Origin of the sequence: Roseobacter sp. N2S (genome assembly GCF_031454055.1) — a bacterium.
Lineage (GTDB): Bacteria > Pseudomonadota > Alphaproteobacteria > Rhodobacterales > Rhodobacteraceae > Amylibacter.
On the sequence record NZ_JAVDQB010000008.1, the window covers coordinates 114,474 to 198,177 of the forward strand.

Sequence of the window (83,704 nt, forward strand, 5' to 3'; positions counted from 1 at the left end):
GTGGCCGCTTGCACCGCGCTGGCCAGCAGTGTGGGGTTTTTGATGATCGTGCGCCGCCTGCCGCCGACCCAACCGCTGTTGGTGCCGCTGGTGGGGATGGTTTACGGCGGTGTAATCGGCGCGGGGGTGACCTTTGTGGCCTATCAGGCCGATCTGTTGCAATATATCGACGTCTGGATGAACGGCGAGTTTTCGGGGGTTTTGCAGGGCCGCTATGAGCTGTTGTGGCTGGCTGCTGCGGTGGCGCTGCTCAGCTATTTCGCAGCTGACCAGTTCGCTATTGTCGGCATGGGGCGCACGGCCAGCATCAATCTGGGGCTAAATTATACCCAAGTGGTGCTGATCGGTTTGGTGGCCTTGTCCATCGTCACTGCGCTGACGGTTGTGACAGTTGGCATGATCCCGTTTGTGGGGCTGGTTGTGCCGAATATTATCTCTCGGTTTTACGGGGATAACCTGCGGTCCACCTTGCCGGTTACCGCGCTGACAGGAGCGGTTTTTGTGCTGTGTTCGGATATTCTGGGCCGTTTGTTGCGTTATCCGTTTGAAATTCCTGTGGGCACGGTGTTTGGGGTGATCGGCACCGGTATTTTTCTGTGGCTGCTCTATGCGCCGAAACGCCATGTATCTTAAGCGGCTATTGTTCATGAGCGCGCTTTTGGTGCTGTGTTCGGTCCTGTATATGACCCTAGGCGCCAAGGGCAGTTGGGGGTTTATTCTGCCGTTTCGCGGGCAAAAACTGGCAGCCTTGCTGCTTGTAGGGGTGTCGGTTTCAACGGCGACAGTGCTGTTTCAGACCATCACCCAGAACCGGATTTTAACCCCGTCGATCATGGGGTTTGACGCGCTTTATGTGCTTTTGCTGACGCTGTTGGTTTTTGTGCTCGGGGGGCAGAGCTATGTGCAAATGCCGGCCATCGGGCAGTTTCTGTTAAACACCGCGCTGTTGATGGGGGCATCGGTTGCGTTGTTCGGCACGTTGCTGGGGTGCGGGCGGGTGGATTTGATGCGGATGATCCTGACGGGCATCATCTTAGGCGTGCTGTTTCGATCGCTGACAGGGTTTATGCAGCGGATGATTGACCCGAATGAATATGCGGTGATCCAAAGCGGCTCTTTCGCGCGGTTCACCCAAATTGATACGTCATTGCTGGGGATTTCCACGCTGCTGACCCTCGCCGCGTTGATTGTGGTCTGGCGCGTGCGGCATCGTTTGGATGTGCTTGCGCTGGGTCACACAGCGGCTGTCAATCTGGGAGAGACCCCGAAACGCGCCACTTTCTTGGTTCTGGTTCTGGTGGCGCTGCTGGTGTCGGTATCCACAGCCCTTGTTGGGCCGGTGGCGTTTTTGGGGCTGCTGGTGGTCAGTCTGGCCCATCTGATCACCCCCACCCCGAGACATGCGATCCTGCTGCCCTCTGCCGCTTTGGTGGCGATGATTGTGCTGGTGGGCGGGCAGACCATTCTGGAACGGGTGCTTGCGCTATCTACACCACTGTCGGTGGTAGTGGATGTGCTGGGCGGGCTGTTGTTCCTGATCCTTTTGCTGAAAGGCACCTTCCGATGATTACGATTTCAAACCTGTCCCACAAAATTTCAGGCAAGACGGTTCTGGCTGATATTTCCTTGCAGATCGAAACGGGGGGCGTCACGGCATTGGTGGGGCCGAACGGGGCGGGGAAATCTACGCTGCTGTCCCTGATCGCGCGGCTGGACCCGATCCAGACGGGGCGCATTACGGTGAATGATCTGGTGATCGGCCAGTGTGACAGCACGGATCTGGCCCGCACACTGGCCATTCTGCCACAGGCCGAGGAAACCGCGCCGCGCCTGACGGTGCACGAGTTGGTGGCCTTCGGGCGTTACCCCTACACCAAGGGCCGCCCGACAGACGCCGACAGGGCGATTATAACCCGCACCCTAGAAGTGTTTGACCTGCAATCCCTGTCCGATCGACAGTTGGATACCCTGTCAGGCGGGCAGCGCCAGCGGGCCAAAGTGGCGATGACCTATGCGCAAGACACGGATTATCTGCTGCTGGATGAACCGCTCAACAACCTCGACCTTTCCGCGTCGCGGTCCCTGATGAAACTGTTGCGGCGGTTGGCACATGACAGCGGCAAGACCGTCATCATCGTGCTACACGATATCAATTATGCCTGCGCCTATGCGGATCAGATTGTTACGTTGAAACTGGGTAAATTGGGGGTGGTGGGCGCGCCTGCGGATATTGTGACGGATCAACTGCTGCAAGACGTGTTTGAAACCGATGCGCAGGTCCATCACATTGACGGGCAACCCCTGGTCAAAGTGTAACCCGAGGCGGGGTTGCCGCCTCGGATCAGGGCGTTAGAACTTGATCGTTGCTGTCAGGCGCACCATGCGACCGGGATCGGTCAGGGGCACAACATTGGTTGCATCAATCCCGTCCGAACTGCGCCGCGAGAATGTGGAATCCAGCAGGTTTGTCACATCAAAGCGCACATTCAGATTTTGCATCTGGCGGGGTTTGTATTCGGCAAACAGGTTGATCACCTCATAGGCAGGCAGGTCCATCGCGGTGTCGCTGTTTTTCAACGCAACCTGTGCGTTGCCCCCTACAGTCCATTCGTTGTTAAAGGTGTAGCCGCCTTCCAAACCGATCACATGACCCACTGGGCGACCCAGATAATAGGCGGTTGATCCCGCCGCTGCCCCGTCGATTTCAACATCGGCATAGGTGTAGTTGGCCCGTACAAAGCCCTTGTCAAAGGTATATCCAAGCGAGCCGTCAAACCCGCGGGATTTCAGGTTGGCAACAGCTCCCCGTGCCCCTGCAGTGGGCAATACGGCGTTGATGTCATCAACCCGCGTGTCAAACAGGGCGGCTTTTATGTCCCATGGGCCTTTGGCAAAGCGCACCCCGATCCGCGCGGCAGTGGCCCGCGATGTGGTGAAGCCAGTGTAATCCCAGGCGGTGCCAAAGTTGATCAGCGCCGCTTCGCCCAATTCATAACCGCCCCAACTGGACGCCAGACCAGCATTCAGGGTCCAGTTGTCGTTCAGCATAAAGTCGATAGACCCGTTGGCACTGGCCCCGTTGGCGCTGTATTTGCCACCATCTGCTGCATCAAAGGTCTGCCAGTCATAACGGGCCCCATAAGACACGGACACGCGGTCACTTAGGTCCTGACGGGCCTGTGCGAACAGGCCAAGGTTGGTATGATCCTCGCGGCCTGAACTGTTAAACGGCGCTGCAGCACGGGAATAGCCCACGGCAGTTTCGTCAAAGAAATCCAATCCGGCCGTGACCGTGCCGTTGGCCAGTTCGAATTTGTTTTTGAACGTACCTGAAAAGCTTTTGTTGGTGCCTGTGACGCCGCTGGCATCCAGTTCCTGCTCGTTATAGCTAAGCTGGACTGTGGGGGCGAACCAGCCTTCGGCGTTTTCATCTGTGTAGGTTAGCGTGTAGGAGGTACGTTCTGACAGACCCTGCACGAGAACGCTTGGGCGGCCCACAACACTTGCGAAATCGGGGCGGATAAAGAAAATTCCCCCCGGTCCAGCCTGCGCTGCACGGTAGCCGTCATCTGTGGTTTGCGAGGCTGAAAAGGACAGTTTCTTGCCGCTGTCAGAGGTATAGGCGAATTTGGCGATGTAATCCGTCAGCTCTGTTTCGGTGCCTTGAATCGTGGTGCCATCGCCGTCTTTGTAATCGCTGCCCGATGCTTTTGTTCCGCTAAGCAAATATTCAAATCCACCTGTGCGCCCGAACAGGGACAGTGTACTGCGAAACCCATAGCCGTTGGACCCGCCCGACAAGGTGAACATGCCGCCGCGATTGTCGCCGTCTTCCAGCAGGTCGCTGGCGTCCTTGGTGGTATAAGCGATGGACCCTGCCAATGCGTTCGGACCTTGATCTGCGGGGGCAAGACCTGCGCTGACCTCAACCGATTTCAGCAAAGCGGGGTCGATCAACACGTTGCCTGTGTGGTGGAAGGCGGATTTGTTTTGCCGCGCACCGTCGATGGTGACGGACAGCAGGCTTTCTTCTACCCCGTTCACAAAGACCTTTTGCCCGATAGGGGCGCCTCCGCTGGCGGTGATGGACGACTCGCCTGCAAACACGTCCGCAATGGTCGAGGCGTTGCGCTTTTCGATTTCCTCTTGGGTGATTTCGTCGTTGCCAAGCACGGCCTGCGCCTGTGCAGATTCAATGCGCAGCGTGCCCAGATCAAAAGGATCGGCGTCTTGTGCAAAGGTGATGGTGGCCGTGGAACACAGCAAAGCGGCAAGCAGGGCGCTGTTGGTCGGTTTCATAATGTCTCTCATTTCCAGATGTTTTTAGCTGGCTGACGAGGATAAAATGATCCGACTTGCTGGCATTTCTCGGCTATTGCTGACTAAAAAAATCAGGTTAGTAAACTCCCCGTGAAAAACATAGCTGGCAACTGTTGGCTTTTGGTGACGGTTATGCGGAATTACCGGCGAAATGGCAGGCGTTTGTTGTTGAAAACGGGCCTAGCGTCCCTTGATGGTAATCGAAAAACTGCGCCGCGCACCTGCGGGGGGCTTGGGGAAGGGAGCGGCTTTGCGAATCACGCCCAAGGCCAGTTGGTCCAGCTTGGCATTGCCTGATGATTTGGCCACTGACAAGCCAGACAGGCCACCGCTGCTGGCGATGGTAAAGGCCACTACCACGCTGCCGCGTGTGGTGCTGCGCGGGCGCGATACCCGAGAAATCTTGCGCATCACTTTACCGGGGTAATTGCTGACCGCTGCATTGCCACTGGCGGTTGCTTTGCCGGTTTTGGTGCCTTGGGTTTTCGCCTTGGCGGCTTGCGTCCCAGTAGCCGAGCCTTTGGTATTGTTCTGCTTGGCATTCCCCTTGGGCGCAGCTTTTGGCTTGGCTTTGACAGGCTTTTTGACCACCGGCTTTTTAGGCGGCTTAACAGGTTCAACGGCTTTTACCGTTTTTTCGGGCTCCGGCTGTGCGGCCTTTACCGTTTCAACCTGTTTGACCGGCTTCAGCGTTTCGGGTTTCGGTTTGGGCGGCGCTAGGGGTTGCGGCTCTGGTGGCTTTGCTTGTGTAACCGTGGGCGTCAGGGCAAGCGCGTCTGGCGCAGGGGTTTCAAGGGGTGTCTGTTCAGCAAGCGGCGTAGCCTCTGTGGGTGGTTTGATTGCTTCAAGGGGTTGGGTTTCAACAGGGGGCGTTGGCTCTGGTGGTTCGGTCCGGGTCAATTCGGTTGGCGGGGTTGTGTCCGGTTCCGGCTCAACGGTCTCAGCCAGATCTTCGGTCTGGGTGGCGGCCAGTGTGCCCACGCTCATGTCTTCAAAGCTGCTGCCGATCATAGCCTGCGCGGCCCCGGCACTGCTGTCCATTTCTACGGTCATATCCGAAGAAAACTGCATCATCGCAGCCCCGTGGATGGCAAGAGCCAGCGCAACGGCGGCGGATTTGGCGAAAAAGGCGCGGGACATCATTCCAGCCCCCGTTGTGTGACGATCATCACCCGCTCTGCCCCAAGTCCGCGCAATTCGCGGGTCAGGGCGACCAGTGCGGCTGCATCCAGGGCACGGTCAGGCACAAGGCGGATGGTTTTACGCTCGTCTTCGGACAGGGTTTCCATATAGGCGGCGATGTTTTCCAGATACTCGCCCCGAAAACTAAGCCTGCCATCGGGATGGATCAACAGTGTGTCAGGGGGCGCGCGACCTTCAAGATCGCGGGTTTCCACCAGCGCCATTGACGTGTCGAGCGGCGCAGCCAAAGTGCCTGCCACCATGAAAAACACCAGCATCAGAAACACGATATTGATCAGCGCAATGGTCGGTTCACGGTGGGATTTGGGTTTTTCCAGACGCCGCATGATCTATGACCCCAACACTGTGACTGTCAGGTCGGGCAGGGCGCGCAGGGCCACCAGCAAATCAGTCAGGCGCTGGGCATCGACCCCGTCACGCAGGCTTACCAGAACGGAAGTGCCCGCCTCGGCCTGCGAAAGGGCAGACTCTGTGATGTTTTCTAGGGTCACACCTTCGCCGTTCACACTGATCGTATCACTTGCCAGTTGCAAGAACAGCGGTGGTTTGTCAGGGGCGGTTGTACCGCCTGCACCTGCCGAGGCCAGTTCCACCTCGGCGAATTTTGAAAAGGTCGAGGTCAGCATGAAAAACAGCAACAGCAGGAAGATGACGTCGATCAGGGACGTCATCGAAAGCCGTCTGCGCCGTCTGCGGGCCTTAGCCATTCTGCGCTGCCTTATCGGGGTTCAGCACAGTCAAAAGCGCTTTGTCAGCGATGACCCGCTCAATTTCCATCCGGCCCTCAAGCCAGCTAAGAACCAGCGCGGTTGGCATGGCGACCACAAGGCCAACCGCTGTGGTCAGCAAGGCCACCCAGATGCCGCCTGCCAGAATGGAAGGATCCACCTGCGCGCCTGCGTTTTGCAGGGATTGAAAGGCTTCGATCATCCCCAGAACCGTGCCGAACAGACCCAGAAGCGGGGCAAGTTGGGCCACTGAATCCAGAAAGCGCAGCCCCCGTTCCAGACGGGTGAAGCGCAGTTCAGCTTCGGCTTGCAGGCGCTCGGATGCGTCTGTTGTGCTGGTGAAAGCCTGCTCAATCACAGGGGCGAGGTAGCTGGTAGACTGCGCTAAAGCTGCACGCGCGCCGTCACGATTGCCTGCATCCCATGCATCTACCGCTTGGGACAGCGCCTTGTGTCGGCCCACGCCCGCGCTGGCGAATTGCCATATTTTATACAGAATTACCGCCAGCGTTAGAACCGAAACAGCCATCAGAATCATGACCACGGGGCCGCCGATGTCTGCGATTTGTTGCAGGGGGGCAAGCAGGGATTGCAGCATGGTCATCAGCCCAAAACCTCGATCTTTGTGCGTGACGTAGGCATCAACCCTGTTTCGCAATCGCTGGTGGTCAGCGTCCCGCCTGCGCAGGTTTTACCGCCGTTAAACAGGATGCGGCCCAAGCCTTCGCAGGTGGTGTTTGGCACAGCAAACTGGCGCACGCGGGGGCGGTCTTGGGGGAGTGCGCCGAAATCGAATAGGGTCAGACGATTCACCTTGCCGTCCTGATCAAACAGCACGGTTTCATAAACCGCCTGGTCTATGTCCTGACCCAGTCCGTTGGTGATTACAAAGGTCAATGTGCAACTGTTGTCCTGCGTTTCAGCGCCGTTCAGTTCCACCGCCAGTTTCGCAGTGGTTTTGGGTGCGGATTCTTCGGCCCTTGCAGGCAGCGCGGCAAGGATAAAACAAGATAAGAATAATAATTGACGCATGGCAGCCCCGCTTTCAAATATCCCGATAAGATGAGTTACTCTGGCGGTGTCTGGGTCAGACATTGGCTGGAGCGCGCGACACACTTGCCCGAGATTAGGTGGATTTGCAAGGTGGGATGCGCAATTCTTTGCCCAGAAGACAGGGCAGCGCGCACCGCTCGTGCGGCCTGTTTAGTAGATAGCGAGGCGGATTGCATAAGCGACCACGCCTAGTACCGCCACCCCAAGCAGCCACAGCGCCACAAACCACGCAAGCTGTCGTACAGGTTTGTTTACCATGGGCGTTCTCCCTTTAGTGATACCCTTCATCAGGGTCGATTTTACCGCGAAACACCCAATAGGCATAGGCGGTATAGGCCAAAATCATTGGCACCAGAACGACCGTCCCGACAAGGGCAAACCACAGGCTTTCATCCGGCGCGGCGGCTTCGACTATGGTCAGGCTTGGGGGGGCGATGTTGGGATAAAAGCTGATGCCGATGCCGATAAAACACAGCACAAACAGGCATAAGGCAGCTAGGAACGGCTGCGCGTCCTTGCGGGCTTTCAGGCCAGTGAAAAGCAACCAAGCGGTCATCAGCAAGGCCGCTGGCATCACCACGCTGAACACGCTTCCGGGCAGGCTGAACCATCTTTGAAAATATTCAGCGTCCTGAAACGGGGTTAAAATGCTGACGATCCCGATGAATCCCAAAGTGCCAGCTGCCAACCACCACGCGTAGGATTGCATTTGTTCTTGTAGTTTTCCTTCGGTTTTCAGGATGATCCATGTGGAGCCTAACAGCGCATACCCCACAACCACAGCGCAGCCTGTCAGAATTGAAAAAGCACTTAACCAATCCCACCAACCGCCCGCATAGGCGCGGTCTGCGACGGTGATTCCCTGCACCAATGCCCCAAGTGCGATGCCTTGCATGAAGGCCGCAGTGAGGGAGCCGCCGAAAAAGGCCACGTCCCAAACCGGTTTCCAGCGTTTGGTGCGCCAGCGGTATTCAAAGGCAACGCCGCGAAAGATCAGGGCCAGCAGCATCAGGATAATCGGCATGTAAAGGGCGGGCATGATAATCGCATAGGCCAGCGGAAAGACCGCAAACAGCCCGCCGCCGCCCAGCACCAGCCATGTTTCATTTCCGTCCCAGATCGGCGCAATGGAATTCATCATCGTCGCCTTGTCCCGTTCGTTTTTGGCAAAGGGAAACAGGATGCCCACGCCCAGATCAAACCCGTCGAGGATCACATAGGTCAGCACGGCAAAGGCGATAATACCGGCCCAGATAAACGATAACTCAAACATCCCGAGGCTCCTTTTCCGTAACCTGTGATTTGTGGTGGGGTTGCTCTATGGGGGTAATGCCGGCTGTGCGGATTGGGCCGTCAGACAGGCCCAGATGTTGTGTCGAGGCGGATTTGTTCATCATCCGCAACAAATAGAAAGTGCCGGCGCCAAAGACGAAGAAATACACCACGATGAAGGCAATCAGAGAGGCTGCAACCGCAGGGGCGGCGATGGGGGCGAGGCTGTCGCTGGTGCGCAGCAGGCCATAGACGGTGAAGGGTTGGCGCCCGACCTCGGTTGTGACCCAGCCAGCCAAAACCGCGACAAATCCCATCGGTCCCATGGCGATGGCAGCACGGTGCAGCCAGCGATCCACAAACAAGCGGCCGCGCCGTCTGCGCCACAGGCTCCATAATCCTAGGCCCAGCATGGCGAATCCTAGGCCCACCATGATCCGGAAGCTCCAGAAAACGATGACAACGGGTGGTTCATCCTGATCAGGAACCGTGTCAAGGCCAGCCAGCGGTGCATACCATTCGTGTTTCAGGATCAGGCTGGAAAGTTTCGGGATTTCAACGGCATAGTCGATGCGTTTTTCTTCGGGGTTTGGAATGCCAAATAGGATCAGCGGTGCGCCGTCAGGGTGACTGTCGTAATGGCCTTCCATGGCCATGACCTTAACGGGTTGGTGTTCCAGCGTGTTCAGCCCGTGCATATCGCCTGCAAGAATCTGTAAAGGGGCCACAAAGACCAGCATCCACATGGCCATTGAAAACATTTTGCGGGCCGGCGCGTCATCTTGGTTACGCAGCAGATGCAACCCGCCGACGCCACCGACAACCAGCGCTGTGGTCAGATATGCGGCCAGAACCATATGCAGCAGACGATAGGGGAAGGACGGATTAAAGACGATCAGCCACCAGTTTTCAGGCACAAACTGGCCAAGATCATTGATGCCATAGCCCGCTGGGGTCTGCATCCAAGAGTTCACAGACAGAATCCACGTGGCTGACATCAAAGTGCCAAAAGCCACCATCGCAGTGGCAAACATATGCAGTTTGTCACCCACCCGTTCGCGCCCGAACAGCATGATGCCAAGGAAACCCGCCTCCAGGAAAAAGGCTGAAAGGACTTCGTAGGCCATAAGCGGGCCAAGGATTGGACCGGTTTTATCGGAAAAAACCGACCAGTTGGTGCCAAACTGATAGGACATCACGATGCCCGACACCACGCCCATGCCAAAGACAACGGCGAAGAGTTTTTTCCAATAGGTGAACAGGGTTAGGTAGGTTTTGTTGCGGGTGCCCAGCCATAGACCGTTCAGAACGGCGAGGTAGCTCGCCAATCCGATGGAAAATGCAGGGAAAACGATGTGGAATGACACGGTAAATGCGAATTGCATCCGCGCCAGGGTTTCGGCTGTGAAGCTATCAAACATAAGGGATCTCACCAGTTCATGTGCAGCTAGCAAGAACTTAGCGCGTGTACAGCGAAAGGGGCAGAGTGTCTAAGCGTCGCGGGGGGATGGCCCAGCACAGCAGGCCTGGCCATCGCGGGGGAATTACCGTTTATGGATAACGGCCACTTGATCCCGTTTGTCTTTCAGGAAACGGGCCTGAAACACAAAACAGCCTGAGATCTGGTCTTTGAGGGCGTTGAATTCAGAGGCAATCGCCGGATCGTTATGCGTAAATTTCCGTTTGGTTAAATAGCTTTGAAACAGGCGTGCCGTTTTGGTGATGCCCGGTTTTTCATAAGGCTCTGGCTGCCAGCGCAGGTCTTCGATGATATACATGCCCCCTTTTTTAACCTTTGGGAACAGTTCGAGAAAGGCAGACTGTTGATGATGCGATGCATGGCTTGCATCATCAATGACGATATCAAAATCTTCCATTTGTTGGCGTGCGACAGAGATATTTACGCGATCATCCATATTACAGCGGATAAATTTGAAGCGTTCGTGTTGGAACCATGCGAAATCGGACACATCAAGCCCTGTGATCTGCGCTTTGGTAAAATAGTCCAACCACATACGGATAGAGGGCAGGTCTTTGGTCTGACGGTTCGCACTTTCGCCGTGTTCTGGCCCGCCGATCAACAATCCCATTTCAAGGAAATTGATTTTCCGGTTGCGAAACGGGTGGAACAGCATGTGGTATAATTCGGTATACCGATGTTTGCTGCTGCCTTTGTCTGATCCATATCGGTCGGCCAGATCGGTTAGGTTTACAGGTTCGTGCATGGCAATTCCTTTGGTAGGGCGCCGCCTTACCGCGCCAACCCGTCGAATTGCAGCCTATGTATCAAGCCTTTTTATTTGGTTAACCCCAGCCTCCTTCGGGATTATTTTCTAAATACAACATCTGACAGCAGATTCTCCGTATCTGCATCTGCTTTGGTGCGATCAGCCGAGCGCAGATGCAGCGTGTTTTCAGTGACACGCCATTCCACATTCTGCGAGATTTCACGCTCTGTTACCGGATCGCGGGTGGAAAAGGTAAAGGCGATCAGGTCTGCCTGTTCAACCCCGACAACCCGCACGCTGCCCAAACCGTCAGGGTTGGACCAACGGCCTGTGATGCGTGTGGAATTGGGGGTTCCGTTCAACGTGCCAGACAGGGTTAGTTTCTGGCCCGGTACAGCGCAAATGCCTGATAAAGTTAGCTTTAGGCGGGTTGCGTCAAAGGTGTTTTCGATCTGGCAGCGGATGGTTTCCTGCGGTCCTTGATCGGTTTGTTTGACCCAGCCAGACCCGCGCCAACTGCCCGCCATATCGGCCAATGCACCTGCCTGTGCCGTGGGGGCAAGGCAGATCATCGCAACGCAGAAAACACTAGGCAGTTTCATCGGGTATCCTTTTCCAAATCAGCAGTGCAGGCAGTAATATCAGGTCAAGCAGCAGGGCCGACCACAGGGTAATGATCATCATCCCGCCAAACAAGCGGATCGGGGTGAAATCGCTGAACAGGGTCACACACAGGCCCGCGCTGAGCAGCAGGGTGGTTAGAACCATAACCTCACCCGCTGAGTTTGTCGCGGATTTCACTGCTTGGTGCAGGGGCAGCCCTTGGGCCTGCGCTGCGTTAAATCGGCTTAGAAAATGGACTGTGTCATCAATGGCAATGCCAAAAGCGATGGTCAGGGCAAGAACAGCAGTCGGGCTAAGCTGGCCCTGCGCCCAGAACAACAGGGATGCACCGGTCAGCATTAAGGGCAGGATGTTGGGGATCAGCAGGATCGGCACCAGCGCAAGGGATCTAAACGCCAGCGCCACCAGCAGGGTCGCCCCCAAAGCGGCTAAAACCAGACCGATGGAAAGCTGGTGGATCAGGGTCACGGCTTCTTGTCGCATGATGGTGGGCAGGCCGATGACAGCACGCGCGCCAGAGGCCACGGCGCTGTCATAAAGTCTGTCAAAATTTTGCAGGGTTTCAGGGCTTCGCATGGGTTCGGGCATGGCAACAAAAATCCGCGTGCTGCCGTCTGCGGGGCGCAACTGTGTGATCAGGGATTGGGGCAGGGGCTTTAACGCGGCGTCTGTCGGGCGGGTGTCCGGATCGCCCAGCCAGCGGGCAAGGTTCAGTTCGGACAGGACGGTTCGGGGGCCGCTGATCTGTTCCAGTTCCTGTGCAATCGCGCAGTTCTGCGCCCAATCGCCGTCGGTTTCTACGATCATCTGGAACACCCCGCCGAAATCCTGCGCAATGGCGTCGTTCACCTGTAGGGTCGGGCTGTTGTCGGGCAGGTTTTGATAGAGCGGGAACCATGCTTTGGTCTGGCCAAAGCCAACAGCGGAGATGCCCAGTAGCAGAACGCAAAGAGCTATGGTGACACGGGGGGCCTTGGTGCCCGCAGCGACCAAGGAGCGGGCCATCTTGGTGCTGAACGGTGGGATCGGGCGGCGCGACAAGGGAAGGTGCCGTGCGATCAGGGTGAACAATACAATGCCGATGGCAAAGGAAAACAGGGTGCCACAGGTGCCAAGAACTGCAAATTCAAACAGTTGCGCATTGCCTGTCAGCAGGATGCTGGCAAAGGCCAGCGCCGTGGTCAGCGCGGTCAGGGCACACGCCGGACCCACCGCATCAAGGGTGGTACGCAGCGCGCCGCTGTCTTTATAGGAACGGGCCAGATGCACGCCATCAGCCACGCCCAGCACCAACAGCAGGATCGGAATGACATTGCTAAGCACCGTCACCGGATAGCCCAGCCAGACGGACAGAGCCAGCACGCCGGCCGCCCCCGCCAGCGCCGGCACAACCGCCAACAGTGCCATGCGCAGGTCGCGCAGCAGCGCAAAGGCCGCCAAAGTGACAATCAACGCGCCAATCATGTTCAACCGTATCAAATCCACCTTTAAGCCAGAGACGATTTCAAGGCTGATCACGTCCTCTCCGGTTAGGGCGGCAGTTAAATTGGCGGGCAGGGCGCGGGCCAGCTTGGCCTGAATGGCGGTTGTTGCATTGGCAAGGCTGGTTTGGCTGGTGTCCACAGATACGCTGAGGATCAGCGCAGTGAGGTCTGGTGTGATAAAGGTCGGCAAACCCGTGCCTAAATCCTGAAACGCAGCTATATCCGTGGCGAAGTTCGGTTGGATGTTGGGGCCGAACAGGGGCGTTCCCGATGGAGCATCCTGTGTCGGGGGCAGGCGTAGGGCAAAGGGGGAGCCGACTGTGATCACGCCGGGGACGAATTCCAAATCCAGCGAGAGATCCCGCAGCGCGGTCATATCTGGGACAGTCAGGGCTTTTTGCGCGGTCACATGGATCAGCACGGTGCTGGTGGGCGGGGTTTGGCTGGCTTGATAGGCCCGTTGGGCTTGGGACAAGGGGCTGTCAGACAGGAAAACCCGATGGATGTCATCGTCAAAGCTAAGGCGCGGCAGGCTGAGGCTGATCAACGCCAGCAGGCCCAGCATCAACACTGTTGCAAGGCGGGGGAATTTCAGCGCTGCAACGCCAAGGCGGTCCAGACCAAAACCGATCCCCCAAGCGGGCATTTATCGGGCTCTCAGCGGGGTCAGCGCTTTGTGTTCCACCCCGATGCGCACCCATAACATGGCGGCATTCAACAGGGTGAACAGCACGGCGACCCAGACCAGCCCTAACACCATCGGGGCAACGATGATTTCGGCGACCACAAGCATGTAATTGGGGTGCGACAGGTATTTGAAAGGGCCACGCTCCACCAGCGGTTCTTCAAGGATGATAACGCGGGTGGTCCAGCGGGGGCCAAGGCTGGTTAATATCCAGACCCGCAGGACTTGCAGCAGCACAAACACCGCCAGCCAGCCAATGGCAAGCGGGGCGGTATAGCCGAAAATCACCAGACAGGCGATCCATGTGCTGTGCATGGCGACCATCACAGCGTAATGGGACGCGCCCACTTCGTAAGCGCCTTTTGCCAGCAAACGGGCGGTGTTGCGCCGCGCGATGACCAGCTCGCTTAGGCGTTGCAGGATGATGAAGCCGAGGAACAGTGCGGCACCTGTCTGGATCATGCGGCCTCTGCTTCTACTTGGAAGGGCAGGAAGGATGCGGTGAAGCCAGGGCCTAGGGCGCAGGCCATCATCTGGCCCGATGTGCCTGCATCCAGAACCGATTTCATTACGAACATCACTGTCGGGGCCGACATATTGCCTGCGGTGCGCAGGGTTTCCCGTTCCGCATCAAGTGAGCCTTGCTCCAGATGCAAAGCACCCTCAATTGCAGACAGAACTTTGGCACCGCCCGGGTGACAGACGTAGCGGTCGATTTGTTCATGGGTCAGATTCGCAGCTTTCAGGGCGCTTTGGGTGGCTGCGGCGAATTCTTGGGTGACAAAGGTCGGGATTGACCGATCAAACACCACGCCAAACCCTGTTTCATCCACATCCCAGCCCATAATATCCAAAGTATCGGGCCAGATTTTCTGGTGTCCTGTTCCCATACGCACCCGCCGCCCCGTGATCGGGGCATCCGCACTAATACATGCCGCCGCCGCGCCATCACCAAACAGGACCGTTGCGATAATATCCGCCTTTTGCAGACGATCCGCCCGAAACGCCAGCGAGCAGGTTTCAACCACGACCAGCAGCACCTTAGCGCCCGGTCTGCCCGCTGCAATGGATTGCGCGACAGACAGGCCAGACACGCCGCCCGCACAGCCCAGCCCGAACAGGGGCACACGCATGATATCGTCGCGAAAGCCCATCTGGGTAAAGACCTGCGCTTCAAGGGAGGGGGTGGCAATGCCGGTAGAGCTGACGGTGATCACGCAGTCTACATCAGAGCCGACCCAGCCCGCGCTGGTCAATGCACGATTGGCGGCGTCGATAAACAGCGCCTTTGCCCCCGTAATATAGGCCGCATTGCGATCTGCCCAGCCGTGGTCTTTGTTGAACCAGTCAATCGGAACCACGGAGTGGCGTTTTTCAATGCCAGCAGTATCAAAGGTTTTGGAAAGACGGTCAAACTGCGGGTATTTATTGCCAAAAATAATCGCTGCACGTTCGCGCACTGCGGATTGACTAAGGCAATGATCTGGTAAAGCGGTAGAGAGGCCGTGGAGGTAAACTGTCATTTCCGGTCCTTGATTTGGTCTGGGATTTGGCCAGCTCTGACCCAAGATGCGTCGGCCTTCTCAAAAGATTTAGCTGTACCAGACATAAGGACAACTCTTTAGCCCTGAATAAGTTCCTGCCATTCCTTTTGCTACCGGAACGGTCGGGCTGTTGTGGCGTAGTTTTGGGACAAAGTCCAATCCGATCCCGCAAAACACAAAACGTGCTGCATACCCGAATTGATCACACCACCCCACACTTGAGTTAAGTTCCCGCAGTTTCCGCTTGGAGTCGCCCCGAAACCCAACCATATAGGGCCATGTTCTCCGCGACTTTGAAATCTGTTTTGCACCATGCCCGGTATTTGCCTCTGTGGTCGGCGCTTACCGTGATGCGGTGGCGCGCCTTTGACATGCGCTCGCGGGGGTTGGGCACAACGCTTGGCTTGGTGATGCGCTGGTTCCCACCCGCCAGAGCCAGATTTGCCCGCGAGGCGAAACGGGTGTTTCCGGATATGCCCCGCAAACAACGGGTGGCGCTGGGTCAGAACATGGGCCGCCAGATGGGGCGCACCCTGTTTGAAATTTACCACGATGCCGAATTCCAGACCCATCACCACAAGTTTCAGGTCTCTGGCCCCGGACTTGCTGCGCTGAAGCAGGCCCAAGCTGCGGGGAAAGGTGCGATCATTTTATCGGGGCACTTTGGCCAATGGGAAGCCATTCGCGCAGTGATCAAAATGAACGGGATGGAAAGCGGCGCGGTCTATCGTCCCAATAAAAATCGCCATTACGAACGCCGCCTGAAGGCGGGGATTCAGGCAGGGGGGAACCCGATTTTGGCCACGGGGCGTGTGGGGACCAAAGGTCTTGTGCGTCATTTGCGCGGGGGTGGCATTGTGTCGATCCTTCTGGATGAGAAATATTCCGAAGGCGTGCAAATCCCGTTTCTGGGGCATGACGCGCTGACATCCCTTTCGGCGGCCCAGCTTGCGCTGAAATACGACCTGCCGCTGATCCCCGCCTTTGGCACGCGGATCGGGAACGGCAATACCTTTCGAGTAGAGTTTGAAGCCCCGATACCCCATAGCGACAGTCTGACCATGACCCGTTCGTTCAATGACATCCTGTCAGCGCGGATCATGGCGGACCCTGAACAATGGTACTGGATGCTGCGGCGCTGGGACGGGGTTGCGCAGGGCTGACCGCTTCGGCCTGAAAAGGAAGCTATCTGCCTGCACCTCGGATAAGTTTCGCGCAGCCCGCATCTGGGTCTTGGCAGGCTGCATCTGTGGCGCTATCACGGTGATCCGACAACCGCAGGGAACCCAGTATGAACGCCGTTGCAGATAACATCGCCCGTAAAATCGCCACCGATATCGGGGCGCGTGCCGAACAGGTCACAGCCACGATTACACTGCTGGACGGGGGCGATACGGTGCCTTTCGTAGCCCGCTACCGCAAAGAGACCACAGGCGGTCTGGACGACATCCAACTGCGCCAGTTGTCCGAACGGCTCAGCTATCTGCGCGAGTTGGAAAAGCGCCGCGCCAGTATTCTTGGGGAAATCACTGCGCAGGATAAACTGACCGATGCGCTGGCCCGTGACATTGCAAATGCCGACACAAAAGCCGTGCTCGAAGACCTGTATCTGCCGTTTAAACCCAAACGCCGCACCAAGGCGATGATTGCACGGGAAAACGGGCTGGAACCGTTGCTACAAGCCATTCTGGACAACCGCTCCGCCGATCCGACTGTGTTGGCGCAGGATTTTCTGTCTGAAAATGTAGCGACTGCCAAAGATGCGCTGACAGGGGCGCGTGATATTCTTGTGGAACAGCTTGGCGAAAACGCCTCGCTTTTGGGGCGGCTGCGTCAGGTCATGCAGCAAGAAGCTTTGGTCACCACCCGCGTTATCCCTGGCAAAGAAGAAACCGGTGTTAAGTTTTCGGATTACTTCGGACATACAGAAAAATGGGCGACAATCCCGTCCCACCGCGCACTGGCGATTCTGCGGGCTTCCAAAGAAGAGATCATCACCTTTGACATCGGGCCAGAGCCGGAGCTGGGATTGCCGAAAATCATCGGCATCATCGCGGCTGAAATCGGGATTCCGGGCCAAGGGGCAGGGGACATCTGGCTGCAAGACGCGGCTGTCTGGGCGTGGAAGGTCAAGTTGAGCCTGTCCATGTTCATCGACCTGATGACCGAACTGCGGCGCAACGCCCATGATGCTGCCATCGAAGTTTTTGCCCGCAACCTGCGTGATTTGCTACTGGCCGCCCCTGCGGGCGCGCGCGCCACGCTCGGGCTTGATCCGGGGATACGGACAGGCTGTAAGATTGCGGTTGTGGATGAAACTGGCAAGCTGTTGGACACGGCCACGATCTATCCATTCCAGCCCCGCAACGATCTGCGCGGGGCCGAGGAAACCCTGCTGCATATGATCAAAAAGCACAACATCGCCCTGATCGCTATCGGCAACGGTACCGCCAGCCGCGAATCCGAACGTCTTGTGGCAGATGTGATCAAACGCCTGCCCGCAGGGGCACCGCGCCCCACACCTGTGATCGTGTCCGAAGCAGGGGCGTCGGTTTATTCGGCGTCAGAGCTGGCATCATTGGAATTTCCCGATGTAGATGTGTCGATCCGCGGCGCGGTGTCCATTGCCCGCCGTTTGCAAGACCCGCTGGCAGAATTGGTGAAAATCGAGCCCCAAGCCATCGGGGTTGGCCAATACCAGCACGATGTGGATCAACGCCGTTTGGCCCAATCCCTTGCGGCTGTGGTCGAAGATGCGGTGAATGCGGTAGGGGTGAATCTGAACATGGCCTCTGCGCCGTTGTTATCCCATATTGCCGGTCTGGGGCCATCGCTGGCGCAATCCGTCGTGGCGCACCGCGATGCAAACGGGGCCTTTGCCACGCGCAAAGCTTTGCTGAAAGTCCCAGGACTGGGGCCGAAAGCCTTTGAACAATGTGCGGGGTTCCTGCGCATCACGGATGGCAGCGAGCCGCTAGATGCGTCTTCAGTTCATCCCGAGGCTTACGGCGTCGCACGGAAGATCGTACAGGCCTGCGGGCGGGATATCCGCGCCATCATGGGCGACAGCGGTGCTTTGTCAGGCTTGCGGGCCGAACAGTTTGTGGATGCCAGTTTCGGCCTGCCAACCGTGCGCGATATTCTGGCGGAACTTGAAAAACCGGGCCGCGATCCGCGCCCGACCTTTAAAACCGCCACTTTCGCCGAAGGCGTCGACAGCATCACCGATCTAAAGCCCGGCATGTCGCTAGAAGGCACCGTGACCAATGTGGCAGCCTTTGGCGCTTTCGTCGATATCGGCGTACATCAGGACGGTCTGGTCCACGTCAGCCAGCTTGCCGACCGATTTGTCAAAGACCCCCATGAAGTGGTCAAAGCCGGTGATGTGGTGCGGGTGCGTGTGACCGAAGTGGACGTCGCGCGCAAACGCATCGGCCTGACCATGCGCAAAGATGGCGGTGATGCCGCAGGCAAAAACGAGCGCGGTTCGTCAAAATCCAAATCCGATCACAAAGGGCGATCTTCCGCAGGGCCAAAGCCAAAGAAGGGTGACAATAGCGAAAGCCAAGGCGCCTTTGGATCAGCCCTGGCCGACGCGCTGAAACGGTCAAACACCACAAAATGAATGACACCGCAGGGATGACAAAGGCACGTCTGCACGAGAGGTTCGTAAATGGCTCTGCGGGCGGTGTGGCGGCGATGTCAAAAGCCAGTTAGGGGCAGTGCTTGGATGACGCATGTCCAGCCTAATCCTGATACCCCGATGGATACATCAATCTGGGGGTATCGCGCCGGATACGGAAAGACTGCATCGGCCTAAGGGCTATTCTACAATCCTTGTGAATAAGGACACTTTGGAAGTGATTGGACTAATTGGGTTGGTAGAATGGTGCCCCCACACGGACTCGAACCGCGGACCTACTGATTACAAATTAATGTTGAATTGTTTGTTTTCAATGGCTTGGAAAATCAAAAAAGTCGGATGATGCGGGTCTGTTTGGCTATTTATTGTAGGTCTATAGACAACACTGGAGAGCTTCTCAATGCGTAGAATATTGATAGAATTTGGAACGGGTATCCCTGCTATAAGTGCGTGCTGGTGGTTCTTGGATGGACTAGACGCGTTTGCTATGTTCGTATTAATTTTCATTGCTTGCTGGGGGCAAAACCTTGCCCGAATGACTAAAGACAGGAGACAGGCGTGATGAGAGATTGGCTTTCCCTGCAATGCCTCAAACTCGCGGCGAAGTTGACAATCTATGGCGACCCATACGACAAGATCACAGAGGCCATAGAAGTGCAGAAACTGTTCTGCCGCCCCCCCACCGACACAGGGCCAGCGGGGGAATAGGAGAGAGACAGCCGGGAGAGGGCTACCCCGTTGTCAGCCATGCGGCCCCTTGGGTATAACCTGCCGAATTGTTCCTGTAGAAACGAGCCTCAGACGCAGGAGCGCCATTCTCCACCGCCTCGCGCGGATCGTTGTAGGTGCAGACCGTGTTGATATTTGGAAAAATATCCGTGATTGAGGTTGCCCCAAGATCGGTAGCCTCTGGACCAGCAAAGACTAAGTTACCCGATAGCGTCCATGCAGATACAGACGTGTCAGCGCTGATGTTCGTCAGCACGTTGTTGGATATGTTTACCATAGAGTTACCATCACGGCGGGTAATTGCATATGTGGCATTATCCAAATCGAATGTTTCAGGATCGGTCACAATCATGTTGTCTGACATTGAAGCAATGAAGCCTTGCGGATTTACCCCGTTGGAAAGGCTTGCGGTCATTACGTTTCGTTTAAGCATCCAGTCGTAGGCATTGCCGCGCGGGTCGCCATCGTCATCATAACTGCCAGCCGACCCCATATTAAGCTGGATCGCTTGAACGCCAACCCATCCTAGATCAATCAGGAAGTTATCAACAAACACGCAGCGCAGCCCCGCGCCTGTGTCATTATCGTTGACCGACTGAATATGGTCTTGATGTTCGTCAGATCGGCAATTTGTACGGGTATCGGTTCCGGATTGTGCGTTCCTATTTCCAATAACTGCACAACCGTCAGCCCCGTGAATGCGGATGTTATCTACGCGCGTTCTACTTAGGCGGTTGTTAAATGCCAGACTTTGCGGGCCAGACAGTCGAATTGGGTGAGCGGATGATTTTATCTCGCAATCCTGAGCAACACCTAATGTAGATAATTCAATCCCGCCGCGATAGACGCCACGAGACTCTGGTCCTGTCGTTGGTAGTGTGCCGCCCGCGTCATACTGAAGGTTTCCTTCACCATCCAAGGTAATCATCCAACCCGTTTCGTTTGACAGGTCGGTTTCGTAGCCCTCAAACGTTACTCCCGTCCATCGGTTGTGGGACCGTGGTTCGCCATTCGTTGGCCAGTAGACGCTATTCAGGGCAGAGAAGCCCCAGTCATTATCGGTGCGCTCTGACAGACTGCTTTGGACGTTGCCCGATGGAAGGGTTGTGCGCAGAAAGGTGATGTTGCCCTCAAACCAAAGGCCGTGACACTGGTTCAGCATACCGGGGTCAATGTAGGCCATGCCTGTGTCTGGGCCCATGAATATAACAGGGTTGCCCATACCGCGATTGACCTTAAACCAATTCCCGCTTGTGTAGGTTTCACCATCGGCAAGCTGGAACACTTTTGGCCCTACGCCCTCGTCTTCGTTCTCATGAACGCCAGACAGAACTTTCAAATCACCGCCAGTGTTCAGGGCCGTTGGGCTTGCACGGCTGATGGAAATGATTTCCACAGGTACGGTCACTTCAATGGTATCCCCAAGCGCATCCGTGACCGTTGCGACAACGCTTGTCTGCGCCCCTGTGCCAGACGCAACGCCCGTCAGAACCCCGTTGGAATGTTCATCCATCCAAGAGGGCGCAGACGTGATCGACACCGAATAGGGCCACAGACCACCTTCAACGTAATAAACAGGATCGACCACAAGAGCATGACCCGCTTCCATTTTCATTGTGTGGACAAGCGCCCGCAATGACATTGCACTGACATCTTCGGCCATAACGTATATTTGCGCAGGGGCCAGACCTTGCGTGTCACCGTTCTGCGCTGTGATGTAGCACGGCTCGGCTGGGCTTACCGCTTCTGTTGGTGTGAAAGTTATCGACTTGCCAGCCGCAGACAAGCCAAGATTAGCAGGGGCATCACCAACGCCAACCGTGGAAACAGCGCCGTCAAACGTCCCGCCGTAGTTCTTCGAAATGGTTTCACCAGTCGCAGCCAGAACAGGCCAAGGCCAAGGCAGACGCAGTGGGCTACTAGGGATAGGCGACACTGCCCCCTCTGTCACATCGCGCACCTGCAAGAAGTAAATAACCATCGGCATACGGTTCGTAAGGTTCACCCTACGCTCGAAGTATATCCGCAAAGTTGCAGTTCCGGCAGGTAATGCGTCAGGGTAGAAAACCCCAGCGTAATCAGGAGCGCCAAGATAATCGTTGGAAATCTCTGACCCGCCTGCATTGAGGTAAGAAAACTTCAAACGCAGCACCAAGTTGTCAGTGATGTACCCATCACCCCCAATGTCATTTTTATCCATGACCCAATATATTTCTGGGACCATACCCTCGTAAGCATCCACGTCGATATAGCGAGACGAGATAAAGTCATCCCCGCCACCGAACGCCATAGCCCCGCCGCCAGAGGTTCCCAGCCATGCTGGGTAATCGTCCTCTGGGTATTCTTCGCCAGAGTAGTGGGTCATTGTGTCGTTGAAATCCGCGCTCCGATCAGTTTCAAAATTCTGTGCGTACAGGACGGGGCTTTCAGGAGTACCGCCGCCTGACGGCATCCCACGATCAAAAACACGCCACGCGCCAAAAGGACTAAGCATGAGACACAAACACCTTACCAGCGTTGTATCTGGTCAATCCCCATAGATATTTCGGGTCGGTTACACCTTTGAAGTAATCCGCCAGCGTCATGTTCTCGCCAGTGCCTGGCACGTACTCAATCCCAACGATTGAGAGTTCAGGCGCAGTATCAGTTGGCGTCCCATAGATTTCAACAACGCTATTGCCTCTGTTTTGGAACAAAATTGCATCTACTTCCGAAGCGTTCAATTGTGTCCATACGCCTTTTTCAAGGTCTTTTATTCCATTGTAAGCCGCCATTTCATTCTCCTGTGTGACGTTTCGTTTATTGAGGTCCGAAAATGACCGCCAAGGCTGCAATCTTTGCATTGGCGGTCTGGGCGCTGTTCAGGTGCTCGGTGGCCAGCACGGCCAGATCTCGGTAGGTTTCAGCTTTACGTGCTGATATCGGAACAGGGCGCAGCAGATCCGCTGGCACTTCTGGCTTTACCGGCACATATTCAATCTTCGGACTGCACATTCCCGCGCCCAATAAGATCGGCAAGAGTAGGATCAAGCGGCGCATCGGCACACTCCCCAAGTTTAAGGTTTCGGATGGCCTCGATCGTCGCGTTGGCATCGGCGTTTAACCGGCGTTCCCGATCGGCATAGGCTGCCGCAACGGAGGCTGACAGTCGGGCTTGCTCGATCTGATCATTGAGAACCTCTGCATTGCGCGTCAGACGGTCATTGTCGGCCTTTAACGCACTCACCCTGCCGGACTGCCACCAAAGAGCGCCTGACACCCCTAGAAGGGCGACCAGCGCGCCAATGGCGATGTATTTCATCATCACGCCGCGCCAATCATGCAAAGATCGTATTCAGCTTGGCGGCGGCGGGCCAGACCGCGCACCACGCGCCCACCAGCGCGGTTCCACCAAGTAAGGGCCGTGCAGCCCCCAGAAATATTGCCAGCGTTCAGGCGGCGGGTGGCGGTTGATTTGCCAGCGCCGCGCATTCCAACATTCCAAGCCAGCGAAACATAGGCCGCGTCCCGCTCGGCTGTCAGGCGATGTGTGATTGTTTCGTCTGTGAAATACAGGTGCAGGCCGTTGCGATATTCGATCAGACCACGTTCCAACATCACACGGCATTGCGCATCGGAATAATAATCGCCCTGTTTTACCCCGCGTGTCTCACCGTAGCACACGGTCCAGACGGGCGGGCTGGCAATCCGATCGAGGTAGGCGCGGTTTTCCTTACCCTCCCACTGGGACACAATGGGGAAAGCTGCCAGCAGGAAGGCCGCGATCGTTACTGAAAATGGCGAGTGCAGCTTGTCGCCAATGCCCTGGTCTTTCAGTCGGCCAAAGATGCCATAGGCGATCAGGGTCACACCGGCGATCCACCAGATGCGCGGGTTGGTATCCCGCTCGAACAGCCAAAAGATCAGCTCGGGCGCCACCAGGCATAAAATGCCCAGATAGTTTGCCCACATAGAATGGCTTCGGATTGCAATGCGCTTTGCGTTGGGGATCAGTCTCATTTCAAGAGCCTCCGTTCTGACGAAACAACAGTGTTTTGATATCGTTTTGAATGACGGTCAGCATTTCGTGGGTCTCTCTGCGCGACCGTTCCGCAGTTTCCAGATCCTCACGGCGTTGGAGCCAGACACGCCGGATTTCGCGCGAGTTGGTGATCACCTTAGCCTCGATCCGCACGATCCAGACAATGACCGCAACTGCGGAAATGATGATTGCCCAAAACTCGCGTAAAATTTCGCTTATATCCAATTCAGTATCCTTTCCTGATGGGGATAGAGATCTGCCGCGCGAACGCAGCGAAGTTTCAGAAGTGTTGGGGGGTTAGGTTTTTCGGGAAACCTCGACCCAGTAAGAACCAGTGTACACGAGCGTAAGTGTGTTTTTGTTTGCCGCCACAAAATTAACCGAGCCATTAAGTTCCAACTGACCTGTCGTGTGCGTGACAGTGCAAGCGGCTGTAAACATGATCGTAATCATACGTCGGTCAAACCTACGTATTAGGTTGGCGATAGAAGAGACGGAACTATTCACCGTGAAAAATTCACCGTAAGCGGGCAATTGTAGTGACCCACCTACGTCAGTGATGCCTGTGTAGGTATCATCCACGCTGTTGCCAGAATAAACCTTGTTGGTGCCAGAATGATCGTCCTTGATAGATGCGTCTGTATGCCCTGAAAACTGGTTCCCCGTAATAGCGACACGATCCACCGATGCTGAATTAACATATACCCCTCGTGTTTGTGTGGTCGAAGTTCCGCCAGGCAAATCACCCCCAATAGTGTTCCCAGAGATACACACATCAGTAACAGACCCAGCCAAGGCGATCCCTGACAATAGGCCAGAGGCACCATTCCCAGAGATAAACATACCTGATACGTTAAAGGTTTGCCCGCCTGCGAAGTACATACCAGCCGACCCAGCCTTCAATGCACAACCTCCTGTAAAGTTTACATTCTTTATGTTACAACCGCTTTCGACATAAACTCCATATGTGGAAGGAGTTAGGAACTGCGAATTGCTAAAGTTGAACGTACCGAAACCTTTTGTTGTGGTGCCTTTAATCCGCAAGCCATAAGTGCAACCTGTGTCAAACCAGAAGTTACTAAACATCAATCCAGTAACTTGAGTTCCCCCTGTGGAAAGCGCTGTAATTACCGGCTCGATATGAACAGCGGATTTATCGCAAGAAAGGGCGTGACCATTACTAATCCAAAGGCCATCAATGCAGTTAATTACAAAACCATTTTCAATGTAGAAGTTCCCAGTAGCAGACCGCACATTTACGTTGGTGATGAAAATGTCGGCAGGGGTAATCTGTTGAGCAGATGGACCTTCTGAGAACTTCCATAAGTAAGAACCCGTTTTTACACTACCCCACAGGCGATCAGAAAATATGTGAATGTTGGAGTAGTAGTGGTCAATGCCGCCCTCAACCAAGATACCGCCAAAGTGATCCTCGATATTGATATTGTCAAAGTAGCAATGAATGACTCTAGTCAATCGAATAGCTGCCCCGCTGTTACTGTCCGCGAAGTTACGGATAGCAATGTTGCGCATTCCAACAGACCCTAAGCTGTTTGTGGTAGGATCATCGGCAGTGAAATGGATAATATCGCCAATATCACCGTTACAAGAAATGAGTGTTGGCCTAGCGCCTTGCCCTACCAGCGTTACAAAGTTGTCATTAATAGGGACGGTTTTGCTTACATGGTACTGGCACCCAAAGAAGTTGACATTCTGCGCGCCCTGCGCTGGCGAACCAGTTGAACCAGCATAAGATGCCGCTGCGATAATAGCATCCGCCATATCCGTCGTGCCGAACGTGGTATTATCCGCCCAATGATCAGCAAAAACATCACCATCAGGCGACCACTGTGCACCGCCACCAGTATTAAGCGAAGGATATAACGTCAGTACGTCTCGCTTATGCCACAGGATATCACCAGTGGGAGTTTTGACCCCGATACGGTTTACCTTCGCCCCAATTACCGCATCTTCAGCGGCTTCGCGGGTATCGAAGATAGGCGCAAGATCGGTCTCTGGCAAAGCATCATAGCCCAGAACGTTGAAATAGCTGTCGTCACCCGTGCTAAGAATGCCCGCACGAAAGCAGGCGCTAAAATAACGGGCATCGTCAGCAAACACGGCGTCACCAGCCACACCGCCAAGCGGATTAACAAAGGTCTTAGAGATAACCTGCCGACCTGTATCGCCAACAACCGTCACAAATTTTGGATTGGGTACGTTCAGAAGGCCGACATGGTTTCCATCCCCATCCCACTGATGAACGCAGACCGTGAAATCAGACTCGTTGGAAGCGCCATCCACAGCTGCCTCCATAGAGATACGAACCCCGCCTTGCGGAACTGGCTGCACAAGCCGATCACTTAGAACAATCGCATCCCCTGCCGCAGCTTTGTAGCATGTACCAAGAACGGCGTGGCTGTTCTCGGTCGTTACAGGCACATCGCCCAAGTTTTCAGGCGGGCGGCGGAATAGTTCGCGGTTCTGTACAAAGGCTTCTTTAACCGCCCAGTTAAGTCCATAGTTTGGGTTAAACCGATCCGGATCGCTGTAATCGTCTGGGGCTTCCTCACTCGCAAGAGCAGCACGGCCATAGCGATACCCAAGCTGCACCAGCGCCTCGCCGGTGAAGTGCGCAGGCGTTGAGTTGGTTACATTCAGCCCCCGTGTCGGGATAATCCCCACGTCGAATTTGTTCGTCTTGTCAGGGTTGTTAGCCAACCGCCGCAGTGCCTTTTGTTGGCGTGTCCCTTTGTAGGTATCAGCCGCGCTTCCGTGCGCCAACTCGCCCACAAGAACTTTGGTACTTTCGTAGGAGGCAAAACCTTCGGTCACAAGACGATCAAGAACCACCTGCACTTTGTACGCATACAGATCCGCGCTATCATCCGAGTTGGCGTTCCCGTGGCAGAACATGATCAGGTCTAGGAAATCTGGGGTGCCTGGAACGTCTGCACGAGCAGCAGTCAGCGCGTTTATCATAAATGGGTAGAGATCTTGGAATGACCCGCCCAAAGTCCATCCATTGGCCGCCAAATCGTCGTCGTGCATCCATGCCTCAATCGGCGTTGACCCCTGCGCGACCTGCACCAAATACGTTTCACCCCCGCGCGTTTCCTGAATGTGCTTCATCGTGTGAAGCGAGAAATAGTTCACCGGATCGCCCGTGCCGATTTCCGTGCTGTTGTAAGGCGCGGTTCCGATTTCAGCAGGCAGGAATTGCGTGCCGGCCACCATTGGATTGCCGCTGCTGTCCTGATCCCACGCATAGCAATGGCGGTTCGCCTCCATGTTCCCACCGGACGCATACTGGTTGCCATCACCATTTGATTGAGCGATGAGCGCGGCAAAGTAAGGTTTTACACTCGTGGCTTTGCCTGCGGGCCCGAAGTCAGCAACATCAGTTTCGTTGACCTTCAGTTTGACCAGATCCTCGCTTGTATCAAATTGCAACTCGCCACGAACTTCGTCGCCATCATCCGCCGCATTACGTGTGACCGCGCGAAAACGAACATCGTTATCCCGCGGAACAGCAACCGAAATGCCGGCATCGCTGCCGTTCTGGATAATCAGATCATCAGCATCATCATCAACGGCGACAACTCCGCTGGTTCCTGATCCAACAACAAAGCCATTGGCGCTATTCCCGAGCAGTGCAGGAAGCACGTTGCCCGTATAGACCGACCCCATGGACGCCCGAAGTTTCAGATGATCGCCAGTGGAGCCAATGAGCGTGAACGCATCCAGCTCATCCCCCGCCACATTCCGCGAGGTTGCATCATCCGCAAAGCGAATAGCTGAATTATCGCCAAGGCTGTAATATAGAACGGATGCGCGAGAATTGTCTGTGTTTAGATTGGTGTGCGCCGATCCCATGCGAAAGCCATCGCCATGGGTTTCATCCATCAAGTTATCGTTCAGAGCCTCCCATGCGGCCCCGTCTTTGGCCCATGAGAAATCGTCCGTATCGGTCCACTTAATTGCTTTTTTTACGGTGCCTTCAACATAGGGCTGAACACCATAGACCGCCAGGCGGGGAACTGCATTGTCCTCGTAAGCGTGATTGTTCCACCAATAGTCGATTGTGCCTTCTGGCGACACTGGTGTTCCATCAATATAAGCCGCGCCTGGCGCTGACAAACTCGACGTTGGTTTTGCGCCTAGCTTTGGATTTCTAAACACCACGCCATCGGCTTCTGTTTCCATATGGCAGTTGTCAAAGTAACAATCTTCAAATGTGCTATCTGAAAATTTGTTGTTCGCACTTTCCAATGTTTTGGCAACCGCATGGACCCCACTGTGATACGTCCGGACGGGGAAGTTATAGGCTGATGTGTCAAAGCCAAAATACTCGTCCAGCATTTCAGCATCTGCTGCGTTCCGCTCACTCCATGAGTAGCTGCGCATCCCGTTGAAAGAGTGGATCTGCACAAACCGGTGATTTGTCCCAGAAAGGACAATGTTCGCATAGGACCAACGGAATTTGGTTCCAATGACGGTGATATCACTGTCAGCTGTGTATAGCCCGATCGCACCATAGGCATCCTTGTCGAAATACTCCGCGTCCGACTGATCCCATTGGCCAACCCAGCCATCGCGGATATGAACGTCACCCAGAGCCGCCCAGATACCAACAGAACCTTCCAGCGCGCCGTGGGTATACCCAATGCGGCGAATGTCAGGGCGATAGACCACGGCACGACCACGGGCGAAAATCCCACCACACAGGCCGTTACAGTTCAAATCAGGGTAAAGGAAAGTCACGTAGCCACAGCCGACCTTCATTTTGAAAATGTAACTGTCCAGCTTGACGGTGAAGTCCGAGCCAGGCGCTTTCAGCTGGATAACGTCTGTGCCTGTCGTGCTCCACGAACCGGCGATTGCAATGATCTGGGGATTTTTAATCAGACTGTAGCTGTTTTCAGCCTCGAGCAGGATCTCTCCACTGACTGCGTAAACGCTGCCAGAAAAATCATAAATGATCCGCTGCTCGGCAGGGTTTTTTCCTTCGGGTGACCAGTAAGCAATTACGGCGATCGTTGCACCATAGGCCAACATCGCCTTGATTGGAACGAGGTCATCAGCAATCCCGTTACCTCGTGCAGCAAATTGCTTTGGGTTAAGGACGGTTGAGATCGCCGGACTGAAACCATCCAAATCTACAATGTGCGCGCCACCATCGTAGGTATACCAAAAACCTTCAGCGTGAACATATTCATTGGTGGTAAATGGAAATTCGCGCGCAACCGCCTGCACGAACCGCGATCGAGCAGTATACTTTGCTCCGGCTTCGTACAGCTTCACGCCACTGCTCGTGGTTAAGTGGTGATCGACTGCTAAAGGCCCAGCTTCCTGAAACAACATATCACCAGCTGACCACAGTGTTCCAAGGCCTTGCGATGGGCGTTCACTTTCGACAAGTTCCGCTACGCTATCAACTCGGAACCCACCAATGCGATCCTTAATCTTTGCCGCAATAAATGAAGCAAGGCTGTCAATCTGATCTTTTGTATATCTTACGGACATTCAGGGTTCCTCAAAGCAAAGCCGCTTCAAACGCGGTGATGAAATCGTCGGTGTTGTCCGCATCAACATCCACAGCACCTGACAGGGGCACATAGGGGCGGGGTTGGCCGGCAGCGGCAGAGAGGCGTTGGCTTAAATCTTGGGTGGCTTGGGTAAGGCGGTCGAGTTGGGCTTCCAGTCCAGCTTCACGGGCGCCACTGACGCCCTCCCAGCCGTTCTCGATCGGGGTGGCGCGTTCAATGACCAGTTGCAGACCGTCATTTTCTGCAGCAAAAGCGCTGTCCAGATAGACGTCACCGCGTCCATTTTCATCCGGAGAAGCTTCCGGCGTGACTGTAAAATTCGCGATGTCGATCGCAGTTTCTGTTTCAGCCACGCTATCGGACAAGTACAAACGCAAGCTGTCCTGTTGAAATGGATGTTCAACCGGATAAGGACCAATTCCAGAGATGTAATAGATCGGGGTTGGAACAAAGGTTTCCTGTGTCATTGAGTACCTGCAATGTTTGATAGATCGGGTGCGCGGCTTGGCAGGATGTCACCGCTGTTCCACCAGCTGCTGTTGCCATAGTTGCGCTGTTGCCGGCCTTCTGCCTGTCGCCGGTATTGATCGACTTCGGGATCTAGAAGATCCTGCATCTGATCCCAAACGGCTCGATCCAGGGCCGTGCGGGCAAACCAGATGCTTGTACCTGGCGTATTGCGACGGAGTAGGTTGGTGATATCGCGGCCGAACATTGGGCTTTTGCCTTCAGATATTCGTGCAACGTTAGAAGAACCGATCCGGATTACATCACCGGCTGCACCTACAACTGGACCGCCAAGTGTTTCCGCCAGACCGCCGCCTGCGCGGCTGCTTTCTGCATACACAAGATCACCGAATATCCCGAAGCCGCCACCTTGAAACCCAGCGGCCGCCCAGAATTTTGGGTCCGTCATGTCACGCGGATCTCGGCCTTTGGCCAGTTCCTTCAGCTGAACGCCAACGGCACCCATTAAAGTAAGCCCGGCAATCAATTGGCCAAAATAGGCAGCACGGGACAATCCTGTCGGTTTGGACATTCCACGCCGGTATTGGTTCATTGTCAGCGACAGAGCATAGTTTTTGTACATCAGCGTGGATCGACTTAATTCGCCCTGGAATGTCCCCGGAGGGGCATCACCTTGAAGAATTGCCCGGGCTTCTAGGTTCACGCTCGGCACTGCAAATTCCATCTGTTCCTGGATGATGGATTGCAACCGGATCGAAAGGTTTTCAGCCTGATTGCGGGGCAGGGCGGTATGTTCCAGCCAATACAACGGGCTTAAGAACTTTGATCCGTTTGGGGCAGAGAACAGGGCATCGCTTTCGGCACGCAGCAAATCCCAGTCTTCAGGCGTAATCCCACGTGCTGACAATGCATTGCGCAAAGGTGCATCGATGTCGGCCAGTGGGCGATCCACATTCTGGGCCAAATGGGCGCTAAATTCCATTTGGAAGGCAACCCGGTTCATGTCGGTCCAGAACGAAAGCCCCTGGGCGCGCATCACAAAATCCGTCAGACGCTGAGTGATTTCGGGCGACCAGACTTCACCAAGAAATCGGTTTGCGCCACTGCTGGCGTTGGCCAGCGTATCTGCAACATATCCCATCGCAGCGGCGCTATCGCGGGTGGCATGACTGGCCATCAAGGATGCTGCCCGCGTGATCATATTTGCCGGCTTCATTCCAACATGCTGCGCAGCTGCGCGCATGGTGGCCATGTCACTTGCTGAAGACAACATGGCACTGCCCAACTGTGCCGATGTCAGAATACCCCGAACGCCTGCAAAGAAACCCGCCCAAGCCTGATTTGCGGGCGCGCTGGCGCTGCCTGTCAAATGGTTCAACATCACCCGCGCGGTTTTAGCTTTAGATCTAATCCTTGCTTCCATTTTGGCGTCAACGGCCGTCTTTGCCCGTTTGGTTGCGGCTTGGATCAAATGTTCCAGACCGGCAGTCGGACTTGGTCCCAGCACGCGCAGCATGGCAATGTCGCGGGCCATACCGTGGATTTGTCCCATGATCGCGGAAAAGGGATCACCGTCCCCGAAATCAGCATTGTAACCAAGCCAATCTTCTGCAGATTTGAAGTGCAGCACCCGCGCGTCTGCACGCGTGTTGTACAAAGCCTTGCCGCCTGTGGTCAGACTTGGCTCACGTTTGATCCAGCCTTCGGTAGTGATGTTCTGATAGATCAGTTGCAAAAATTCGTCAGCGCGCCCCGGATTGGGGGATCCTCCAGCTGAAGCAAAGGGCTTGCCTGTTTTGTGATCAGTGATCCGGGCCCAATCAAGGCGGTCGTGGATCGCTTTGCTCCAAACTGAATATTTTGCCTTTACCAGTTTGTTGCGATTGTGGCTTTGCATTACGCCGTAGTTGTCCAACGTGCCAATATCTCCGCCATAGGCATTGAACAAGGCACGGGCGCGATCGCGGGTTTTTGTAATGGCTTCTGCAAATTCCTTTGCGACACCGTCGCCAGAGGCATCACCAAACAGCTCGCGCACAATGTCCTTCATCAGTGCAGGCTTGCGCTGTTTTCCTAAAAGATTGCGGCTGGTTGCAGACAGGAACTTGCCAAGCATCCCGTTGAACTGGCGCTCTAACCCATCTTGCACAAATCGCACACTTTCAGCGGTGCTCTTGCTGCCTTCAACCGTGTTTAAAACATGCACCAAAAGCTCGGCAGGATCGTCAGCCGCATCGACCATAGCTTGATTGCGGCGCATTGTTTGCAGCTGGTGAATAACCGCATGTCGGCGGGATCGCGCTGATCGAGTGGTTGCTTCTTTCAGATCTTTGGCCGCCATTGTTGCGGCCGTGGTTGGATCATAACTGCGTTGGTAATTTTCCACCAATTGGGAAAATTCCTCTTGCGCAAGTTTGCCCCGCGCGGGGTCCAGCATGCGATCGTCAATTGCTTCTTGGATACATCGGAACATGTCAGCCATTTCCGCCGCCTTTCGGGTTACACAAATTCAGAACTTGGGCCAGCTCGCCGTCCGCCTCGATGTCGTCCAAAAGGCTGGATGCACGCACGACCTGATCCCCAACAGGCACATCGAAATCACCAGCTGCAGCAATGTCCGCGCGTAAAGTTTCGATGCCTTGGTCTGCGGCAAGCTGCACTGCGTCGGCTTCAGCTCCCGCCGCAAAGCCATCTGGGGCAATGCCCTCGACGTCTATGCCTTCGAATTGGGGCGCGTCACTGATTGGGACTGTAGATGTTTGCCCGATTTGGTCAGGCTTTTGTCCTTCAGGCGCTTGCCGTGATGTTCCATCACTTTGCCCAGAATTGCGGCGGCTGTTGGGGTCGATTTGCGTTGCATTTAGAACCTCTTGGGGGCTGACGTTTAAGGCGTCACCAAATAGCGACGGATCTGTTTTGCCGACCTGACGGGCTTCTGCCGCGTAATCGCGCAGAATGGTGCTCACATCATCTTTTGATCGGGCGCGGTTCCCCGCATAGAACACGTCAATCAGGCCGGCCGTCACGGGATCCACAGGCCCGTCAATCAGATCTCCGTTTTCAACCAACTCGCGGAGGACTGTCGAAACAGGCGCGCCTTCGCGGGCTGCGGTTGCGCGGGCTTCTGCAATTGTGGCCACAGCGTCCATCAGGTTGTCTGTCACGTCCAATTCGGGCCGTACCAAGCCAGAGGCCACATCGCTGCGCAATTGCGCCCAGGCTGGCGCTGCGTCCGCCAGTGCCTCGGTTATGCCCCGCAGATCAGCGCCGCCCTCTTCGGTAAACTTGGCCAACAACTGGGCGTTATCAAAAGCACGTGCAAAAACGGCATCACGCACGCGACCGATGCCTTCAGCATTAAGTCGGCCATCCGCCGTGATCAGGCCCGCGCGTTCCGCCTGCGGTATGGTTGCCAAAACACCTTGGGTGAAACGTTGGTTCTCGGCGCTGTTCAAATCGAAACCTGGCTTGAACCCTGCTAGAACATCGTCATTCAACCCACGGGCATCGGCTGAAGCACGTTCAGTTGATGACATGCGTGCGATCGTGGATTGATTTGCTTCATTCACAAAATCCCTCCGGGCCGTACCATCCAAATCTGATGTCCGACGCGCCACCAATACTGGTGTAGAAACACCGTCAGGCACGTCAAAATCCTGCCGCAAACGATCTACATAAGCCTGGTACCTGTCAGGATGAAACTCGGCCGCCCGCTCTATGGCGGCAACGCGGCCGTTGCCGCTCTCGATCACATTATCCGGCCCTACAATCGGCGTGCCTCTGTCAGCTTCCGGTGACGGCATCAGGCGTTCAGGGTCCAGGCTGGCTGCAATTTGTGAAATCTGTTCGTCGCTGGCCGCGCGCGTCCGATCGCGTGGCTGCAAATCACCGCTCGCCCGTTGCAACAGGCTGGCATCCACCACTTCATATTGGACGGAAATGCGGCGGCCGGTGCCGGTGCTGACTTCATCTCCTCTGGTATATCCTCGACGCGTTGGACCCGTGTTGATCGGACGGCTGGACGCATCAAAAATGCCTTGATCCCACGCATCTAGGATCTGTTTGTCATTGCGGTTTTGGAACCCCTGCCATTCATTGCGCAAGGCTCCGGGGGATCTGCCACGCCCGCGTGCCAAATGTAGGGCCATACGATCCTGCAGGGCAGGGCTGAAAAACTCGTTGCCAGTCAGGTTCAGCTGCTTAATCAAACCACGCAACGTCTTACGAACGATCTGGTAGCGACCAAGGGCAGAACTGTTGAATGGGTTTTCAGGATGCGCCAGCATGCGCCCCTGTAACGCCATGACGTCGTTCAAAGTCATATTGACCAGATCGACGTCTCCGTTGGTGAATTTGCCATAAGCCAGTGTTTCATTGTAGCCTCGGGCGCCGCGCGTTTCCGAAGTGCCTTCAGCATCTGCAATGAAATCCAGAAATCTGCGGTCCTGTGGACCACCTGTTGGCAAGGCAACCTGTTTTGGAAGCTGTGGGGTGTCTCTACCGTTGATGCGGTCCGTTGCGTCCTCAATGCCAGCTTCCCGATCTACGACGTCCGCATGGGCAACATCTGTGGCTTTGCGTGCGTCATTCTTCGCACGACGATAGGACAGGTATCTGCCACTTGCAGGCACAGCAGCGCCTATTACACCGGACCCCAATGCGCCCATCGCCAATTGTACAGCAATGCTGGGCCGCTGCAGGTCCAATTCGTCTGCGACGCGAAACTGTTTTGGCAAAGTCAGTGCTTCACCAGCTGCGCCCAATGCAGCCTCACGCAAAAAAATGCTACGGATCGGCGCGGATGCTGGGCCACCAAATGGCAATAATGCTACGGCAACTTCATCTGTGCCGGCACGGGCCAAACGGGCAGAAAACTCCGCAACTGAACTGCCACGGCCGCCCATTCCAAGCGTTTCCATCGCATCATCGTACTCCGCCTTTAGGCGTTGTGTAATTGTCGCTTCGATCGCATCCGGCGTTTGGGGATAACGACCCCATTTTTCAGGATCTTGCTTTGCCAGCTTTCGCAAAGCGTAGAGTGTTGATTGTGTTGCAACGCTGCTATTCTGATTTGCTGGATCGAATTTGAACCCTTGCATTTGTTTGGCCCAATCGCCGCCCATTTCTTCGCGGATATCGGAAAAATACGTTTCTTGTTCCCTGCGGCGCCGGCCCCAAGCATCTGTTTCAATTGTTTCTGCGCGCCATCCGGCGCCGAAAACTTCTGGCAAACTGGCATCATCTCGCGGGGCGGGGTTTTCGGGTGCCTTTGGCTTGACCGTTTTGGGAAGGAAAAAGGTCATTGGCCCACAGCCTTCAAAAAGGCTGGCAGATTTAGTAAAAACCGATCCCCGGTCACACTGTCAGTGACATCTCGCGGGCCGCGCCAGGTGCTCACATAAAGCTCATAAACGCCATCACCCACGGCCCGAAATTGTAGGTCATTCAGCTTTTGCAGCGAAAGGTCGCCCCCAGCATATTCTGGCTGGCCACCAGAAACACTGGCAGATTGCCAATTCACGGCGCCAGTAGGTTCAACTTTTTCAATGCTGACCACCCTGCCACTGCCATCTGTCTTTGCATGTGACCCAGACATTGCTATGCGCTGAGCGCCCAATGCCCGTTGGACTTGCTCAACAGAAACCCCCAAAGGCAGGACCGTTAGGCGATCATTGTATTCCTGAACGCCCCCAGTCTGTTCTCCTGTACTGTTGACACTGCCCCCCAAAGCCTCGTTCAAAGAAGCTCGGTAGGTGTCCAGCGCCTCGTCACTTGTTGGATCCACAGCAACAGCCCGTGACGCATATAAAGCATCTGTTACTCGGGTGATTTGATTGGCCATCTTTGGCTGGCCTTCAAACAAATCAGCCAGCTGGCCATGCAAGATGGTCATCTTTTCGTCGTTCTTTGGCAGTTCGACCGTCTTACCGACAATGGCCTGTTGTCCGCGCAAAATACGGGTGGCGATGTCCTGGTTGCCGCCTGCAGCCAACAAGCCGCCAGCGTGTTCAAAAACCACATCAGCCTTGATTTGTTTCAGGGCTTCTGGTGCATCTTCGCCAAATGCTGCAACAATAGCGCCAGCTAGGGCGATACGGTCCTCGGGGGGGGCCGATGGATCAGCAGCGGCCAGCAGCTTGTCACGCTCTAAATCGGTGAAATATTCCGGTGTTTCCACATAGTGGGCATCATACAAAGCCGAAACGTCCCGATGCCTAGCAGCCAATCCAGCAGCCATGGCTTGTGGATCACCGTCTTTGGGATCTGGTAAATCCGCAATTTGTGCGCCCAAGAAATCACGGGCCGCATTGATCGGATCTTCCTTCCAGCGCGTGGCTATTTTTTCGCTGGATGCTTCCAGTGCGATCAGCCGCTTGGTTTCATAGGCTGACGAAACTTTCTTCTTGCGTTCACTGGCAATCACCGCCGCCCGGTCGCGTGCCGGTAACTTTGTGAAATCCGGCATATAGTTGCGAGTTTCAATTGCCAAAACCGCATCGGAAAAATCAGGATGCGCGCGCACATTGGGATCCTGCAAAAACTCGGCTTCATCTTCGTAAATTCGGCCCTCTTGTGCGGCTGTGGTGATGCCTTTCAATTCTTCTTTGATAACGGCATTCAGAACACGGGCCTGCCGATCCGCCTCTACACTGTCCGCTTTTGCATCCGCTGCAATTTTTGCGCGGGCTTGTGCATCCCAGACCTGCAGAACCTCCGGGTCAATTTCGCCATACAACCCTTCGGACCTGGACGACAGGTAGGCCTCTGGGTCTTTCAGCAATTGGCCGCGAACATAGGCGCGTTCGCCATTCTCGCGATTTGCCAACCCCCGGCGCACGGCTTCTTCGGCAGAAATGACATTCCGTTCTGCCATATCTGCCAGCTGATCGTCGTATGTGTTATAAATCGCTTCGCGTTCTTCAGGCGTTCGCGCGACAGCAGCATCCGTTACAGCCTGATCTTCAGCCCGCAACAGAACCCCCTTATCGCGATCCTGACGCAAGTCGATCGACCGTTGCCCCAATGCCAACCCGTGGCGATCGCTGACCGATTGAAAAAAATGGTCGATCTTTTTTTTGTTCCGCGACACTGCCATTTGGGAATACTTGTCATGTATTTCCGCCGCGCCGCTTTGCCAGCCAGTGTCAATTTCTGTGGGGTCGCTGCTGTTGTCATACTGCTGACGCAGCCCGGCCAAATCTCGCTGCATGTCCAAACGCAGCTGATCCAACTGTGCATTGGCATGATCATCTTCTACCTTGCGCCCGATCTGCGTAAGGACTTGACCAAACTGTGCAACGGCTCCACCTGTTTGGTCAGCTTCAACGCGAATATCTGGTGCGCGACGTCTGATTTGGCCTGCCTGTGGTATGGTGATATCAGCCATCAGGTTGTCATCCCGTCAACTTCTTCACCATAAAGGTTTTGCCACCGATCTGCTGAAGCACTCAAAACGCTAGATGCGGCAGAAAAGCCGCCGCCCAGCAATGCAGTGCGCCCGCGCGCTCTGGATGCTTTGCCTGCGGCACTTAATTCAGCGGCCCGAACGGTGCCTTGTTCAACAATGGATTGTGTCCCAAAACTCAATTCTCTGGCGGCATCTTCCCCAAGTGCGATTGCTGTTGGGCTGGCCAATCCGATGCCGCGCGCACCAAATTCCAGCCGTTGTTTGGCAATTTCCGCTTTCATACGACGGCGGAACTGTTCACTTTCATCAGCCTTGATAGCCTGTTCTGTGGCCGCCTGTTGCGCATAGGCTTCAGACTGTGCCTTTCCTGCCTTGTAACTGGAAATGCCCTGGTACAATGCACCACCCACAGACGCGATCGTACCGATGGTGGAAATGGTCGAACCAAGTCCTGCAAGGCCTGTTGCGCCGGCAGCGGCGGTTGCGCCGGCACCGCCTGCAAATAATGTTGAAAGTGCAGCTGTTACCGGTTCACACATCAGCCCGTTGCCGCCTCTATGAAAGGAATTTGGTTCTGAACCGTGGCCGGGGCACCCCGAACCGGACGATATTCGCGTTGGATTTCGTGGCCCCACCCTGACGGTTGACCAACCTTGACGACACCCGTGTAACCAGTGTTCAGATCAGCCGGCACAACCTGTTCTGTGATGGATTTCCAACTGCTGGCTTTGTCCTCTTTGCCGAAACTGCGGGCCAGAACGCGTGTTTCCAAGCCAGCGGTTTGGTGCAGTCGCGCCCCGAAGGCTTTGGATTGTTGATTGCGCCCGATCGGAGAACCGTCACGGGCTTGAGCAGCATCAGGCAATGTTCGGAGAAGATGCGTATCATCAAATTTCCCGATATGCGCACGGGTTACGGCTTCGCTTAAAGTGACAATTCCACTGGCGGGAACTTGCTGCGCGGGGAATGGACCCTTGTCCGTCCAGATATCCACCGTTTTTCCGATAAGGTGGCTCATGTCAAAACTGCTTTCGCCAGTTCCTTCAGAGACAAACGTTTTGGCACAATAGAAATGTTCAGCTTCAGAAATGCTCGGCAGACCTGGTCGCGCGCCGAAAATCTCTGCCACCTCTTCAATGAAACGCCGGGTTTTCCCTTGGACAGTCCGCTTCACAATAAGCGTGACCACATCTTTGGAGCCGTCTTCCGTGGCCGTTACGCAGATGTCCTCGACAAACCCACCAGCCAGCGGGATTGTCGAAGATCCCAAAACCTTTTCTTCGCGATTATATAGGAAAATCGCCAGATCACCGTTGCCGCGACGCACCCAGATCAATCGGTGTGGGGCGGTCTGCACGGTCAAACCAAGGAAACCAGGTTCACCCAAATGCTCAGCGGGCAAAGACAGTTCGTTAGGAACCACGCCTTCCTGTTCATAAGAATAAATGAGCTCGACAAGACGTTGCCCACCGCGTGCAACAAATATTGGGCGGCCATCCAAAACAACAGGTGGAACTTCTTCCACGCCAAAAGAGGATGTGGGGTCATAGTCAAGGTTCAGTTGCCCCAACGCTTCCCCGCGGTTCAATGATTGGGCGAGATACGTTTCACCAAAGGCACCGATATGGATGCCCTTTCGACCTCGGGCCAGCCATAAAATCTGGTTGGAACTCTCGTTTTCATCCAGATCATAGGAAAAGGCATCATCTGCCAACGTACCTGGCTTAAAGTTTTGAAATCGGCTGAATTTCGAAAACCATTGGCGATTGGGGTGTTGGTCAGTATTCGCCAAAACGAGACGTCGGCCAGCGTTTAAAACAGATTTGGGATATCCGCTTTGATTGGAAAACGCAGATTGTGCCCAAACGAATGTCGCGCTCTCAACTACGTCCGGCGGCAGATGTTGCGTGACTTTAGCAGTGGCCTCACGGGCGTCGTTAACGGCTGTGATGCGAACAATACCAGACGTCCCACAGATATACTTCCAGACAATGCCATCGCCTACCTGATCCTCGCCACGGGAATGTATAGGTGGGTTAACACCGGAAGTGCTTCCCTCGACCAGCTCGTACACCTGATCGTCATAACGCATCCGATCGCCGACAGAGATGCCTTGATTGCCCACCCAGCGCTGAACAGAGGCTTGCGTTTCAGCCTCAAGGTAAAAAAGGCTGTCGATCTGGCTGGTGTCAAATACATCGCCACCGGTTGCTGTCAGTGTGACTGTGCCGGTTTCGGCGCTGGCTTGCACCTTGATCGTTTCATCGTCGTTGATGTCGTCAAATGGTCCAAAGTTGAATTTTAAATCGTTGATGCTCCAGTCATCCAAAGCAAATCGCGAAAGTTCCTGAACCGGCTTCTTACCATCTGCCAGATACAACCGATCACGGCTTTGGGTCCAACGAAGGCGGGTTAACGCAGCAGAATGGTAGGGGTGATCCAGCTCGAAGACGTCACCATTTTTTTCAACGAGCGCGCCGTATCGCCAAACCCGCATTTTCAACGGCGTGAACTCAAGCCAAAGAGTGTCATTCTTTTCAAAGCGAAAAGGGATCATTCGACATTTCTTGTCGGCCCGCGTTTGACCTCGCATCAAAGTACCAGGTGCCCTGGTCATCGCCCCCTGCAACAAAGGCATCCAGCCCCGCGCCAATGCGACACCGGTTTGGTATCGTTGATAATCTGGCCGGCCATGGATTTGTGGCGTTGCTTCGCCACTAGAAAATGAAAGCTGTGCTGGTGTTGTTCTCATCGGGTGGCCCACCCCACCCAATCGCCCTCATCCATCAAGCCGTCGTGACGTTGGGGGGATGCACCGCGCGCATCTGCACGCATAGCCACTTTTACAGCGGCTTCAAATTCAGTCTGAAGGCGCGCCGCACGGTTTGCACTGGTTGTAAACTGCGGGGCAAGATCTGCCGCAAGACGGTAGGAAATCGCAGTGCGTAACAAGGGTGGGATTTCGGTTTCGGCGGTCAAATCCACGGTATACCGAATAGTCAGACCCCCAGATTGGTCTGCGCGTAAATACTTGCGGTCCAGCCTGAATTTCACATCATCGGGTATTACAGCTTGAAGGCGCAAAAAATCAGACGGGACATTGTAGGCATATGGCAGGTCTGTATCTGCCAGTTCTGTTGGGCCCAATGCGACCACGGGCAATTTTTTCAGCTCGGACGCTGCGGTCCAATCGTGCATTTGCAAAACAGATTGGCGGGATGTCGGGTATTGGCCTGCGGCCGCTTGCGCTTCATCGCTTTCATCGCCCAACGAACTGATCGGGGATTGTTCCATCAGTCGGAACGCTTGCGCAACGATCGAATTGTTTGCAATTGTTTCGGCCAAGGGACACCTTCAGGAACTTTTGTGGCGGATCATTGGCGGGCTGATATCAGCCCGCCACGAGTGTTGGATTATCGGTAGAGCCAGACGATCCGGAACGGCATCGATCCGGCGCCAGCAGCATCTGCAATCCCATGTGCATACAAGGTGATATTGCCGCCTGGATCGGCAGCAAGACCCAAAACTTCCCAAAGCTCTTTGTCGTGATTGGCATCCCCGAAAGCGACAGGGGATTGGGACGTGGCGGCACTGGTTGTCGCTGATACAAGCGCGTCAACGTCATCCAGCGTACCAATGCGCGTCGCAGCAAAGCCCCAGTTTTCAACGTCGAAAATCGTGCGATCATCCAGAATTGCATCTGATGGAATGGACGCGATTTTGTATTTTGATGTGTCCAGATCACCGGCAAGATTGGTGATTGTACCCGTCGCGGTGTAACTCCGTGCTGCAGTACGTGTTGCGTCCGGAACAGCGCCGCCAGCGGCTTCATCCCGGAACAGGGTAGAAATGTTGCTTACAATGGCCATAAAAAGCCCTCCGTGGTTTTAGGTTCCTTCAGAGGCCGTCCGGGTGACAGACGGCCACCGGATTAGCTTTCTTGACACTCACAAACATGCACGCCCAGATCCTCGACGCGCACACAGTCCATGACTGCGTCTGCGTGGGCATATGGGGTGTTGGCCGCGTGGGTGTCGTTCCACATGTTGGTTTTGATGTCCTGCCAAACGCCCAGAACGATCATATCCTTCAACCAGACAGGGCACTGCCGGATCCCGCCAGCAATTGGCAGACGGTTCATTTCAACAAAGTTGAACCCCATCAAACGTGTGACTTTGCCTTCCACAATGTGGGGCTGTTCCAGCATGTTCAGGTTGGCACTGGCAGTCTCCACGATGCCCAGCAAATCGTCGTGCTGGTTCGTGGTGATTGCCATTGTGGGAGCAACACGGGACAAATCATTTTCGGACAAGCCAAGGCGCTTACGTGCTGCGCGCAATTTGCTGATTGTCAGGCCGGCACTGCCGTGAACAGTGCGATACTGGCTGGGCAATTCGACAGTCGCACCTGGGCGTTTGCCTTCTGTGGCGGATCCTAGAATGCCACCAAAGTCCACTGCACCATCATCATCCAGGCCAAGAATGGTATCGTCGATACCTTTGCCAATGGCCAAATTGTGCCGGCGGATCAATTGGCTGGTTGGATCATCGATCTGGCGGAACTTGTCCACCTTGTCCAGATATTGACCAGTTTCGATCGGGTCGCGGTAAACCAACCAACGACGTTCTCTGTCGGGAACGTTTTCAATATTAGACCGGCGACGGCCAGAACGCCGAATATAGGTGATGTCGCCAATCAAATCGGCGGCAACAGCCCCTTCGCCAGAACAGGGTTGTTCGGTCACAAATGGCCGCAGTTTTGAGCCTTCATAGGCTGTCGCTAGTTTGAAGTTCTCGCCAAACTGCAATTTGTGGTGGTCTTCCACCTTGGTATCGAGAGACATGCTTGTCCTCCTGAAAAAATAACAACGATGTGTGATGATTTCGGGAGGGGTATGCAGGATCGCGATGCCTGGCCCAGCCTGTCCCTTACGGGGACTAATCGGGGGTCTTATTCGCCGCCTGCCAACCGGGCCACGTCCAATTAACGTGGGTAAGCCGGAATTATGAAATTACTTTGACTCCAAGTTCTATTCCAAAGTCAAGCACATTTTGTGGGGGCAGAGTGATTGCCCCCACAATGGGGTAGAAGCTACCGTTAGCCGGCAATGATTTTTATCAGCCGATCCCGCTGTGGTTTCAGGCGCGCCATTTCGGCCTTGTCGCCAGCAGCAAGAGCTTTGCCGTATGGACCATCTTTGCCCTGCATCGTTTCAAGTTGCTGGCGCGCAGCTTCAGGCGTCAGGCCCAGATCTCGTGATCCGTTCCCAAGGCCAGGCATGCTATCGTCCGCCATCATTTCCCCCAGCTTGGCAAAAATCCGGATGGTGGACGCATCGCCAATTTTTGGTTTCAATGCTTGGCTCATCAGCGCGATTTCATCATTCCCAAGACCAGCTTCACGGGCAATCATATCCATTGCCTGGGATGCCAGAGCCATATTTTGTTTGCTTGCATCGCCCCACTTCGCGGTGAGTTCGTCCATCATTGTGGCGTTGGTTTCAGCGTATTCCTGTTCTGCCGTTTTAAAATCCTCCACCGAAAATTTTGAATACAGCTCAACTGCTTTGCCAAAGTCTTCTTGTGACCAACCCTGATCATGGGCCATTTTCCGTGCCGCCTCTTCCATCGGTGCGTTCCATTGCATGCCTTCGGGAAGGTCAGGCTTTTCAAGCGCGTATTTATCTGGCGCTTCGGGCACACCGAAAATCTCTGCGTTGGCCTTGCGGTAATCTGCCAACGCCTGATCTGCAGCAGGCTTGTCCAGATAGTTTTCTTCGCCGTTCCGCATAACTTTAGACTGGTTGCGATGTGCCTCAATGGTCTTTTGCAACGCATCAAGTGGATCATCCATTTGATCCAGCCCGCGTTTGTTCAGATAGGCACGCTGATCTTCGTTAAAACGGTCGCCTTCAAACCACTTTGGCTTTGGCTCTCCAGCTGGGGGCTCTCCGGCTGGCGGGGTGTCGCCTTCGCCTGCAGGTGGGTCGCCAGCTGGCGGGGTCTGGCCTTCGCCTGCTGGTGGGTCTCCTGCAGGTGGGGCTGACGGGGGAGGGGTGCCGCCGTCGTTTGGCGCCCAAAGTGGCATAGTCCAGAACGAAAGGAAAAAGGGTTTCATGTTTCATACTCCGTGATTTGGGATAGTTCGTAAGGGGTGATTTTCATCAGCGCCAAAAGTTGCAGCGCTAGGTCGCGCCGGCCTTGGTCATAGGCCAGACGCACGGGGTCAATTGGCGTGGGTTTGGGTACGCCGTTTTCATATTCGGTGGGCTGAATTGCCAAAATCCCACCGATCCGGATCAGGTCTTCAGCCAATGCCGGATTTTTGGCAGCAACGCCTGACCAGCGGGCGGCCACGGCACCGGCCATACGACGATCGGTGATTGTGGACCGTAGCAGAGTGAACCGGTCGAAAATATTCATTGGGTGCCACCTTCGGGTCCGCCCGATTGCTGTAATGCCCCAGATGCTTGTGCAACGTCTTTCAAAACACCGCCGCCGGCCTGCGCCATTTCCATCATCTGGGCTTGTTGCTGTTGTTGTGCTCGTTGAGCGGCCGCTGCATCCGCGACTTCACGGTCGATCAAAAGACTGGATTTACCGCCTCGGGCCTCGACCAGTGTTTCCACATATGCGTCCACATCAATGCGATCGGCAGCGCGCTGCGCTTTTGCCTGATCCAACTGTGCCAATGGCCCAAGATCGTTTATGATACGCACAGCCGCAACACCTTCAGCGGCTTTCTGCGCCATCGCAGCAGCGGACGTATATTGCACATCAAGACCAACGTTATCGCCGCCTTCAGGCGGAGGTGGGATCTGTCCGGCCTTCCACATCATGGCAAAACGACGGGCGATTTTAGGGGCAAGGTATTCCTCTTGGATCCGGCCCAGATGGGGGGCTTGCAGCCGCAAACGCTGTTCTTGCATTTCCAGCGCCTCGATCGGGCCAATGCCGGTTCGCCCCACAAGGTTTGTCAGGGACCAGTGAAACGCCTCGCGGATGGCTTCAAGTTCTCCGGCCTGCATTTCCAGTGACAGGCCAGTGCCGCCGAAATTGTCCAAGCCTTGCAACATTTTCCGGCCTTGAAAGTCCAGCCCGCCATAGATCGTATGACCCGGGCGTGCTAAACCGTTCAAAGCCCAGGCATCCTTGTCAGGGGCCAAAAGTGTTGGATCTGCAGCCTTCTGACCGGCCCGCAAATTGGCGGCCTTCATTTGGTGATGCACACGTGCGCTTGGCAATGCGATATAGCCTGGGCCGGTGCCGTAGGTACGACCAGTGTCCACTTCATAGCGCGCGGCGCTAAAGGGCATTTCATCATACCCCTTTCGCCGCACAACAGCTTTGCCGACTTCGCAAACATAGACACTGGACCAGCGTTTACCCCTGGGGCCAATACGGCCTTTTTGCCAGCTGCTGTTGCGTTTGACCTGCATATAAAACGGGAACTTTTCCAACCCGCCTTTGTCTGCTTTGTCCCGCATTTTCTCTGGCAGGTTGTCATAGCCGAACATGTCGGCCGCAGATGTGCCCGTGATGTCAAATTTGCGCAGAACCTCAATGACTTCGCCGTGGGCATCAATCACATAGCAGATCTCGGCCATAGACAGGGTGACGTCCAGAATGCGCTGCTTGCCAATCTGCATTTCTTCGTATTGTGCCGAATTTCCGAATACCGAAATGTCAGTGAACAACTGAATGCCCGAACTGTAAAAATTACTGACAGAGGGTCGGAAACTGCGCAGCACGATGTCTGAAGCCATGTCTTGCCAGCGTTTCATCGGGCCCCATTTGGCAAACTCCGGATCTGCTGATTTCAGATCAAACCATTTGTTTGTGGGGCTGATCAGAGTGCCGTAGAGACCAGCCGAAAAGTTGTTCGCGGCCATGATCGGGTCACTGGCTAATGCCTTGTGACGGGTCGCAAGGGTGGGGCTGGCCGTCAAAAATCCGGTCCGCTGCGGGCGTAACAGTTCGGCGAGATCATTCCAATCCTGTTCATCCTGCGTCCGCTCGGATTTCAATTCATCCCAGCGCTGGATAATCTTGCTGGCCAACGGGTTATTCTCGACCCCAAGGTCAAGTTCTAAATCCATCTTCACGCTGCCACCCCGCCCAGTTCGGTTGTCATGCTGCGCCCCGAAGGCAAGCCGATCGGGCTGGTCAGCACGTTTGCAGCGGCGCTAGCGCCACGACGGCGGCGGGTTTCACGGGATGCCTCCGCTCGGGCAGCACTGTTATCGCGCGCAGAAATAAGGGTAGGGGCAGCCACTTGTTGTTTACCAAGAACGCACATTTTTAGTCTCCTGTTTGGGTTGAAGTGGTTGGAATTTGCAGGCCGTATTGCTCAAATATTTCACCGTCACCGAAGCCGGGCATTTGTGTTTCAAGAGCAAAGCCGATGGTTTCCAGCAGGCGGCCGCCGCTCGGGTGCCCAGCCCAACTGCGTGCTTCCAGCCGGGTTAAGCCGCGCCTCCTGGCAACGGCCTCTATGTTTTTCCGGGCCAGTACGCAGGTTTCCGCCAGTGGACGGGCAAACAAGTGGTGGTGACGCGCGAGCAGGGCCACTTGGCCGACACCCGCGTATCCGGTATGGGATAAGCCCAGTACGGCAAAGGGTGTTTCACGGCCTGATTTTCGAGTGGTGATAACGTGGCTGATCAGGCGATAGGTATTGGCACCATGCCAATCCAGAAACATATCCAGCGCCGTTGCTTCAGGATCCCCACGGACGGCCCGACCTTCAGCCAGATCATTCAGATCCAGAAAGTCGAACACAGACCGCGCAAGCTGCGTCTGATACGGATAAACGGCAAGCCGTGGGGTCTGAAACAACGGAGCCATAGGATCAGGCCTGTTGCTGTGTCATGGCGCGGCGCGCCGCGTTGGACCAGTTATCCAATGCGGCTAATTCCCCACCGACGGCACGTGCTGTAATGCCAGCCATTGTGACTTCTGTGCGATCGGCCGACAATTTTTTCACCTTTAGGCCAGCGTCTTTTTTTAAGCCCTTCAGCGTTTGTTCAAGGTATCCGTGGCGGCCTGTATCAATGCGGGTAATGATCGCGGATAGGTCGTGTTCGGTTTTCTTGGTCATCGTGTTTCTCCGTATGGGTTAAGGACATCAAAGTTGGTTTGAAGGCCGCCATGTGATGCCAGCGGCGGTCCTCCGTTGTGCCCCAGTTGACCTGGGGCGCTATTCTGCTGGCGGGAACTGATTGGGCTGGTGCCGTCCGGTTTTGCTTTGGACAACAGCAGGTATTGCGCAGCATCCATCACGTTGGCTTCCACGTGGGACTTGTCGGGAACTTTGCGTTTTTCGCCATGTTTGCCGACTTCTTCAGCCCAAACATATCTGGCTTTGAAACCTCGGATCATGTGGACACAGCGGGGATGGATCAGCAAACCTGGTTCGCCGCCGTCCAGATATTCCAATGGCGCACGAATGGCTTCCAATCGGGGTTGGATGCGGTTGGTGCCGATCTTTTGAGGACGGACTTTGAAACCGGCTTCTTTGCCGACAAGGCGGTTCCACGTGGCATTCTCGTCAGCCCCAAGAGAACTACCTTGTTCCCCTGCCATATCGCCCCAAGCTGCCTCGACGGCCATACCAGGGAAAATCTCATCCAGTAGATCCCGCAGCTTTCGGGCAAAGGCCACAGCCATCATGCGTCGATCCGGAAACATCAGTTCTGCAAAAATACGCCAATGGAAACGCGGATGGAACTGGCCAATCACCGCCGCGCCCCGAAAGCCCTGATCCAGCCCGATCAACAGTGGCTGGTCGCGGTCTGGTTCCATATTGCGCACGTGAATAGCTTCGTTGAACTCCCGTTCGAAAACGGGTTCGCCTACCTTCATCACGGTGACTTTGTTGCGGATCAGGCGCTCTACCAGATCGCCGCGTCCAGCCAGCTTTTGCGCGGCAATGGCCGTTGGGTAATATCCGGCACCCAGATTTTGAAGGTTTTCGCACCCTGGTTCGCCGAAGCCAGGCTGGCGATGATAGTTGATCTGGATCGGATTGAAGTCCGCGCCCGTCTTTTCCGCCTCGATCGACAAGGAACGGTTCATTTCATTGACGATCCGCGCCCGTTCTGCAGGGTCCGCAAAGAACTGGTTGCACCAGTTGTCCTCTTCCGGGGCGTTGAAGTCTCCAATGATCTGGCCATAGTCGCGAAATTCAGGTGCGTATCCCTCAAAGGATGCCTTATCTGGCCAGCGGTTCATCCGCGTTACAGCGTTCACCAGCACGTCCTGTGGGTTTGTATCCATCTCATGCAGCCAGATGTCTGTCGCATGGTAACCGCGCAAACTGGCAACGATATCATCCCCAAAGGCCATGAACTCGGCAATGAATTCGATCGGTCCATAAGCGTCTTGGAAAATCATGGTGTATGTCACGGGACCACCACGGCCACCAACCCACTCGCCCATATCCTTTGGGTACACATGCAGAAAGTCGGGAATGGTCGTGGACCACAGCTGGCGATAGGTTTCACGGATCACCAACAACTTGTAGCGACGCCAATTGCCGGTAATGCCGTGAAACTTTTCTGTCCGCGTGCTGCGTGGCATATAGCACGCGCGTCGAATTCTGGACTTCAGCATGGTTGTGGTTTTGCCAGAACCGACCGGCCCTTGAAGCCCGACAATCGAACCATCATCCCAATAGGCGGCTTCTGCCACAGGACCAGGGAAATCAGAACTCTGAATTTCAGGCTTGTCAGTTGCAAAATCGCCCGTTAGCTTCGCAATTGCTGCCTGCGGATCCGCCCCCATGTTCCGGTAATCCGCTTCCCCCAACCCCACTTGGTCGTTGCTGGCAGCGCCATTTCCCCCAGCAACATCAGACGGCGATCTGCACACCCCCCGACCCCAGCTGAATATTCCAAACGTTCCGTTCATAGCTTCACCGCCAGTTTGGCCAAAATGTCGGATGGCCTCACAGAGAGGGGCGGGAGAGTTTGCGCGGGGTGGCCTCCCCCCCCATGCGCGCGCGCCTCGCCCTCTGCGGCTGGGGCAAGGTGGGGGTGGGTGGCAAACTGATTTTTAATCAGTAGGTTCGCCCAGAATTTCCCTATAGTTTTCAGTGCCTTAGTCATTTCGTCCGACTTTCGTTGTCCGAATGATCTTCGGATGAATTGCTAACTACTTGATTTTGTTGGGTTTCTTTGGGGAGCGGTGGCGGACCACCAACAGGCCGTGCGGATCCGTCAATCACACGCGGATCAGCGCGATCCTGCGCGGGCTGTGCGCCTGGCATAACCACCTGCGTAACGTTCACATTCTGGGTCACGTCCGGGCTGGCCTTTGCCCCGACATAGGGCAGAACGGCGCTGGCTGCGGTCATGGCCTGCGCGTAGAACAGCCGAAACGCATCGCCCTTGTCCTTGGCGCTTGGCACCCACGGCTGATCCTCGAACTTGGCCATCTCCTTTTTCGTGGCCTTTTTGGTCATCACCCGCACGGTGGATCCATCGGCCATCCAGTCCAGCAGCTGGTTCGCGCGCTTCATTGCCCAGATCACCACATCGTCGCGGCTGTTCAGCCCTGCGATCTCGGCCAGGCGCAGTTCCGGCATCGACATGCCCTGAGCAGCCAGAAAATCCCGCATCTGGCTGCTGCCCTTGTTTTTGGCACCTTCGGGCCGTCCGGGCTTTCGCACGCCGTCTGGCACCTGGACACCCTGCGCCTCGGGCAGAAACGACATCTGCTGACCGCCTGCCATCTGCTCATCCACCGCAGCAGCCATTTCGCGGGCCTCAATTTCGGCCAATGTTGGTTTATTGGTCAATTTAACCCCCATTTTTTATGTGTTTTCAATGGGTTGACTGGTTTTGATGCTATAGGTCGGTGCAAAACCTCTACACCTCTACATTTTGGCTTTTGCGGTGTAGAGGCTTTTGTGGAGGTTAAGTTGTTGTTTTCCCTGTCAAAATTACAGGTCTCTACACCTCTACAGAATTTATATGTTTTCTTACACGCGCGTGCCTGCATGCGCGCGTATACGCATGCGCGCGTACACGTATAACCTCGTTTTTTTTGTAGAGGTGTAGAGGTTGCGGATTTTGTGTTTGTTTTTAGTGTGTTAGCCTCTACAAAAGCCTCTACACTGGAAAACCCGTTTTGTAGAGGTGTAGAGGTTTTCCCCCGAACCCGCGTGGCTGTCGCCAGCAACCTTTGGTTGCAATATCCCGACGCGCTATGAGTATTTTTGTTAAGCCCGTCGGGTCGGGGTGTGGTCAGATTGGCGCGGATTGGGGTCGGGGTCAAGATCATCTGTTCACTCACATGAAGTCGTTGAGGTCGGAGGATTGCGGTGCCGTCGCCGCCTGCGACGGCTCTGGCGTTGTTTTATCAGCAAAAAAATGGGGTATGGATGCCAGTGGGAACTTGCTGGATCTGATGTTCAGGCCTGCGCCGTAGCTGATCGGCGTGGTGCGACTAAAGCCCGGAATACGCGCGCAATCCTGTTTCCAGACGCCATCTTTCCAGCGTGTGGTCTCAAAATAGGTGGCAAGATTGGTGTGACTGTTTGCAATCGCCAGTTGTGCGGCCTCTCCAACGCCGTAGGCCCGCAAGCCTAATCTTTGCAATTCTCGTCGGGCCTTGTCCGGGCTGATCAGTTGATCAACATCGTCTTCCATTGGCGATCGAATGGCGGCTTCCACCAGCTCGCCCACCAGAACCTGACTGCCGCCTTTGATGGTATTCACGGGCTGTTGCATCAAATGGGCCAGCATCTTTTCGTAGCCGGCTGTCTGGTCGTCCTGCTGGGACTGCACTGCATTTTGCAATGATCCGACCCACTTTTCGACCCGCTCTTGTGTGGCAGGGTCGGGGTGGCTGACCAGATCGGCCATGGCCAGCAGGGTGCCATATTGATCCTGTGCGCGGGCTGTGTAGCCCTCGCGGGCCAGTTCGGCTTGATACAATGCCAACGTGTCTCTGAAATGGCCCCAGTTGGCTAATATCTGCGCCTTCAGACGCGCGCCAAGCTGTTGCACCTCTGACGGTATCAGGCGGGGTGGAATGGCACCCTTACGCAAACGTAGCAGGTTCAGCACGGCAATCCGGCTCAAGTCCTGGTCCTTCAGGGGCGGCACAAGGATTGACGAAAACAGAAAACAGTTGCGGGCCATGAAGCTCTGGCCTTTGTGATCCGCGCCACCTCGCAGGATTAAACCGCCAGATGATGCCTGACGGGCAAGTTTGACGATGTTGTCTACCTTGGCGTTGTTGCCGCTGGCTTCTTGCTCGTCCAGACACACGGGAATGCTGCTCTGGCCAATCATTTGCCGCAATGCTGCCTCGGTCGCGTCTGTGGCACGCAGGCTGGCACCATCGCCGCCCAGAATGTCGTGGATCAATTCCTGCAAGGTGGATTTACCCATGCCGGCGTCGCCTGAAATCCAAGCCATCGGCCGCCACTTCAACGCGCCGCCTACCATGGCCGCACAGATCCACCCCAGAACCAGCTGCGGATCGATCCCGCCATTCTGCCAGTTCCACGTTTCCAAAAGGTCGATCAACTCGCCAGCTGCGGTTAAACAATCGTTCCCAAAATCAGACGGGCGCTTCAGACGCGGTGCGGCCGGGTAAACAAATCCCTCGATCTCGCCGGTGATTTTCCAACTGTTTTTGCGGAAAACACCATCCCCAGAATGCAGGATGATACCACCATCGTCATCAAGCCAGGCACCAGGGCCGCGCACCCGTTCAAAGGCGTTCCAGACACCTTTTTCAGAACAAGCGCGCATCATTGCTTCTCGGGCACCTTCGCCGTCCCAACCACTCAGATCACCGTCTTTGTTATATCGGGGAAAGTTCACATAAAGCTGTTGCGGTTGGCTGGAAAACAGGCCGTTAATTGCTTCTTTGTCGTGCCGTGTGATCGCCCGCAACTGGCCCAACATGTCCAGATAAAAGTATGTGCTGCCTTGAACACCAAGCGCCTGGACCTGACATCCGGCGAATATCTCCCCTTTGTTTTTAGGCTTGTCCTGTGTGTCCAAAAAAGGGTTTGGCTGATCTGTGGTGTCCTCTGAAGGCGCGGATTGATGTGGGGGCGGATCCAGTTCGCTGTTCAGCACAGTTAACGTCGGCCTTTTGGGCTTTTTACGATCTTCGGTCATGGTGCGCCCCTATGGTCTTCCTTCAACGCCAGCAGCAGGGCATCGTTCAAATCCTTGCCGCCGTAATTATTTCGCCAGACTGAAACCTCGCGGCCCTGGGCGCGGAATGTCTCGGCTGCATCATCCAGAACCTTGATCTGCTCGGGCTTTTCGTCCCGATCGGCAACCAACACGACGGTTTTGATCGCGGCTGGCAGGATCATATTTTTGATGTTGGCCAGATCGAGCGCGGCCAGAACCCGCTTTGTCGGATCCAGCACAGCAGCACTTAATCCGTCCTCGATGCCTTCGGTGATCCAGACGGTTCCGTCAGCGCGGCTTAATGGGGCTCCTTTGCCGCCACGGGGGCCAACGCCCGTCCACAACCGCACAAAACCGCCTTTCTTGGGCGCGCCAAAGAAATACGTTTTGGGTTTCAGGATCTCGGCTTTCCACCAGCGTTTGGCGGGATCGGGATGCACAATCTTGTCGGGGTGGTGATGCGCCCACCAGCTGGCTTCTGGTTGGGCCTGAAGGTAATGGATCTGCACTGTGAAAAATTTCGGCCGTGTGCCGTCGTCTGCGCTTGGTCCATAAACAGCAGTGACCATGGCAGGATAACTGCCGTCGAACACTTCACCGGTTGTCTTGTCGATTTGGTTGATCTTTTGATCCGGATGGAACCGGATCGCATGGGGCAGGCGTCCCAGACGATCCAGCGTGATACCACGTGCGGCCAGATAGTATTCGGCTGGCGTGTCCTGCCAATCAACCTTGCTATTCAAATAAACGGATTGCGCCACACGGGCGCGTTGCTGGGCGCGTTCTGCCCCGTTGCGCATCGCCTGCTCCTGGTCGCGCTTGGCTTTGTCGGCCTGTCGCATCCGGATCTGGCGCTGTGCGGGTGTTTCGTTAACCATGCCCAGCATGGCGCGGGCCTCGGACAATGCGCCTTTGAAATCTGTGCGCAAGGCCCGCTCGATCAGCTTCAGCATGTCGCCCTTGTCACCGGTGCTGTGGTCATAAAACCAACCAAGATAGGATCCAGCGATGTTCACATAAAAGGAGTTGGCGTGTTTATCATCGCGCCAGGGGCACCGAGCCCAATACTTCGTGCCTTGAACATGGCCGCCCGGCGCATAGCGCCGCGCCACATCTTCTGCACGGGCTGCAAGACGTTCTACAATTTCGGCGGTCTCTGCCTTGAAGTCGCGCATTACCTGCTGCCCCGTATTCATGTTTGGTATTGGGGCCGTTTAAGGACGTGCCCAGGTCACTGCTCGGTAGTTGGTTATTCGGTCTTGGTTGGGTTGAGTGCTTCGGCAGTCTGAATTTCTGCAATCTCGTTTTCCAGCACCCACACCAGATCTTCAGCAGCGCCTTCGCCTCGCTGCGGCATCATTTTCAGCACTTGATGCAGGTTATCGTAAGCTTCTGCCTTTGGTGCGAGCTCGGCATTGATGCGCCGCAGTGAACGGATTTCGCGGGCGCAACGCTGCATCATCAAAACGGCTTGGGAATCTTTCATGGCTGTCGTTCCTTGTTTGGGTTCAAAGACCGGCGGTGGCAGCTGCGACAGCAAACATGCTTGCTGACTGGACGTCTGTAATTGCCTTGGCTGCTTCGCGCGCGCCCGGCCCGCCTGCGTCGCGGATAGCCTCACATTGAGAAATCAAGGCAGCTGCTAGGGACTTGATACAGTCCACCTGTTCGAGGTTGGATGGGTTGAAGCGAAGCCGGACAATGTCCATTGCGCTGGTGTTGATCGGTGCATTTACGCCCATTACAGGGCCTGAATTGATTATTACGTGTCCCATGATCTCTTTCCTTTTTTCGGGTTGGGTTGATCTAGCTTCTAGATTTCAGTCGGACCTACGCCGCCTGGCTAAGGTCTTCGCGCAGGTATTGGGTCACTTTGGCTTGCAGCTCGATGCTGGCGTCTGGCACCAGTTCGCGGTAACGCGTGACGATCTGGTCTTTTTCCAATTCCTCGATCGCTGCAAAGTCTTTGGCAGAAACGCCGCGGGCAAAAGCTTCCAGCATGCGCAGATCATCTTTTGCCGCCCATCCGTCGATTTTGGATTTTGGAAGGATCATTTTGCCGATCGTCGCGCCCAAAACAGGCCCGGACGCGTGCGCTTTGAGAGGCGCTGCAGGGGTGGGCGTGGCAGGTTTGGCTTGGGTTCTTGCAGCCTTTACGGAAACAGCCGCTTTCTTTTTGGCTTTCACCACCAGTCCGCGACGAGTGATCATGTTCGCGACCTGCTTTCTGTCACGCCCTAGGATTTCCGAAATGTTCTTGGCCTTGTAGCCCCGGAAATACAGATTATCGAGTTCGGCTAGATTGGCGTCGCTCCACTCACGCTTCTGGAAGTTTGGCTTTGACTTGGGGGCCATCTTGGGCGGTTCTTCAGCGGATGGTTCAGGTTTGGCTTCTGTCGCTGGTGTGTCGACTGGAACCAGCTCTTCCATGATCTTTCCAGCCGCTTGGGCATCAACCTGTGGATCAACAACCTTCGGCGTATCAGGAACGGCTGCAGGCGTCTTTTCTTTCACCAGCCCGCTGTCCAACACAGCTGAAAAATCATGTGGCTCGGCTTCAGGCTGGTGTTCATCGTCTTGATCGACAAACAAATCGTTTGATGTCGGAACTACAACATGCAGATAGTCCAGCAAATCGCGCTTGGATGACAGCGCAACTGTGGCCAGACGATTACTTGAATAGGCCTCGACCTTGAAAAACGTTTCCACCAAATAGCCGACGTCTACTGCTTTGATCGTGATTGATTTAACTGCGTTGGTCACGGGAAGTCTCCTTTTCCATCTGTGTCAGCGCAGCAGCTCCGCGCCATTTGTAGAAATTAACCAGCGCGGCCTGGGCATCTGCCTTGCCGCGTGTCCAGTTGGGATCCACACGCTTGCCCGTGACGGGCGGATGCAGCAGCAGCATGTCTGCGGCAGCCGCCATAGGGCCGATCCAAAAGGCTTCACGGGTTACGAGGGGCAAAACCTTCTTGATTTCGCCAAGATAAACTTCGGTTTCCGCATCATCTTGGGCCAATCCTGTGCAAAGAACGGCCAGATAATTTTGCAAAACGGCATCTGCCGTGGTCAGTTTACGGGGGCCGCTGTTCATGACAGATCCTTCCGGTCCTGCCAGTCGTAGCGCTCCACAGTCTTTTGGGCGCTGGCTGGATCAAAGTCAGACGAAGCCGGCGCGTTCTCAAGCAACCAGCTGCGCAAAATTGTTCCAGCACAGCCCATGCCGATCTGAACACCGTCGATGAAATCATTCACAGCAGCCACACGCGCAGGGTCATCAGCATGCAGCTGTAATGTGTGGCGCATCAGGTCAAACTGATCCCGCTGGTTCAGTGAGCCCGATATCGCTTTCATGGCACAGCTGAACATCCGCAGATTATGGGCGAGCGTGGCGGAATAGGTCATGGCCGGCACCAGCTGCCATCGGCGCCGGCCATGCTTGCGTACGGGGGAAGGCTTTTTGTATAGCCTATAACGACACGCAAGATCGCCCTGATCCATGTCATAAACTCAGGGCAATTCGGAATAAAAGGGGCGGGGATTGAGCACCCCGCCAGTTGGCTCCGGTCACTGCACGAACCGGATACGCGGGCCGAAAATCGTTGACAGACAGTGCAACGACCCGAGGAAGGCCCGAATAGGTTTATGGGGCGAGCGCAGATCATGCGGCTACGTCCTTTAGTAAGGCGTCGATTTCGACTGCAGACGCACCGCAAATCAAGTGCTCGGCCGTCAGCGGAATGTTGTGTTCACGCGCATAGGTCAGCAGTTTGCCATTGATCAGAGCTGGCATGTGACCAGAAGGACGGCTTTGTGCTGGCCTACGCCAAGCATAAGCTGATTTAGGGCGCATCCCAGCAATCCGTTCCAAAACCGGTAGTGAACCGATCAGGCGCTCGCATACTTCCAATGGTGTTAAGTGGTTACTCATGGCACAAGATATGGGCTACTAATTATGTGCACGTCAATCACTAATTTAGTGAAATTTACCATTTTATTGGTAGTGACGAGTGATTACCTGACGGGGATGGATGATAAGTGGTTCAAGCGACAACAAAAAATCGCCGGAGTAACGGCTGAAGATATCGGCGTAGCCTTGGGGCGGGATCGTTCTGTGGTGTCGCGCATATTTGTTGGACGGCAGAAAATGTCACTTGATCAGGCCAGTATTTTTGCTGAAGTTCTGAATGTGCCTTTGCAGACCGTTTTGGAAAAAGCTGGGATCGCCCCTCAATCGCTGGGTTCTGCACCTAATTTGGTAGCTGCTGAAGGTGATGTTTCCCTTTTGGATTTGAACGCTTCGGAGCAGATAAAAAACGACATGATTTCCCGGGCATTTGGCAATGCAGGGCCAAGCATGGATGTCTGGACAGTCACTTCAAATGCTCTTCAGTTTCTTGGATATGTGGTTGGTGATCGAATACTTGTGGATACGAATTTAGCAGACACAGCTAAATCCGGGGATGTAGTGATTGCTCGAATGTATGATAGAAGAAACACCGCTGAAAGAACTATATTGCGCAGATATGAGGCGCCGATACTAATTACCGCGACAGCGGAGGCGATAATTCCAGCAGCTGTGATAGCAGACGGGAATAGTGTCGTTATTAAAGGAAAAGTGATTGCAAGTTGGCGAACATGACAGTGAAAAAAATCGTTTAGTTCGTGAGTTGAGGTGGAAGCTGCGCGACCGGCTTAAAGCTGGGTGCGTAGGGATTTGGATCGTTGCTTTGATTTTGGCGGTCAAGCCTTTCTGGGTGGATCTCGTGGGGGTGCTTGGACCTGAAGGAGCGGTAGGCGTAGTTGTTGCTGTCCAGTTATTAGGTATTTACTTTGGTACAGGTTTTTTTGCTGAAAAGTTGTCCATTTGGTTACTGCCCTCCCTTGATGGTGTGATGTTGCCTTCCGCGCCTGAGCCTCCTGAATGCCCTGATGTACGTATCATTGATGCCCGGTATCTACTGCTTAGGTGGCATGGTTCGTTGCGTGCGGAGGTTGCATTGATCAGCAATTCTGAAAAAATCGTTGTTGGTTCAGCGTATCTTTCATTATATCGCCAAATTTTACGGGCGGGTTTAGGGGTGCAACTTCCTGATCACGTGACCTACGCCGAGGTTCGTGATCGAGTGGATGTTCTCCTTTGTGATACTATCTTTGGTAATGAAGATGCGAGAGAAATTCTACTTGAGGGTGAAGCGTCGGCGGTATTCACAAACTTTGCATCACAAATTTCTCATGCAAATAGCAATCCAAAATTACCTTTTTAGTGAAAATTACTAAATTTGCATTGACAGTGACAGGTAACCACCCATAACTAAAAGGGCACGGGGCAAGATATTGCGCCCCGATAACCAAAAGGTGCCCCATGTCACATCTCCAAACTATCGAACCACCACGCCAGCCACGGCCGATCACAGACCAGACTTTGGCTGTGATCGGCCGCATTGGTGAAACCCTTGCTAATGGCCAGGACCTGAACACCGCTACAACAGCGGTTCTGCGCATCTGGCTGCTGCCCGTCGTCACCGAATTGCAGGCTGTCCGCAATCGGCAGGACCAGCAGCTCCACCACTTGACCGTCACCGCTGAACAAATGGGCGTCGGGCCAGAAATGGCCAAAGTAATCCAGTTGTTCGCGCCGGATCAGGACTAATACCGGCGGGAGCCGCCGGTTCTGGCCATTGCGGTTTTGTATGACATGGCCACGCCCCGTTCCCGATCAATTTTCCACACAGCGCGGCGGCCTGTGTGGATCAACAAAGAGGCAAGTAGACCCTTGATGAACTTTCTCCTTCCCTTTGCCTGCGGTGCCGTTTCTGGCGGCATTACTGTGTTGATCGCACCGCAAGTGCATGCAGTCCTGTCTGCGCTACTGGATCCGCTGCCGGCCAACCCTTTCGGCCCCTTCAGCGAACGGGGGCAGTGATGGCCAAAATATTCATGACCACTGCCGAAGTCGCGGATCTGCTCGAATATGGCAGCACCGCACAATTCTCCACCCGCCGCGAAGATCTGATCCGTGATCACGGTTTTCCACGGCCAGTGCCTGTTTCGACCCGCCCGATGAAATGGCGCCGGGCTGATGTTGAACAATGGATGGCCTTTGCAGGGAAAAACCTGCCCAACGGCCAGCCACCGCGCAACGGAATGCAGGCCCGCAACGTGCTAATGTTCCAGGAAGCCAGATCATGAGCAATCCAACCTGTTCCACATGCCCGTATTTCGGGAAAAATCGCTGCCACCGCCAGCCGCCACGGTTTGTTGTGAAAACCACCTTGCCAGACGATGGATTTCCCCACGCATTGCCCAACAGTTGGTGTGGTGAACACCCACAGTTTCAGGCTCGGCTGAATAAGGGCCTGCCACCCCTCAAACGTGTGGGCGATTACAGCCAATGACACGCGGTCCGATCATCGATCCCCCCAAGGGATTGCGCCAGCGCCAGCGTGCGGATGGCAAATGGCGGCTGTGGTGGGAACCAACGCCAGCGGCACGGGAATTGGGCTTTGAACCAATCGAACTGGACGCCAGTCGCCCCACGTGGTCTGTGCGGCGCGCCCAGAAGATCAATGATGATGTAGCGGCCGCCCGTGGCGGTGCCAGGGCAACGCCGCAGGCGCGCACCATATCGGACCTGATCCTGTCCTACACCCGCTCTCCGCGCTTTCTGGATCGCCTGTCAGACGCCACCCGCCGCGACTATGTGCTAGCCTTCCGGATCATTCGGGAAAAATGGGGCAACGCACGCGTTGCTGAAATTACAAAGCCTGTGATGTCAGAATGGTATGACACGCTTTATGCCGACACCGGCAAATCCGCCGCCAAGGCCTATCTGGCCAAGATGTCTGTGCTCATGACCTACGCTGAAATCAAAGGTTGGTGCCCAGTCAACCCGTGCTTGCGCCTGCAAATGGTTACGCCAAAAAAACGCAACAGGGTGGCCAGTTGGTCCGAACAGGATGCACTGGTTGCAGCTGCGGATAAGCTGGGCCGCTGGTCTGTGGGCACTGCCATCTTGCTGTCCGCCTTCCACGGTCAACGGGTCACAGATGTTTTGGCTGTGACCTGGAAGCATTTGGAAGGTGACCGCCTGATGCTGATCCAATCCAAACACGGATCCGCCGTCAGTATGAAATTGAACCCCGAGGTTGTGCAGCGGCTTTCCAGTCGCCGGTATGACGACACCGCAACGGCCGTGTGCCTTTTTGAAGGCACCGGTCGACCCTATTCCGATCTGACGCAGTTCAGCGGCGCATTCCGGCGTGTGCGCAAGCTGGCAGCGCAATCCTGCCCGTCCGTCTATGATATTCAGTTCCGCGACCTGCGCCGCACATTTAACGCACGCGCCGCAGCTGGTGGTGCCAACGCCAAAGACCGCGCCGACGCCATGGGCAACCAGATCGACATCAATCCGGCGCTGGAAATGACCTACAACCCGCCCACAACAGCAGCCGCCGATGCCGCAGCAGCTGCTGCCGCGCGGCCAGATCCCAAAAGGAAACAGGCATGACGAAGCCTATCTTGAATTGGTTTAAACTGACGGCCAAGCAGCGCTGTCACATTCTCAAAGCTGCTGAGGCCTATTGCACGCCAAATGGTGCAGGAAGCGAAGAAATAGCTTCCGAAATGTACTACGCCGTAGAAGAGGCTTGCGACGTAGAGGAACTGGAAGCACGTCAGGTGGCGTCCGAGGATCAGGTGAAGGTCAAGCCGATAGTCTGGTACGATAAACCCGATGGCCAAGAAGTGCGAATAGGGCGGGCTGACAATGGGGATGCGTATTCCGTAAAATGTGATTTCGGTACATGGGGTTATACTAATCGCCGTCATGGGGCTGGTTTCATAACTTCTCGCCTTGGGGGGGTGTCATTTATAGACGAGGATGACGCAATTTCTGGCGCTAATGAAGATCACGAACGGCACATACTATCCGCGCTGGACATATCGCCCACCCACCCCGTGACAGTGCAGGAAGCGGCGAAGGTGCTGCTTTCCCAAACCACTATTGCAGAAAAGAAGGTGATGAATGAGGCTGGAATAGATGCAATGCGACCAGGAGGGTTCACGTTTGCAGATATGGTTGATTTCGATACCGGTCGCATAGCCGCCCTCCGCGCCCTATCGGAGACAGACACATGAGCGACCTGCGATTTAATATCATCAACTCCGATGATAAAGTAATTGCGAAAGCCGCCAGACAAATCGCAACAAAGCTTGATCCATGGGGTTCGGTGCGGCCCAACATTATGGCCTTTATTCTTGGGGCGCTGTTTATCGCATCGTTGGATTATGGCGATGTTTGGATTTGTGTCGGAAGTTGCGCCCAAATTGAAAAACCCAACTAATCCTAAAGACCACTGGATCATCACAAAAAGGACCAAAACTATGAGTGACTACAACTTTGACGTAGACGTTTTACGCGGAAAAATGGCCAATGAACTTGCCGGAAACATCGAGCAATTCGCATTCGTTCTGACCAACGCCCTTTCCCATGTAGCCGCTGATGATGTGATTGACGCTGGCGAAATGGGCGACGAAGCAGATCCCGAATTGGTTGTGCACAATCTCCGCTCGATCGCCAATGCGATTGAAGCCGGATCGCTAACATAGGAAAATGCCCAATGACTTTGTTAAATTTTAGCTTCTGGCACGAAAGCCAAAGGAAGGTCGCTATGCAGAAGATCCAGCTAACCGCTAACGAGATGTCTTTGAAAAGCGAAATCACACGGATCACCGATCACGTTATTCCAAGCCTGTCTGGCGTTGGTGCGGCAATCGATCAGGAAATCGGTTTGCTGAAATGGGACATCCATTTGGCAGAGACCGCTATGATCGAAAGAGACCCTGAAATTGTGGGCCACTACCTGAATGTGTTGCGCAATCACTATCCGACTATCCGACTCGGACGGTTGTCGGACGTCGGACGCGTTCACTCTGCGTTCTCATCCGAAAAACGGGCTTAAGATTTTGTTTTTGTTGGATTTTTCTGGTGCCCCCACACGGACTCGAACCGCGGACCTACTGATTACAAATCAGTTGCTCTACCAGCTGAGCTATAGGGGCACTGGGGCGGCTTTTGGGTTATGTTGAGGGGGATTGCAAGAGGTTTTTTGCACCTTGGTGAGAAAAAATTAACCCCGGTTGGTTAGGCTCACGATTGCAACGGCAATTAGGCTTATTAGGACGATCACAAGGGCGGCTGGCGCGGCGCCTTCGATGTCTTCGAGAGAGGCGTGTTGGTAGACTGACGTGGCCAATGTGGTCTTGGAGTAGAGCAGCAGTGTGGCGGGGAGTTCCTTTACGCTGTCGACAAATATCAACAAGGCAGCGGTTCCGACCGCGCCTTTTATCATGGGAGCATAGAGGCGAAACAGAGTTTGGCGTGGGGATTGACCAAGAGAGCGGGAGGCCATGCCAAGGGACGGTGAAATTTTGGTGAAGGCTGCGTCGATTGTGCCAACGGCGATGGCGAAGAAGCGCACGCAATAGGCCAGCATGATAGCCCCTACCGACCCGACCAGCAGCAGGCCTGGGTCTATCCCAGTGAGCCAGAGGATGCCGTCGGCCACATGGTGGTCGAGAACGGAAAGGGGAATAAGAAAGCCAAGACCAAGGACAGCGCCCGGTGCGGCGTAGCCGATGGTTGTGACCGGTAAGATGCGCGTCAGGCTTGCGTGGCGTATCAGGCGTACGCTGAACACCAGTAGCAGGCCTGCAATCACAGTTATTGTGGCCGCGCCGCCTGCGATCAATACAGTGCGCAGGGTGGCGGCCCAAAGTGCGGGATCGGCCCAAAGTTTTGCCCGCCCAAAAGCGTGATCTATAAGGATGGAAAGGGGAAGAGCGAAACCAATCAGAACGGGAATGCTGCAAAACAGGCTGGCGGCGATGCCTTGGATCGGGCGCAGGTCTTGGGGTTGAGGTGGGCGCATATTGCGGGCGGTCTCGTGGAATTTGATCCTGCGGCGGCTGAATTTTTCGAGCATGACCAGCACTGTAACGAAGATCAGGATAACACAGGCGAGTTGAGCCGCGCCGCCTGCGTTGCTGGCCTCTAACCAGACAGTGAAAATGCCGGTGGTTAGGGTTTGCACGGCGAAAAATTCCATCGCGCCGAATTCGTTAAGGGTTTCCATCATCACAATGGCCACACCTGCCGCAATCGCGGGGCGGGCAAGCGGAAGGCCAACGCGTAGGAAGCTGGAGACCGGGCCACAGCCCAAGGCGCGAGACACCTCAATCGCGGCGCCTGACTGGGTGCGAAACACGCTGCGGGTCAGGAAATAGACATAGGGGTAAAGGGCTGCGGCAAGGACGATGATTGCGATGCCTCGGGACCGGATTTCGGGGAACATATAATCGCGGGGTGTGGACCAGCCAAACAGCGCGCGCAAGCCTGTCTGCAACGGGCCTGCATATTCAAGAAAATCCACAACGGCAAAAGCGGCAATATAGGCCGGGAGGGATAGCGGGAGCAGTAACGCCCATTGAAGCACATTGCGGCCGGGAAAGCGGTACATCACCACCAGCCAGGCGGCCAATGTGCCTACAACGCCAGCCAGTAAGCCTACGCCTGCCATCATGACCATAGAATTGGTCATATAGCGGGGCAGCGTTGTGGATAAAAGATGGGGCCAAATATTCTCGGTCGGGAAGAGGGCGAGCCAGAACACCGTGGCAACGGGAAGGATAACTAGCAGCGCTATAGTAAGACCGAGCAGTGTCCAGCCGTCCAAGCGGTATCGGCTGCGCCGTGGCGCAGAAGTGACAGACTGTATATCTGATGTTTCAACCATTGATCCGCGCTTAAACCAAAGCTATTTCGGTGTCCACAGGTGTAACAGGTAGGCTATGGATTTCAGGCTTCACATCGGGGTGCACAGAAGCGCTACACAGCATTTGCGAAAGATGCTTTGGCAAAACCGTGATTTGTTGGCGGGGCAGGGGATCTGTGTCCCTGTTGCCGAGGATGCCGAGCGGGCTTTTGCCAAGGCGATCAAACAGATGAGTGCGGGCGATGCGGTGGCCGGTGTCAAGGCAGAGCTGGTTTCGAGCCTGACGCAAGATCAACAGTTTCGCCGTATTGTGATGATCGATCCGAGTATTTCCGGAACATTGATGCGCCCTGTGGGGAAAGAGTATTTCTATCCTCGTATCGCCACTACGGTATCGCGGATTTTGAATGTTCTGGATGGCGCGCCTTTGCGGTTGTTTGTGGGGTTGCGCAATCCGGCGAGCTTTATTCCGTCCTGCTATAGCGCGGGTATGCGCCACAGTCCTGAAATGTCATTTGAGAAATTTGTCGCGGATGCCAATTTGCAAGGCTTGCGCTGGTCGGATTTCCTGCACCGTGCACAGTTGAAAAAGGCCGACTTGCCGATCACAGTGTGGCGGTATGAGGATTATCCTTTTATGTGGCGCGATGTGGCTCAGGCGCTGACCGGGATAGAGAATCGCGAAGCCTTGGTTGGTAGCTCTGATCCTGTGAATACGGGGTTGTCCCTGCGAGGGGCGATTTTAATGCACACTTATTTGCAAGAACACCCAGTCAAAACCCGCGCCGAGTTTGAGGCGATCAGCAAGGCCTTTGACAAGAAATTCCCCAGTGCGCACGGCCATAATGATGATCTGCATTGGCCAGAAGAATTAACCGAAGGCATGACCGAAAATTACGAAGACGATCTTTATTATGTGGAGCGGATGGACAATGTGACCATGCTCGCTCCGGAACATTTCGACTGAAATACATCCTTTTGAGGTATGGTTTCGTCGTCTCCGATAGCCAGATAACTGACGCCGCAGACAGAGCCAGCAGCATACGTCCGTCGGAGTGTTCAGCTGCGATCCATCTGGTGTTTGAGAGAGTAGGCTTTCAAAACGGTTATACAGGCGGCTAAACACATCAGCTATTCCCCGTGACCAAGTGATAGAGCGTCAATTTGGTAGCTTTAATTTGGTCATCGAACAGACGTTAGTGGCAGTGGCGGCCGCTTTTGGTATGCTTGATGCCTATCAGGAAACCGCCCGCAACTGGCCAAGATCGGCTTTTTCGACAGGGCCAATTCCTGCGGCATTGGCCAAGGGGCAGGTGAACCAGAACTCGGTTTCTTTGCCCGGTTCGCTTTCAAAACCGATTTCACCGCCCATCGCCTCGACCAATTGGCGCGAGATGTTCAAGCCAAGGCCGGTGCCGACTTTCTGTTTGGTGTCAGGGGTGTCAGCCTGTGAAAACGGTTGGAAAATCCGGTTGTGGAATTCTTCTGGGATGCCTGCGCCGGTGTTTGTCACGGCGATGCGGACTTCGGTGGGCATAAGGGTTGCTGTCAGGCGGACTCTGGTGCCTTCGTCTGCGAATTTACAGGCGTTGGACAACAGGTTGGCTAGCACTTGGATAACACGTTTCTGATCGGTCCAAAGGGTGTGGCTGCCCTTGGGGATAGAGACATCCAACCCAACCCGCCACTGTGCGGCATAGGGGCCGATTTGATCCGAAATCTGCACCATTATGTGGCTTAGGCTTTCGGCTTTCGGTTCTATAGTCATCCGCCCCGCATTCATCTTTTCCATGTCCAGAATGTCATTTACAAGATTGAAAAGACGATCAGAATTGGATTGAGCAATTTGAATCAGACGTTCAACAGCGTTTAGTTTTGAGTCCTTTAGCTGTGCTTCCAGCAAGCTTAGCGACCCTTTGATTGAGGTCAAAGGCGTGCGCAATTCGTGGCTGACTGTGGCGATGAAATCCCTTTTCATCCGGTCCAGTTCTATGCTTTCGGTGATGTCCATCTGTGTGCCGAGCATCCGAACCGCGGTCCCGTTGGCAGCCCGTTCCACCACGATGGCATCGGATTGAATCCAGCGCCAGTCTTCGTCGGCGTGTTTGATGCGAAAGCGCGCTTCAGCCCGTTCGCTGATGCCTTGGGCGCAGGCGCCTTCTGCTTCGATTAAAAGATCGCGATCTTCGGGGTGAATCCGGTCCAGCAGCGCGTGGTAGGGGTCCGCATTGTCAGCCTGATCGGTGATTTTCATCATCTTGCGCCACATCTCTGACACAACCGAGGTCTGGTTTTTCAGGTCGATGTCAAACACCCCGATTTGTGCGCCCATCAGCGCCATATTCCAGCGTTGCTCTGTCTTGGTAATCTCTTGGGCGTATTGTTCGCTGGCGGTAATATCCCGCAGCAACAGAGTGATGCGGATTTCGTTTTCCGAAGTCAGCCAGGTGTTTTTCTCTACCTCTAAGATGGTTTCTTCGTCGCTGATTGTAGTGGACGGAACCGTCAGTTTGAATCGCCCGTCGGTTTTTTTCAGGTCCAGGTTCGGTAGCAGATTGCTAATCTTGCGGCCGGTCAAACCTGCAAAATTACCCGGCAGCAAAAGATTCTGTGCGGCGTCATTTGATTGCAGGATAATGCCTGTGGAATCCACGGAAAGAATTGAAAGCATTGCATTTTCGATGATGGAGCGCCGCTCTGTCTCGCGGGTTTCCAACTCGTTGGACTTTTGTTCGACCAGCACTGAAATGGTCCGTTCACGGCGGATCATGATACGCAACACAGTGAACAACAGCAGCGTGACCATCAGGCAGAGCGTCAGCAAAAACCAGCGGGCGCGGAAGGGTTGGCTGTAATCGAAAAACGGGGTGCTGCGCCAGCTTAGGGTGATGGGCTGGCCGTATTTTGTAACGCTTTGAACCCGTTCCAATGCGGTTTCAGGATTGGGCGTATCCTCGCTTGGGCTTTGAAAAATAGGCGGAGTGGTCAGGTCGGTTGTGCCAACCCAAGCACGCAATTCGATCATCTTGCTTTGTGCTTCGCTAAGGGTTGCAAATGCCTGACTTAGATCTACCAAAGTAAAGACATAGCCCATTAAGGTGGGTTCAGCGGCGGCGGCGCTGTGATCGGGGCGGAAAACCGGTTTCAGCATGATAGCTGAGGTTTTTCCCCCGTCAGGGCCTGGCAAGGTGACATTTGGGATCAGGTGGATTTCATGGGCATCGCGTGCCAGATGTGCGGCTGCCAGAACGGCGGGAAAGGCGCTTAGGTCTAGGCCGAACATGGCTTCGTGACTTGCGGCAGGTTCAATACGTTGAACAATGATCTTTTGGGACGTTGGGTCATCTGCATTGACCGAGGCGAACCCGATCGCGTCGATACCCGCGGTGCTGTCTCGGACATCAATCGCCGCTGCAAAATCGGCCATTTCATCGGCGCTAATGTGGTCAGAGGCGATGAACAGGCCGGACAGGCTACCTAACGTTTGTTCATAAACTTCGCCAGTACGGGACAGCGAGGTCAATCCCTGCCGTAAAAGAACTGTAAAGTCTTCTTCGGATTGGCTTTTTACCATCCCATGTACAATGCTGAATAAAAAATATGAAATTGCCAGACAAACCGCCAGTACAATCCATTGTAACCAGAACGAAATTCGTTTCGGAATCATCTTAAATCTGCCCGTATTCCAGCGCTTAGTTACCGATCAAAGATGTCGTTTTGACCTGATCTTGCGCAGTTTTATTTCGATATATCTATACGCAATAATGCGTTTATCTCTAGAACTTGATGCGAATTCAGGAATAATTGTCCCAAAGACGGGGCGTGGATGTCACACTTTGCTTCTTGGTTATACTAGGGGATCGGGGAAATAACTGCGATGCTTGGGTTAAAATGTTAACCGTTTCTTACTAAAAATGGAATGAAAGCGCAAGAAAATCAGCTGATCAGGCCAGCAACACGTTCTAAACGGGCCATGTCTTGTTGCAGGGGAAGGTCTATTTCGGCCCGCGCAAGGGCTAGCTTGGAATGGCGTTGGGTTTCTGTGTGAAAGCCAGGATAGTTAAGTGTGGAAAGCGACAAAAACGCTTTTTGCAGCCTTATGCCCACCTCAACCGTGCTTGCGCCATCGCGGGCAATAGCGGTGAAGGCATCGTCGAACATTTCGGCAAGCGACAGGGTTGGCACGATGATCCGGTCATATTCTTCTGCAACTTTTTCGTCGTTGCTGACGGGTTCTGCCCAGCCTGCGAACAGGCGCACAAAAGACCCGATGATCACAATCGCAGTGCCCGGATCGTTGACTGCAGGCGAGAGGGCGCGGGCGGCAATTTCAGACAGCACAATCAGCCCGAAACGCGGGTCCGCATCAAAGGTGCGATTGTCGCCGATCACAAAAGCATTGGCGATGCGTTTGCTCAGGGCCTCGTCGATCAGAGTTCTGGTTTCAAGCACCACCACCGCCCGCCCGGGGGCCAGAAACGACCCGGGGATGGCATCGACCATCATACGCAAATCGTGCTGTTTTGCGATATTTTGCAAAGCGGGCATATCAATAAACTGCACATACCCAATATCTGAACAGAAAATCTTACGGCCATTTAGTGTATTGCTTGCAGTTTTTTCGACTCCGCCCAAAAACGGCTTCAAGCGTCTATTCTTGAGGCTGTCAAAGGCTGCGGATTCGGCTTTGTCTATTGTTGTGCCCAATCGTCCAAGTCTGGCGATATTGTCGACCCAACGCACAAAGGTCAAAACCACCCAAGCGAAAATCGCAAGTGTCAGGGTGAATTGCACGAACAAACCGCCGCGCCCGTATAATCCGGTTTTCAACGCCACAATCGACACGATGCTAAAGATGAAAGACCCGATGAAGCTGGAGAGGGCGGTTTTGGAAACATCGTCCTCTAGGACCAGTGTAAAAGCCCGAGGCGTGGCCGCGCCACTGGCCGAGGAGTAGGACGACAGCATCGAGCCGACAGCGAATGTGGCAACCGCCAGCATAGAGGACGAAATGATCGTCAACAGGGTTTGGATCGTGTCAGGAGTGATTTCGGGCAAGTCCTGCCCAAACGGCAAGTGATCCGCGACTTGGGCCACAAAAGCCCCAAGGACCGCCATCAAACAGTACAGCAGCGGTTTAAACCAAAGGCGCTTGCGCAGTTGCAACACACTATGGGCAAGTTGCGTTTTCATATCAGGTTTTTCCCCTGTGGTGTTTCAAGGCCGTTTTGCCCTTGTGAACTCAGCACGAATTGGCTGGCGAATGTCCACCCGCTTTCGACAAAATCTATAGCTGCAACGTGTTACGTGAAACAACCATTTGCGGGTGATCCTGCTGCTAATGCGCTATTTTCGGCTGCGTTCAAGAACACCTTTGGCCCATCGCCCGGACGAAGCCCCGAAACAATCATGTATGGAGTCAGCGGCGATTACGCTGCCCAAGGCAAGGCGTCCAAGCAGGCAAAGGCCCGTTTGGGGGGTGCCTTCAGTGCCAACAACCTGTCCGTTCGGGCGGGTCTGGGCGCCTGAGCCGTCATAGAATTCCTGTATCAAACCATCAGATTTTAACTGCACCAACAAAGGATCGGAAATTGCAGCCAATTTCGGAGGCGGAAGTACTGCGTCAATCATGACCGAGACTTTGGCTTCGGCGTCGTCTTCTTGCAGGTGCCAGCCGTCTTGGATGGATTTGATGTCAGGGTCATCCACCACGCAAAGGCTGACAAGATTGCAAGCCAACATGGCCAAAAGCTCTTGCGCAGAGCGGAGCGGCGGGCCGTAGGAATACCGTTTCAACCCCTCATCAAAGCCGACAATGGCTTGGGCCGTATCCGGTTCCATTTGCAAGCCGTTGAAGTTGGCGCGCAATTGGTTTTGTACCTTTCGCCAGATTTGCCCGATAACATAGCCTGGTGTGGGCGGCGATGCCCCTAATGCCATGTTAATCCCTTGTTTTAAGGTCTGCTCGGGGTCAAGGGTTTCCTGATCTCCTGCCGATTTGCGTTCGGTTTCAAGCCATGCAGAAATCTCGGCCCGCCCCCAATCCGCACCCATTTCGACACCGATCCGCTCGGTCGGTTGAACCAAAGCCGCGCAAATTGTTTCAAGCGCGGATTTTGGTTTTTGCTCTGTGGCTGTTTTAACGGCGCTCTGAAACTGTTCAATTTCTTGGTCACGCAGGTCAAAAAGAGCATCCAGTGCGGCGTCTTTCGGTTTGGGGAAAGGCGGTTGGCCGTTCAGTGAAAAGGCAAAAATGCGGGCGGGTTCAGCACCAGAGCGATGATAACAGCCGTTTTCAAAACGACCGCCCAACCCCAATGTCAGGACTCTTAAGACATCAAAGGTTGAAAGGCCCAGCCCCCGGATGCCGATATTTTTACCCGCCCAGTCTTTTGCAGCAGCCAGCAATTGCCGGTCGGGGTAGGCATTCAGCGCGCGGGCCTTGCCTGTGCCTGCGTGCGCCTGCCATGCTGCCCATTGATCGTCTGGCGGCGTTTGTGGCTGGCCGGGAATGAGTAGAACCTCATCAAAAGGGCCATGGCTGGCGGTGTTTGTTTCTACATGCCACGCCACTTCGTGGCGTCGCAAGTGGGTGGCTTTTGATTTATGGGTCGTCAGTTTTATCTGGATGCCTTTGATTTCTGTAACATTCCGAAACCGCGCCATCAGATAGGCCCCGAGTTCGGCGCGGGGCGGGAACCGGTCAGCATCGGTTAGGCCATTTTGCTTTTGCCAATCCGTAAAATCGCCACAGGGCAGGGGCAGCGCCGGGGGGATATCAACTTCGCGCAGGGGAATGTTTAAGATGCAATGGGGCGTTTGGGAGGGATCAAAATTCGGCCCGGCACCGGCAAGCTGTAGATCGTCAAAGGTGGTAAGCTCAAGCGGTGTCTCGCGCTCTGCAAGTTTTGCAACAAGCGACTCAATTGCGCCCAATCCCCGAGGCCCCGCTCCGATAATCGCAATTTTGATCGCAGATGCGGTGGTGGCCATGGTGTATCCTTAATTGTGGTCGTTTGATTGCCCGAAAGCGTGTTCGGGCTGATCCAAACATATATTTTCAGAGTTGGATACGAAGATACTGTTTTTAATAGGTTTCGGAAGTTTCGCGCCTAGGGATGACGGGATTAAGGGGCAGGATCGGTGTAGGGAAGGTTCATTTTGCTAACGGTAAACTTATCCCTGAAACAGCGTGTTTTCTGACAAGCATGCCCGATGTTCAAATTATCCATTTGCGAAACAACAGGCTAGACGGCGCGGCCCAAAATACCTTGGTCACGCCGCCTGTTCTTTTCATGTGGCATTCGCTGCTTTTGACAGCAATTACCTTATTCGCTGACCGAGAAGGTGGGGAGCCCAACGCTCGATGCGTTCTGTGGGTTTGCCGCCATCGTTGCTTGTCCCCCGCCCGCCATACGATGGGTCGCAGCGCGGATCAGCTCTGTACGTTCCGGCTGTCCAGGCGAAAACACCGGAGCAGCACCGTTATCAACAGCAGCAAGGCCCGCGCCATACCAGTTGTTGGCCAGATTTATCTGTTTTGCTGGACCGAAACCTTGACTTAGATGATGACCCATCAGCTCTCCGTAGACAGGTTCGCCCAATGTATACAGCAAAAGGGCAGAGCCCAGAGCCACGTTGATATTGTCCGTGCGATAGCCAACACCCATACAAATGCGCGCGGTTGCACCCAGTTGAGCGGGCGTCATACCCGTGCTTTGGATAAAGGCCGCCACATCCGCCACCACTGCCGTATTGGTCTTTAATGCAAGCGCTTCTACATGAGGTTGCATTGCGGGGCCGAAACCTTCGCATTGTTGTGCGATCTGTTCAGAGGAAAAGCCTTGAACTTTGTTCGCCAACTCTTGCGAGTTTGCAATTGCGTAGGTTCGGGCCAGACAGAACTGTTCGTTCAGTACCACATTGGGGTCTGACATATTGGCCAAAGTGGTGAACCCGCCGTTTGTATTGGTGATCAGCGAGACCGTATTACAATGAGACGCCAGTGATGCCTGCGTGCCCGAACCCATGAAATTCGGGAGCCCAGTTGCCGGTGCCGCGGCAGCTGCCAGTCCAGATGCCCCTGCCAAAGGTGCGGCAGCGGTTACAACAGGTGCCGCGGGTGTCGGGTTTGGTTGTGGGGCGAATGCATAGGTGGTCTGAGGTGCAGAATTCGGGGCGGTTGGTTGGTTGGCCATTTCAGCACGGTATGTGCGCAATAGCCCCCGCGTCCCATCCGGTATAGTGGCGATCTGCTGTTGGACGGCATAGCCGCCAGCCTGCGCACGGTTATAGCTGGAGAGCAGAAAATTCTGCTCAAACGCGGTCATATTCCCTGTTACGGGATAGCCCAGATAGGCCTGATATTGTGACACAGCATTGCGCGTTTTACGACCCAGCTGGCCGTCAACGGTCCCTGCATCAAATCCGAAATAGTTTAACGAAGATTGAATGCTACGACCCTCTTGCGTAGAGGGCAGTCTGCTGCGGGTCGTTCTGTAGCTGCTAGAGCGCACAGTCCGTTTGTTCTTATTCACATTTGCGCCAACAATCCCGCCGATGAGAGCACCAGCGATAAAGTCTCCTGCGTCTGCTTGGGCCGTGTCAGCTGGCATAAAAGCAAGCGATGCAGCTAGAACGGCGGTCGTAATTGTCTTGAAATACATGGGCTGTCCTTTCAAAAAAAATGATTCATAATTGACGTCAGGCTAACACAAGTTTGGTGTCTGCCAAGCATTTCTTAGGGAACGTTAGATAGCCTTCGGTCCAATTGGGGCTGTAAATACAGGTCTTTTAGGGGATGACGCTACGAAGCTAAGGTGCCTGTGCAGAGTGCCAAGTAGTTGAATTACTACGCTGCTTTTCCAAAGCCCAATCCACAATTTTGCCATTTTACCACTAAAGCTTACTGCCTCTCAGCTAAAAAAAGAGTTCATGGCCATATGATCACTTCTGCCGTTTTGGGGGTTGTATGGGCGAAAAAACACACGAAAATTGGCCCGAAAAAGCGGCGCTTGGGCTGTAAAATCCCGCGACAGCACCCCGATGCAAGCAGGTGCATTCGCATTTAAGGGAAGGCCAGAACCGTTTCTCGAAGTTGTTGTCCAAAAGGCGGCCTTTCTTCCTGTCTACTGTCCAGTATGTTTGCTGCACCCTTCTTGCGCATCACTTGCCTGCTCCTCACAGACATCTTGTGTCCTACGGCCACGGCGCTGATACACACCAGCTGAGCTGTCCAGAAAAAGTGGAGATGTACTGGAAAGATCGTCCAATGCTGTTGAAATATTCAGTTTTGTTGACGACAGAAATGGAGGGTTCGGGAACAAGAGCCATCAAATTCAAGGAAGTCTACGACGCGGGAGAAACCCGAAGTGGTGTAATTGATGCGATAGAATTTTTCTGATCCTGCGCCCGCGCCACCACAGGGTTTCAGAAAGCCGGTCTGTGTGGTCCACGAGCAATCAGCCACAGCGAAAATCCGATCTCGGACAGGGTTGTGATCGACAGCAGGATGATTTTCACAGTCTCCAGTGCCATCTGGTCGGGGAAGGCGAACATCTGAATGCTATCCACAAGATAGCCGGTGCCGCCCACCAGTAGCCCTATTCCGATCAGACGGGGGTATAGACCCGAACGAACAACCAATGTGCCCAGCAGGGTCAGATGCAGGCAGAAGAAAAGCTGCCAGATCCAGACGCCAGCATGGTGGATATACCGCATCAGCCCCGCCAACTCGATCCGCTGCTCCTGTGAGAAACTGCCCAACGGCACTGCTCCGTCGGCCAGCGCCAGTGATCCTGCGTGGAAAAACAGCATAGCCGCCATAACGGCAACCATCATCAGCCGCGCATAAGACGCCGCCAGTGACAGTGCCGCATTCGCAGAACGGAACATGAAATACAGCATTGCAGAGACCATCACTTCCGCCATCATCATCACCAGATCCCCAAGGAGCCCTGCGTGGAAAAGCCCGCGGTGACGCGCGATGTTCGTAAAGGTCGCGGCGGTGTCACCCGCTACGTTCAACGTGGCAGGTACATATAGAATTGAGAAGCCACCAGCGGCTGCGATCATCAGGTAGAGTGCGCCTGTTAGGCGGGCATAGGGGCGGGATGTTGGGTCTTCAAAGGCAGACATCGAGAACTCCTGCGTGGGTGGCTGGCGAGAATGCGCTTGTCATAAATCCATTCGAATTAATGGGGAATTGACCTGTTTTCTTGATCTGATATGCATAAATGCATGGAATGGCGCAGCGTTACTTTTGATTGGAACCGGGCACGGGCCTTTCTTGTCACAGCAGAAGAAGGCTCGCTTTCTGCGGCTTCGCGCGCTTTGAAGCTGGCACAGCCCACAGTTGGACGGCAGGTCGAGGCGCTGGAGGCAGAGCTTGGCGTGGCGCTGTTCGAGCGTACCGGGCGCGGTTTGCGTCTAACGCCAGCGGGTCATGGTTTGCTGGATCATGCACGGCTCATGGGGGAGGGTGCGCGCGCCCTGTCGTTGGCGGCTTGGGGCCAGAGCGATGTGTTGGAAGGAGAGGTGGCGATCTCGGCTTCTGATGCCTATGCGAGCTATCTTCTGCCGCCGATCCTTGCGCGGTTGCATGCGGCTGAACCAGGTATTCGCATAGAGGTCGTGGTTTCGAACGACCTGTCGGATTTATCGCGGCGCGAAGCCGATATCGCTGTACGCAATACCCGCCCCACAGAGCCAGAACTGATCGCTCGCAAACTGCGCGACGCGGCGGCCACGCTCTATGCCGCGCCAGACTATCTGAACCGGATTGGCCGACCCGCGCAGCCAGAAGCGTTCACAAAAGCCGACTTTATCGAGATCGACGGTCAGGGCAGTCTGAAGGCCTTGCTTGCCCGTCAGGGGGTGGTGCTTGAGGGCGCTAACTTCCCGTATCGCTGTCGCAACTTCACGGTGATGTGGGAAATGGTGCGTCAGGGCATGGGGATTGGCATTCTCGATGCGCGTATCGGGGACGCTGACCCGGCCGTGGAACGCGCAATGCCGGGATTTGCGCCGATCACTTTCCCGATCTGGCTTGTGGCCCATCGCGACACCACACGCTCCCGGCGCCTGCGCGTGGTTTTCGACGCGCTGGCAGAGGGTTTGGCGTGAACGCGCTTGGGTGACCATTAACGCGTGGCTCCACTTACGCGTAAGGGTGCAGGGGAAATAATCCGTGGCGATTGTGGGCGGTTGGCGCGCTGGCCTGCACAGACAGACCCCAAGATAATCGCAGCCCCAAAGACCTGCACCAGCGACAGGGTTCGCCCTAACCAGATCAGCCCTGCGACGTTGGTGGATGACAGAGGTTTCTGCGCAGAGCGACAAATATAAGCGTCTTCAAGAGACAAGAGAGGTTCCAGATTTAACATCGGAAAACTCGTTCAGCGATGACGCTCGAGGAACGCCTCTTTTTCGGCCGTTGAAGGTGACATACCCGCAAATATTTCTGCATATTGGCATCCAGCGATCGCGCGTTGCAAGCGAGGCTCGGACAGGTGCATTGAGTAGTAGCCTGTTTGGGTTAGTATGACTGTCAGTGCGCGGTAGTGGGCGGCGTCTCCTGTTTTGCCAAATCTTGCGAATAGGGCCTTTACGGCCGCTAAACGAACTTCATCGGATTGGTCGACAAGCGATTGCAGGCGCGCATCATTCCGCGCCCAGTTACGGATCGCGAGATCAAGAGGTGCATCAAACAGATCATTGTCGATCCAGCAATCGATTAGATTGAATAGCGCGGCACACAGGCTTTGAGCGGGCGCGGCACAACGGTCTAGGATGATACCCGTGTTTCGGGTCTGCCACATGTCGATGATGACGTCCTGTAATTCGGACAAGTCTTTAAAATGCCAGTAGAATCCCGTGCGTGCCAGGTTGAGCGTCTTGGCGAGCGGCATGACCTTTACCGCTTCAATCCCATCGTTAACGAAGAGGGTATATGCAGCGTCAATCCACGTCTCGCGGTTGGCGCGGTTCTTTGTGGTGTCGTCCTTTTTCATAGGCGCATTCTTAAAATACTTGACAGGTGTGTCAAGTGTGGGGAGGCTGACTTGACATACCTGTCAGGAATCAACCTACAAGGATACTCCGATGTCCACCGACCCATTGCTTCAGCCTTTTCAGCTTAAACACCTCACATTGCGCAACCGTATCATGACGACCAGTCACGAGCCGGCGTATCCACAAGATGGCATGCCAAAAGAACGTTACGCGGCCTATCATGCCGAGCGTGCCAAGGCAGGTGTGGCCCTTGCAATGACAGCAGGGTCGGCCACGGTCAGCCGAGACAGCCCACCTGTGTTCAACAACATCCTGGCTTACAAAGACGAGGTCGTGCCATGGATCCAAAACCTGACGAATGCGGTGCACGAACATGATTGCGCGGTAATGATCCAATTGACCCATTTGGGCCGGCGAACCAATTGGAACAAGGGCGACTGGTTGCCTTCGGTGTCGTCATCCAAACACCGCGAACCCGCGCACCATGCCTTTCCCAAGCTAATCGAAGATTGGGATATTGACCGTATCATTTCCGATTTCGCAGATTCTGCCGAACGCATGAAAGCGGGCGGAATGGACGGGATCGAGTTACAGGTCTACGGCCACTTGCTTGACCAGTTTTGGTCGCCTCTGACCAATGATCTGATTGGGCCTTATGGGGCTGACACGCTCGAAAACCGAATGCGGTTCCCGCTTGATGTTGTCGAAGCGATCCGCAAGCGCGTTGGCGCAGAGTTCATAGTTGGCATGCGTTATACGGCGGATGAGGCCCAGAAAGGTGGCATCACACACGACGAAGGCTTGGAAATTTCTAAACGTATAGCAGCCACCGGCCAGGTAGATTTCCTTAACGTCATCAAAGGGCGCATTCATACCGATCCAGCCATGACTGATGTAATCCCTATTCAAGGTATGAAGTCTGCCCCACACCTCGATTTCGCAGGCGAAGTCCGCAAGGCCACAGGTATGCCTACCTTTCACGCGGCCCGCATTCCTGATGTTGCAACAGCTCGGCATGCTGTGCAGGCTGGCTTGCTCGACATGGTCGGCATGACCCGCGCCCATATGGCTGACCCGCATATTGTGCGCAAAATCATTGAAGGTCGCGAGGATGACATTCGACCCTGCGTTGGTGCGACCTACTGCCTTGATCGCATTTATCAAGCAGGCGAAGCGTTGTGCATCCACAACGCAGCAACCGGACGTGAATTGTCCATGCCGCATGATATTCCCGTTGCAACGGTCAAGAAAAAAGTTGTGATCATAGGGGCAGGCCCCGCAGGGCTAGAGGCCGCACGGATCGCCGCAGAGCGTGGCCATGACGTGACCGTATTCGAGGCCGCAGCAGAGCCAGGTGGGCAGCTGCGTCTTACTGCTCGATCCCCACGTCGCCGTGAAATGATCGGGATCATTGAGTGGCGCATGGCGCAATGTGCGGCGCGCGATGTCACGTTCCATTTCAATACACTGGCCGAAGCGGATGATGTGACCGCCCTAAGCCCCGACGTCGTGATTGTCGCAACTGGCGGCATGCCGAACTTGGAACTGTTTGAGCAAAAAGTCGAGCATACGCATGTTGTATCTGCTTGGGACATCATTTCTGGCGATGTGAAACCTGCGGCCAAAGTGCTTATCTACGATGAAAGCGGTGATCATCCAGCATTGCAGGCCGCAGAGATTGCAGCAAATGCGGGTTCATCGGTCGAGATCATGACGCCGGATCGCACCTTTTCACCTGATGTGATGGCGATGAATTTGGTGCCCTATATGCGTTCGCTGCAAGATAAGGACGTGACCTTTACCGTCACGCGCCGTTTAATGGGGGTTGCACGCAGTGGAAACAAACTGACCGCGACGATTGGCACCGATTATAGCGATCACACCTATGAGACCGAGATAGATCAGGTTGTCGTGAACTATGGCACATTGCCGCTGGATGAGCTTTATTTCGATCTTAAACCATCGTCGTCAAATTTGGGTGAGGTGGACTATGATGCGTTGGTTGCCGGCACGCCGCAATGTGTCAATAGCAACGAGAATGGAACCTTCAAACTATTCCGTATCGGTGACGCCGTGTCAGCGCGCAATACCCATGCAGCAATTTACGATGCCCTGCGTCTGGTAAAGGATATCTAGAATGCGCAGCATCAAAACCATCCATGTTGTGTCCTGCCATGCCGAAGGCGAAGTCGGGGATGTGATTGTCGGCGGTGTAGCCCCACCTCCGGGCAAGACCTTGTGGGAGCAACGCACCTGGATCGCCAAGGATGAGACACTACGCAATTTCATGCTGAACGAGCCACGTGGCGGGGTATTCCGCCACGTGAATTTGTTAGTGCCACCAGTGCATCCAGAGGCCCAAATGGGCTGGATCATCATGGAGCCTGAAGACACACCGCCGATGTCTGGCTCAAACTCGATCTGTGTTGCTACCGTGCTTCTGGACAGCGGGATCATCCCGATGACCGAACCGATCACGGAAATGACTCTGGAAGCCCCCGGCGGTCTGGTTCGCGTGCGTGCCGAATGCTGCAATGGCAAGGCTGAGCGGATCACCGTGCGCAACCTGCCGTCGTTTGCAAGCGCGTTGGGCGTGCGGTTGGACGTGAAGGGGATCGGCCAGATCACTGTCGACACGGCCTTTGGTGGCGATAGTTTTGTCGTTGTTGATGCGGCTTCCCTCGGGTTCAAATTGGTTGCTTCCGAGGCCAAGGCGCTGGCGGATTTGGGCGTGGCAATCACCAACGCTGCCAATGCGCAACTGACGTTCCGTCACCCCGAAAACACCGATTGGCAGCACTTCTCATTCTGCCTATTTGCTGGACCAATCGCACGGAAGGGCAGCCACCTGACCACATCCGCAGCCGTGGCCATTCAGCCAGGCAAAATCGACCGATCCCCTACGGGCACTGCAGTCTCTGCACGCATGGCGCTGCTTCATGCACGGGATAAAATGCAGGTCGGTGAAACCTTCACAGCCCGCTCGATTATTAACTCCGAGTTCCATGGTCGCATTGCACAGACAACGACCGTCGGCGACACCCCCGCGATTATTCCCGAAATCACAGGTCGCGCTTGGATCACAGGCACACATCAACACATGCTGGACCCTGATGATCCGTGGCCCGAAGGTTATCGCCTGAGCGATACATGGCCTGATTTGAAGGGGCGTTAAGTATGGCGAATCTGAGCATTCCGTATGTGCCATAGGACAATTTGATCGGGCTTGTTTTGAGCAAGGGCAGGTTGTCGGCAGAATCGAGCGCGCAGCGATCTGGGCACCTTTGTTTACCTATTCGATTTGGAACATATGGTCTATTTTTGTGTGGCTAGGTCAATCAGGATCGCCTCGCCGAACAGGCCAAGTCACGCGGACTGACTGCGACAGCGTGTTCTTCAGGGCAAGAGGTTGCGGAATCTTTTGACCTGCCGGTGACGACTGTGATCCATACCAGAACTGCTGCCCCGTTTCTTGATTCATCAGGAATGATAGCGGGGGCATTTGCGGCTGTCGTTGACCTTGTAACTCCGTGGCTGCGGGATAGCTTTGCTGCCCACAATAGCGCCGTAATAGAGGACCTAAAACAGGATGCGGTCTGTGGCCTTGCAGAGGGAATCGCCCCTGACATCAACAATCTGCTACAGGTCATATCGCGTAACCTGCAATCTGCGTTGCGCGATATGCCGTTGGAGTTTCCCGTCAGGACGTGGCTTGATCAATCCATGAGAAGCGTCAAGTGGCGCGCGCCGCTGGCCTCTCAGGTGCGCAATCAACCTATTGTGCCGGAGCTCATCAACCATTGAGCCTCGTCAATGAGACCACCGATAACCAGACATCGCCCTAAATGCGCATTATATGAGCAGCGAACCAGCCCTTGGTAAGTCGGCGATCAGAAAGCTTGAGGAAAACAGACAAGGAACAAAACGCCCCAACTAACCGCACTGCTGTCGCAGCGTGTGCGGGGTGAAACCGTCTAACTACTTGAAAGTGTTGGTAGCGGGAGAGGGACTTGAACCCCCGACACGCGGATTATGATTCCTATATCCCTCTCTGATTTCGTTGAACAAATTTTCCAACTAGGCGATTTTGGGGGCTAAAGAAAACAATGGGTTACAATCTTTTTCCCAACTATAATAAACGCTTTTCCCCCACAAACCCCAATCACACCGACGCTATAATAAAGATGAGCAGTATCTGCTGCGTATGATCTATGAGGATAGCGATGACCAAAAAACCACACGAAGACACTGACCTTGCAAAATATGTTGCGCGTCGGGTGCTCGAATTAAAATCGAAAAAATCCCAATCGCAGATTGCTAAAGAGGCCGGATTCCCGAACCCGAATATGATCACGATGATCAAGAACGGGGCGAGCAAGCTGGCAATGGATAGGGTGCCCAGTATGGCGCGTGGTTTGGAGTGTGACCCCGCGTTCTTGATGGGCTTGGCACTGGAGCAGGCTGTGGGTGCGACCGCAGCAAAAGCGATCGCCGAGATATTCGGAACACCGGTGACGGCGAATGAACTGGGGTGGTTGCAAGAGATAAGGAAAGCGTCCGGCAATAGCGATCCACGGATGAGCGCAAGATCACGTGCTGCGGTTCATGCAATGTTCGGGAGATAGCGACTTCGGGTGGGGTGAGGCAGCTGAGTGCACCGACAGAAACGGCCGCGAAACGTGCCAGCTGCCAGGTGCGGCTATTGCCGCGGCGCTGAAACGGTATGAGGGCATGATGGCGTCATCCAGTTTCTCAAAAGGCGGAAGGTAGTAGGTCGACGCCAATGCGTTCAGTCTGGGCGGAAAACGGGAGTTCGCTGCGTTTGCGTTGCTTTGCGGGCAGTCTTGCGAAAGCTGCAAAAACTCCATCTTTTCCTAAAGATTAAAGTGTTGCGTTCACCGGTTGAGCCCACCGCCCAAAGCGGTCTTGGTTTTCATACTATTCACGCTTTTCACGGTTGCTACTGAAAGCCCACGTGATCAGTGAAATTACGGCTCCAATAATACTACCCCAAATTGCCGTTTGAACCGCGAGTTTGGAAATCGAAGGCACTAAATAGACCGAAAAGTAGTCGAGTTCGGGATACGATCCTTGAAATTGCTGTTCCGAGAGAAATGACCAATCTTCTCCATTTCCGCTTGTAGTTAAGACAAGCAAGAAAGTTATGGAGGCCGCTACGATTGCACCGAACACAGCGCCTCTGACAATTCTTTTCGCTAACAAATCGGTTCTCCAAATGCACTGTCTTCGAACGTCAGTGATTAGCTCAAAATAGACTTCAAAACAATATGCCAGAGTTCCCAATTTTCGGCGCATTTTTGCATCATATATGATCGTCGACCTGTCCGCTGACCGACGTTTCACTTGATAAAAGGCTGCATTGTGAATGAATGACCCGCAAATACGGGCCGCACCGCAGGATCTTGAAATCGTGGCCAAGGTCTGCAGAAGGCCGGAAGTGCCGTCAACACAAAGGGCGGAGAGCCGCCATTCGCTGCACTTTGCATAGAAGTCCGACGTGCGGGACAAAGCTGCCCTACTTCTAGGTTCGACTGATAGTTGCTTTCGCGAAACACTTCTCCGAGCAACAACACTTTCTGAGCCTAGCGTGCTGGAGTTGAGCTAATTTCTCTCAAAAGAAAATGCGTCAAAGGCTGCCCTCGCCGAAATAGTGTCTGAAAAATTCCTAAAATCTGCCTATAAATATTCTGAATTTTAGACCGCCTATTTTCCGAATTTAGGAAGGAAGGGCGCGATGTTGCTCATTACTTTGATGGCATGGAACAGGAGAACACCATGTCACACATTCAAATATCCCATCATGCAGCGCGACGCTTCGAACAGCGCGGCATTCCAACCATGTTGATCGAACAGATCGTAGCCCGTCACGATCAAGATCATGAAATTGGCGATGACTGCCGTGCGCTTCGCCTTAGCTGTGACGCAATTGTAGAATTAGCTGTTGAGCAAGGAAGTGCGCAACTTGCTGAACGTTTAACCAATCTAACGGTGATTTGGAGCGACCGAAATAATCAGGTCGTAACAGCGTTCCGCAACGGGAGGGCTCAAAAATCCCGCCGTTACCGTGGTCGAGTTTAAGGAGAAAAACATGGCAGAAATTTATAAACTCCCCCCAACAATCACTCAATCCAACAAATCGACTCCCAGTGGTCCAATGCGTCGTGCAGACGATCTTCGTGCCGCGCTTGAGAAAAAAACACCGTTTTCACCAGACGATCAGATGCTTGTCGCACAAAACCTCCATGCCCTACTTGAAGAACTTCAAAATAAAAATGGGGTAAGGAAACTGGATGTAGTTCAATTGGCAGGTCTTGGTGGAGAGGGCACAGATTCAACAAAGCGTTTGAACACATACACTTTGCCCGAGACAGCGAGCCAGTCACGCCGCGATGGCATTGCGAAAAAGTCAGCAAAATACTTCGACTTCGCACATGCGATTGCCGAGTGCCTTAGCTGCGGTCAGGATGAAATCCTGTTTCGAATATTTGAAGGGTGCAGTTACGGCACGGGTGCCTCGTTCGAAAACGCTTATGCCGAGCAAAGCTGGACCGCTTTAGCTCGCCAGCTACAAATGATGAGCGATAGCGTCATCAAACGGCACGATCTGAAGACCTATTGGTCGGATGTTCACCGGTGTTTCGGTCGATACGATGTCAGAGAAAACTGTTTTGACACAAAGAACAATTACGTCTGGGTATCAAGCCAAGGTGAGGGATTGGTTCATTGTGAAATTTGCTCGGACGAATGTCCTCCCGTCCCTTCCATACCGCTTTTCCGCCGCCTTCAGGGAACGCCGTATTCTGGACATTTGGCATTTGCAGACGGCAGCGAGCTAGACGTAGAGTTCAAATGCTGGGGGGAATACCGCTTGGCATTGGGGCCAGCCGACAAAGTCGAGCGCGTCAAAGGTCTGATTGAATTCCGCACGTTTCTGACAGCTACAGAAGTGACTGGAGAAAAAGAAGCGTGGAGTCACAAACCAGAGATCACCTTCGACAATCCACATACTGACGGTTGGGATACTATTCATAAGGCAACCATCGAAGAGGAAGAGTTTCCATTGATTGAAGTGAATTTTGACAAATCCCCCGAGCCGCGCGTCGCCGAACACAGTTACTTTGATTGGGCGGAGATAAGTGCGGGACATCTTCGCAATCTTTTGGACGAAGACAGTGTTCTTGAACTCGCACCTGATCGCCTTCGGGGAACTTGGCTTAACGCCCCCACACCAACCCGTTTTCCCGCATCTACAATCCCAGACTCTATTCAAGGCCAGCTTTGGTCTGGTGATCTAGAACGTGATCTTGATGCTGTTTGCTTTGATCTCAAAGCCAAATTTTACGTATTTCAAAAAGAAATGCGCGACTTAGCGCAGAAAACTGAGGCTGTAGCAGAAGCGCGGTGGACGACCATTGTTGAAACGGAGAAAACGCAATGAACCACTTTACACCACGTGTGACCGAGGCTGAAATTGATGGCGGCTTACAACGGTTATTCATGACGAACAGCGCAACTTTGCTGCGCTTCATCGACCAGGTCTTCGCTGCGCCCAACTGTCGGGTCCAATCAGTAACACAACAACAGCGCCACTTCATTTGTAGTGGGTCGATTGATCTGGACGTAAACCTGTCCAACGGCGAACGTTTGCTCGTCGAGAACAAAATCGATGCTGGCTGGAGTGTGACACGAAGCGGAGAATGGCAACCGGATCGGTATCGAGGCTCAGTCCAATACCTTCGATCAATAGGTTGCAAGGCGCGTAGCGTTTTGATCGCGCCCCAAATGTATTTGTCCTCATCAAAACAGGCAAGCAAGTTTGACGTTCACGTGTCTTACGAGGCGATTGCGCCGATGCTAACCGGAACGGATTTGACGTTGATGCTCCGCGCAATCAAACAAGCGGAAACACCTTACGAGCCAGTGCCAAACGCACAGACGGGCGACTTTTTCTCGTCATATGCACAACTGGTTCAAAATGAATTCCCTGCCTTGCGCCTCAAGGTTAACCCGAATGGGGCTGGGACGCGCCCGAGTGGTTCGCGGACTTTCTATTTTGATGCCAAGCAAATGTTGCCGAGTTACACGAACATTCCTCGGCCAAGAATTTCTGTGCAGGCGCAAGATAGCGGCGCAGCCACTGCATCAGCCAAATTCATGATTGGTGGCTGGGGCTTGTTGGTTGGCAAGTGTCCCGAACCAACAAGTTTGAGCGCAATAGGTGCCTATATGCGTCCGGCAAGACGGTCGTTGGGATTGGTAGTCGATACTCCCTTTTTGGATACGCAAGGGCCGTTCACCCAGCAAATTGAAGCCGTGCGCGAAGGTCTTTCGGCCATTGATCGGCTTAGCCACTGGTGGCGGGAGAACGGGTCGGAATTGGCAGTATGGTTTAAATCAGCGAAGGAAGCTCAAAATGAACATTGAACGCATCATTTCCAATATCATCAAAAGTCCGACAAAATCGCTTATAAGGCAACGGGCTCGGGCTACGGCGATGCTCGAAGCCGACAGCGCCAATCAAAATGCAAAGGGCGTTCTCGACGCAGTTAATGCCGAATTACAGCGCCGCTTCCCGTCGCCAAGAGACGGGTGGTCATCAGGAAAACAAGGCGATCCTCGCTACTTTCGTCGTGAAGGATCAATCTGTGCATTGGTCATTCGCATGGAAACACATGGCCATGCAAAGGGAAGCTATTTGGTTGAAGTGAACGGCGCACCATTGGTTGAAACCCCGCGACTCGTTGATGACGCAAGAGCATTAGCAGAATCCAAACTTGGGCTTGTGGCACCTGACTGAAGGTAGGACCAATACAACGATAAATATGCTTTTTCTTTTGAGATTCAAATAGCTGTCGACGATCTCGGCATGTGCATAAATCGCATTGCTCGCAGGACTAATCATAAATGCCGATGAACCTTTATTTTTGGCCAAACTTTAGATCTTCTTCCAAAACCCGCAGCAAAGACAATTTCAGCTGATCAAAATCGTGCATCATTTTTTTGTAGTGGTCGCTATTTTTTATGGCTTGGCCGTGCTCGGCAATGCTTCGGTGATGAAGCTTTAGCTGTTCTTCTACCATTATGATGTGTTCGAGAAGGAACTGGTCGTCTCGACTGGCTTTCGCAGATGTCTGAGGTGCTGATGCTATGTCGATGGCTTGTGGACGCGAGAAAAGGTCTTCAACTGCTTCCTGAATAGGCGGTGCTTGGTGATCTGCAAGGGGATACCCCTCCAGCATCCGCACATAATCTGATTTGCTCCGCAGGGTGATAATGCGCTCCAAGTCATTTTGTTCACATTTTAGCAAAGCAGCCCTTTCCTTCAAATTGCCATCCGCTAACAGCAGATTTGCCTGAATCCTTGGCTCCGACCGGGAAACATCTTGGTCGGTTGGATACGGCACAGTCAGCCACCGACCATATCCGATTGATGCACGAGACGCATGCAGACTTCCACCTACCAGATCCGACTGGATCATAACGACGCCTTGGGCAAACCCAGCCTGAATTCGGTCTCGCTTAACAAAATTCGCCGGTAGTGGTTCTTGGCCGAATCTATACTCCGCCACCAAAGCCCCGCCAGATTCCAATATTCGATCTGCTAGCTTTTTGTGTCGAGTGGGAGCAATTGTTTGAAGACCATGAGCCAAGATTGCCACCGTATGACCTCCGGTAATCCCACCTAAAATTAGTGGTGTTCAAAAGTAGAATTTTCTCGGCAAGGTATCTGAGGAGATTTACGATGAAGAACGGACGATTTAGCTTCGCACAGATCA

At 54.5% G+C, this 83,704-nt stretch carries 79 protein-coding genes and 1 tRNA gene (1 of these 80 running past the window's edge); 26 read left to right on the plus strand and 54 right to left on the minus strand.

Translation table 11 applies throughout. The annotated features are described in order from the left end of the window. The 3 genes in view from GGE09_RS17300 to GGE09_RS17310 are tightly spaced (at most 13 nt apart) and all read left to right on the plus strand, a layout consistent with a single transcriptional unit that may run on beyond the window. Positions 1–633, plus strand: partial view of an iron chelate uptake ABC transporter family permease subunit gene (locus GGE09_RS17300; protein WP_309747425.1) — the 3' portion only. It extends 330 nt beyond the left edge of the window; 633 of the gene's 963 nt are visible here — the last part of the coding sequence; its start codon lies off the left edge, out of view; it ends in the stop codon at positions 631–633. 13 nt (positions 634–646) lie between these two features. Beyond that, a complete protein-coding gene (locus GGE09_RS17305; RefSeq protein WP_405048567.1) occupies positions 647–1,567 on the plus strand; it encodes an iron chelate uptake ABC transporter family permease subunit in 921 nt (306 codons plus the stop codon). Further along, the gene (locus tag GGE09_RS17310; RefSeq protein ID WP_309747426.1) at positions 1,564–2,316 is read left to right on the plus strand and encodes an ATP-binding cassette domain-containing protein; all 753 of its coding nucleotides are present in this window, start codon (positions 1,564–1,566) and stop codon (positions 2,314–2,316) included. Before GGE09_RS17305 ends, GGE09_RS17310 begins: the two co-directional genes overlap by 4 nt. A gap of 33 nt (positions 2,317–2,349) precedes the next feature. Here GGE09_RS17310 and GGE09_RS17315 read toward each other — a convergent pair whose 3' ends face one another. The 13 genes from GGE09_RS17315 to GGE09_RS17375 all read right to left on the minus strand — a co-directional run bounded on the left by GGE09_RS17315 (position 2,350) and on the right by GGE09_RS17375 (position 15,120). Then, a complete protein-coding gene (locus GGE09_RS17315; protein ID WP_309747427.1) occupies positions 2,350–4,299 on the minus strand; it encodes a TonB-dependent receptor domain-containing protein in 1,950 nt (649 codons plus the stop codon). A gap of 201 nt (positions 4,300–4,500) precedes the next feature. Beyond that, positions 4,501–5,463, minus strand: coding sequence for a TonB family protein (locus GGE09_RS17320; protein WP_309747428.1), 963 nt, complete (start codon positions 5,461–5,463; stop codon positions 4,501–4,503). After that, a complete protein-coding gene (locus GGE09_RS17325; RefSeq protein WP_309747429.1) occupies positions 5,460–5,849 on the minus strand; it encodes a biopolymer transporter ExbD in 390 nt (129 codons plus the stop codon). The genes GGE09_RS17320 and GGE09_RS17325 overlap by 4 nt, the downstream gene beginning before the upstream one ends. A 3-nt stretch (positions 5,850–5,852) precedes the next feature. After that, complete coding sequence (locus GGE09_RS17330; RefSeq protein WP_309747430.1) at positions 5,853–6,230, minus strand: biopolymer transporter ExbD; 378 nt, start codon at positions 6,228–6,230, stop codon at positions 5,853–5,855. After that, positions 6,223–6,855: a MotA/TolQ/ExbB proton channel family protein gene (locus GGE09_RS17335; RefSeq protein WP_309747431.1), complete on the minus strand. Its 633-nt coding sequence runs from the start codon at positions 6,853–6,855 to the stop codon at positions 6,223–6,225. The genes GGE09_RS17330 and GGE09_RS17335 overlap by 8 nt, the downstream gene beginning before the upstream one ends. Further along, positions 6,855–7,283 (minus strand): hypothetical protein, encoded by a 429-nt coding sequence (locus GGE09_RS17340; RefSeq protein WP_309747432.1) that lies wholly within the window; start codon positions 7,281–7,283, stop codon positions 6,855–6,857. The genes GGE09_RS17335 and GGE09_RS17340 overlap by 1 nt, the downstream gene beginning before the upstream one ends. A gap of 292 nt (positions 7,284–7,575) precedes the next feature. Then, positions 7,576–8,577 (minus strand): cytochrome d ubiquinol oxidase subunit II, encoded by a 1,002-nt coding sequence (cydB, locus tag GGE09_RS17345; RefSeq protein ID WP_309747433.1) that lies wholly within the window; start codon positions 8,575–8,577, stop codon positions 7,576–7,578. Continuing rightward, positions 8,570–9,997, minus strand: a complete 1,428-nt coding sequence (locus tag GGE09_RS17350) for a cytochrome ubiquinol oxidase subunit I (protein ID WP_309747434.1) — start codon at positions 9,995–9,997, stop codon at positions 8,570–8,572. Before GGE09_RS17350 ends, cydB begins: the two co-directional genes overlap by 8 nt. 123 nt (positions 9,998–10,120) lie before the next feature. Continuing rightward, positions 10,121–10,801, minus strand: coding sequence for a hypothetical protein (locus tag GGE09_RS17355; RefSeq protein ID WP_309747435.1), 681 nt, complete (start codon positions 10,799–10,801; stop codon positions 10,121–10,123). Positions 10,802–10,902: 101 nt separating this feature from the next. After that, positions 10,903–11,406, minus strand: a complete 504-nt coding sequence (locus GGE09_RS17360; RefSeq protein ID WP_309747436.1) for a hypothetical protein — start codon at positions 11,404–11,406, stop codon at positions 10,903–10,905. Further along, positions 11,393–13,558 carry an MMPL family transporter gene (locus tag GGE09_RS17365; protein ID WP_309747437.1) on the minus strand — a complete coding sequence of 722 codons (2,166 nt, stop codon included), beginning with the start codon at positions 13,556–13,558 and terminating at the stop codon, positions 11,393–11,395. The genes GGE09_RS17360 and GGE09_RS17365 overlap by 14 nt, the downstream gene beginning before the upstream one ends. Next, positions 13,559–14,059: an isoprenylcysteine carboxylmethyltransferase family protein gene (locus tag GGE09_RS17370; RefSeq protein ID WP_309747438.1), complete on the minus strand. Its 501-nt coding sequence runs from the start codon at positions 14,057–14,059 to the stop codon at positions 13,559–13,561. Next, complete coding sequence (locus tag GGE09_RS17375; RefSeq protein WP_309747439.1) at positions 14,056–15,120, minus strand: type III polyketide synthase; 1,065 nt, start codon at positions 15,118–15,120, stop codon at positions 14,056–14,058. The genes GGE09_RS17370 and GGE09_RS17375 overlap by 4 nt, the downstream gene beginning before the upstream one ends. Positions 15,121–15,419: 299 nt before the next feature. Between GGE09_RS17375 and GGE09_RS17380 the strand changes: the two genes are divergently transcribed. From GGE09_RS17380 to GGE09_RS17390, 3 genes are all read left to right on the plus strand, one after another. Continuing rightward, positions 15,420–16,304 carry a lysophospholipid acyltransferase family protein gene (locus GGE09_RS17380; RefSeq protein WP_309747440.1) on the plus strand — a complete coding sequence of 295 codons (885 nt, stop codon included), beginning with the start codon at positions 15,420–15,422 and terminating at the stop codon, positions 16,302–16,304. A 128-nt stretch (positions 16,305–16,432) separates the two neighbouring features. Then, on the plus strand, positions 16,433–18,766 hold the full coding sequence (locus tag GGE09_RS17385) for a Tex family protein (protein WP_309747441.1): 2,334 nt from the start codon (positions 16,433–16,435) through the stop codon (positions 18,764–18,766). Positions 18,767–19,345: 579 nt separating this feature from the next. Beyond that, a complete protein-coding gene (locus GGE09_RS17390) occupies positions 19,346–19,492 on the plus strand; it encodes a hypothetical protein (protein ID WP_309747442.1) in 147 nt (48 codons plus the stop codon). A gap of 22 nt (positions 19,493–19,514) precedes the next feature. Here GGE09_RS17390 and GGE09_RS17395 read toward each other — a convergent pair whose 3' ends face one another. The 32 genes from GGE09_RS17395 to GGE09_RS17550 all read right to left on the minus strand — a co-directional run bounded on the left by GGE09_RS17395 (position 19,515) and on the right by GGE09_RS17550 (position 54,973). After that, a complete protein-coding gene (locus GGE09_RS17395; RefSeq protein ID WP_309747443.1) occupies positions 19,515–22,007 on the minus strand; it encodes a hypothetical protein in 2,493 nt (830 codons plus the stop codon). Continuing rightward, positions 22,000–22,287, minus strand: a complete 288-nt coding sequence (locus GGE09_RS17400) for a hypothetical protein (RefSeq protein WP_309747444.1) — start codon at positions 22,285–22,287, stop codon at positions 22,000–22,002. Before GGE09_RS17400 ends, GGE09_RS17395 begins: the two co-directional genes overlap by 8 nt. A 25-nt stretch (positions 22,288–22,312) precedes the next feature. Continuing rightward, entirely contained in the window at positions 22,313–22,507 is a 195-nt protein-coding gene (locus GGE09_RS17405) for a hypothetical protein (RefSeq protein ID WP_309747445.1), read from the minus strand. Next, complete coding sequence (locus tag GGE09_RS17410; RefSeq protein ID WP_309747446.1) at positions 22,488–22,817, minus strand: hypothetical protein; 330 nt, start codon at positions 22,815–22,817, stop codon at positions 22,488–22,490. Before GGE09_RS17410 ends, GGE09_RS17405 begins: the two co-directional genes overlap by 20 nt. Then, positions 22,817–23,512, minus strand: coding sequence for a lysozyme (locus tag GGE09_RS17415; protein ID WP_309747447.1), 696 nt, complete (start codon positions 23,510–23,512; stop codon positions 22,817–22,819). Before GGE09_RS17415 ends, GGE09_RS17410 begins: the two co-directional genes overlap by 1 nt. Position 23,513: 1 nt before the next feature. Continuing rightward, complete coding sequence (locus tag GGE09_RS17420; RefSeq protein ID WP_309747448.1) at positions 23,514–23,759, minus strand: hypothetical protein; 246 nt, start codon at positions 23,757–23,759, stop codon at positions 23,514–23,516. A gap of 72 nt (positions 23,760–23,831) precedes the next feature. Next, complete coding sequence (locus tag GGE09_RS17425; RefSeq protein WP_309747449.1) at positions 23,832–29,060, minus strand: right-handed parallel beta-helix repeat-containing protein; 5,229 nt, start codon at positions 29,058–29,060, stop codon at positions 23,832–23,834. A 10-nt stretch (positions 29,061–29,070) separates the two neighbouring features. After that, a complete protein-coding gene (locus GGE09_RS17430) occupies positions 29,071–29,550 on the minus strand; it encodes a hypothetical protein (RefSeq protein ID WP_309747450.1) in 480 nt (159 codons plus the stop codon). Beyond that, positions 29,547–32,033: a hypothetical protein gene (locus tag GGE09_RS17435; RefSeq protein WP_309747451.1), complete on the minus strand. Its 2,487-nt coding sequence runs from the start codon at positions 32,031–32,033 to the stop codon at positions 29,547–29,549. Before GGE09_RS17435 ends, GGE09_RS17430 begins: the two co-directional genes overlap by 4 nt. Further along, on the minus strand, positions 32,026–34,854 hold the full coding sequence (locus GGE09_RS17440; RefSeq protein WP_309747452.1) for a hypothetical protein: 2,829 nt from the start codon (positions 34,852–34,854) through the stop codon (positions 32,026–32,028). The genes GGE09_RS17435 and GGE09_RS17440 overlap by 8 nt, the downstream gene beginning before the upstream one ends. After that, a complete protein-coding gene (locus GGE09_RS17445) occupies positions 34,851–36,938 on the minus strand; it encodes a hypothetical protein (RefSeq protein ID WP_309747453.1) in 2,088 nt (695 codons plus the stop codon). Before GGE09_RS17445 ends, GGE09_RS17440 begins: the two co-directional genes overlap by 4 nt. Beyond that, the gene (locus GGE09_RS17450) at positions 36,938–37,498 is read right to left on the minus strand and encodes a hypothetical protein (protein WP_309747454.1); all 561 of its coding nucleotides are present in this window, start codon (positions 37,496–37,498) and stop codon (positions 36,938–36,940) included. The genes GGE09_RS17445 and GGE09_RS17450 overlap by 1 nt, the downstream gene beginning before the upstream one ends. Then, positions 37,498–39,732, minus strand: a complete 2,235-nt coding sequence (locus tag GGE09_RS17455) for a hypothetical protein (protein WP_309747455.1) — start codon at positions 39,730–39,732, stop codon at positions 37,498–37,500. The genes GGE09_RS17450 and GGE09_RS17455 overlap by 1 nt, the downstream gene beginning before the upstream one ends. Next, positions 39,708–40,304: a hypothetical protein gene (locus tag GGE09_RS17460; protein WP_309747456.1), complete on the minus strand. Its 597-nt coding sequence runs from the start codon at positions 40,302–40,304 to the stop codon at positions 39,708–39,710. The genes GGE09_RS17455 and GGE09_RS17460 overlap by 25 nt, the downstream gene beginning before the upstream one ends. Before the next feature lie 68 nt (positions 40,305–40,372). Next, positions 40,373–40,828 (minus strand): hypothetical protein, encoded by a 456-nt coding sequence (locus tag GGE09_RS17465; protein WP_309747457.1) that lies wholly within the window; start codon positions 40,826–40,828, stop codon positions 40,373–40,375. A gap of 62 nt (positions 40,829–40,890) precedes the next feature. Further along, a complete protein-coding gene (locus GGE09_RS17470; protein ID WP_309747458.1) occupies positions 40,891–41,802 on the minus strand; it encodes a phage capsid protein in 912 nt (303 codons plus the stop codon). 254 nt (positions 41,803–42,056) lie between these two features. Further along, a complete protein-coding gene (locus tag GGE09_RS17475) occupies positions 42,057–43,076 on the minus strand; it encodes a hypothetical protein (RefSeq protein ID WP_309747459.1) in 1,020 nt (339 codons plus the stop codon). Next, entirely contained in the window at positions 43,073–43,381 is a 309-nt protein-coding gene (locus tag GGE09_RS17480) for a hypothetical protein (RefSeq protein ID WP_309747460.1), read from the minus strand. Before GGE09_RS17480 ends, GGE09_RS17475 begins: the two co-directional genes overlap by 4 nt. Then, a complete protein-coding gene (locus GGE09_RS17485) occupies positions 43,378–45,057 on the minus strand; it encodes a portal protein (RefSeq protein WP_309747461.1) in 1,680 nt (559 codons plus the stop codon). Before GGE09_RS17485 ends, GGE09_RS17480 begins: the two co-directional genes overlap by 4 nt. A 2-nt stretch (positions 45,058–45,059) precedes the next feature. Beyond that, positions 45,060–45,257, minus strand: coding sequence for a hypothetical protein (locus tag GGE09_RS17490; RefSeq protein ID WP_309747462.1), 198 nt, complete (start codon positions 45,255–45,257; stop codon positions 45,060–45,062). Between the two features lie 2 nt (positions 45,258–45,259). Continuing rightward, the gene (locus GGE09_RS17495; RefSeq protein WP_309747463.1) at positions 45,260–45,805 is read right to left on the minus strand and encodes a hypothetical protein; all 546 of its coding nucleotides are present in this window, start codon (positions 45,803–45,805) and stop codon (positions 45,260–45,262) included. Positions 45,806–45,809: 4 nt separating this feature from the next. Next, entirely contained in the window at positions 45,810–46,058 is a 249-nt protein-coding gene (locus GGE09_RS17500; protein WP_309747464.1) for a hypothetical protein, read from the minus strand. Then, entirely contained in the window at positions 46,055–47,830 is a 1,776-nt protein-coding gene (locus GGE09_RS17505) for a hypothetical protein (RefSeq protein ID WP_309747465.1), read from the minus strand. The genes GGE09_RS17500 and GGE09_RS17505 overlap by 4 nt, the downstream gene beginning before the upstream one ends. A gap of 232 nt (positions 47,831–48,062) precedes the next feature. Beyond that, on the minus strand, positions 48,063–48,758 hold the full coding sequence (locus GGE09_RS17510) for a hypothetical protein (protein ID WP_309747466.1): 696 nt from the start codon (positions 48,756–48,758) through the stop codon (positions 48,063–48,065). Between the two features lie 493 nt (positions 48,759–49,251). After that, the gene (locus tag GGE09_RS17515) at positions 49,252–51,099 is read right to left on the minus strand and encodes a hypothetical protein (RefSeq protein ID WP_309747467.1); all 1,848 of its coding nucleotides are present in this window, start codon (positions 51,097–51,099) and stop codon (positions 49,252–49,254) included. Further along, positions 51,096–52,295: a toprim domain-containing protein gene (locus GGE09_RS17520; protein ID WP_309747468.1), complete on the minus strand. Its 1,200-nt coding sequence runs from the start codon at positions 52,293–52,295 to the stop codon at positions 51,096–51,098. The genes GGE09_RS17515 and GGE09_RS17520 overlap by 4 nt, the downstream gene beginning before the upstream one ends. A gap of 74 nt (positions 52,296–52,369) precedes the next feature. Next, the gene (locus tag GGE09_RS17525) at positions 52,370–52,606 is read right to left on the minus strand and encodes a hypothetical protein (protein WP_309747469.1); all 237 of its coding nucleotides are present in this window, start codon (positions 52,604–52,606) and stop codon (positions 52,370–52,372) included. A 22-nt stretch (positions 52,607–52,628) separates the two neighbouring features. Further along, positions 52,629–52,895, minus strand: coding sequence for a hypothetical protein (locus GGE09_RS17530; RefSeq protein WP_309747470.1), 267 nt, complete (start codon positions 52,893–52,895; stop codon positions 52,629–52,631). Between the two features lie 55 nt (positions 52,896–52,950). Then, entirely contained in the window at positions 52,951–53,883 is a 933-nt protein-coding gene (locus tag GGE09_RS17535) for a hypothetical protein (protein ID WP_309747471.1), read from the minus strand. Continuing rightward, on the minus strand, positions 53,867–54,214 hold the full coding sequence (locus GGE09_RS17540; RefSeq protein WP_309747472.1) for a hypothetical protein: 348 nt from the start codon (positions 54,212–54,214) through the stop codon (positions 53,867–53,869). Before GGE09_RS17540 ends, GGE09_RS17535 begins: the two co-directional genes overlap by 17 nt. Further along, positions 54,211–54,525, minus strand: coding sequence for a hypothetical protein (locus GGE09_RS17545; RefSeq protein WP_309747473.1), 315 nt, complete (start codon positions 54,523–54,525; stop codon positions 54,211–54,213). The genes GGE09_RS17540 and GGE09_RS17545 overlap by 4 nt, the downstream gene beginning before the upstream one ends. Before the next feature lie 256 nt (positions 54,526–54,781). Further along, positions 54,782–54,973 carry a hypothetical protein gene (locus tag GGE09_RS17550; RefSeq protein WP_309747474.1) on the minus strand — a complete coding sequence of 64 codons (192 nt, stop codon included), beginning with the start codon at positions 54,971–54,973 and terminating at the stop codon, positions 54,782–54,784. A 126-nt stretch (positions 54,974–55,099) separates the two neighbouring features. Here GGE09_RS17550 and GGE09_RS17555 point away from each other — a divergent pair, with 126 nt between their 5' ends. The 10 genes from GGE09_RS17555 (at position 55,100) to GGE09_RS17600 (ending at position 60,083) form a co-directional block, all read left to right on the plus strand. Beyond that, on the plus strand, positions 55,100–55,762 hold the full coding sequence (locus tag GGE09_RS17555) for a hypothetical protein (protein WP_309747475.1): 663 nt from the start codon (positions 55,100–55,102) through the stop codon (positions 55,760–55,762). Beyond that, a complete protein-coding gene (locus GGE09_RS17560) occupies positions 55,743–56,387 on the plus strand; it encodes a hypothetical protein (RefSeq protein WP_309747476.1) in 645 nt (214 codons plus the stop codon). The genes GGE09_RS17555 and GGE09_RS17560 overlap by 20 nt, the downstream gene beginning before the upstream one ends. 98 nt (positions 56,388–56,485) lie before the next feature. Beyond that, the gene (locus GGE09_RS17565; RefSeq protein WP_309747477.1) at positions 56,486–56,773 is read left to right on the plus strand and encodes a hypothetical protein; all 288 of its coding nucleotides are present in this window, start codon (positions 56,486–56,488) and stop codon (positions 56,771–56,773) included. Between the two features lie 126 nt (positions 56,774–56,899). Continuing rightward, positions 56,900–57,046: a hypothetical protein gene (locus GGE09_RS17570; protein ID WP_309747478.1), complete on the plus strand. Its 147-nt coding sequence runs from the start codon at positions 56,900–56,902 to the stop codon at positions 57,044–57,046. Then, positions 57,046–57,312 (plus strand): AlpA family phage regulatory protein, encoded by a 267-nt coding sequence (locus GGE09_RS17575; RefSeq protein ID WP_309747479.1) that lies wholly within the window; start codon positions 57,046–57,048, stop codon positions 57,310–57,312. Before GGE09_RS17570 ends, GGE09_RS17575 begins: the two co-directional genes overlap by 1 nt. Positions 57,313–57,514: 202 nt before the next feature. Beyond that, the gene (locus GGE09_RS17580) at positions 57,515–58,630 is read left to right on the plus strand and encodes a hypothetical protein (protein ID WP_309747480.1); all 1,116 of its coding nucleotides are present in this window, start codon (positions 57,515–57,517) and stop codon (positions 58,628–58,630) included. Continuing rightward, positions 58,627–59,259: a hypothetical protein gene (locus GGE09_RS17585; protein ID WP_309747481.1), complete on the plus strand. Its 633-nt coding sequence runs from the start codon at positions 58,627–58,629 to the stop codon at positions 59,257–59,259. The genes GGE09_RS17580 and GGE09_RS17585 overlap by 4 nt, the downstream gene beginning before the upstream one ends. After that, entirely contained in the window at positions 59,256–59,465 is a 210-nt protein-coding gene (locus tag GGE09_RS17590; protein WP_309747482.1) for a hypothetical protein, read from the plus strand. Before GGE09_RS17585 ends, GGE09_RS17590 begins: the two co-directional genes overlap by 4 nt. 40 nt (positions 59,466–59,505) lie before the next feature. Then, on the plus strand, positions 59,506–59,730 hold the full coding sequence (locus GGE09_RS17595) for a hypothetical protein (RefSeq protein WP_309747483.1): 225 nt from the start codon (positions 59,506–59,508) through the stop codon (positions 59,728–59,730). Between the two features lie 62 nt (positions 59,731–59,792). Beyond that, positions 59,793–60,083: a hypothetical protein gene (locus tag GGE09_RS17600; protein WP_309747484.1), complete on the plus strand. Its 291-nt coding sequence runs from the start codon at positions 59,793–59,795 to the stop codon at positions 60,081–60,083. A 24-nt stretch (positions 60,084–60,107) separates the two neighbouring features. Here the strand turns inward: GGE09_RS17600 and GGE09_RS17605 are convergent. Both GGE09_RS17605 and GGE09_RS17610 read right to left on the minus strand, forming a co-directional pair. After that, positions 60,108–60,183 (minus strand) — tRNA-Thr (locus GGE09_RS17605). 68 nt (positions 60,184–60,251) lie between these two features. Further along, positions 60,252–61,916 carry an iron ABC transporter permease gene (locus GGE09_RS17610; protein WP_309747485.1) on the minus strand — a complete coding sequence of 555 codons (1,665 nt, stop codon included), beginning with the start codon at positions 61,914–61,916 and terminating at the stop codon, positions 60,252–60,254. A gap of 112 nt (positions 61,917–62,028) precedes the next feature. Here GGE09_RS17610 and GGE09_RS17615 point away from each other — a divergent pair, with 112 nt between their 5' ends. Further along, positions 62,029–62,862, plus strand: coding sequence for a hypothetical protein (locus GGE09_RS17615; RefSeq protein WP_309747486.1), 834 nt, complete (start codon positions 62,029–62,031; stop codon positions 62,860–62,862). 270 nt (positions 62,863–63,132) lie between these two features. Here GGE09_RS17615 and GGE09_RS17620 read toward each other — a convergent pair whose 3' ends face one another. From GGE09_RS17620 to GGE09_RS17640, 5 genes are all read right to left on the minus strand, one after another. After that, positions 63,133–65,469 (minus strand): ATP-binding protein, encoded by a 2,337-nt coding sequence (locus GGE09_RS17620; RefSeq protein WP_309747487.1) that lies wholly within the window; start codon positions 65,467–65,469, stop codon positions 63,133–63,135. Positions 65,470–65,831: 362 nt separating this feature from the next. After that, positions 65,832–67,088 (minus strand): DUF2254 domain-containing protein, encoded by a 1,257-nt coding sequence (locus tag GGE09_RS17625; RefSeq protein WP_309747488.1) that lies wholly within the window; start codon positions 67,086–67,088, stop codon positions 65,832–65,834. A 153-nt stretch (positions 67,089–67,241) separates the two neighbouring features. Then, entirely contained in the window at positions 67,242–68,888 is a 1,647-nt protein-coding gene (locus GGE09_RS17630) for an FAD/NAD(P)-binding protein (protein WP_309747489.1), read from the minus strand. 335 nt (positions 68,889–69,223) lie between these two features. Further along, positions 69,224–70,561, minus strand: a complete 1,338-nt coding sequence (locus GGE09_RS17635; RefSeq protein WP_309747490.1) for a peptidoglycan-binding domain-containing protein — start codon at positions 70,559–70,561, stop codon at positions 69,224–69,226. Between the two features lie 763 nt (positions 70,562–71,324). Further along, a complete protein-coding gene (locus tag GGE09_RS17640; protein ID WP_309747491.1) occupies positions 71,325–72,032 on the minus strand; it encodes a DUF4386 domain-containing protein in 708 nt (235 codons plus the stop codon). 102 nt (positions 72,033–72,134) lie between these two features. Here GGE09_RS17640 and GGE09_RS17645 point away from each other — a divergent pair, with 102 nt between their 5' ends. Then, on the plus strand, positions 72,135–73,019 hold the full coding sequence (locus tag GGE09_RS17645) for a LysR family transcriptional regulator (protein WP_309747492.1): 885 nt from the start codon (positions 72,135–72,137) through the stop codon (positions 73,017–73,019). Positions 73,020–73,291: 272 nt separating this feature from the next. Here GGE09_RS17645 and GGE09_RS17650 read toward each other — a convergent pair whose 3' ends face one another. Next, complete coding sequence (locus tag GGE09_RS17650) at positions 73,292–73,906, minus strand: TetR/AcrR family transcriptional regulator (protein WP_309747493.1); 615 nt, start codon at positions 73,904–73,906, stop codon at positions 73,292–73,294. Positions 73,907–73,997: 91 nt separating this feature from the next. On the opposite strand from GGE09_RS17650, the gene GGE09_RS17655 reads away from it, so the two are divergent. From GGE09_RS17655 to GGE09_RS17690, 8 genes are all read left to right on the plus strand, one after another. Continuing rightward, complete coding sequence (locus GGE09_RS17655) at positions 73,998–76,043, plus strand: NADH:flavin oxidoreductase (RefSeq protein ID WP_309747494.1); 2,046 nt, start codon at positions 73,998–74,000, stop codon at positions 76,041–76,043. A gap of 1 nt (position 76,044) precedes the next feature. After that, positions 76,045–77,082 carry a trans-3-hydroxy-L-proline dehydratase gene (locus GGE09_RS17660; protein WP_309747495.1) on the plus strand — a complete coding sequence of 346 codons (1,038 nt, stop codon included), beginning with the start codon at positions 76,045–76,047 and terminating at the stop codon, positions 77,080–77,082. A 266-nt stretch (positions 77,083–77,348) separates the two neighbouring features. Then, positions 77,349–77,711 carry a hypothetical protein gene (locus tag GGE09_RS17665; protein ID WP_309747496.1) on the plus strand — a complete coding sequence of 121 codons (363 nt, stop codon included), beginning with the start codon at positions 77,349–77,351 and terminating at the stop codon, positions 77,709–77,711. 419 nt (positions 77,712–78,130) lie between these two features. Beyond that, entirely contained in the window at positions 78,131–78,532 is a 402-nt protein-coding gene (locus GGE09_RS17670) for an XRE family transcriptional regulator (RefSeq protein ID WP_309747497.1), read from the plus strand. A gap of 1,171 nt (positions 78,533–79,703) precedes the next feature. Beyond that, positions 79,704–80,006: a hypothetical protein gene (locus GGE09_RS17675; protein ID WP_309747498.1), complete on the plus strand. Its 303-nt coding sequence runs from the start codon at positions 79,704–79,706 to the stop codon at positions 80,004–80,006. A 10-nt stretch (positions 80,007–80,016) separates the two neighbouring features. Beyond that, positions 80,017–81,366: a hypothetical protein gene (locus GGE09_RS17680; RefSeq protein WP_309747499.1), complete on the plus strand. Its 1,350-nt coding sequence runs from the start codon at positions 80,017–80,019 to the stop codon at positions 81,364–81,366. Further along, the gene (locus GGE09_RS17685) at positions 81,363–82,352 is read left to right on the plus strand and encodes a hypothetical protein (RefSeq protein ID WP_309747500.1); all 990 of its coding nucleotides are present in this window, start codon (positions 81,363–81,365) and stop codon (positions 82,350–82,352) included. Before GGE09_RS17680 ends, GGE09_RS17685 begins: the two co-directional genes overlap by 4 nt. Further along, the gene (locus tag GGE09_RS17690; RefSeq protein WP_309747501.1) at positions 82,342–82,725 is read left to right on the plus strand and encodes a hypothetical protein; all 384 of its coding nucleotides are present in this window, start codon (positions 82,342–82,344) and stop codon (positions 82,723–82,725) included. The genes GGE09_RS17685 and GGE09_RS17690 overlap by 11 nt, the downstream gene beginning before the upstream one ends. A 121-nt stretch (positions 82,726–82,846) precedes the next feature. Here GGE09_RS17690 and GGE09_RS17695 read toward each other — a convergent pair whose 3' ends face one another. Further along, positions 82,847–83,587, minus strand: a complete 741-nt coding sequence (locus tag GGE09_RS17695; protein WP_309747502.1) for a DNA-processing protein DprA — start codon at positions 83,585–83,587, stop codon at positions 82,847–82,849. Positions 83,588–83,704 lie beyond the last annotated feature (117 nt).

Bases quoted from the DNA above. Each gene is read 5' to 3' on its own strand.
- GGE09_RS17475 (WP_309747459.1), bottom strand. From the start codon at position 43,076: ATGAAACCCTTTTTCCTTTCGTTCTGGACTATGCCACTTTGGGCGCCA.
- GGE09_RS17315 (WP_309747427.1), bottom strand. From the start codon at position 4,299: ATGAAACCGACCAACAGCGCCCTGCTTGCCGCTTTGCTGTGTTCCACG.
- GGE09_RS17600 (WP_309747484.1), top strand. From the start codon at position 59,793: ATGCAGAAGATCCAGCTAACCGCTAACGAGATGTCTTTGAAAAGCGAA.
- GGE09_RS17565 (WP_309747477.1), top strand. From the start codon at position 56,486: ATGTCACATCTCCAAACTATCGAACCACCACGCCAGCCACGGCCGATC.
- GGE09_RS17380 (WP_309747440.1), top strand. From the start codon at position 15,420: ATGTTCTCCGCGACTTTGAAATCTGTTTTGCACCATGCCCGGTATTTG.
- GGE09_RS17530 (WP_309747470.1), bottom strand. From the start codon at position 52,895: ATGGGACACGTAATAATCAATTCAGGCCCTGTAATGGGCGTAAATGCA.
- GGE09_RS17525 (WP_309747469.1), bottom strand. From the start codon at position 52,606: ATGAAAGATTCCCAAGCCGTTTTGATGATGCAGCGTTGCGCCCGCGAA.
- GGE09_RS17490 (WP_309747462.1), bottom strand. From the start codon at position 45,257: ATGTGCGTTCTTGGTAAACAACAAGTGGCTGCCCCTACCCTTATTTCT.
- GGE09_RS17585 (WP_309747481.1), top strand. From the start codon at position 58,627: ATGACGAAGCCTATCTTGAATTGGTTTAAACTGACGGCCAAGCAGCGC.
- GGE09_RS17340 (WP_309747432.1), bottom strand. From the start codon at position 7,283: ATGCGTCAATTATTATTCTTATCTTGTTTTATCCTTGCCGCGCTGCCT.
- GGE09_RS17545 (WP_309747473.1), bottom strand. From the start codon at position 54,525: ATGACCTATTCCGCCACGCTCGCCCATAATCTGCGGATGTTCAGCTGT.
- GGE09_RS17635 (WP_309747490.1), bottom strand. From the start codon at position 70,561: ATGTATTTCAAGACAATTACGACCGCCGTTCTAGCTGCATCGCTTGCT.
- GGE09_RS17660 (WP_309747495.1), top strand. From the start codon at position 76,045: ATGCGCAGCATCAAAACCATCCATGTTGTGTCCTGCCATGCCGAAGGC.
- GGE09_RS17390 (WP_309747442.1), top strand. From the start codon at position 19,346: ATGAGAGATTGGCTTTCCCTGCAATGCCTCAAACTCGCGGCGAAGTTG.
- cydB (WP_309747433.1), bottom strand. From the start codon at position 8,577: ATGTTTGAGTTATCGTTTATCTGGGCCGGTATTATCGCCTTTGCCGTG.
- GGE09_RS17395 (WP_309747443.1), bottom strand. From the start codon at position 22,007: ATGCTTAGTCCTTTTGGCGCGTGGCGTGTTTTTGATCGTGGGATGCCG.
- GGE09_RS17440 (WP_309747452.1), bottom strand. From the start codon at position 34,854: ATGACCTTTTTCCTTCCCAAAACGGTCAAGCCAAAGGCACCCGAAAAC.
- GGE09_RS17480 (WP_309747460.1), bottom strand. From the start codon at position 43,381: ATGAATATTTTCGACCGGTTCACTCTGCTACGGTCCACAATCACCGAT.
- GGE09_RS17675 (WP_309747498.1), top strand. From the start codon at position 79,704: ATGTCACACATTCAAATATCCCATCATGCAGCGCGACGCTTCGAACAG.
- GGE09_RS17305 (WP_405048567.1), top strand. From the start codon at position 647: ATGAGCGCGCTTTTGGTGCTGTGTTCGGTCCTGTATATGACCCTAGGC.
- GGE09_RS17355 (WP_309747435.1), bottom strand. From the start codon at position 10,801: ATGCACGAACCTGTAAACCTAACCGATCTGGCCGACCGATATGGATCA.
- GGE09_RS17690 (WP_309747501.1), top strand. From the start codon at position 82,342: ATGAACATTGAACGCATCATTTCCAATATCATCAAAAGTCCGACAAAA.
- GGE09_RS17625 (WP_309747488.1), bottom strand. From the start codon at position 67,088: ATGAAAACGCAACTTGCCCATAGTGTGTTGCAACTGCGCAAGCGCCTT.
- GGE09_RS17595 (WP_309747483.1), top strand. From the start codon at position 59,506: ATGAGTGACTACAACTTTGACGTAGACGTTTTACGCGGAAAAATGGCC.
- GGE09_RS17405 (WP_309747445.1), bottom strand. From the start codon at position 22,507: ATGTGCAGTCCGAAGATTGAATATGTGCCGGTAAAGCCAGAAGTGCCA.
- GGE09_RS17360 (WP_309747436.1), bottom strand. From the start codon at position 11,406: ATGAAACTGCCTAGTGTTTTCTGCGTTGCGATGATCTGCCTTGCCCCC.
- GGE09_RS17325 (WP_309747429.1), bottom strand. From the start codon at position 5,849: ATGCGGCGTCTGGAAAAACCCAAATCCCACCGTGAACCGACCATTGCG.
- GGE09_RS17515 (WP_309747467.1), bottom strand. From the start codon at position 51,099: ATGACCGAAGATCGTAAAAAGCCCAAAAGGCCGACGTTAACTGTGCTG.
- GGE09_RS17410 (WP_309747446.1), bottom strand. From the start codon at position 22,817: ATGATGAAATACATCGCCATTGGCGCGCTGGTCGCCCTTCTAGGGGTG.
- GGE09_RS17350 (WP_309747434.1), bottom strand. From the start codon at position 9,997: ATGTTTGATAGCTTCACAGCCGAAACCCTGGCGCGGATGCAATTCGCA.
- GGE09_RS17640 (WP_309747491.1), bottom strand. From the start codon at position 72,032: ATGTCTGCCTTTGAAGACCCAACATCCCGCCCCTATGCCCGCCTAACA.
- GGE09_RS17610 (WP_309747485.1), bottom strand. From the start codon at position 61,916: ATGGTTGAAACATCAGATATACAGTCTGTCACTTCTGCGCCACGGCGC.
- GGE09_RS17540 (WP_309747472.1), bottom strand. From the start codon at position 54,214: ATGAACAGCGGCCCCCGTAAACTGACCACGGCAGATGCCGTTTTGCAA.
- GGE09_RS17645 (WP_309747492.1), top strand. From the start codon at position 72,135: ATGGAATGGCGCAGCGTTACTTTTGATTGGAACCGGGCACGGGCCTTT.
- GGE09_RS17375 (WP_309747439.1), bottom strand. From the start codon at position 15,120: ATGACAGTTTACCTCCACGGCCTCTCTACCGCTTTACCAGATCATTGC.
- GGE09_RS17310 (WP_309747426.1), top strand. From the start codon at position 1,564: ATGATTACGATTTCAAACCTGTCCCACAAAATTTCAGGCAAGACGGTT.
- GGE09_RS17400 (WP_309747444.1), bottom strand. From the start codon at position 22,287: ATGGCGGCTTACAATGGAATAAAAGACCTTGAAAAAGGCGTATGGACA.
- GGE09_RS17520 (WP_309747468.1), bottom strand. From the start codon at position 52,295: ATGCGCGACTTCAAGGCAGAGACCGCCGAAATTGTAGAACGTCTTGCA.
- GGE09_RS17365 (WP_309747437.1), bottom strand. From the start codon at position 13,558: ATGCCCGCTTGGGGGATCGGTTTTGGTCTGGACCGCCTTGGCGTTGCA.
- GGE09_RS17500 (WP_309747464.1), bottom strand. From the start codon at position 46,058: ATGACCAAGAAAACCGAACACGACCTATCCGCGATCATTACCCGCATT.
- GGE09_RS17615 (WP_309747486.1), top strand. From the start codon at position 62,029: ATGCTTTGGCAAAACCGTGATTTGTTGGCGGGGCAGGGGATCTGTGTC.
- GGE09_RS17685 (WP_309747500.1), top strand. From the start codon at position 81,363: ATGAACCACTTTACACCACGTGTGACCGAGGCTGAAATTGATGGCGGC.
- GGE09_RS17630 (WP_309747489.1), bottom strand. From the start codon at position 68,888: ATGGCCACCACCGCATCTGCGATCAAAATTGCGATTATCGGAGCGGGG.
- GGE09_RS17650 (WP_309747493.1), bottom strand. From the start codon at position 73,906: ATGAAAAAGGACGACACCACAAAGAACCGCGCCAACCGCGAGACGTGG.
- GGE09_RS17620 (WP_309747487.1), bottom strand. From the start codon at position 65,469: ATGGTAAAAAGCCAATCCGAAGAAGACTTTACAGTTCTTTTACGGCAG.
- GGE09_RS17575 (WP_309747479.1), top strand. From the start codon at position 57,046: ATGGCCAAAATATTCATGACCACTGCCGAAGTCGCGGATCTGCTCGAA.
- GGE09_RS17580 (WP_309747480.1), top strand. From the start codon at position 57,515: ATGACACGCGGTCCGATCATCGATCCCCCCAAGGGATTGCGCCAGCGC.
- GGE09_RS17385 (WP_309747441.1), top strand. From the start codon at position 16,433: ATGAACGCCGTTGCAGATAACATCGCCCGTAAAATCGCCACCGATATC.
- GGE09_RS17590 (WP_309747482.1), top strand. From the start codon at position 59,256: ATGAGCGACCTGCGATTTAATATCATCAACTCCGATGATAAAGTAATT.
- GGE09_RS17570 (WP_309747478.1), top strand. From the start codon at position 56,900: ATGAACTTTCTCCTTCCCTTTGCCTGCGGTGCCGTTTCTGGCGGCATT.
- GGE09_RS17485 (WP_309747461.1), bottom strand. From the start codon at position 45,057: ATGGATTTAGAACTTGACCTTGGGGTCGAGAATAACCCGTTGGCCAGC.
- GGE09_RS17330 (WP_309747430.1), bottom strand. From the start codon at position 6,230: ATGGCTAAGGCCCGCAGACGGCGCAGACGGCTTTCGATGACGTCCCTG.
- GGE09_RS17550 (WP_309747474.1), bottom strand. From the start codon at position 54,973: ATGCGCCCTAAATCAGCTTATGCTTGGCGTAGGCCAGCACAAAGCCGT.
- GGE09_RS17465 (WP_309747457.1), bottom strand. From the start codon at position 40,828: ATGGCCATTGTAAGCAACATTTCTACCCTGTTCCGGGATGAAGCCGCT.
- GGE09_RS17445 (WP_309747453.1), bottom strand. From the start codon at position 36,938: ATGGCTGATATCACCATACCACAGGCAGGCCAAATCAGACGTCGCGCA.
- GGE09_RS17450 (WP_309747454.1), bottom strand. From the start codon at position 37,498: ATGTGTGAACCGGTAACAGCTGCACTTTCAACATTATTTGCAGGCGGT.
- GGE09_RS17425 (WP_309747449.1), bottom strand. From the start codon at position 29,060: ATGTCCGTAAGATATACAAAAGATCAGATTGACAGCCTTGCTTCATTT.
- GGE09_RS17495 (WP_309747463.1), bottom strand. From the start codon at position 45,805: ATGGCTCCGTTGTTTCAGACCCCACGGCTTGCCGTTTATCCGTATCAG.
- GGE09_RS17435 (WP_309747451.1), bottom strand. From the start codon at position 32,033: ATGGCTGACATGTTCCGATGTATCCAAGAAGCAATTGACGATCGCATG.
- GGE09_RS17670 (WP_309747497.1), top strand. From the start codon at position 78,131: ATGACCAAAAAACCACACGAAGACACTGACCTTGCAAAATATGTTGCG.
- GGE09_RS17470 (WP_309747458.1), bottom strand. From the start codon at position 41,802: ATGTCTCTCGATACCAAGGTGGAAGACCACCACAAATTGCAGTTTGGC.
- GGE09_RS17320 (WP_309747428.1), bottom strand. From the start codon at position 5,463: ATGATGTCCCGCGCCTTTTTCGCCAAATCCGCCGCCGTTGCGCTGGCT.
- GGE09_RS17415 (WP_309747447.1), bottom strand. From the start codon at position 23,512: ATGAGACTGATCCCCAACGCAAAGCGCATTGCAATCCGAAGCCATTCT.
- GGE09_RS17370 (WP_309747438.1), bottom strand. From the start codon at position 14,059: ATGATCCAGACAGGTGCCGCACTGTTCCTCGGCTTCATCATCCTGCAA.
- GGE09_RS17655 (WP_309747494.1), top strand. From the start codon at position 73,998: ATGTCCACCGACCCATTGCTTCAGCCTTTTCAGCTTAAACACCTCACA.
- GGE09_RS17430 (WP_309747450.1), bottom strand. From the start codon at position 29,550: ATGACACAGGAAACCTTTGTTCCAACCCCGATCTATTACATCTCTGGA.
- GGE09_RS17335 (WP_309747431.1), bottom strand. From the start codon at position 6,855: ATGACCATGCTGCAATCCCTGCTTGCCCCCCTGCAACAAATCGCAGAC.
- GGE09_RS17680 (WP_309747499.1), top strand. From the start codon at position 80,017: ATGGCAGAAATTTATAAACTCCCCCCAACAATCACTCAATCCAACAAA.